The organism is Microbacterium sp. ZOR0019, from assembly GCF_000800925.1.
Taxonomy (GTDB): domain Bacteria; phylum Actinomycetota; class Actinomycetes; order Actinomycetales; family Microbacteriaceae; genus Microbacterium; species Microbacterium aurugineum.
This window is the reverse complement of sequence record NZ_JRKC01000009.1, coordinates 1-113,288: the sequence shown is the minus strand read 5'-3', so window position 1 is coordinate 113,288 and position 113,288 is coordinate 1. Positions and strand designations below refer to the sequence as shown.

Annotated in this window: 116 protein-coding genes and 2 tRNA genes; 46 read left to right on the top strand and 72 right to left on the bottom strand. The window is 67.8% G+C overall.

All coding sequences use genetic code 11. The annotated features are described in order from the left end of the window. Positions 1–43: 43 nt before the first annotated feature. Entirely contained in the window at positions 44–325 is a 282-nt protein-coding gene (locus L978_RS02815; RefSeq protein ID WP_047520047.1) for a hypothetical protein, read from the top strand. A gap of 80 nt (positions 326–405) precedes the next feature. Here L978_RS02815 and L978_RS02810 read toward each other — a convergent pair whose 3' ends face one another. The 3 genes from L978_RS02810 to glgA form a co-directional block, all read right to left on the bottom strand. Then, a complete protein-coding gene (locus L978_RS02810; protein WP_047520045.1) occupies positions 406–663 on the bottom strand; it encodes a type B 50S ribosomal protein L31 in 258 nt (85 codons plus the stop codon). Between the two features lie 91 nt (positions 664–754). Further along, complete coding sequence (locus L978_RS02805; RefSeq protein WP_047520043.1) at positions 755–1,540, bottom strand: ABC transporter ATP-binding protein; 786 nt, start codon at positions 1,538–1,540, stop codon at positions 755–757. Between the two features lie 17 nt (positions 1,541–1,557). After that, positions 1,558–2,742 carry a glycogen synthase gene (gene glgA / locus L978_RS02800; RefSeq protein WP_047520041.1) on the bottom strand — a complete coding sequence of 395 codons (1,185 nt, stop codon included), beginning with the start codon at positions 2,740–2,742 and terminating at the stop codon, positions 1,558–1,560. Between the two features lie 46 nt (positions 2,743–2,788). Between glgA and L978_RS02795 the strand changes: the two genes are divergently transcribed. The 3 genes from L978_RS02795 to L978_RS02785 are packed head-to-tail and all read left to right on the top strand — an operon-like array spanning position 2,789 to position 5,455. After that, positions 2,789–4,030: a glucose-1-phosphate adenylyltransferase gene (locus L978_RS02795; protein WP_047520039.1), complete on the top strand. Its 1,242-nt coding sequence runs from the start codon at positions 2,789–2,791 to the stop codon at positions 4,028–4,030. A 49-nt stretch (positions 4,031–4,079) separates the two neighbouring features. Further along, on the top strand, positions 4,080–4,715 hold the full coding sequence (gene serB / locus L978_RS02790; protein ID WP_047520037.1) for a phosphoserine phosphatase SerB: 636 nt from the start codon (positions 4,080–4,082) through the stop codon (positions 4,713–4,715). 44 nt (positions 4,716–4,759) lie between these two features. Next, positions 4,760–5,455, top strand: a complete 696-nt coding sequence (locus L978_RS02785) for an alpha/beta fold hydrolase (RefSeq protein WP_047520035.1) — start codon at positions 4,760–4,762, stop codon at positions 5,453–5,455. A gap of 15 nt (positions 5,456–5,470) precedes the next feature. Here L978_RS02785 and L978_RS02780 read toward each other — a convergent pair whose 3' ends face one another. Beyond that, the gene (locus L978_RS02780; RefSeq protein WP_047520033.1) at positions 5,471–6,181 is read right to left on the bottom strand and encodes a beta-ketoacyl-ACP reductase; all 711 of its coding nucleotides are present in this window, start codon (positions 6,179–6,181) and stop codon (positions 5,471–5,473) included. Positions 6,182–6,320: 139 nt separating this feature from the next. Here L978_RS02780 and L978_RS19200 point away from each other — a divergent pair, with 139 nt between their 5' ends. From L978_RS19200 to L978_RS02755, 4 genes are read left to right on the top strand one after another with little or no spacing between them, the layout of a single operon-like run. Beyond that, positions 6,321–6,968 (top strand): DUF4190 domain-containing protein, encoded by a 648-nt coding sequence (locus tag L978_RS19200; protein ID WP_156118211.1) that lies wholly within the window; start codon positions 6,321–6,323, stop codon positions 6,966–6,968. A 50-nt stretch (positions 6,969–7,018) separates the two neighbouring features. Then, positions 7,019–7,366, top strand: coding sequence for a DUF3099 domain-containing protein (locus L978_RS02765; protein ID WP_047520031.1), 348 nt, complete (start codon positions 7,019–7,021; stop codon positions 7,364–7,366). Further along, the gene (locus tag L978_RS02760) at positions 7,363–7,557 is read left to right on the top strand and encodes a hypothetical protein (protein WP_047520029.1); all 195 of its coding nucleotides are present in this window, start codon (positions 7,363–7,365) and stop codon (positions 7,555–7,557) included. Before L978_RS02765 ends, L978_RS02760 begins: the two co-directional genes overlap by 4 nt. Then, positions 7,554–8,366: an SURF1 family cytochrome oxidase biogenesis protein gene (locus tag L978_RS02755; RefSeq protein ID WP_047520027.1), complete on the top strand. Its 813-nt coding sequence runs from the start codon at positions 7,554–7,556 to the stop codon at positions 8,364–8,366. The genes L978_RS02760 and L978_RS02755 overlap by 4 nt, the downstream gene beginning before the upstream one ends. A 15-nt stretch (positions 8,367–8,381) precedes the next feature. Here the strand turns inward: L978_RS02755 and L978_RS02750 are convergent, their stop codons facing one another. The 3 genes from L978_RS02750 to L978_RS02740 all read right to left on the bottom strand — a co-directional run bounded on the left by L978_RS02750 (position 8,382) and on the right by L978_RS02740 (position 11,056). After that, positions 8,382–8,816, bottom strand: a complete 435-nt coding sequence (locus tag L978_RS02750) for a cupin domain-containing protein (protein WP_047520024.1) — start codon at positions 8,814–8,816, stop codon at positions 8,382–8,384. Then, positions 8,813–9,391 carry a pyridoxine/pyridoxamine 5'-phosphate oxidase gene (locus L978_RS02745; protein WP_047520021.1) on the bottom strand — a complete coding sequence of 193 codons (579 nt, stop codon included), beginning with the start codon at positions 9,389–9,391 and terminating at the stop codon, positions 8,813–8,815. Before L978_RS02745 ends, L978_RS02750 begins: the two co-directional genes overlap by 4 nt. Positions 9,392–9,457: 66 nt before the next feature. After that, a complete protein-coding gene (locus L978_RS02740; protein WP_047520019.1) occupies positions 9,458–11,056 on the bottom strand; it encodes an ABC-F family ATP-binding cassette domain-containing protein in 1,599 nt (532 codons plus the stop codon). 163 nt (positions 11,057–11,219) lie between these two features. Here L978_RS02740 and L978_RS02735 point away from each other — a divergent pair, with 163 nt between their 5' ends. From L978_RS02735 to L978_RS02720, 4 genes are all read left to right on the top strand, one after another. Further along, positions 11,220–11,837: a DedA family protein gene (locus L978_RS02735; RefSeq protein WP_047520017.1), complete on the top strand. Its 618-nt coding sequence runs from the start codon at positions 11,220–11,222 to the stop codon at positions 11,835–11,837. Between the two features lie 5 nt (positions 11,838–11,842). Continuing rightward, positions 11,843–13,093, top strand: a complete 1,251-nt coding sequence (locus L978_RS02730; protein WP_047520015.1) for a sensor histidine kinase — start codon at positions 11,843–11,845, stop codon at positions 13,091–13,093. Continuing rightward, positions 13,090–13,761, top strand: a complete 672-nt coding sequence (locus tag L978_RS02725) for a response regulator (protein ID WP_047520013.1) — start codon at positions 13,090–13,092, stop codon at positions 13,759–13,761. Before L978_RS02730 ends, L978_RS02725 begins: the two co-directional genes overlap by 4 nt. A 98-nt stretch (positions 13,762–13,859) precedes the next feature. Continuing rightward, complete coding sequence (locus L978_RS02720) at positions 13,860–15,170, top strand: acyltransferase family protein (RefSeq protein WP_052193279.1); 1,311 nt, start codon at positions 13,860–13,862, stop codon at positions 15,168–15,170. A gap of 3 nt (positions 15,171–15,173) precedes the next feature. Here the strand turns inward: L978_RS02720 and L978_RS02715 are convergent, their stop codons facing one another. Both L978_RS02715 and L978_RS02710 read right to left on the bottom strand, forming a co-directional pair. Continuing rightward, positions 15,174–15,767, bottom strand: a complete 594-nt coding sequence (locus L978_RS02715) for a CbiQ family ECF transporter T component (protein ID WP_047520011.1) — start codon at positions 15,765–15,767, stop codon at positions 15,174–15,176. Then, positions 15,764–16,450, bottom strand: a complete 687-nt coding sequence (locus L978_RS02710) for an energy-coupling factor ABC transporter ATP-binding protein (protein WP_052193286.1) — start codon at positions 16,448–16,450, stop codon at positions 15,764–15,766. Before L978_RS02710 ends, L978_RS02715 begins: the two co-directional genes overlap by 4 nt. A 76-nt stretch (positions 16,451–16,526) precedes the next feature. Between L978_RS02710 and L978_RS02705 the strand changes: the two genes are divergently transcribed. Continuing rightward, positions 16,527–17,111: a TetR family transcriptional regulator gene (locus L978_RS02705; protein WP_052193278.1), complete on the top strand. Its 585-nt coding sequence runs from the start codon at positions 16,527–16,529 to the stop codon at positions 17,109–17,111. Between the two features lie 81 nt (positions 17,112–17,192). Here the strand turns inward: L978_RS02705 and L978_RS02700 are convergent, their stop codons facing one another. From L978_RS02700 to sufB, 6 genes are all read right to left on the bottom strand, one after another. Then, on the bottom strand, positions 17,193–18,347 hold the full coding sequence (locus L978_RS02700; RefSeq protein WP_047520009.1) for a MalY/PatB family protein: 1,155 nt from the start codon (positions 18,345–18,347) through the stop codon (positions 17,193–17,195). Positions 18,348–18,435: 88 nt separating this feature from the next. Next, the gene (locus L978_RS02695) at positions 18,436–18,765 is read right to left on the bottom strand and encodes a metal-sulfur cluster assembly factor (protein WP_021200756.1); all 330 of its coding nucleotides are present in this window, start codon (positions 18,763–18,765) and stop codon (positions 18,436–18,438) included. A gap of 9 nt (positions 18,766–18,774) precedes the next feature. Continuing rightward, entirely contained in the window at positions 18,775–19,545 is a 771-nt protein-coding gene (sufC, locus tag L978_RS02690; RefSeq protein WP_047520007.1) for a Fe-S cluster assembly ATPase SufC, read from the bottom strand. Between the two features lie 3 nt (positions 19,546–19,548). Continuing rightward, positions 19,549–19,875: a non-heme iron oxygenase ferredoxin subunit gene (locus tag L978_RS02685; RefSeq protein WP_047520005.1), complete on the bottom strand. Its 327-nt coding sequence runs from the start codon at positions 19,873–19,875 to the stop codon at positions 19,549–19,551. Next, positions 19,872–21,077 carry a Fe-S cluster assembly protein SufD gene (sufD, locus tag L978_RS02680; protein ID WP_047520003.1) on the bottom strand — a complete coding sequence of 402 codons (1,206 nt, stop codon included), beginning with the start codon at positions 21,075–21,077 and terminating at the stop codon, positions 19,872–19,874. Before sufD ends, L978_RS02685 begins: the two co-directional genes overlap by 4 nt. After that, positions 21,077–22,495, bottom strand: coding sequence for a Fe-S cluster assembly protein SufB (sufB, locus tag L978_RS02675; RefSeq protein WP_047520001.1), 1,419 nt, complete (start codon positions 22,493–22,495; stop codon positions 21,077–21,079). Before sufB ends, sufD begins: the two co-directional genes overlap by 1 nt. A gap of 245 nt (positions 22,496–22,740) precedes the next feature. Between sufB and L978_RS02670 the strand changes: the two genes are divergently transcribed. Continuing rightward, positions 22,741–23,859, top strand: coding sequence for a COX15/CtaA family protein (locus L978_RS02670; protein ID WP_227991640.1), 1,119 nt, complete (start codon positions 22,741–22,743; stop codon positions 23,857–23,859). Between the two features lie 65 nt (positions 23,860–23,924). Further along, entirely contained in the window at positions 23,925–24,362 is a 438-nt protein-coding gene (locus L978_RS02665; RefSeq protein ID WP_047519998.1) for a hypothetical protein, read from the top strand. Positions 24,363–24,431: 69 nt separating this feature from the next. Here L978_RS02665 and L978_RS02660 read toward each other — a convergent pair whose 3' ends face one another. Continuing rightward, positions 24,432–25,337 (bottom strand): heme o synthase, encoded by a 906-nt coding sequence (locus tag L978_RS02660; protein WP_047519996.1) that lies wholly within the window; start codon positions 25,335–25,337, stop codon positions 24,432–24,434. Positions 25,338–25,588: 251 nt separating this feature from the next. On the opposite strand from L978_RS02660, the gene tkt reads away from it, so the two are divergent. The 6 genes from tkt to pgl are packed head-to-tail and all read left to right on the top strand — an operon-like array spanning position 25,589 to position 33,702. Further along, positions 25,589–27,700 (top strand): transketolase, encoded by a 2,112-nt coding sequence (gene tkt / locus L978_RS02655; protein ID WP_047520138.1) that lies wholly within the window; start codon positions 25,589–25,591, stop codon positions 27,698–27,700. Beyond that, entirely contained in the window at positions 27,697–28,809 is a 1,113-nt protein-coding gene (gene tal, locus L978_RS02650; RefSeq protein ID WP_047519994.1) for a transaldolase, read from the top strand. Before tkt ends, tal begins: the two co-directional genes overlap by 4 nt. After that, positions 28,806–30,413 carry a glucose-6-phosphate isomerase gene (locus tag L978_RS02645; protein ID WP_047519992.1) on the top strand — a complete coding sequence of 536 codons (1,608 nt, stop codon included), beginning with the start codon at positions 28,806–28,808 and terminating at the stop codon, positions 30,411–30,413. Before tal ends, L978_RS02645 begins: the two co-directional genes overlap by 4 nt. A gap of 21 nt (positions 30,414–30,434) precedes the next feature. Beyond that, a complete protein-coding gene (gene zwf, locus L978_RS02640) occupies positions 30,435–31,985 on the top strand; it encodes a glucose-6-phosphate dehydrogenase (protein WP_047519990.1) in 1,551 nt (516 codons plus the stop codon). Continuing rightward, positions 31,982–32,917 (top strand): glucose-6-phosphate dehydrogenase assembly protein OpcA, encoded by a 936-nt coding sequence (locus L978_RS02635; RefSeq protein ID WP_047519988.1) that lies wholly within the window; start codon positions 31,982–31,984, stop codon positions 32,915–32,917. Before zwf ends, L978_RS02635 begins: the two co-directional genes overlap by 4 nt. A 5-nt stretch (positions 32,918–32,922) precedes the next feature. Continuing rightward, a complete protein-coding gene (gene pgl / locus L978_RS02630; RefSeq protein WP_047520136.1) occupies positions 32,923–33,702 on the top strand; it encodes a 6-phosphogluconolactonase in 780 nt (259 codons plus the stop codon). 26 nt (positions 33,703–33,728) lie between these two features. Here pgl and L978_RS02625 read toward each other — a convergent pair whose 3' ends face one another. Then, positions 33,729–34,838 (bottom strand): DMT family transporter, encoded by a 1,110-nt coding sequence (locus L978_RS02625; RefSeq protein ID WP_081996902.1) that lies wholly within the window; start codon positions 34,836–34,838, stop codon positions 33,729–33,731. A 61-nt stretch (positions 34,839–34,899) separates the two neighbouring features. Here L978_RS02625 and def point away from each other — a divergent pair, with 61 nt between their 5' ends. Further along, complete coding sequence (gene def / locus L978_RS02620; RefSeq protein WP_081996896.1) at positions 34,900–35,466, top strand: peptide deformylase; 567 nt, start codon at positions 34,900–34,902, stop codon at positions 35,464–35,466. Between the two features lie 5 nt (positions 35,467–35,471). Then, positions 35,472–35,960: a hypothetical protein gene (locus tag L978_RS02615; RefSeq protein WP_052193277.1), complete on the top strand. Its 489-nt coding sequence runs from the start codon at positions 35,472–35,474 to the stop codon at positions 35,958–35,960. Positions 35,961–36,032: 72 nt separating this feature from the next. Here the strand turns inward: L978_RS02615 and L978_RS02610 are convergent. From L978_RS02610 to dusB, 5 genes are all read right to left on the bottom strand, one after another. After that, positions 36,033–36,108: transfer RNA gene (locus tag L978_RS02610), tRNA-Asn, on the bottom strand. A gap of 96 nt (positions 36,109–36,204) precedes the next feature. Beyond that, positions 36,205–36,978 (bottom strand): ATP-binding cassette domain-containing protein, encoded by a 774-nt coding sequence (locus L978_RS02605; RefSeq protein WP_047519982.1) that lies wholly within the window; start codon positions 36,976–36,978, stop codon positions 36,205–36,207. A 36-nt stretch (positions 36,979–37,014) separates the two neighbouring features. Next, positions 37,015–38,877: a DNA primase gene (gene dnaG, locus L978_RS02600; protein ID WP_047519980.1), complete on the bottom strand. Its 1,863-nt coding sequence runs from the start codon at positions 38,875–38,877 to the stop codon at positions 37,015–37,017. Then, positions 38,877–40,262, bottom strand: a complete 1,386-nt coding sequence (locus L978_RS02595) for a deoxyguanosinetriphosphate triphosphohydrolase (RefSeq protein ID WP_047519978.1) — start codon at positions 40,260–40,262, stop codon at positions 38,877–38,879. Before L978_RS02595 ends, dnaG begins: the two co-directional genes overlap by 1 nt. Further along, the gene (gene dusB / locus L978_RS02590) at positions 40,252–41,403 is read right to left on the bottom strand and encodes a tRNA dihydrouridine synthase DusB (protein ID WP_047519976.1); all 1,152 of its coding nucleotides are present in this window, start codon (positions 41,401–41,403) and stop codon (positions 40,252–40,254) included. Before dusB ends, L978_RS02595 begins: the two co-directional genes overlap by 11 nt. Before the next feature lie 59 nt (positions 41,404–41,462). Between dusB and L978_RS02585 the strand changes: the two genes are divergently transcribed. Further along, positions 41,463–41,957, top strand: a complete 495-nt coding sequence (locus L978_RS02585; protein ID WP_047519974.1) for a glutathione peroxidase — start codon at positions 41,463–41,465, stop codon at positions 41,955–41,957. On the opposite strand, the gene L978_RS02580 is transcribed toward L978_RS02585, so the two are convergent. Continuing rightward, positions 41,954–42,640 (bottom strand): DsbA family oxidoreductase, encoded by a 687-nt coding sequence (locus tag L978_RS02580; protein WP_047519972.1) that lies wholly within the window; start codon positions 42,638–42,640, stop codon positions 41,954–41,956. The genes L978_RS02585 and L978_RS02580 overlap by 4 nt on opposite strands. A gap of 69 nt (positions 42,641–42,709) precedes the next feature. Here L978_RS02580 and L978_RS02575 point away from each other — a divergent pair, with 69 nt between their 5' ends. After that, a complete protein-coding gene (locus L978_RS02575; protein WP_047519970.1) occupies positions 42,710–43,321 on the top strand; it encodes an ATPase AAA in 612 nt (203 codons plus the stop codon). Here L978_RS02575 and L978_RS02570 read toward each other — a convergent pair. Together L978_RS02570 and recO are read right to left on the bottom strand one after the other, a co-directional pair. Then, positions 43,261–44,064, bottom strand: a complete 804-nt coding sequence (locus tag L978_RS02570) for an isoprenyl transferase (protein WP_047519968.1) — start codon at positions 44,062–44,064, stop codon at positions 43,261–43,263. The genes L978_RS02575 and L978_RS02570 overlap by 61 nt on opposite strands. Continuing rightward, complete coding sequence (gene recO, locus L978_RS02565) at positions 44,061–44,804, bottom strand: DNA repair protein RecO (protein ID WP_047519966.1); 744 nt, start codon at positions 44,802–44,804, stop codon at positions 44,061–44,063. The genes L978_RS02570 and recO overlap by 4 nt, the downstream gene beginning before the upstream one ends. A 34-nt stretch (positions 44,805–44,838) precedes the next feature. On the opposite strand from recO, the gene L978_RS02560 reads away from it, so the two are divergent. Then, the gene (locus L978_RS02560) at positions 44,839–45,537 is read left to right on the top strand and encodes a trimeric intracellular cation channel family protein (RefSeq protein WP_047520132.1); all 699 of its coding nucleotides are present in this window, start codon (positions 44,839–44,841) and stop codon (positions 45,535–45,537) included. Positions 45,538–45,642: 105 nt separating this feature from the next. Here the strand turns inward: L978_RS02560 and leuA are convergent, their stop codons facing one another. Then, on the bottom strand, positions 45,643–47,397 hold the full coding sequence (leuA, locus tag L978_RS02555; protein WP_047519964.1) for a 2-isopropylmalate synthase: 1,755 nt from the start codon (positions 47,395–47,397) through the stop codon (positions 45,643–45,645). Positions 47,398–47,591: 194 nt separating this feature from the next. Between leuA and L978_RS02550 the strand changes: the two genes are divergently transcribed. After that, the gene (locus L978_RS02550; RefSeq protein ID WP_047519962.1) at positions 47,592–48,239 is read left to right on the top strand and encodes a hypothetical protein; all 648 of its coding nucleotides are present in this window, start codon (positions 47,592–47,594) and stop codon (positions 48,237–48,239) included. Here the strand turns inward: L978_RS02550 and L978_RS02545 are convergent. From L978_RS02545 to hrcA, 12 genes are all read right to left on the bottom strand, one after another. After that, the gene (locus L978_RS02545; protein ID WP_047519960.1) at positions 48,211–49,200 is read right to left on the bottom strand and encodes an NADP-dependent oxidoreductase; all 990 of its coding nucleotides are present in this window, start codon (positions 49,198–49,200) and stop codon (positions 48,211–48,213) included. The two genes, L978_RS02550 and L978_RS02545, sit on opposite strands and share 29 nt — an antisense overlap. A 12-nt stretch (positions 49,201–49,212) precedes the next feature. Then, entirely contained in the window at positions 49,213–49,686 is a 474-nt protein-coding gene (locus L978_RS02540) for a hypothetical protein (protein ID WP_047519957.1), read from the bottom strand. Beyond that, positions 49,683–50,663, bottom strand: coding sequence for a hypothetical protein (locus L978_RS02535; RefSeq protein WP_047519955.1), 981 nt, complete (start codon positions 50,661–50,663; stop codon positions 49,683–49,685). Before L978_RS02535 ends, L978_RS02540 begins: the two co-directional genes overlap by 4 nt. Further along, positions 50,663–51,184: an RNA polymerase sigma factor gene (locus tag L978_RS02530; RefSeq protein ID WP_047519953.1), complete on the bottom strand. Its 522-nt coding sequence runs from the start codon at positions 51,182–51,184 to the stop codon at positions 50,663–50,665. The genes L978_RS02535 and L978_RS02530 overlap by 1 nt, the downstream gene beginning before the upstream one ends. A gap of 54 nt (positions 51,185–51,238) precedes the next feature. After that, a complete protein-coding gene (gene era, locus L978_RS02525; RefSeq protein WP_081996895.1) occupies positions 51,239–52,153 on the bottom strand; it encodes a GTPase Era in 915 nt (304 codons plus the stop codon). Beyond that, positions 52,128–53,423: a hemolysin family protein gene (locus L978_RS02520; RefSeq protein WP_047519951.1), complete on the bottom strand. Its 1,296-nt coding sequence runs from the start codon at positions 53,421–53,423 to the stop codon at positions 52,128–52,130. Before L978_RS02520 ends, era begins: the two co-directional genes overlap by 26 nt. After that, positions 53,420–53,878 carry an rRNA maturation RNase YbeY gene (ybeY, locus tag L978_RS02515; RefSeq protein ID WP_047519949.1) on the bottom strand — a complete coding sequence of 153 codons (459 nt, stop codon included), beginning with the start codon at positions 53,876–53,878 and terminating at the stop codon, positions 53,420–53,422. The genes L978_RS02520 and ybeY overlap by 4 nt, the downstream gene beginning before the upstream one ends. Next, entirely contained in the window at positions 53,875–54,900 is a 1,026-nt protein-coding gene (locus L978_RS02510; RefSeq protein WP_156118213.1) for a PhoH family protein, read from the bottom strand. The genes ybeY and L978_RS02510 overlap by 4 nt, the downstream gene beginning before the upstream one ends. A gap of 79 nt (positions 54,901–54,979) precedes the next feature. Then, positions 54,980–55,330, bottom strand: coding sequence for a histidine triad nucleotide-binding protein (locus L978_RS02505; RefSeq protein WP_047519947.1), 351 nt, complete (start codon positions 55,328–55,330; stop codon positions 54,980–54,982). A 57-nt stretch (positions 55,331–55,387) separates the two neighbouring features. Continuing rightward, a complete protein-coding gene (locus tag L978_RS02500) occupies positions 55,388–56,116 on the bottom strand; it encodes a 16S rRNA (uracil(1498)-N(3))-methyltransferase (RefSeq protein ID WP_047519945.1) in 729 nt (242 codons plus the stop codon). 2 nt (positions 56,117–56,118) lie between these two features. Then, the gene (gene dnaJ, locus L978_RS02495; RefSeq protein ID WP_047519943.1) at positions 56,119–57,234 is read right to left on the bottom strand and encodes a molecular chaperone DnaJ; all 1,116 of its coding nucleotides are present in this window, start codon (positions 57,232–57,234) and stop codon (positions 56,119–56,121) included. 36 nt (positions 57,235–57,270) lie between these two features. Then, entirely contained in the window at positions 57,271–58,302 is a 1,032-nt protein-coding gene (gene hrcA / locus L978_RS02490; protein WP_047519941.1) for a heat-inducible transcriptional repressor HrcA, read from the bottom strand. Positions 58,303–58,404: 102 nt separating this feature from the next. Between hrcA and L978_RS02485 the strand changes: the two genes are divergently transcribed. Then, complete coding sequence (locus L978_RS02485) at positions 58,405–59,823, top strand: carboxylesterase/lipase family protein (protein WP_047519939.1); 1,419 nt, start codon at positions 58,405–58,407, stop codon at positions 59,821–59,823. Between the two features lie 13 nt (positions 59,824–59,836). On the opposite strand, the gene hemW is transcribed toward L978_RS02485, so the two are convergent. The 4 genes from hemW to lepA all read right to left on the bottom strand — a co-directional run bounded on the left by hemW (position 59,837) and on the right by lepA (position 64,135). Continuing rightward, the gene (hemW, locus tag L978_RS02480) at positions 59,837–61,054 is read right to left on the bottom strand and encodes a radical SAM family heme chaperone HemW (RefSeq protein ID WP_047519937.1); all 1,218 of its coding nucleotides are present in this window, start codon (positions 61,052–61,054) and stop codon (positions 59,837–59,839) included. Further along, positions 61,054–61,707 carry a DUF1990 family protein gene (locus tag L978_RS02475; RefSeq protein WP_047519935.1) on the bottom strand — a complete coding sequence of 218 codons (654 nt, stop codon included), beginning with the start codon at positions 61,705–61,707 and terminating at the stop codon, positions 61,054–61,056. Before L978_RS02475 ends, hemW begins: the two co-directional genes overlap by 1 nt. 77 nt (positions 61,708–61,784) lie before the next feature. Continuing rightward, on the bottom strand, positions 61,785–62,252 hold the full coding sequence (locus L978_RS18205; protein ID WP_156118210.1) for a DUF1990 family protein: 468 nt from the start codon (positions 62,250–62,252) through the stop codon (positions 61,785–61,787). Between the two features lie 29 nt (positions 62,253–62,281). Continuing rightward, on the bottom strand, positions 62,282–64,135 hold the full coding sequence (lepA, locus tag L978_RS02460; protein ID WP_047519933.1) for a translation elongation factor 4: 1,854 nt from the start codon (positions 64,133–64,135) through the stop codon (positions 62,282–62,284). 240 nt (positions 64,136–64,375) lie between these two features. Here lepA and L978_RS02455 point away from each other — a divergent pair, with 240 nt between their 5' ends. The 5 genes from L978_RS02455 (at position 64,376) to L978_RS02435 (ending at position 70,830) form a co-directional block, all read left to right on the top strand. Next, a complete protein-coding gene (locus L978_RS02455; protein WP_047519931.1) occupies positions 64,376–65,359 on the top strand; it encodes an ABC transporter permease in 984 nt (327 codons plus the stop codon). A 1-nt stretch (position 65,360) separates the two neighbouring features. Continuing rightward, positions 65,361–66,275 carry an ABC transporter permease gene (locus L978_RS02450; protein WP_047519929.1) on the top strand — a complete coding sequence of 305 codons (915 nt, stop codon included), beginning with the start codon at positions 65,361–65,363 and terminating at the stop codon, positions 66,273–66,275. Continuing rightward, positions 66,272–68,200: an ABC transporter ATP-binding protein gene (locus tag L978_RS02445; RefSeq protein ID WP_047519927.1), complete on the top strand. Its 1,929-nt coding sequence runs from the start codon at positions 66,272–66,274 to the stop codon at positions 68,198–68,200. Before L978_RS02450 ends, L978_RS02445 begins: the two co-directional genes overlap by 4 nt. A 116-nt stretch (positions 68,201–68,316) precedes the next feature. Then, entirely contained in the window at positions 68,317–70,026 is a 1,710-nt protein-coding gene (locus L978_RS02440) for an ABC transporter family substrate-binding protein (RefSeq protein ID WP_047519925.1), read from the top strand. A gap of 72 nt (positions 70,027–70,098) precedes the next feature. After that, positions 70,099–70,830 (top strand): alpha/beta fold hydrolase, encoded by a 732-nt coding sequence (locus L978_RS02435; RefSeq protein ID WP_047519923.1) that lies wholly within the window; start codon positions 70,099–70,101, stop codon positions 70,828–70,830. On the opposite strand, the gene L978_RS02430 is transcribed toward L978_RS02435, so the two are convergent. Next, positions 70,825–72,060 carry an MFS transporter gene (locus tag L978_RS02430; protein ID WP_047519921.1) on the bottom strand — a complete coding sequence of 412 codons (1,236 nt, stop codon included), beginning with the start codon at positions 72,058–72,060 and terminating at the stop codon, positions 70,825–70,827. The genes L978_RS02435 and L978_RS02430 overlap by 6 nt on opposite strands. Beyond that, the gene (locus tag L978_RS02425; protein WP_047519919.1) at positions 72,057–73,430 is read right to left on the bottom strand and encodes a glycoside hydrolase family 1 protein; all 1,374 of its coding nucleotides are present in this window, start codon (positions 73,428–73,430) and stop codon (positions 72,057–72,059) included. Before L978_RS02425 ends, L978_RS02430 begins: the two co-directional genes overlap by 4 nt. A gap of 222 nt (positions 73,431–73,652) precedes the next feature. Here L978_RS02425 and rpsT point away from each other — a divergent pair, with 222 nt between their 5' ends. Next, positions 73,653–73,913 carry a 30S ribosomal protein S20 gene (rpsT, locus tag L978_RS02420; RefSeq protein WP_047519918.1) on the top strand — a complete coding sequence of 87 codons (261 nt, stop codon included), beginning with the start codon at positions 73,653–73,655 and terminating at the stop codon, positions 73,911–73,913. A 99-nt stretch (positions 73,914–74,012) separates the two neighbouring features. Here the strand turns inward: rpsT and holA are convergent, their stop codons facing one another. After that, positions 74,013–75,050: a DNA polymerase III subunit delta gene (gene holA / locus L978_RS02415; protein WP_047519916.1), complete on the bottom strand. Its 1,038-nt coding sequence runs from the start codon at positions 75,048–75,050 to the stop codon at positions 74,013–74,015. Positions 75,051–75,098: 48 nt separating this feature from the next. After that, positions 75,099–77,147, bottom strand: coding sequence for a ComEC/Rec2 family competence protein (locus L978_RS02410; protein ID WP_231554953.1), 2,049 nt, complete (start codon positions 77,145–77,147; stop codon positions 75,099–75,101). 786 nt (positions 77,148–77,933) lie between these two features. Between L978_RS02410 and L978_RS02405 the strand changes: the two genes are divergently transcribed. From L978_RS02405 to L978_RS02390, 4 genes are all read left to right on the top strand, one after another. After that, positions 77,934–78,470: a DUF5067 domain-containing protein gene (locus L978_RS02405; RefSeq protein ID WP_047520122.1), complete on the top strand. Its 537-nt coding sequence runs from the start codon at positions 77,934–77,936 to the stop codon at positions 78,468–78,470. Positions 78,471–78,585: 115 nt separating this feature from the next. Continuing rightward, a complete protein-coding gene (locus tag L978_RS02400; RefSeq protein ID WP_047519912.1) occupies positions 78,586–79,398 on the top strand; it encodes a GIY-YIG nuclease family protein in 813 nt (270 codons plus the stop codon). Between the two features lie 54 nt (positions 79,399–79,452). Then, entirely contained in the window at positions 79,453–79,914 is a 462-nt protein-coding gene (locus L978_RS02395; RefSeq protein ID WP_047519910.1) for a hypothetical protein, read from the top strand. Further along, entirely contained in the window at positions 79,914–80,255 is a 342-nt protein-coding gene (locus tag L978_RS02390) for a hypothetical protein (protein WP_047519908.1), read from the top strand. Before L978_RS02395 ends, L978_RS02390 begins: the two co-directional genes overlap by 1 nt. A 501-nt stretch (positions 80,256–80,756) precedes the next feature. Here L978_RS02390 and L978_RS18675 read toward each other — a convergent pair. The 4 genes from L978_RS18675 to L978_RS02375 form a co-directional block, all read right to left on the bottom strand. Then, complete coding sequence (locus L978_RS18675) at positions 80,757–80,921, bottom strand: hypothetical protein (protein ID WP_156118209.1); 165 nt, start codon at positions 80,919–80,921, stop codon at positions 80,757–80,759. Then, the gene (locus tag L978_RS02385) at positions 80,918–81,523 is read right to left on the bottom strand and encodes a helix-hairpin-helix domain-containing protein (RefSeq protein ID WP_052193274.1); all 606 of its coding nucleotides are present in this window, start codon (positions 81,521–81,523) and stop codon (positions 80,918–80,920) included. Before L978_RS02385 ends, L978_RS18675 begins: the two co-directional genes overlap by 4 nt. 95 nt (positions 81,524–81,618) lie before the next feature. Further along, the gene (gene leuS / locus L978_RS02380; RefSeq protein WP_047520118.1) at positions 81,619–84,195 is read right to left on the bottom strand and encodes a leucine--tRNA ligase; all 2,577 of its coding nucleotides are present in this window, start codon (positions 84,193–84,195) and stop codon (positions 81,619–81,621) included. Positions 84,196–84,229: 34 nt separating this feature from the next. Continuing rightward, positions 84,230–85,561: an anthranilate synthase component I family protein gene (locus tag L978_RS02375; RefSeq protein WP_052193273.1), complete on the bottom strand. Its 1,332-nt coding sequence runs from the start codon at positions 85,559–85,561 to the stop codon at positions 84,230–84,232. 41 nt (positions 85,562–85,602) lie between these two features. Here L978_RS02375 and L978_RS02370 point away from each other — a divergent pair, with 41 nt between their 5' ends. Genes L978_RS02370 through L978_RS02360 form a run of 3 tightly spaced genes read left to right on the top strand, consistent with a single transcriptional unit; the run spans position 85,603 to position 88,169 of the window. Then, positions 85,603–86,274 (top strand): DedA family protein, encoded by a 672-nt coding sequence (locus L978_RS02370; protein WP_047519906.1) that lies wholly within the window; start codon positions 85,603–85,605, stop codon positions 86,272–86,274. Between the two features lie 4 nt (positions 86,275–86,278). Then, positions 86,279–87,304, top strand: a complete 1,026-nt coding sequence (locus L978_RS02365) for an App1 family protein (protein ID WP_047519904.1) — start codon at positions 86,279–86,281, stop codon at positions 87,302–87,304. A 1-nt stretch (position 87,305) separates the two neighbouring features. Continuing rightward, positions 87,306–88,169, top strand: coding sequence for a hypothetical protein (locus L978_RS02360; RefSeq protein WP_047519902.1), 864 nt, complete (start codon positions 87,306–87,308; stop codon positions 88,167–88,169). A 7-nt stretch (positions 88,170–88,176) separates the two neighbouring features. On the opposite strand, the gene L978_RS02355 is transcribed toward L978_RS02360, so the two are convergent. Beyond that, positions 88,177–89,373 (bottom strand): glycoside hydrolase family 3 N-terminal domain-containing protein, encoded by a 1,197-nt coding sequence (locus tag L978_RS02355; RefSeq protein WP_047519900.1) that lies wholly within the window; start codon positions 89,371–89,373, stop codon positions 88,177–88,179. 26 nt (positions 89,374–89,399) lie between these two features. Then, positions 89,400–90,056: an SDR family oxidoreductase gene (locus tag L978_RS02350; protein ID WP_047519898.1), complete on the bottom strand. Its 657-nt coding sequence runs from the start codon at positions 90,054–90,056 to the stop codon at positions 89,400–89,402. Here L978_RS02350 and L978_RS02345 point away from each other — a divergent pair. Continuing rightward, entirely contained in the window at positions 90,055–91,206 is a 1,152-nt protein-coding gene (locus L978_RS02345; protein ID WP_231554952.1) for a DUF2804 domain-containing protein, read from the top strand. The genes L978_RS02350 and L978_RS02345 overlap by 2 nt on opposite strands. Here L978_RS02345 and L978_RS02340 read toward each other — a convergent pair. Next, on the bottom strand, positions 91,193–92,263 hold the full coding sequence (locus tag L978_RS02340) for an NAD(P)-binding domain-containing protein (RefSeq protein ID WP_047520113.1): 1,071 nt from the start codon (positions 92,261–92,263) through the stop codon (positions 91,193–91,195). The genes L978_RS02345 and L978_RS02340 overlap by 14 nt on opposite strands. Positions 92,264–92,412: 149 nt before the next feature. Between L978_RS02340 and L978_RS02335 the strand changes: the two genes are divergently transcribed. Both L978_RS02335 and L978_RS02330 read left to right on the top strand, forming a co-directional pair. Further along, positions 92,413–92,485: transfer RNA gene (locus L978_RS02335), tRNA-Ala, on the top strand. Positions 92,486–92,622: 137 nt separating this feature from the next. After that, entirely contained in the window at positions 92,623–92,808 is a 186-nt protein-coding gene (locus tag L978_RS02330) for a hypothetical protein (protein ID WP_047519896.1), read from the top strand. 34 nt (positions 92,809–92,842) lie between these two features. Here L978_RS02330 and L978_RS02325 read toward each other — a convergent pair whose 3' ends face one another. From L978_RS02325 to L978_RS02290, 8 genes are all read right to left on the bottom strand, one after another. Further along, on the bottom strand, positions 92,843–93,127 hold the full coding sequence (locus L978_RS02325; protein WP_047519894.1) for a hypothetical protein: 285 nt from the start codon (positions 93,125–93,127) through the stop codon (positions 92,843–92,845). 93 nt (positions 93,128–93,220) lie between these two features. After that, on the bottom strand, positions 93,221–94,237 hold the full coding sequence (locus L978_RS02320) for an Lrp/AsnC family transcriptional regulator (protein WP_047520112.1): 1,017 nt from the start codon (positions 94,235–94,237) through the stop codon (positions 93,221–93,223). A gap of 14 nt (positions 94,238–94,251) precedes the next feature. Then, positions 94,252–95,151: an alpha/beta fold hydrolase gene (locus L978_RS02315; RefSeq protein ID WP_047519892.1), complete on the bottom strand. Its 900-nt coding sequence runs from the start codon at positions 95,149–95,151 to the stop codon at positions 94,252–94,254. Positions 95,152–95,183: 32 nt separating this feature from the next. After that, positions 95,184–96,362 carry a M24 family metallopeptidase gene (locus L978_RS02310; RefSeq protein WP_047519890.1) on the bottom strand — a complete coding sequence of 393 codons (1,179 nt, stop codon included), beginning with the start codon at positions 96,360–96,362 and terminating at the stop codon, positions 95,184–95,186. Between the two features lie 9 nt (positions 96,363–96,371). Next, complete coding sequence (locus tag L978_RS02305; protein WP_231554951.1) at positions 96,372–97,271, bottom strand: ABC transporter permease; 900 nt, start codon at positions 97,269–97,271, stop codon at positions 96,372–96,374. Then, positions 97,268–98,230: an ABC transporter permease gene (locus L978_RS02300; RefSeq protein WP_047519888.1), complete on the bottom strand. Its 963-nt coding sequence runs from the start codon at positions 98,228–98,230 to the stop codon at positions 97,268–97,270. The genes L978_RS02305 and L978_RS02300 overlap by 4 nt, the downstream gene beginning before the upstream one ends. A gap of 32 nt (positions 98,231–98,262) precedes the next feature. Then, entirely contained in the window at positions 98,263–99,882 is a 1,620-nt protein-coding gene (locus L978_RS02295; protein ID WP_047519886.1) for an ABC transporter substrate-binding protein, read from the bottom strand. Beyond that, a complete protein-coding gene (locus L978_RS02290; RefSeq protein WP_047519884.1) occupies positions 99,882–101,087 on the bottom strand; it encodes a dipeptidase in 1,206 nt (401 codons plus the stop codon). Before L978_RS02290 ends, L978_RS02295 begins: the two co-directional genes overlap by 1 nt. Before the next feature lie 157 nt (positions 101,088–101,244). Here L978_RS02290 and L978_RS02285 point away from each other — a divergent pair, with 157 nt between their 5' ends. Beyond that, positions 101,245–102,912, top strand: coding sequence for a dipeptide ABC transporter ATP-binding protein (locus tag L978_RS02285; protein ID WP_156118208.1), 1,668 nt, complete (start codon positions 101,245–101,247; stop codon positions 102,910–102,912). A gap of 18 nt (positions 102,913–102,930) precedes the next feature. On the opposite strand, the gene L978_RS02280 is transcribed toward L978_RS02285, so the two are convergent. The 10 genes from L978_RS02280 to rplU all read right to left on the bottom strand — a co-directional run bounded on the left by L978_RS02280 (position 102,931) and on the right by rplU (position 110,324). Next, positions 102,931–103,617, bottom strand: a complete 687-nt coding sequence (locus tag L978_RS02280; protein WP_047519882.1) for an SDR family oxidoreductase — start codon at positions 103,615–103,617, stop codon at positions 102,931–102,933. Between the two features lies 1 nt (position 103,618). Beyond that, the gene (gene rsfS, locus L978_RS02275; RefSeq protein WP_047519881.1) at positions 103,619–103,999 is read right to left on the bottom strand and encodes a ribosome silencing factor; all 381 of its coding nucleotides are present in this window, start codon (positions 103,997–103,999) and stop codon (positions 103,619–103,621) included. After that, positions 103,999–105,195 carry a hypothetical protein gene (locus L978_RS02270; protein ID WP_047519879.1) on the bottom strand — a complete coding sequence of 399 codons (1,197 nt, stop codon included), beginning with the start codon at positions 105,193–105,195 and terminating at the stop codon, positions 103,999–104,001. The genes rsfS and L978_RS02270 overlap by 1 nt, the downstream gene beginning before the upstream one ends. Further along, the gene (nadD, locus tag L978_RS02265) at positions 105,192–105,797 is read right to left on the bottom strand and encodes a nicotinate-nucleotide adenylyltransferase (RefSeq protein ID WP_047519877.1); all 606 of its coding nucleotides are present in this window, start codon (positions 105,795–105,797) and stop codon (positions 105,192–105,194) included. The genes L978_RS02270 and nadD overlap by 4 nt, the downstream gene beginning before the upstream one ends. Positions 105,798–105,803: 6 nt before the next feature. Beyond that, positions 105,804–106,028 carry a hypothetical protein gene (locus L978_RS02260; RefSeq protein WP_047519875.1) on the bottom strand — a complete coding sequence of 75 codons (225 nt, stop codon included), beginning with the start codon at positions 106,026–106,028 and terminating at the stop codon, positions 105,804–105,806. A gap of 65 nt (positions 106,029–106,093) precedes the next feature. Then, on the bottom strand, positions 106,094–107,347 hold the full coding sequence (locus tag L978_RS02255; RefSeq protein ID WP_047519873.1) for a glutamate-5-semialdehyde dehydrogenase: 1,254 nt from the start codon (positions 107,345–107,347) through the stop codon (positions 106,094–106,096). Positions 107,348–107,356: 9 nt separating this feature from the next. Beyond that, a complete protein-coding gene (proB, locus tag L978_RS02250; protein WP_047519871.1) occupies positions 107,357–108,142 on the bottom strand; it encodes a glutamate 5-kinase in 786 nt (261 codons plus the stop codon). Continuing rightward, on the bottom strand, positions 108,139–109,638 hold the full coding sequence (gene obgE / locus L978_RS02245) for a GTPase ObgE (RefSeq protein ID WP_047519869.1): 1,500 nt from the start codon (positions 109,636–109,638) through the stop codon (positions 108,139–108,141). Before obgE ends, proB begins: the two co-directional genes overlap by 4 nt. 101 nt (positions 109,639–109,739) lie before the next feature. Further along, the gene (gene rpmA, locus L978_RS02240; RefSeq protein ID WP_017202370.1) at positions 109,740–109,997 is read right to left on the bottom strand and encodes a 50S ribosomal protein L27; all 258 of its coding nucleotides are present in this window, start codon (positions 109,995–109,997) and stop codon (positions 109,740–109,742) included. 18 nt (positions 109,998–110,015) lie between these two features. Beyond that, on the bottom strand, positions 110,016–110,324 hold the full coding sequence (gene rplU, locus L978_RS02235) for a 50S ribosomal protein L21 (protein ID WP_028501602.1): 309 nt from the start codon (positions 110,322–110,324) through the stop codon (positions 110,016–110,018). A gap of 249 nt (positions 110,325–110,573) precedes the next feature. On the opposite strand from rplU, the gene L978_RS02230 reads away from it, so the two are divergent. Beyond that, entirely contained in the window at positions 110,574–110,840 is a 267-nt protein-coding gene (locus L978_RS02230; RefSeq protein ID WP_047519866.1) for a DUF4031 domain-containing protein, read from the top strand. Here L978_RS02230 and L978_RS02225 read toward each other — a convergent pair. Next, a complete protein-coding gene (locus L978_RS02225; RefSeq protein WP_442921784.1) occupies positions 110,805–113,090 on the bottom strand; it encodes an Rne/Rng family ribonuclease in 2,286 nt (761 codons plus the stop codon). The genes L978_RS02230 and L978_RS02225 overlap by 36 nt on opposite strands. Positions 113,091–113,288 lie beyond the last annotated feature (198 nt).

The window sequence follows — 113,288 nt, the reverse complement described above, 5'->3', positions numbered from 1 at the left end:
GGGGCGGATGCCCTCGTTCCCGCTGCCGTCTACCCTGGAGGGCATGGAAGAGGGTGTGGGCGTGCTCGTCACGGTCGGCGTGCTGCTGCTCCTGCTTTCCGCCGTCATCGTCGCCATCGCGTTCGGCTTCTCGCGGATACCGATCGAGAAGAAGTACGAATCCGGCGGAGGGGGCCTCGGCGGCGCGTTCGATGCCGTCTGGTCGCCGTCTGCGCACGAGGCGGGTATCGAGCGCGACCGTCAGACGCAGCGGACCGCCCCGGCCCCATCCCCGGGCGATCCTCCGGACACGATCGACGACGGCCGGATCCGGCTCGACATCTGACGACCGGATCCGACGCACACGTCCGAGCACGAAGAAGGCCCCACGCTCCGAGGAGCATGGGGCCTTCGTCGTGGCAGTCGTTACTTGGACGAGCCGCCGAAGCCCTTGAAGCGCTGGTTGAACTTCTCGACGCGACCAGCCGAGTCCATGATGCGCTGCTTGCCCGTGTAGAACGGGTGCGATGCCGAGGAGATCTCGACGTCGATCACCGGGTACTCCACGCCGTCCAGCTCGATGGTCTTGTCGCTGGTGACGGTCGAACGGGTGAGGAACGTCTCGCCCGAGCCGAGGTCGCGGAACACGACTGCCTGGTAGTCGGGGTGAATGTCAGTCTTCATGGGATTCCTTAGTTGCTGCCCTGGATTGTGCCAGGGACGAGGGAAGTCTGCGGTGCAGAGAGCACCAAGGGTCGATTCTATCAGACGCTGGTCACGCAGCTGCGCGGGCGGCGTAGCGGCCGTCTTCGCTGCTGAGCACGATGGGCATGCCGAACGCCTCGGTCAGGGTCTCGGCCGTGAGCGTCTCGCCGATGGGGCCCGCCGCGACGACGGAACCCTCACGGATCAGCATCACGTGGGTGAAGCCCACGGGGATCTCCTCCACATGGTGCGTGACCATGAGCATCGCCGGGGTGGTCGGCGACGATGCGTATCCGCTGAGCAGCGCCAGAAGCTCCTCCCGCGAACCGAGGTCGAGGGACGCCGTCGGCTCGTCGAGCAGCAGGAGCTCCGGGTCGGTCATCACCGCACGCGCGATCTGCACGCGCTTCTGTTCTCCGTCGCTCAGAGTTCCGAAGGTGCGGTCGGCCAGGTGGTCGAGACGCCAGTCGCCGAGAACGCGGAGGGCCCGACGCTCGTCGATGTCCTCGTAGTTCTCGTTCCAGCGGCCGAGCACCGAGTACGCAGCGGTGAGCACGGTGTTGAGGACCGTCTCGTCACGAGGGACACGCTTGGCCATCGCCGACGACGCGAATCCGATGCGCGGACGCACCTCGAACACGTCGGTGCGCCCCAGGGTCTCCCCGAGCACGGTCACGGTTCCCGACGTCGGGTGCATGAGCGTGTCGGCGAGCTGCAGCAGCGTCGTCTTGCCCGCGCCGTTCGGGCCGAGGATCACCCATCGCTGATCGTCGTCGACCTCCCAGGTCACGTGATCGATGATGTTGCGCCCCTCACGGCGCACGACGACGTCGGTGAATTCCAGAGCACTCGGCATGGTCCCAGCCTATCGGCTCAGGGCGTCAGCTCCGCGTAGAGCGCGCGCGTCGTCTCCGCGATCGATGCCCAGCTGAAGTCGCTGCGTGCACGCTCCCTCCCGGCCTCGCCGTAGGCCCGCGCCCGCTCCGGATCCATGGCCACCTCGGTGAGCACAGCGGCGAGATCCGCGACGAAGCGGTCCGGGTCGACCGGCGTGCCGGTACCGTCCTGCACCTGATCGATCGGCACGAGCCGACCCGTGCGCCCATCCGCGACCACCTCGGGGATACCCCCGGTCGCGGTGCCGACGACGGCTGCTCCACAGGCCATCGCTTCGAGATTCACGATGCCCAGAGGCTCGTACACCGAGGGGCACACGAACGTCGTGGCAGCGGTGAGAATCGCGGAGAGCTCATCGCGCGGCAGCATCCGCTCGATCCAGATCACTCCGTCGCGACTCTGTTGGAGCATCCGCACCCCCTCCTGCACCTCCGCCATGATCTCCGGAGTGTCCGGGGCCCCGGCGCACAGCACGAGCTGGACCTCAGGCGGGAGCAGCTGCGCGGCCCGGAGCAGATACGGCAACCCCTTCTGCCGAGTGATGCGCCCGACGAAGACCACGGACGGTCGCGAGGGATCCATCCCGATCGATCGAAGGAACGCCTCGTCCTGCACCGGCCGCCAGCGTTCGACATCGATGCCGTTGTGGATCACGCGCACTTTCGCGGGATCCACCTGGGGGTAGCTGCGCAGGATGTCCTCCCGCATGCCGGCGCTCACGGCGATCACGGCGGCGGCGTTCTCGTAGGCGAGGCGTTCGACGCCGCTGGAGATGGCGTAGCCCCCTCCGAGCTGTTCGGCCTTCCACGGGCGCAGGGGCTCGAGGCTGTGGGCGGTGAGCACGTGCGGGATGCCGTGCAGCTGAGAGGCGAGATGACCGGCGAAGTTCGCGTACCAGGTATGGCTGTGCACAAGGTCGGCGTCGGTGATCGCTGACACGATCTCGAGGTCCGTCCCCAGCGTCTGCAGCGCAGCGTTGGCATCAGTGAGCTCGACAGGCGTGCGATAGGCGAACGTACCCGCTTCTTCGCGCGGCTCGCCGAACGCACGCACCCGCACATCGACGTGCTCGCGGAGCGCAGCGACCAGTTCCGCGACGTGCACGCCGGCACCGCCGTAGACCGCGGGCGGGTACTCCTTCGTGATCATTTCGACTCGCATGTCTGAACGCTAGTACAGCAGCCGTGAACGCATCTATGGTGGAGCCATGTCCGCTCCAAAGAAGGTTTTCGGGATCATCCTCGCCGGCGGCGAGGGCAAGCGACTCATGCCTCTCACCGCGGATCGCGCGAAACCGGCGGTGCCGTTCGGCGGACAGTACAGACTCATCGACTTCGCGATCTCGAACCTCATCAATTCCGGTCTGCGACAGATCGTCGTGCTGACGCAGTACAAGTCCCACAGCCTCGATCGCCACATCTCGCAGACCTGGCGCATGTCGGCCCTCCTCGACTCCTACGTCGCCTCGGTCCCCGCGCAGCAGCGCCTCGGCAAGCGCTGGTTCTCCGGCTCCGCCGACGCGATCCTGCAGAGCATGAACCTGATCAACGACGAGAAGCCCGACATCGTCGTGGTCATCGGCGCCGACCACGTGTACCGGATGGACTTCCGGCAGATGCTCGAGGCCCATGTCGCTTCCGGGGCGAAGGCGACTGTCGCGGGTATCCGCCAGCCGCTCGCCCTCGCCTCGCAGTTCGGCGTGATCGATGCGGACGCGGAGTCGGGCAGGATCAAGCAGTTCCTCGAGAAGCCGACCGACATCGCCGGTCTCGAGGACTCGCCGCACGAGGTGCTCGCCTCGATGGGCAACTACATCTTCGATGCCGATGCGCTCATCGCGGCCGTCGAGGCCGACGGTGAATCACCCACCTCGGGCCACGACATGGGCGGCGACATCGTCCCCTACTTCGTCGACCGGGGCGAGGCCGGGTACTACGACATGAAACAGAACGAGGTTCCCGGTTCCTCCCCGCGTGACCGCTCGTACTGGCGCGATGTCGGAACCATCGACTCCTTCTTCGACGCGCACCGTGACCTGATCTCGACGCTGCCCGTGTTCAACCTCTACAACATGGAGTGGCCCATCCACTCGCAGGCGGTCAATTCGCCTCCGGCGAAGTTCGTGCGCGACTCCGTCGGGCGGATCGGCAACGCGATCGACTCGATCGTGTCGCTCGGATCCGTGCTCTCGGGGACCCATCTCGAACGCAGCGTCGTCGGACCGTGGACGCTCGCCGGTGGTGGGTCGACCATCACCGACTCGGTCGTGTTCGACCACGTCCAGGTGGGTCAAGGAGCCCGCGTGCATCGTGCGATCCTCGACAAGAACGTGGTGCTGGCCGACGGCGCGACGGTGGGCGTGGATCGGGAGCGCGACCTCGCTCGTGGCTTCACGGTGACGGAATCAGGCATCACGGTGGTCGGCAAGGGCGTCTTCATCGAACGCTGAAGACGTCACGCGGCGCGTCGACCCACCGGGTGATGGATAGGCTCGACGAGTGACTGCCGCACGATTCCTCGTCGTCCTCGATGCCGATTCCACCCTCATCCGCAATGAGGTGATCGAACTGCTCGCCGACGAGGCCGGACGGCGCGACGAGGTGCAGGCTGCCACGGAGGCGGCGATGCGCGGCGAGGTCGACTTCGCGACGAGCCTGCGTTCCCGGGTCGCCGCGCTGAAGGGCGTTCCGGTGTCGGCATTCGATCGTGTGCGCGCGCGGATCGAACCCACCCCGGGCGTGCGCGAACTCACCGCCGCCGTCCGCGCCCGCGGCGGTGTCGTCGGCGTCGTCTCCGGAGGCTTCCACGAGATCCTCGACGTGGTGGCGCCCGACCTGGGCGTGGACCGCTGGCGGGCGAACCGGCTCGAGGTGGTCGACGGCTCGCTGTCCGGTCACGTCGACGGAGACATCGTCGACGGGGCGGCGAAGGCGCGCTCCCTCCAGGAGTGGGCGGCCGAGCTCGGGGTCGCGCCACACGCCACGATCGCGATCGGTGACGGTGCCAACGACCTGGCGATGATGGCCGTCGCCGGGCTCGGTCTGGCCTTCAACGCGAAGCCCGCGGTCCGTGAGGCGGCGAGCCTCGTGATCGGCCCGCAGGACCTTTCCGAGGTCATCGCGCTGCTTCCGTAGGAGAACTCCTGGCGATTGTCCGAACCCGCCACTAGCGTCGGCTCATGGACATCATCCTCATTCCCGGACTCTGGCTCGACGCATCCAGCTGGGACGACGTGATCCCGGCGCTGGAGGAGGCAGGTCATCGGGTGCACCCGCTCAGCATGCCCGGACTCGGCGAAGACGCATCCGTCTCCTCCGAGATCGGCATCGCCGAGTGGATCGCTGCCGCCGCCTCCGCCGTCGATGCCGTCGACGGGGACGTCGTGGTCGTCGGGCACAGCGGCGGCGGCAATGTCGCCTGGGGTGTCGCAGACGCTCGCCCCGACCGGGTGCGCCGCGTGATCTTCGTCGACACGGCGCCGCCCGCGGACGGACACGGGATCAGCGAGTTCGACGTCGTCGACGGTGTCGTGCCGTTCCCGGGATGGGATCACTTCCCCGACGAAGACGTCAACGACCTCGATGAGGCCACCCGCGCACGGACCGCACCGCTCACGCACAGCGTCCCTGCACGGGTGCCGACGGACGGCATCGCGCTCCGCGATCCGGCGCGCTACCGTGTGCCGGTGACTCTGCTGATGGGCGACCTCGATCAGTCCGCGTTCGAGAAGGTGATCGAGCAGTGGGGCCCGTTCGCCGACGAGTTCCACGCGATCGAGTCAGCCGAAGTCGTCCGCATCGGATCCGGCCACTGGCCGCAGTTCTCCGTGCCGGAGCGGCTGGGCGGGCTCCTCAACGCCGCGATCGCGCGGTGATGCTCTCGGAATGCGTCAGTGCCCCATCCCGAGACCGCCGTCGACGGGGATGACCGCACCGGAGATGTAGCCGGCATCGTCGCCGGCGAGCCACGTCACCACACCGGCGACCTCGTCCGGCGTGGCGAAACGGGCAGCCGGGATGTTCGCCTTGTACTGCTTCTGCGTCTCCTCCGGGAGCTCCGCGGTCATGTCGGTCTCGATGAACCCGGGAGCGACGACGTTCGCCGTGATGCCGCGAGCACCGAGCTCGCGCGTGATCGAGCGGGCGAAGCCGACCAGTGCGCTCTTGGACGCGGAGTAGTTGACCTGCCCCGCGGAGCCGTACAGACCCACCACGCTGGAGATCAGGATGATCCGGCCGAAGCGAGCCCGAAGCATCCCCTTCGAGGCGCGCTTGACCACGCGGAACGTCCCGCCCAGGTTGGTGGCCACGACGCTGTCGAAGTCGTCCTCGCTCATGCGCAGCAACAACGTGTCCTTCGTGATCCCCGCGTTCGCGACGACGATCTCGATCGGACCGAGCTGCTGCTCCACCTCGGTGAACGCGGCGTCGATCGCTGCGGCGTCGGTCACGTCCGCACGGACCGTGAGGGTGCCTTCAGGGCCCTCGCCGCTGCGCGCGGTGACGGCGACGCGGTATCCCTCGCGCACGAAGCGCTCTGCGATCGCGCGGCCGATGCCGCGATTGCCGCCGGTGACGAGGACGACGCGCTCAGCGCTCATGGGGACACTCCTGATCTGGGCCGGTGGCGCGGGGTTCCGGGCCGTCATCGATCCTACCGATGTTGCCGACGCCGGCCGCGGCACCGCGTTGACAGACACTCTGCATGCTGGGAATCTGAAATCGACGAAAGGCTTCCTCGTGAGCGACAACCGCACCCCCTCTCCCGGAGACGAGACGCCGGACAGCCCGCCGCCACCGCCCGCTCCGCCCGCACCGTCTGCGCCGCCGATCGCTCCGCCCCCGCAGAGCGGTCCCGGCCCCGCACCGTCGTACACGCCCCCTGCGGCACCGTTCCCCGGAACCGCCCCTGCCGCGTCCCCGGTGCCTGGATACGGCCCGCCGCCCCAGCCCGGCTACGCCCCGCCGCCGCAGCCGGGGTACGCCCCACCCGCGCAGCCGGGATACGGCGTCGCTCCGTCGCAACCCGGATGGGGAGCGGCGCCCGTCCAGCCCGGTTACGGCCCTCCTTCAACGCCCGTGTACCCCGTCGTCGTGTCGCGCCCCGCCAGCCCCCTGGCCGTCACCTCGTTGGTCTGCGGCCTCGCCGGCATCGTGCTCTTCTGGGCGGTCATCCCGCTCCTGGCATCCGTCGCGGCGGTCATCACCGGTCACATGGCGCTCGGACAGACCAAGCGCAATCCGGGAATCGGTGGCCGGGGAATGGCGATCGCCGGGCTGATCCTCGGCTATGCGGTGGTGGGCGTGGGCGTGTTCATCCTGGTCAGCACGATCATCAGCTTCCTGTTCCTCGGGGCTTTCAGCCTGCCGTTCATCTTCGCCGGCTGAGTCCCCGAAGGGCATCCGAGGGGTCTGCATCGGCGTAGGCTGGATGCATCGTGAAGAACGCGCGTCAAGTCCCGGCCGTCACCTCACTGCCGCAGTCTCCGCGGGATGAGGCAGACCATCGTGTGCGCCGCTATGCCTTGACGATGACGATCCGCATCGTGTGCTTCGGGCTCATGGTGCTGGTCCAGCCGTACGGGTGGTACACCTGGGTCTTCGGCATCTCCGCCGCTGTCCTGCCCTACATCGCCGTGGTGTTCGCGAACGCCGGGAGCGACAGCACCGAGACCACCGCGGAATCCCCCCTGCGGGAGATCGATGCCCCGCGGCCCACGCCGCTCGACTCCGAACCGTCGGCTCCGCAGATCTTCACGATCCACGAAGGCCCCAAAGAACCATGAACGACTTCGAGTGCTCGCGTGCCGGTTGCCGGAGCGCGGCGACCCGTCAGGTGGTGTGGCGCAATCCCCGTATCCATGCCGCCGATCGCGAGAAGATCTGGTTGGCGTGCGATGCACATGTCGATTTCCTCCGCGATTACCTGGCGGCGCGCGACTTCCCGGTGACCGTTCGTGATGGGGTTCCCGCATGAGCCGGCGCCTGACCCGCTGGACCGTGTACGTGCTCATCGCGATCGGCTTCGCGATCGCTTGCGTCTTCCTCTCGAACTGGCAGTTCGAGAGGAACGAGACGCGCGCCGCGCAGATCGAGCTCGTCGAGCAGAACTACGACGCGGCTCCCGTCCCGCTGTCCGCGGTGATCGGTGAGGATGGTGCACTCGATCCCGACGACGAGTGGCGGCCCGTCACGCTGCAGGGTGAGTATCTGGCCGATCAGGAGCTGCTGGTGCGCAACCGTCCGCACGGCGGGACGAGCGCGTTCGAGGTCTTGGTCCCGTTCCGTGACGCCGATGGGCGCATCTTCATCGTGGACCGCGGCTGGGTGCCTCCGGGCGAGGGCGCTGAGCCGGACTCGGTGCCGTCACCACCGGACGGAGACGTCGAGGTGACCGTGCGTCTGCGCCCGGGCGAGCAGCTTCCCGCCTCGGGACGTGGCGCGCCCGAGGGGCAGGTGCCCACGATCAACCTGCCCTCGATCGCCGAGCAGGTCGACGGCGAGGTGATCACGGGGGCCTATGGTCGGGTGATCAGCGAAGATCCCGCAGGATCCGGGTCTCTGGGAGGCTTCGACTCCCCCACCGATGACCCCGGCCCGCACCTGTCGTACGCGATCCAGTGGATCCTGTTCGCCCTCATGGGATTCATCTTCATCGGGTACATCATCCGCACGGAGATCGTGAAACACCGGGAAGAGGTCGAAGGTGTTCCTGCGCCCGTGAAGAGTCCGCGTCGCCGTGATCACGACGCCGATGTCGAGGATGAGCTGCTCGACGTGCGGTGACCCCGGGGCGGGTGCTCAGTCTTCCCAGGGCATCGGCCGCTCCGGCAGACGCGCGCTGTCATCCGGAAAGCGAGGCAACTCCTCGCCGCCGGCACGGAGACAGAGCCAGCGCAGCTCCCCCGGGCTGTCCGGTCGTGCTCGCCAGGTGCGGGCGACGCCCTGACCGACGCGGATCACGGTTCCGGGTCCGACCTCGACGACGTCGTCGTCGAGACCCATCTGACCGCGCCCACCGAGGAACACGTACACCTCTTCGATCTTCCTGTGCACGTGCCAGTACCCGGCCTCCTCACCCGGTTCGAGCGCGTTCGCCGTCATCCCGATGTACTGCATGGTCAGCTCGTGATCCACGACCCTTCGCCCGTCGCGCGCCCGGGCGGCGTCAAAACCTCCGTGGTGGGCACGCCACTCGTCGAGCGCCCCGATCTCGACCACCTGATAGTCACTCATGCCTTCTCCTCGATGCTCCAACCGGCGTCGGTACGGTCATAGACGATTCGTGTGTGGTGCCGGTCGGGCGCACCCTGCCAGAACTCGACACGGGTCGCGAGGAGCCTCCAGAGGACCCACTCCCCGGGCGCCACACCGGCACGGGCCTCGGCCGAACGCGCCGCGAGGTCGGCTGCGCTCTCCTCGACGGATGCCTCTTGAATCCGCCCGCGGACACGCACGGCACGCAGGACGGGCTGCCACCAGAAGTTCAGCGCGGCCACCGGGTGCGCGTCGAGCTGGGCGGCCTTGCGCGAGGAGCGGGAACCCGCGAAGGCCCATCCGCGCTCATCCACGTCTTTGAGGATCAGCGTCCGGGCGTCGGGCATGCCGTCGAGGTCGAGCGTCGCCAGGGTCATCGCGTGCGGCTCCGGCACTCCCGTCGCGGCCGCCGTCGTGATCCACTTCCGGAAGAGCGGTACCGGGTCATCGGGACGTTCGACGGCTTCACCCGGAGGTACTGCTCCCGTGAGCGAGGGCTGCACGCGCAACCACGCACTCATCTCGGAAGGACGGGATCGCGGCTCAGTCGGCATGCTCCCGACTATGCCATGAGTCGCCGAGTGGATCCGTCATCGACCTGCACAGCAGGGTGAGGGCGGTCAGGCGAGCTCGATGAGGTCCTGGTACTCCTGGCTCCAGATGTCCTCGACGCCGTCGGGCAGGATGAGCACGCGCTCGGGGTTGAGCGACTGCACGGCGCCGGGGTCGTGCGAGACGAGGACCACCGCGCCCTCGTAGTGCGCGAGCGCTCCGAGGATCTCCTCACGTGAGGCGGGGTCGAGGTTGTTGGTCGGCTCATCGAGCAGCAGCAGGTTCGCGGACGACACGACGAGCGTCGCGAGGGACAGGCGGGTCTTCTCCCCACCGGAGAGCACCCCCGCCGGCTTGAGCACATCGTCCCCGGTGAACAGGAAGGAGCCGAGCACCTTGCGCGCTTCGGTCTCGGTGATGTGGGGCGCAGCAGACACCATGTTCTCGAGCACCGAGCGGCTGACGTCGAGATTCTCGTGCTCCTGCGCGTAGTACCCGACCTTCAGTCCGTGACCGGGCTCGAGCTGGCCGGTATCGGGCTGATCGACGCCTGCGAGCATCCGCAGCAGCGTGGTCTTTCCGGCACCGTTGAGGCCGAGCACGACGACCTTGGACCCGCGGTCGATCGCGAGGTCGACATCGGTGAAGATCTCGAGCGAACCGTAGGACTTGGAGAGGCCGCTCGCCATCATCGGGGTCTTGCCGCACGGTGCCGGCTTCGGGAAGCGCAGCTTGGCGACCCGGTCCTCCTGACGGACCTCGTCGAGACCGGCGAGCAGCTTCTCGGCGCGGGCGATCATCTGGTGGGCGGCCGCGGCCTTCGAGGCCTTCGCGCCGAAACGGGCGGCCTGCAGCTGCAGCGTCGTCGCCTTCTTCTCGGCGTTCGCGCGCTCCTTCTTGCGGCGCTCCTCATCGGCCACCCGCTGACGCAGGTAGTTCTTCCAGTTCATGTTGTAGGTGTCGATTATCTGGCGGTTCGCGTCGAGGTAGAACACCCGGTTCACGGTCTCGCCGACCAGTTCGACATCGTGGCTGATCACGATCAGACCACCCTTGTAGCCCTTGAGGAACTCTCGCAGCCACACGACGCTGTCCGCGTCGAGGTGGTTGGTCGGCTCGTCGAGGATCATCGTCTGCGCGTCCGAGAAGAGAATGCGCGCGAGCTCGATGCGACGACGCTGCCCACCGGAAAGCGTCGACAGCGGCTGGTCGAGGATGCGGTCGGGAAGGGAGAGGTTGTTGGCGATCGAAGCCGCCTCCGCCTCCGCCGCATAGCCGCCCTGACCTTCGAACTGCTCGGTCAGACGCGCGTAGCGCTTCATCGCCTTGTCGGCCACGGCGGGATCATCCGATCCCATCGCGAGTGCCGCCTCGGTCATCCCGAGGTTCAGCTGGCCGAGACCACGAGCGTCGAGGATGCGGGTGCGGGCGAGGTCTTCAGGGTTGCCCGAACGGGGGTCCTGCGGCAGGTAGCCGAGCTCGCCCGAGCGGGTCACACTGCCGCCGGACGGCAGGACGTCACCGGCGAGCACCTTGGTGAGCGTCGTCTTCCCGGCCCCGTTGCGGCCGACGAGTCCGATCTTGTCTCCGTCGGCGACACGGAACGAGACGTTCTCCATCAGCAGGCGCGCGCCAACGCGGATCTCGAGGTCGTGCACGGCAAGCACAGCGGACGTCCGTTCTTTCGGGGAGGGTGGTCGGCCGATCGGCCAGCCTCCCAGTATATGCGTCGTAGCCGGGGGCCTCGCTCAGCAAGATCAATCCGGAGAGTGACGCAGGCGATACCGCGGAGGGATGCCCACCGCCGCACCCGCCGCATAACGTGCTCGAGTGGACATCCTCAACGAGCTCATCATGCAGGCCATCGCCTCCCCCTGGCTGTACCTGGTCCTCTTCGCGGTCACGGTCATCGATGGCTTCTTCCCGCCCGTGCCCAGTGAGACCGTGCTCGTCGCCGCGGCGGCCGTCACCGCTTCGACGGGCGAGGGGAATCTCCTGCTCCTCGGTGCGGTCGCGGCGGTCGGTGCCGCGATCGGCGACAACCTCGCTTTCCTGATCGGGCGGGCGATCGGCACCACACGCTTCGCCTGGATGCGGCGCCCCCGGGTCGCCGCCACCTTCGCCTACGCCCAGCATGCACTCGACCGACGCAGCGCCACCCTGATCCTCGGCGCCCGCTACATCCCGGTGGGGCGCGTCGCCGTCAACATGTCCGCCGGCGCTCTCGGCTTCCCCTGGCGGCGGTTCCTCCCGTTGAGCCTGATCGCCGGCACCAGCTGGAGTGTGTTCAGCCTCGCGATCGGCCTGCTCGCCGGTGCCTGGATCAAGGATCAGCCGCTGCTCAGCGCCGGCCTCGGGATCGTCATCGCCCTCGTCGTCGGGCTCGTGATCGACCGGATCGCCGCAGCCCGTCGCCGCCGCGCCCCGGCCGCTCAACTGGCAGGATGACAGTCATGGCACGCCGACGCGAGCGCACACCGCTGCGCCAACGCATCAGCCGCCGCACAGCCACCCTCGTGGCCTTGGGTGCGGCGGCCGCGGCGCTGTACGCCGTCCTGGTGTCGCTGCAGACCGTGTTGTACGGCACACCGCTGCCCCTGTCGTTCATCCTCGGTGCCGCTCTGTGCGCTTCGCCGCTGCTCGCACTCTCCCGCCCGGCGTCGGCCATCGGCCTCTTCACGGCGGCCGCTCTCACCCTGCCCCTCACGGTCGTCACCGAGATCGCGGTCGAGTCCCCGTGGCCGTGGTCCGTCCCCGCACTCCTGACGTTCGTGCTCTTCGTGGGCGTCGTCACCTTCGTCCACGGCGGACGACTCGGCGCGTTCGCCCTGCTCCTCGGTGCGATCGCGTCGCTTCTCGCGCCGGTCATCCGCCCCGACCTGGTGGCGCGGCCGGAGTCCTCGGCGAGTGCCACAGCCGACCTCATCGTCACGACGGCGGTCGCCGCCGCGATGTTCCTCATCGCGGCTCTGGTCGCCGGCCGCGTCCGGGTCGCCGCCGAGCTGACGCGCGAGAAGGAGCACAGTGCGCTCGAGGAAGCCAGGCGCGCCCTCGTCGAGGAGCGCACCCGGATCGCCCGCGAACTGCATGACGTCGTCGCGCACAGCATGTCGGTGATCCAGGTCCAGGCGTCGACCGCGCGGTACCGCATCCCCGAGCTGGGCGACGTGGCGACGGCCGAGTTCGACGACATCGCCGCGACCGCGCGCAGCTCGCTCACCGAGATGCGACGGATGCTCGGTGTCCTCCGAACCGAGGATCAGGGTGCCGAGCTGGCCCCCCAGCAGGGCATCGACGACATCCCTGCCCTGGTCGACAGCATCCGGCGCGCCGGTGTCGAGGTCGGCCTCGTGCTCGAAGGCGGAGACACGACGAACGCCGAACCCGCCGTGCAGATCGCCGCGTTCCGTATCGTCCAGGAAGCACTGAGCAATGCGGTCCGCCACGCGCCCGGCGCAAGGATCGCGGTGCGGTTGCACGCGGACGCTCGCACCGTCCACATCCGTGTGCACAACGCCGCGCCGCCGCACCGTCCTGATGGTCACGGCGGCGGCTACGGCCTGCGTGGCATGCGGGAACGCGCCGAGATCCTCGGCGGGAGCCTCTCCGCCGGCCCCGCGGAGGACGGCGGGTGGGATGTCGACGCCGTCCTCCCCGTCGCCCCCGGCGGCACCGCCTCTTCCCCCGACAAGGAGAATCCGTGACGATCAGCGTGCTCATCGCCGACGACCAGGCCATGGTCCGCGCCGGATTCGCCGCGCTCCTCGATGCCCACGAGGGGATCCGGGTGGCCGGACAGGCATCGACCGGGGCCGAGGCCGTCACCCTCGCAGCACGTCTCGATCCCGACGTGATCCTGATGGACGTGCGCATGCCCGAGCTCGACGGGATCGAGGCGACCCGACGCATCCTCGGCCCGTCGTACCCGGCCGCGCATGTCCCCCGGATCCTCATGCTCACCACCTTCGACATCGACGACTACGTGTACGACGCGCTCGAGGCCGGAGCGAGCGGATTCCTGCTCAAAGACGCGTTGCCCGAAGAGCTCGTCCACGCCGTGCGGGTCGTCGCCGGCGGAGACGCCCTCCTCGCACCGAGCGTGACGCGGCGGATGATCGAGCAGTTCGCCGGCCGCCGCCCCCGCGCGCCACGCTCCGCGACCGCGCTCGCAGAACGCACCGATCGTGAACGCGAGGTGCTCGTCCTGATCGGCAGGGGCCGCTCGAACACCGAGATCGCCGCCGACCTCTTCATCGCCGAGCAGACGGTGAAGACACACGTCGGCAAGGTGCTCGCGAAGCTGAACCTGCGCGATCGCGTGCACGCCGTGATCCTGGCGTACGACACCGGTCTGGTCGAGCCGTCGTCCTGACTCACCCCCTCGTAGGGGGTCGCAACGGCACTCGGGGGTGATGCCGTCGCGGTCACCGCATCCATAGTCTCCGGGGACACCGCTCCCGAGGAGGACTCATGGCCATCGTCCAGACGCCGCACGCCGCCGTTTCCGCGCGTCCCCGGCGCCCAGCCCGCGACACCGGGATCGACTTCGTCCGGGCGCTCTGCGTGCTGGGCGTGGTGCTCCTGCATTCGATCATGGTGGGCGTCACGGTCGCCGACCAGGGCCCTGTCTTCACCAATGCCAGCGACGGCACCGCGTGGATCGCGCCGCTCAGCTGGCTGCTCCAGGTGATGCCTCTCTTCTTCGTGATCGGCGGCTTCTCCGGACTCCTCGCCTACCGGCGGACGCGCGAGCGCGGAGGCACGGCGATCGGATTCATCGCGGGTCGACTGCACCGCCTGCTGCGGCCCGCCGTCTTCACGATCGCGGCCGTCGGGATGGGTCTGGCACTGCTCACGGTCGCCGGGGTCCCCGCCGACCTCATCGCGACCGCGGGATTCCGCTACGGCCAACCCCTCTGGTTCCTCGGCGTGTTCCTGCTCTGCCAGACACTGCTCCCGCTGCTCGCCTCGGCGCACGAGCGGGCTCCGCATCGCACGATCGCTGTGCTGGTCGCGGCGGCGATCACCGTCGATGTGCTGCGCGCCGTGACCGGACTGGAAGGGCTCGGCTTCCTCAACCTCGCCTTCGTCTGGATGGCCCTGCAGCAACTCGGCTTCTTCCTCGCCGACGGACGCATCGACGCGCTCCGCAGGCGCACGCGGGCGGCAGCCGGATTCGGTGCGTTGCTGGTGCTCGTCGCCACGTTCGCGTCCGGCCTCTACTCCTCCGACCTGATCGCGAACATCAATCCGCCGACCGGAGCGCTCCTCCTCGTGGGTGTCGCGCACACGAGCCTGCTGTCCTTGCACCGCGAGCGGCTCGAACGTTTCAGTCGACGGCCCCGCGTCGCAGCCTTCACCGGATTCGTGACCGTCCGCACCATGACGATCTACCTCTGGCACATGCCCGTGCTGCTCGTGATGGCGGGCGTCACCGCGGTCTCCGCGATGGCCGTCGGGGCCACCCTTCCCGCACTCGACAGCGCAGGCTGGTGGGCGGGCCGTCCGCTCTGGCTCGTCACCGCCCTGGCACTCACCGCACTCGCCGCCGTCGCGTTCACTCGGTTCGAGGCACAGCCCGCGCCGCAGGCGACGGCTTCGCGAGCGCGGCTGGTGGTCGGTGTCCTGAGCGGTCTGATCGGCGTCGTGCTGCTCCTGGTGCTCGGCACCTCGGTGGCCACCGCGCTGATCGCCGTCGCACTGCTCCTCAGCGCTCTCCGCCTCTGCTCCCAGGAGAAGACCTCGCCGTCACCGGCAACGGGTGTCCTCGTCCCGGCCTAGAGGTCAACCGATACCCCGGGCCGCCAGCGCGTCACCGACCTCGTCCGCATGACGCAGGGCCAGCACGAGCAGCGGGACGACCGCGCGCACCCCCAACCGCACGCCACGGGCGCGCTCCGCCTCCCGGAGGCGCTCGAGGAACCCGGCCATCACCGGGATCGTCGTGAGGGTGAGTGAGACGGTGAGGGCCGCCGCATCGGGATCCACCCCGAAACGGTGGAGCGGCCGCAGGAAGCGACGGAGCACAGCGAGGAGGTCGGACACTCGCGTCGTGAGCGTCAAGAGACTCGCGAGGAGGAGCACGGCGACGACTCGCCCCGTGTTGACCCAGGCGGCGGAGAGCGAGACGAAGACCGCCAGAGCGACGCCGAGCACGACGACGAGCCAGCGCAGACGCCAGATCTCGACGAACGGCACCCGGAGCGGGAGACCGCCGATGGCGTACAGCGCCACCACGACGGTCAGGGATACGGTGATGCTGAGCGGGTCATGCGGGTACAGCGACAGGACGAGGGATCCGAGCGCCAGGGCCGCCAGCTTGAACGTGACACGAGCCCGATGGAGGATGCCGTCCCCGGGAATGTACAGTGCGATCATGCGCACGCCCGACGGTAGGCCTCGATCACCGTCGCCGGCTCGCCCACGGTACTGACCCGCCCCTCCTCGAACAGCACGACCGCCTCGCAGCGCGCGGCCAGCTCGAGATCGTGCGTCACGACCACCACCTGGGACGGCTGCGCGAGCAGGAGATCGCCGATGCGGCGCGCGTTGCGGAGATCGAGGAGAGTCGTCGGCTCATCGGCCACGATCAACTCGGGCTCGGTGATGAGCACGGAAGCGAGCGCGAGCATCTGCTTCTGTCCGCCGGACAGACTCGACGCCGGGACATCGGCGTGGCGCGCCAGACCATGCGCGTCGAGCGCCGCGCGCACCAGCGCGTCCGCCTCTGCTTTCGGACGCCCGCGCACCGAGAGCGCGAGATCTTCAGCCGGTGTCGGCATGAGGATCTGCACGTCGGGATTGGTGAACACGAACCCCACGTCCGCCCGATCCCGCTGCGGATCGATCCCGTGTACCGACACGTGACCGCGGCTCGGTGCCACCAGCCCGTTCAGAAGCCGCACGAACGTCGACTTCCCCGACCCGTTCGCTCCGATCACGGCGATCGTGGGGGCGCTCAGCTCCAGCGTGACGTCCTCCAGCACGGAGCGACCATCGAACTCCACCGACACCCCGTCGACCGCGATCACTCCGTGTGCGACCTGGGTTCGTCCTGCCATCGTCATCGCTTCCTCCGCTGCCGCGCCAGTGAACCTGAACAGTGTTCACCTGAACGCCGTTCACTATAATGGGCGCATGACCCCCGACCCCAATCCGGCACGACACGATCGAGACAGCGTCGCCCGCAACGCGCTCGAACTCCTGGATGAAGTCGGGCTCGCGGACCTCTCGATGCGGCGCATCGCCGGTCGGCTCGACGTCCAGCCGAGTGCCCTGTACTGGCACTTCGCGAGCAAACAGGAGCTGCTCGCCGAACTCGCCGATCGCATCACGGCGTCGATCCCCCTCCACGGCACCGACGTCTTGGAGACCGCACGCGGGATCCGCGACGCCCTGTTCGCCTATCGCGACGGCGCGGAACTGGTGCTCAGCACCTATGCCCTGCAGCTCGGCTCATCGCACGCCCAGTCTGCGCTGACACAGGCGCTGCGAGCCCAGGGAGCGATCGATGCCGACGAGCGTGGTGCCGCCCTCCTGCACTTCGTCCTCGGCCACGCCACCCTCGTCCAGCAGAGAATGCACGCCGACAGTCACGGAGCACTGCTCCCCACCCCGGAGCCCGATGTCACGGCCGGGCTCGACCGGGTGTTCGACCTCGGTGTCCGCGCCCTCGCCGGCGAACTCAGCGCGCGGGCAACTCCGACGCCTCCCCGAGGCTGAGTCCGGGATCGTCGGCTACCACGGTGAGCGGTGCCGCCCCGTGGAGCGACGACCACGTACGTCTCAGCATCGGTCCAGGGGTCAGCGATCGACGAGCGCGGCGATGCGCTCGACTGCTTCGGTGAGAATCTCCGGACTCGTGCCGAAGTTCAACCGAACGTGCCCGGCGCCTTCGATCCCGAACGCGGGGCCGAAGTGCAGAGCGACTTTGGCGTCCCTCAGGATACGGCGTGCGGGGTTCTCCCCCCATCCCAGGGCGGAGAGGTCGATCCAGGCAAGGTATCCCGCGTCGGGTATGCGATAGCGCGCGCCGGGCAGATGCGAGGCGAGCAGGTCTTCGAGGAGGACGCGATTCTCGTCCAGGGTGCGCAGCAGACCTTCGAGCCACTCATCGCTCTCTTCCGAGAACGCGGCGACGGCAGCCAGGAGCCCGAACTGCCCCGTGCGCCACTCGACTTCCACCGGAAGACCCCGGACGACCGCGGTCGTCTCCTCATCGGCCGTGACCATCAGCGCGCACTTGAGTCCGGCGAGGTTGAACGCCTTGCTGGCGCTGACCACCGCGTATCCGACCCGTCGAGCGGCGTCGCTCGCGGCGAGGAAAGGAGTGAACCCCGTCCCGGGCTGTGCGAGCGGCGCATGGATCTCGTCCGAGATGACCGCGACGCCGAACTCCTCGGCCAGGTCCGCGAGAGCAGCCAGACTCTCCGGAGCATGCACGGTTCCGGTCGGATTGTGCGGATTGCACAGCAGCATCGCCGTCGCGCCGTCTTCGAAGGCGCCGCGGATCCCAGCGAGGTCGAGCTCCCACGCGATCCCCGTATCGCGCAGCGGCACCCTCTCGACCTCGGCACCGGACTCGGCGACCAGGTCGTAGAACGGCGGATACACCGGCGGGGTCACGACGACTCGCTCGCCCGGCTGGGTCACCCGACGCAGGATCTCGACGAGGCCCATGCTGACATCCGCGGTGCTGCGCATGCGGGCGGGATCCGGGGACCACCCGTAGCGGCGCGCCGCGAACGCCGCGAACGACTCGGCGAGGGGTGTCCGGGAGGCCACGTAGCCGGTGTCTCCGACCGCCACCGCGCGCTGCAGCGCAGCCGAGACGGCAGGTGCGAGCGGGAAATCGGTCTCTGCGACGAAGAGCGGAAGCACGTCGGCCGGGTACTCGCGCCACTTCTCGCTGCTGCGCTCACGGAGTTCTGCCAGAGGCAGCGCCTTCACCTGAAGCATTCGTTCTCCCGAGATACGACACACGCCATCGCGGTGTCCTCCGAACCGGCGCGCGTCGATGACGCCGACCGACGGTCCTCCGTGACGGTCAGATCGCGAAGCCGAGAGCGCGCATCATGTCGCGCCCGTCGTCCGTGATCCGCTCCGGACCCCACGGCGGCATCCAGACCCAGTTGATCCGGAAGCGATCGACGACGCTGTCCAGAGCCTGAGCCGTCTGGTCCTCGAGGACATCGGTGAGCGGGCACCCGGCGCTGGTGAGCGTCATGTGGATGACGAGAGCATCGTTCTCGTCATCCCAGGCGAGGTCGTAGATGAGGCCGAGGTCGACGACGTTGATCCCGAGCTCGGGGTCCATGACGTCTTTGAGAGCCTCGGTGACCGCGTCGTACTTCTCGTCCGTGAGGGTCGCTGTCATGCGATCAGCCTACGCCTCGATAGGGGCTGCAGGGTCGAGGAAACGGTCGTATCCCTCGTTCTCCAGCCGGTCGGCAAGCTCCGGGCCGCCCTCTTCCACGATCTTGCCCGCGACGACCACGTGGACGAAGTCGGGACGGATGTAACGGAGGATGCGGGTGTAGTGGGTGATCAGCAGCACGCCGAGCCCGGTGGACTCCTTCGCACGGTTGACACCTTCGGAGACGATCTTCAGCGCGTCGACGTCGAGGCCGGAGTCGGTCTCGTCGAGGACCGCGAACTTCGGCTTGAGCACCTCGAGCTGCAGGATCTCGTGACGCTTCTTCTCACCGCCGGAGAAGCCCTCGTTGACATTGCGCTGCGCGAACTTCGGGTCCATGCGCAGGTTCGACATGGCGGCCTTGACGTCCTTGGTCCACCCGCGGATCGCCGGTGCTTCGCCGTCGAGCGCGGTCTTCGCAGTACGCAGGAAGTTCGTCACCGTGACGCCGGGGATCTCCACCGGGTACTGCATCGCGAGGAACAGTCCTGCGCGAGCGCGCTCGTCGACGCTCATCTCCAGGACGTCCTGGCCGTCGAACGTGATCGAACCGGAGGTCACCGTGTACTTCGGGTGACCTGCGATCGTGTAGGCCAGGGTCGACTTGCCGGAGCCGTTGGGGCCCATGATGGCGTGGGTCTCACCGGTGTTCATGGTGAGGTTGATTCCGTTGAGGATCGGGGTGGTCCCCGCCTCGGTCTCGACCGTCACATGCAGGTCGCGGATCTCGAGAACAGACATTCTTCAGACTTCCTTAATCACAGTCGGATCGATGAGCACGTCGTCGCCGTCGATCTGGACGACGTAGACCGGGACGGGCTCATATGCGGGGAGATTCTGGGGCTTGCCGGTGAGCAACGAGAAGGCCGAGCCGTGCGCCCAGCACTCCACGGTGTCTCCCTCGACGAAGCCCTCGGACAGCGAGATGTCGCCGTGGGTGCAGGTGTCGCCGATGGCGTGGATGACTCCTTCGCCGTCCTTGATCACGGTGATGGGCACACCACCCGGGTCGACGCGCAGAGGCGTGTCCTGCTCGAGGTCGGCGACACCGCAGACGCGTTCGGCGGTCATGCACTCACCTCGGCGAGCTCCGCCTCGATCGCCGCCAGCAACTCGGTCTCGAGAGCGGGGATACCGAGGCGCTGCACGATGTCGGTGAGGAAGCCGAGCACGACGAGTCGTCGCGCTTCTTCTTCCGTGATGCCGCGGGCCTGGAGGTAGAAGAGCTGCTCGTCGTCGAAACGACCGGTGGCGCTGGCGTGGCCCGCACCGAGGATGTCGCCGGTCTCGATCTCGAGGTTCGGGATCGAGTCGGCGCGCGCACCCTCGGTCAGAACCAGGTTGCGGTTCGCCTCGTAGGAGTCGGTGCCCGTGGCGTCCGCACCGATCAGCACATCGCCGATCCAGACGCTGTGGGCGCTCTGCCCCTGCAGCGCCCCCTTGTAGAGGACGTCGCCCTTCGTGTGCGGCCCCTTGTGGTGCAGATACACCTGGCTCTCCAGGTGCTGCCCGGCGTCCGCGTACGAGAGGCCGTAGAGGTAGCCCTCGGAGCCGGCACCGGCGAGCTCGACACTCGGGTTGACCCGCACGACGCCGCCACCGAAGCTGACCACGAAGTGCTTGAGGGTCGCATCCGCGCCCACCCTGGCCTGGTGCGCGGCGGCGTGCACGGCGTCATCGGCCCACTGCTGCAGGCTGATGACGGTGAGCTTCGCCCCGTCGCGGACGATGATCTCGACGTTCTGCGCGTACTGCGCTGAGCCGGTGTGCTGGAGGACGACCGTCGCCGCGCTGTGCTCGAGCGCTTCGATGACGATGTGCGCATCGGCCCGACGCTCAGCGCCCAGACCCGTGATGGCGATGAAGATCGGCTCTGCGACCTCCTCTTCACGCGGGATGCGCACGTGAAGGGCCTCGGAGCTGCCCTGCCAGGCGACGGCGGCCGTGATGTCCTCCGCGAGGAAGACCTCACCACGGGGCTCCGCGCCGACGGCGAGCGGGGCGGCGATGTACTGCTCCCCTGCGCTGTGCGCGTAGCTGACGCCGTCGTTCGGTGACGCGACCTCGAACAGCGGGGTGAGCTGCGCGATCGGGGTGTGCTTCCAGTTGACCTCGCGCCCGGTGGGGGCACCGAAGTCGGAAGGTTCGAAGGAGTGCGGCCGCTCCGAGCGGGTCTGCACCGGGACGAATCCGGCTTCTGCGACCTGGGCCGCGGGGTCGATGTGCGCGTTCGTGTGCTGCGCCTCGGCAGGCGCTGTCGTAGCGGCGGTCACTAGCCGACCGATCCTTCCATGCCCATCTCGATGAGCTTGTTCAGTTCCATCGCGTATTCCATGGGCAGCTCGCGTGCGATCGGCTCGATGAAGCCGCGCACGATCATCGCCATCGCCTCGTCCTCGGGCATTCCGCGCGACTGCAGGTAGAACAGCTGCTCCTCGCTCACCTTCGAGACCGTGGCCTCGTGGCCGAGCTGCACGTCGTCGACACGGATGTCGATCGCCGGGTAGGTGTCGGAGCGCGACTTGGTGTCCACGAGCAGCGCGTCGCACCGCACGGTGTTCGCCGAGTGGTGCGCCGCGGCGTCCACGCGCACCTCGCCGCGGTAGCCGGCACGCCCGCCGCCACGCGCGATCGACTTCGAGACGATCGACGACTGGGTGTACGGCGCCATGTGGATCATCTTCGCGCCCGCGTCCTGGTGCTGACCGGGGCCGGCGAAGGCGACCGAGAGCGTCTCCCCCTTGGCGTGCTCGCCCATCAGGTAGATCGACGGGTACTTCATCGTCACCTTGGAGCCGATGTTGCCGTCGACCCACTCCATGGTCGCGCCCTCGTGCGCCACGGCGCGCTTGGTGACCAGGTTGTAGACGTTGTTCGACCAGTTCTGGATCGTCGTGTAGCGCACGCGGGCGTTCTTCTTCACGATGATCTCGACGACGGCCGAGTGCAGGGAGTCCGACTTGTAGATCGGAGCCGTGCAGCCCTCGATGTAGTGGACGTAGCTGCCCTCGTCGGCGATGATCAGGGTCCGCTCGAACTGGCCCATGTTCTCGGTGTTGATCCGGAAGTACGCCTGCAGCGGGATCTCGACGTGCACGCCCTTGGGGACGTAGACGAAGGAACCGCCCGACCAGACGGCCGTGTTGAGCGCGGCGAACTTGTTGTCACCCGCGGGGATGACGGTGCCGAAGTACTCCTCGAAGAACTCCGGGTGCTCACGCAGAGCCGTGTCGGTGTCCATGAAGATCACGCCCTGCTGCTCCAGGTCCTCGCGGATCTGGTGGTACACGACCTCGGACTCGTACTGAGCGGCGACACCGGCGACCAGGTGCTGACGCTCGGCCTCGGGGATGCCGAGCTTCTCGTAGGTGTCCCGGATCTCGGCCGGAAGGTCTTCCCAGGACTGCGCCTGCTTCTCCGTGGAGCGGACGAAGTACTTGATGTTGTCGAAGTCGATCTCGCTGAGGTCTGCGCCCCACGTCGGCATCGGCTTGCGCCCGAAGAGCTGATAGCCCTTGAGCCGGGTCTTCAGCATCCACTCGGGCTCGTTCTTGAGGGCCGAGATGCCGCGGACGACCTCTTCCGAGATACCGCGTTTCGCGATGGCACCCGCAGCGTCCTCATCGTGCCAGCCGAACTCGTACACCCCCAGACCGTCAAGCTCCGGGCGGTCGATCAGTACATCCGACATCCAACACTCTCCTCACAGGTCCCAAACGGTGTCATCCGCCCCGACACACCTGATCCCCGTCGAGTCTGCGGGAGCGGGTGCCGTTGGTGGGCCCTCATCACCGGCGCTTCCATCGCGCCTAAACTGTTGACGATGCTTCAGCGCGGTCAGCGCTCATCGCAACAATCCGATTCTACAGGTTCCGCCTGACAGACGGGCCATGCCCGCCGCGTCGCGCGCGGTCCGGAGGACTTATGCCCGAGACGATGATCCCCGCCTCCCCGAAGACGGACACGGCCCCGCCGCGTTCAGCGCTGTGGGGCCGTGCGTTGACGGTCTTCGCCTGGCTCTCCTTCCTCAGCGAGACCATCATCATCGGCACCGGTGGCGCCGTGCGCCTCACCGGTTCGGGACTCGGCTGCTCGGATTGGCCGCTGTGCACTCCCGAGTCCCTCGTCCCGGTCTTCGAGGTGCAGGGCATCCACGGCCTGATCGAGTTCGGCAACCGCCTGATGACCGGCGTCGTCGGGATCATCGCGCTCGTGGTCGTGCTCCTGGTCCTGCGTCGGTACAGCGGGAAGCGCGGCCTGGTCCGGGCGTTGTGGTTCGCCGTCGGCGGCATCGTGGGAGCCGTTCTCACCTACTTCCTCGTGACCCTCGTCTCCGGCTTGTCCGGAGCGGAAGAGGCTCCTCTCGCGTTCCCCTTCGCGACGGGTGTCCTCCTCCTCGCGATCATCGCGGCCGCGGTCCACTCGGTGCGCACGACCGCCGCACGACGCGATCTCGTCACTCTGGCCTGGATCGTCCTGGCGGGCGTCGTGGCACAGGCGCTCGTCGGCGGCATCACGGTCCTCACCGGACTCAACCCCTTCATCGTGGGATTCCACTACGCGTCATCACTGCTGCTGGTGTGCGTCACGGCTGCCTTCCTGGTGCGTCTGAAGACCGCGCCGGGGCCGCGCGAGCGCTCGGTGCCGACCTGGTTCGCGATCGTCACCCACCTGACCGGCCTCGTCCTGGCCATGACGATCCTGTTCGGCGTCCTGACGACGGGTTCCGGTCCGCACTCCGGTGACGCCGACGTGCTGCGCCACGGCTTCGATGCGACCGTGCTCGCGCATGTGCACTCCTGGCCGGGATACATCCTCGCCGGCCTGGTGCTGTTCTTGACGATTGCTGCCTGGGTGCTCCGTCTGGAACCCCGGCGCTGGCTGCTCGTGCTGGTCCTCGCGATCCTCGTGCAGGTCGGTGTCGGGGTGTGGCAGGCCCGCGAAGGACTCCCCCCGGTGCTGGTCGGCATCCACATGGTCCTGGCCGCACTCTCGGCCGCGACCTACACGGTGGTCGTGCTGCGCTTGCGGCGTCCGGTCCCTGCGGAAGACTGACGTCGCACAGGCGATGCACAGGCGGCGCATCGCCGACTCATCAGCAGGTCGGCGATGATGGCCGCATGAACAAGTCACTCTCACGAAGCATCGGCTTCTGGCTCCTGCTCGTCGTCTCCCTCGCCGCGACCGCGGTGGGTGGATGGCTGATCTCCGGTCAGATCGCCACGATGACCAGCACGCTGCTCGATGGCACCGCCACCGGCATCGAGGTGTACGTCGGACAGTCGCTCGTCGTCGTGGGCGCCGGCGTGCTCGCCGCCGGTATCGTCGGCATCCTGCTGACGCTCGGACTTGTCGCCGCGCGTTCGCTCGTCCCCGTCCCTGCTCCGGCCGTCGTCGAGGCGATCGACTGGACGGTGGAAGCGGAGGAGCCGTCGACTCCGGTCGCACCCGAGTCCACCGCGGTCCCGACCACCGAGGTTCCCGCGGACGGTGCCCCCGGCACCGTCGAGCCGGCGGCCGACGAGAAGACCGAGGACGACCCCTCCGTCACCCGCTGATCACCCGAGCTGGAACACGACGGGGCGGCACCGAGAGATCGGTGCCGCCCCGTCGTGTTCGAGGAGTGGTCAGAAAGGCAGCAGCGGATCGACCGCGACCGCGACGAAGATCAACGTCAGATAGGTGATCGAAGCGTGGAACACGCGCATCGGGCGAGGCTCGGTACCGCGCACCGCACGGTTGTACAGGCGATGCGACTCGTAGATGAACCATCCGCCGAACACCGCGGCGGAGACCGTGTACACCAGCCCCATGTCCGCGATCGGCACGAGCAGGAGCGAGCAGGCGACCGTGGCCCAGGCGTACAGGATCACCTGGAGGCCGACCTGCGAGGCGTTGCGCGTGACCCCGAGCATCGGGACGTCGACGTCCTCGTAGTCGTCCTTGTACTTCATCGACAGCGGCCAGTAGTGCGGCGGGGTCCACAGGAACACGAGAAGGAAGAGGATGAACGCCGGCCAGTCGAGCGAGCCGGTCACGGCGGACCAGCCGATGAGCACCGGGAAGCACCCGGCGATGCCACCCCAGACGATGTTCTGCTCGGTGCGGCGCTTGAGGATCATCGTGTAGATCACGACGTAGAAGAAGATCGCCGTGGCGGAGAGCGTCGCCGTGAGCCAGTTGGTCGTGACCAGCAGCCAGACGGTCGAGGTGATCGCGAGCGTCCACGAGAAGACGAGTGCGCCGCGCGCACTGACCTCGCCGGTCACCAGCGGCCGATTCTCGGTGCGATGCATGTGCGCATCGATGTCGCGGTCGAGGTACATGTTGAACGCCGCCGCGGAACCGGCGCTGAGGGATCCGCCGATGACGGTGGCCAGCACGAGCCAGAGGTCCGGCAGTCCGCCCTGCGCGAGGAACATCACCGGCACGGTCGACACGAGCAGCAGCTCGAGGACACGCGGCTTGGTGAGCGTCACGTACGCTTTCACCGTGCGACCGATGGACGACTTCCTCACGGTCTGATCAGACATCGTCGAGATCTCGATCGCCTCCTCCGCGCACGTAACCGGACAACCTCTCCAGTGTATGACACGGCGTGACGTCCTCTGCGCCGTCGATCCGCGTAGCACGACAGTCGTCTTCGCTATGCTGAAAGCACTCGCGCGCCCGGCGCTGCGCACTCCCCTCCACCCGTCCCCGCGACGGTGCAGGATGCGCCAGGGAAGTTGCGGATGCGCCAGGGAATACGGGCGCCCTCGAAACTGTCGGAAAGGGCATGAACGTGTCGGAATTGCAGTGGGATGAGATCGATCGACGTGGGGTGGACACCGCCCGGATCCTGGCGGCCGATGCCGTCGAGAAGGTCGGCAACGGGCACCCCGGCACGGCGATGAGCCTCGCTCCGGCCGCGTATCTCCTCTACCAGCGGGTGCTCCGCCACGATCCGACCGACACCGACTGGCTGGGCCGCGACCGCTTCATCCTGTCCGTGGGGCACTCCTCCCTCACCCAGTACGTGCAGCTCTACCTCGGCGGTTTCGGGCTCGAGCTCGACGACCTGAAGGCGCTTCGCACGTGGGGCTCGCTGACCCCCGGACACCCGGAGTACGGGCACACCAAGGGCGTCGAGATCACGACCGGACCTCTCGGCCAAGGACTCGCCTCGGCCGTGGGCTTCGCCTACGCCGCCCGCTACGAACGCGGCCTGTTCGACCCCGAAGCCGCTGCGGGCACGAGTCCGTTCGACCACTTCGTGTACGTGATCGCCGGTGACGGCGACCTGCAGGAGGGCGTCACGAGCGAAGCCTCCTCTCTGGCCGGCCACCAGCAGCTCGGCAATCTGATCGCGATCTACGACTCCAACCAGATCTCGATCGAGGACGACACCAACGTCGCCTTCACCGAAGACGTCGCGAAGCGTTACGAGTCCTACGGCTGGCAGGTCCAGGTCGTCGACTGGAAGAAGACCGGCGAGTACGTCGAAGACGTCGCCGAGCTCAACGCGGCCATCGAGGCGGCTCAGGGCGAGACCTCGAAGCCGTCGCTCATCATCCTCAAGACGATCATCGGCTGGCCCTCGCCCGGCAAGCAGAACTCCGGCAAGATCCACGGCTCCGCCCTGGGTGCCGACGAGCTGGCCGCGACCAAGAAGGTCCTCGGCTTCGACCCCGACCAGAACTTCGTGGTCGCCGACGAGGTCATCGCCCACACGCGCGGTCTCGCCGCTCGCGCCGCCGAGGCACGTGCCGCGTGGCAGGAGTCGTTCGACGCCTGGGCGTCGGCGAACCCGGAGAAGAAGGCCCTGCTCGACCGGCTCGAGGCCCAGGAGCTCCCGGCCGACATCACCGGCGCGCTGCCCGTGTTCGAGTCCGGCAAGGAGGTCTCGACCCGCGCCGCGTCCGGCCAGGTCATCAACGCCCTCGCCGCCGAGCTCCCCGAGCTGTGGGGCGGATCGGCTGACCTCGCCGAATCGAACCTCACGACCATCAAGGATGCGCCGTCGTTCATCCCCACCGAGTGGTCGACCCACGAGTGGTCGGGCAACCCGTACGGACGCGTGCTGCACTTCGGCATCCGCGAGCACGCCATGGGTGCGATCGTGAACGGCATCGTGCTGCACGGCCCGACCCGCGCGTTCGGCGGCACGTTCCTGATCTTCAGCGACTACATGCGGCCCGCGGTTCGCCTCGCGGCGCTCATGGACATCCCGTCCGTCTTCGTCTGGACGCACGACTCGGTCGCCCTCGGCGAGGACGGGCCCACCCACCAGCCGATCGAGCAGCTCGCCACCCTCCGCGCGATCCCGAACTTCACGGTCGTGCGCCCCGCGGACGCGAACGAGACCTCGGCCGCGTGGCTGGAGGTCCTGCGTCGCCACGGGGGCCCCGCCGGCATCGCCCTGACGCGGCAGAACATCCCGGTGTTCGAGCGCGGCGACGGTGCGGCCTCGGGTGATGTGTTCGCCTCCGCGGACAATGCGTCCAAGGGCGCCTACGTGCTGGCGGAAGCACCGAACGGAACGCCAGACGTCATCATCATCGCGACCGGCTCGGAGGTGCAGCTCGCCGTGGGCGCCCGCGAGGCACTGGCCGCGGAAGGTGTGAGCGTCCGCGTCGTCTCCGCTCCTTCGCTGGAGTGGTTCCACGAGCAGGACGAGGCGTACCGTGAGAGCGTGCTCCCGGCTTCCGTCACGGCCCGCGTCTCCGTGGAGGCGGGATCGGTGCTCGGCTGGCGCGAGATCGTCGGCGACCGCGGTCGCTCGATCGGCATCGACCACTTCGGCGCCTCCGCCGATTACAAGACCCTGTTCGAGAAATTCGGGATCACGACCGAGGCCGTCATCGCGGCCGCACGCGAGACCATCGCCGCACACAGCACCAAGGAGAACGCATGAGCACCCCCACCGCACAGCTCGCCGCCGCAGGTGTCAGCATCTGGCTCGACGACCTCTCCCGCACCCGCATCTCCTCCGGCAACCTCGCCGAGCTGATCTCGTCGCGCAACATCGTCGGAGTCACCACGAACCCGACGATCTTCGCGAACGCGATCACGGACAAGAACGACACCTCGTACGACGCGCAGGTGACCGAGCTCGCGGCATCCGGGGCGAGCGCCGAGGAGGCGGTCTTCGCCGCCACCACGCAGGACGTGGCCGCGGCACTCGACGTCTTCCGTCCGGTCTGGGAAGCGTCCGACCACGTCGACGGTCGTGTCTCGATCGAGGTCTCCCCCGACCTCGCCCACGACACCGCGGGCACCGTGGCACAGGCCAAGGAGCTGTGGGCGAAGATCGACCGCCCCAACCTGCTCGTCAAGATCCCGGCGACCAAGGCGGGTCTCCCGGCGATCTCCGAGGCGATCGGCGCCGGGATCAGCGTCAACGTCACGCTGATCTTCAGCCTCGAGCGCTACGCCGAGGTCATCGACGCCTACCTCACCGGACTCGAGACCGCGAAGGCAGCCGGCATCGACCTGTCGACCATCCACTCGGTCGCCTCGTTCTTCGTCTCCCGGGTCGACACCGAGACGGACAAGCGTCTCAGTGCCATCGGGACCGACGCCGCGGAGGCGCTCAAGAGCAAGGCGGGCCTGGCGAACGCCCGCCTCGCCTACGAGCTCTTCGAGCAGAGCTTCGCCGGTGACCGCGCCAAGGCCCTGCTCGATGCCGGAGCCAACCCGCAGCGTCCACTGTGGGCTTCGACGGGCGTCAAGGATCCCGCACTCCCCGACACCCTCTACGTGACCGAGCTCGTCGCTCAGGGCGTCGTCAACACGATGCCGGAGAAGACCCTCGAGGCGACGTTCGACCACGGCGTCGTCACCGGCGACACGATCACGGGCGGCTACGAAGAGGCCCGCGCCGTCTTCGCCGGACTCGCCGAGGTCGGCATCGACTTCACCGATGTCACCCAGGTGCTCGAGGACGAAGGCGTCGCGAAGTTCATCGACTCGTGGCACGATCTGCTGACGCAGGTCGCCGAAGGTCTGGAGTCCCAGCGATGACGTTCTCCATCCACGCATCCGGAGCCGCGCGCGCCGCGATCGATGAGACGGTGCCGAGCCTCGTCCACGATCTCGTCGCTTCCCGCATCACCGGCGGAGATCCCACGCTCTGGGGTACCGCGGCAGAGGCGGAGGCGTCGATCCGGCTCGGATGGGTCGAGGCCGTCTCGGTCTCGCGCCCCCTCGTCGCCGAGATCGTCGCCCTGCGCGACGACCTCCACGCCAAAGGGGTCACGCGGGTGGTCCTGGCGGGCATGGGAGGCTCCTCGCTCGCTCCCGAGGTCATCGCACAGACCGCAGGGGTGCCGCTGACCATCCTCGACTCGACCGCTCCCGGCCAGGTGCTCGCCGCACTCGATGAAGGGCTCGAGGGCACCGTTCTGGTCGTGTCGTCGAAGTCCGGGTCGACGGTCGAGACCGACTCGCAGCGTCGTACCTTCGAGGCCGCTTTCCGCGACCTCGGAATCGATCCCGTGGAACGCATCGTCGTCGTGACCGACCCCGGTTCCCCGCTCGATGCGTCGGCGCGCGAAGCAGGGTACCGCGTCTTCAACGCCGACCCGAACGTCGGAGGGCGCTACTCGGCGCTCACAGCGTTCGGACTGGTGCCGACGGGTCTCGCGGGCGTCGACATCGACGAGCTGCTGAACGAAGCCGAGGCCTCGTCCCTCGAGGTGGCCGTCGACTCCGCCGAGAACCCGGCGCTCCGCCTCGGTGCGGCCATCGCCGCGACGAACCCCCGTCGCGACAAGCTCGGCCTGATCACGGACGGCACGCACATCAAGGGTCTGCCGGACTGGATCGAGCAGCTCATCGCCGAGTCCACCGGCAAGGAAGGTACCGGTATCCTCCCGGTCGTCCTCCTTCCGGTCTCGCCGGAGCTCGACCCGGTGCCCGCCGACCTGCAGATCGTGCGGCTCGTCGACGACGCGAACGAGTTCCACCTGCACGAACGCTACGAGGGCGAGATCCTCGTCAGCGGGACGCTCGGCGCGCAGCTCATCGTCTGGGAGTACGCGACCGCGATCGCAGGCCACCTGCTACACATCAACCCCTTCGATCAGCCCGATGTCGAATCGGCCAAGGTCGCTGCCCGTGGCCTTCTCGACGCACGCCCCGAGCCGACCGCCCCGGCCTTCGCCGAGAACGGCGTCGAGGTGCGCGTGTCCGACCCGGCACTCGCGGCCTCCGGCACCGTCGAGGGCGTCCTGGACGCACTCTGGGCGCAGCTCCCCGCCGACGGCTACGTGTCGATCCAGGCCTACGTCAACCGGCTCGAGGTGCCTCAGCTCCAGGGGCTGCGCGAACTGGTGGCCGCCGACTCCGGACGACCGACCACCTTCGGATGGGGTCCGCGGTTCCTGCACTCGACCGGCCAGTATCACAAGGGCGGTCCCGCGCAGGGGGTGTTCCTGCAGATCCTCGAGCGCACGGACGTCGATCTCGAGATCCCGGATCGTCCCTTCACCTTCGGGCAGCTCATCCAGGCCCAGGCCGCCGGTGACGCCGCCGTGCTCGCCGAGCACGGACGTCCCGTCGTCACGCTGACGATCACCGAGTCCTCGGACGACGTGCTCGCCCTCTTCGAAGCCGCACAGAAGTAACAGCAGGAGAATCCCCCACTGATGTCTGTTCCCCTCTCGCGCGGGCACAACCCGCTGCGTGACCCCGATGACCGCCGCCTCAATCGGATCGCGGGGCCCAGCGCCCTCGTGATCTTCGGAGTCACCGGTGACCTCTCACGCAAGAAGCTGATGCCCGCGGTCTACGACCTCGCCAACCGCGGGCTGCTCCCTCCGGGTTTCGCCCTGGTCGGGTTCGCTCGCCGGGACTGGGAGGACCAGGACTTCGCGCAGGTCGTCTACGACGCGGTGAAGGAGCACGCCCGGACGCCGTTCCGCGAAGAGACGTGGACTCAGCTGCTGCAGGGCATCCGCTTCGTCTCGGGTGAGTTCGACAACCCGGACTCGTTCCACAAGCTCCGTGAGACCGTCGAGAAGCTCGACCTCGAACGCGGCACCATGGGGAACCACGCGTTCTACCTGTCGATCCCGCCGAAGGACTTCCCGCTCGTCGCCAAGCAGCTGAAGGATTCCGGGCTCGTCGGTGAGAACAGCGACGATGACGAGCGCTGGCGGCGGGTGGTGATCGAGAAGCCCTTCGGACACGACCTCGAGTCCGCGCGTGCCCTCAACGCTGCGCTCGAAGTGGCCTTCCCGGCCGACTCGATCTTCCGCATCGACCACTACCTGGGCAAGGAGACGGTCCAGAACATCCTGGCGCTGCGCTTCGCGAACGAGTTGTACGAGCCGATCTGGAACCGCAACTACGTCGATCATGTGCAGATCACCATGGCCGAGGACATCGGCGTGGGCGGCCGGGCCGGTTACTACGACGGCATCGGCGCCGCGCGCGACGTGATTCAGAACCACCTCCTCCAGCTCCTCGCCCTGACCGCCATGGAAGAGCCGATCAGCCTGTCGGCTGCGGACCTGCGTGCCGAGAAGGAGAAGGTGCTCGCTGCCGTCCACGTCCCGGAGGACCTCTCCCTCGCCACCGCGCGTGGGCAGTACGACGGCGGCTGGCAGGGTGGCGAGCAGGTGACCGGCTTCCTGGCGGAGGAGGGGATGAACCCCGAGTCGACCACGGAGACCTACGCGGCCATCAAGCTCGAGATCGACACGCGTCGGTGGGCCGGCGTGCCGTTCTACCTGCGCACCGGCAAGCGCCTCGGGCGTCGTGTGACCGAGATCGCCGTGGTCTTCAAGCGCGCACCCCAGCACCTGTTCGGGCGTGGCAACGCCTCGGAACTCGGACAGAATGCGCTCGTCATCCGGGTGCAGCCCGACGAGGGCGTCACCATCCGGTTCGGCTCGAAGGTTCCGGGCAGCGGATCCAACGTCCGCGACGTCACGATGGACTTCGGCTACGGCCACGCGTTCACCGAGGCGAGCCCCGAGGCGTACGAGCGTCTGATCCTCGACGTCCTCCTGGGCGACCCGCCGCTGTTCCCGCGGCACGAGGAGGTCGAGCTCTCCTGGAAGATCCTCGATCCCGTCGAGAAGTACTGGGCCGCCGAGGGCGGCCCGGTCGAGCAGTACGCGCCAGGCTCGTGGGGACCGGCATCAGCCGACGACCTGCTGGCCCGCGATGGACGAGTCTGGAGACGCCCGTGATCATCGATCTTCCCGACACCACCGTCAGCCAGGTCGCGAAGCAGCTGGTCAAGGTACGCGAGGAGGGCGGCGCCGTCGCACTCGGTCGTGTCCTCACCCTGGTCATCTCCGCACGCAACGGGGTGGCCGAGGCCGCCATCGATGCCGCCAACGATGCGTCCCGCGAGCACCCCATGCGCGTCATCGTGCTCACGACCGGCGAAGGGGATTCCCGTCTCGATGCGCAGATCCGCGTCGGCGGAGACGCCGGCGCCAGCGAGGTCGTCGTCCTCCGTGCCTTCGGTGACGCCGCCAGCAACGAGGAGAGCCTGATCACCGGCCTCCTCCTGCCGGATGCTCCCGTCGTCGCGTGGTGGCCCGAAGCAGCTCCGGTCGCACCGGCGCAGTCACCACTCGGCAAGATCGCCCAGCGACGCATCACGGATGCGGCGACGGCGAGCGACGTCCGCGACCGGCTCGCCCTCCTCGGCGAGACCCACGCCCCCGGTGACACCGACCTCGCCTGGACCCGGCTGACGCACTGGCGTGAACAACTGGCGGCCGTGCTGGATCAGCCGCCCTACGAGCCGATCACCGGCGTCGAGGTCCGTGGAGCCGCGGCTTCCCCGTCCACCGCTCTGCTGGCCGCCTGGCTGCAGATGGCGCTCGAGGTTCGGGTGCGCTGGTCGTACGAGGATCCTGAGCACTGGGAAGAGGGCATCAAGTCCGTGCGCCTGACCCGTGAGTCCGGCGACATCCTGCTGGAGCGCCCGACGCCGGGCGTCGCGGTGCTCACGCAGCCCGGACAGCCGAACCACGACCTCCACCTGCCGCGCCGGACCCTTCGTGAGTGCCTCGCGGAGGAGCTGCGTCGGTTGGACCCCGATGTCCTGTACGGTCGAGTCATCACCGAGGGCTGGGAGAAGCTGGGTCCGCCCGAGACTGGAGAGTGACGTCGATGCAGGGATCATCCGCAGAGAAGCGGGTCGTGGTGGAATCCACACCTGCTGCCCTCGCCCACCGTGTCGCCGATCGATTCCTGACGCGTGTCCGCGCGCGCACGAGGAACGGTCGTCTGGCCCACATCGCCCTGACCGGCGGCTCGATGGGTGGAGCGGTGTTGCGCGCGACCCTGGAAGACCCTCGGTCGGCCGAGATCGACTGGTCGCTGGTGCACTTCTGGTGGGGTGACGAGCGATTCGTTCCGCGCGATGACGCCGACCGCAATTCCCTGCAGTCGCGGCAGGCTCTGCTCGACCACATCCCGGTACCCGCCGAGAACGTGCATGAGGTGGCCGGCCCCGACACCGGGCTCACTCTGGACGAGTCTGCCGCAGCCTATGCGGCGGAACTCGCCCGCTTCGGCACCGAAGACCACGCATGGCCGTCCTTCGCCGTGTGCTTCCTCGGAGTGGGGCCGGACGGCCACGTCGCCTCGCTCTTCCCCGACCGCGACGAGGTCACGGTCACGGATGCCGCAGTGCTCGCCGTCCGCGACTCGCCCAAGCCGCCGCCGGAGCGTGTGACGCTCACCCGACCGGTGCTGAACTCGTCGAAGCGCGTCTGGCTGGTGCTGACCGGCGCAGACAAGGCCTCTGCCCTGGGTCTGGCCCTCGCAGGTGCCAGCTACACGAGCGTGCCCGCCGCGGGCGCCAAGGGACGCAAGCGCACGGTGTTCTTCGTGGACGAGGCCGCCGCCGCCGAGGTCTCCCCCGACCTCATCGATCAGGCCTACTGAACGGACATCGCGGCTAGGGTGCCGCTCTAGGGCTGTTCCGGCGAACCGGAACGCCACGGCTGCTCGCGCGGATCCTCCGGGTTGTCCGGACGATCCGTGGCCCCGGGGGTACCGGGAGAGGCCGGAGGGGGCACGGACGTGCCGGCAGCAGCCGGTGTGGTCTGGGCCGTGTCCGGCGAGGTGCTGCCGCGCGCGATCCCCAGCTCCTGGCTCTCGCTGAGCACCTGCGGGTGGTAACGGGCGAGCCCGACGACTCCCCACACCGCGATGGCGCCCGCGATCACGAAAATCACCATCACCCAGGGGGGAGCTGCCGCGGCTTCGCCGAGGACGACCATGCCGATGACGACGGCGACGAGCGGATCGACGACCGTGAGCCCGGCGATGACGAGGTCGGGCGGACCCGAGCTGTACGCGGTCTGCACGAAGTAGCCACCGACGGCTGCTGCGGCGACGAGCGCGAGCACGCAGATCGCCGTGATCCACTCGAACTGCCCGGCCTCGATGCGCTTGATGACGACCTTCGCGAGCGTGGCGACGAAACCGTAGAGCACGCCGGCGCCGATCACGTAGAACAGCGCACGCATGCGGTGCCGGAGGATGAGCCAGCCGCCGCCGAGGATGATGATGACCACCAGGAGCAGAGCGAGGATCACGAAGAGCTCACGATCGGTCACCTCCTGCTCGGTCGCATAGATCGCCGCGAAGAACACGAAGAGGAAGATGCCGCCGACGCAGCACACGATGGCGGTGAGCGACTGTTTCGTCGGAGCGTGACCGGAGACCCGCGCATTCAGGAGGGTCGTGATCACGAGAGCGATCGCCCCGAGGGGCTGGACGACGATCAGCGGGGCCTTCACCAGAGCCGCGAGCTGGCAGACGACGGCGAGCCCGAGCATCAACGTGCCGATGAGCCACGACGGCCGCGTCAGCAGGCGCCGGATCTGGTCGAAGCTGAGTCCTGACGCGCCGTCGGAGCCGCTGAGACGCTCGACCTTCTCCACGCCGCGGTGCTGATACTGCGCTCCCAGCGACATGAAGACGGCGCCGGCGAGGGCGAGAGGGATCCCCAGAAGCAGACCGGGGTTCTGAAAGGCGCCGACGAGCTGGTCGCCGACGTCGTCCACCGCGTTCATCCACACCCCAGCAGTCACGATATGAGCCTACCTGCCGCATCGTGCGGACTAGGGTTGTGACGTGGCTGTACTATCGATTCGCATCATGGGCGACCCCGTCCTGCACTCCCCCGCTTCACCCGTCGACGAGATCACGGACGAGATCCGCACCCTCGTCGAGGACATGTTCGAGACGATGGACACCGCCCCGGGCGTCGGGCTCGCCGCGCCTCAGGTCGGTGTCCCCCTGCGCATCTACACCTATGCCTACGTCGACGACGACGACGAGCCCTGGCGCGGCGTGCTCATCAATCCGGAGCTCTGGATGGTTCCCCTGGAGCCGGGCGACCCCGACCCGGAGCTGGAGTCGGAGGGCTGCCTGTCCTTCCCCGGCGAGCGGTTCCCGCTTCGACGCTCCGAGCACGTCCGCGTCACAGCGACCGACCTCGACGGGCAGCCTGTCTCGATCGACGTGGACGGATGGCGTGCCCGCATCATGCAACACGAGTTCGACCACCTCGACGGCATCCTCTACGTGGATCGCCTCTCCGACGGGGACTGGAAGACCGTGCAGAAGATCGCGCGCAAGCGTGGATGGGGACGCCCGGGCGCGAGTTGGATGCCCGGCGTCGACGACCTCGAAGGATGACCCGAATGAAGCTCCATCCCGGACTCTCCCTGTTCCTCGCCACCGGCGCCCTGACCCTCTCGGTCGTTCTGACCGGTTGTGGTGGATCCGCCTCCGCACCGGAGCCGAGCTCGACGGCGGACGGCGCGGAGACCGGAAACGTCACGACTCCTGCCGTGCAGGTCGGCGATTGCCGCCTCGAAGCCGCCTCCGGGATGCCCGAGGACGCCGAGGTCGTGCCGTGCGACGAACCGCACGACGAAGAGGTCTTCCACCAGGTCACCGTGCTGGAGGAGGACTTCAGCGTCGAAACGGTCGACGCATACACGACGGAGTGCGTGGGTGAGGCGTTCACCGAGTTCGTCGGAGTCGCGCGAGAAGAGTCGGCACTCATCGTCTATCTGATCCCCCCCACGGCCGAGACCTGGGACCAGCCCGACGGACGCGTGCTCTCCTGCCTGCTCGCCGATCCGGCCGGCCCCGTCGAAGGAACGCTCGAGGGCGCGGCCCGCTGACCATCCGCACCGGGTGCGCAGACCGCCCGTGGGAATGACGAAAGCCCCCTCCGAAGAGGGGGCTTTCGTCATTGGCTCCCCGGCTTGGACTCGAACCAAGAACCTGCCGGTTAACAGCCGGCTGCTCTGCCAATTGAGCTACCGAGGAATGCGCCCGCTGCGCGGGCAACTCGACAAGCTTAGCAAACTCCCGACGTAGTTCATGACACCGGGGCGCCGTTCGCGTATGCCGGGCGTGTCGGCGTCAGCGCCGCGAATCCGACTCCGCGTTCGGCACCCAGAGCAGATCCCGGCCGACACCGCGGGCGACCACATGACCGCCACGGAGCATGAGAGTCTCGGCGTTCAGTTCGCGGATGAAGTCCGCGTCGTTCGTGACGAGCAGCGCCGCCATTGACTGTTCCTTGCGGCGACGGGTGATCGCATCGAAGACCACGGGGCGGACCTCGAGGTCGAGGTTGGCGAGCACCTCGTCCGCGATGAGCACCCGCGGCTCGAGGACGAAGGATCGGGCGATCGCCACGCGCTGGCGCATACCGGCGCTGAGCTCATAGGGGAACTTCGCCGCCGTCCCGAGCGGAAGGTGGAGTTCGTCCAGCAGCGTGGCCACGCGGATCGACAGAGCCTTGGTGTTGACCCGCCGTTCGCGGATCAGGATCGGTTCGGCGATCACCTCGTTGACCGTCAGGCGCGGCGGAAGATCGGCGCCCGCCCCTTGGGGGACGAAACCGGCGCGATAGGTGAGGATCCGGTGCTTGCGTCCGGGGCGGCGGACGTCCACCCCACACACCTGCGCGCTGCCCCCGACGACCTTCACCGAGGGATCGGTGGAGCCGGCGAGGGCCGCCACCAGCGTCGACTTCCCGGATCCGGTCGGCCCCGCGACGCAGATGAGCTCACCGGGCGCGAGCGAGAACGTGACACCGTCGACGGCCCGCGTCGGCATGCCATGACCGATCCGGTCGATCACCAGATCGGAGCAATCGATGGCGTTCGTGGGTTCGGGCTTGCGGGACATGTCTCCATCCTGCCCGCTGCGCAATGCCGCGCGGGGTTACGACTCGGCGAAGCGTTGACGCTCGGCATCGATGTCGCGCAGGCGCATGCGCAGCGCGCGTCCGCCGTCGGAGTCTGCGGGCACACGCTGCACCGCCCCGAGGAGCTCCTGCTTCTCGGACTCGAGCTGGCGCAGCACGAGTCTGCGCGCCAGGTCTGAAACGGTCGCGACGGCCCGCTCCTCGTCGCGTGCAGGGAACGGAGTCATCAGCAGCTCACCGGCGAGCGAACGATACGGCTCACGCACCGCGTTCACCGCCTCCGTCACCCAGCCCGCCCTCGTCCGATCCGGCGCCCCCACCACGGCTTCGCGCACCGCGTCCAGCCCCGGAGTGCGGAACGGCACGGCCAGTGCCCTGCTCAGCAGTGCCTGGTCGACCTGATGCCCGTACTGCAGGGCGCCCATGAGGGCGTCGCGCTCGACAGCCACATCGGGGCTGCGCGGCAGAGTCGCCAGAGTGACCGGCGCCATCGCGGGCGCGCCCGTCGCCCCATCGACCTGCTGCGGAGCCTCCCGACGCACCGGCGGAGCCATCGAGGCACCGCGGGCCGCGCGCTCGACCTCGCTGCGGACCTCGGTCGGATCCATCCCGAGCCGGCGTGCCAGGACCCGTTCGTAGCCCGGGCGCAGAAGCCGGTCGCGGATCTCCGCCACGATCGGTGCTGCAGCGCGAAGAGCACCGACGCGTCCTTCCACCGTGCCGAGGTCGAAGCCGGCCAGCTTGCGGTCGATCGCGAACTCGAACATCGGCTGCTTCTTGTCCATCAGTCCGCGCACGGCGGCATCGCCCCGCTGGAGTCGCAGATCACAAGGGTCGAGCCCATCCGGTGCGACCGCGACGAAGGTCTGTGCGTTGAATCGATCGTCCTCGGTGAACGCACGCAGCGCCGCCTTCTGACCGGCCTCGTCGCCGTCGAACGTGAACACGACCTCGCCCGAGGCGTTGTCGTCGCCCATCACACGACGCAGCACTTTGATGTGCTCGGTGCCGAACGCCGTGCCACAGGTCGCGATGGCCGTCGTGAGACCGGCCAGGTGGCACGCCATCACGTCGGTGTACCCTTCGACCACCACGACACGTCGAGGATCACCCCGCGCGATGTCCCGCTTCGCGAGGTCGAGTCCGTAGAGGACCTGCGCCTTCTTGTAGATCGGGGTCTCCGGGGTGTTCAGGTACTTCGGCCCGTTGTCGTCATCGAAGAGCTTGCGCGCGCCGAATCCGATCGTCTGACCGGAGACGTCGCGGATGGGCCACACCAGACGCCCGCGGAACCGGTCGTATACCCCCCGCTGTCCGGTCGAGACGAGTCCGGCCGTGCTGAGTTCCTCGCGGGTGAACCCCTGCGCCGTGAGGGCCTTGAGCATCCCGTCCCACCCGCGCGGGGCGAACCCCACTCCGAAGTGCGCGGCGGCACCGGCGTCGAATCCGCGTTCTCCGAGGAAGCGACGGCCGGCCTCGGCGTCCGGCGACAGTAGTTGCGCCCGGAAGAACTCCGCCGCCGCCGTGTTCGCCGCGTAGAGGCGACTTCGACCGCTCGTCTCCGGTGCCGCTCCCCCGTCTTCGTAGTGCAGGGTGTATCCGATGCGTCCGGCCAAGCGCTCGACGGCCTCAGTGAAGCTGATGTGATCCATCTCGCGCAGGAACGAGTAGACATCGCCCGACTCGCCGCAGCCGAAGCAGTGGTAGTAGCCCACCTGCTGACGCACGTGAAAGCTGGGGCTCTTCTCATCGTGGAACGGGCACAGGCCCTTGAGCGATCCCACGCCGGCCGACTTGAGAGCGACCCGCTCACCGACGATGTCCGCGATGTTCGTGCGCGCCTTGACCTCGTCGACGTCGGCCTGCCGGATGCGTGGCATCAGTGCGCCCCTTCGGCGACGGGCCGCCGCTCGGCGTGCGCGCGCGCACCGGGTCGTGCGTGACGCGGGGTCCAGATGCCGACCTCGGCCGGATCGATCTCCCCGACCAGGCGATTGTGCCAGTCGATCGCGCTCTGGTCGGTGAGGCTGGCGATCTGATCGACCACGACCCTCGCGCGCTGGGCATCGCCCTCGGCCGCCACGAAGTCCGCCGCGAATGCGGGCTCGAGAACGTCCGAACCGGCGGACCACAGCGCATCCGTCGACCAGAGCGCGTCGGCGAGACGCTTCAGCACCCGCCGCTGCTCCTTGTAGACGCCTTTTCGCGCTTCGATCGTCACGATCGCCTGGCCCATGATCCCCTTCAGGACAGCGATCTCGACCTCGACCACCCGCGGCACGATCACGTGCGCGTTGTAGCGCACGAGTGCGGTCGAACCGTAGGCGTCTTTGGTGGCGGAGACCGACGCGCGGGCGAATCGGCCGATCAGGTCGCTCGTCAGGTTCTTCAGGCGGGCGAGAGCCTGACGGGAACGGTCGAACGACGCGAGCCACATCGGCTGGGATGCCAGGCGATACAGGGCATCGGCGAGTTCGTCCCTGGTGAAGTCGTATCCGACCCACTGCTGGATGCGTCCGACGAGGGCGTCGTGGGCGAGGGGATCCGCGAGCTGGGCGACATCGACGTAGCCGTTGACGATCGCGTCCTCGAAATCATGCACCGAGTAGGCGATGTCGTCGGAGAGATCCATGATCTCCGCCTCGATGCAGCGCAGCCGACCGGGCGCCCCTTCGCGCATCCAGCGGAAGACGGCCTCGTCCTCGGGATACACGCCGAACTTCAGGCGGCCCCCGGGATCCGGCACGGGGCTGTCCACCGTCCACGGATACTTGCACGTCGCGTCGAGGCTCGCACGGGTCAGGTTCAGGCCGACGGAGCGGTCATCATCGTCGAGGACCTTCGCCTCGAGCCGGGTGAGGATGCGCAGCGACTGCGCGTTGCCCTCGAAGCCGCCGATGTGCTCGGCCCACTCGTTGAGTGCCCGTTCGCCGTTGTGACCGAACGGCGGGTGTCCCAGATCGTGGCTGAGACACGCGGTATCGACGACATCCGCGGAGACGCCGAGTGCCACCGCGAGTTCCCGTCCGACCTGGGCCACCTCGAGCGAGTGGGTCAGTCGGTTGCGCGCGAAGTCCGCCGTGCTCGCGGGGCTCAGCACCTGCGTCTTGGCGGCGAGACGGCGCAGCGCGGCGGAGTGCAGCACGCGAGCGCGGTCTCTGGCGAAGTCGTTGCGCTCGGATCGATGGGTCTCGGCGAAGAAGCGCTCGGCGTCTCGCGCATCGTAGCCGTCGGCGCGAAGCCCGACCGGGGAGTCAGCCGCCACTGTTCTCGATCTCCGCTCCACGCATCATCTCCGAGGCGGAGGACGCGAGCTCGCGCGACTCCAACCACTTGTCCGGCAGCGCCGTGCGCTTGGGGTGTCCTGCCCGTCCGCGCTGGCCCTCCGCGTCCGCGCCGGGGTACGGCGCCGTGTGATCGATCCGTCCGAGCAGCTCGTCGATCTCCGCCAGGCTCGACGCGGTGGCGAGTCCCGTCCGGATGTCGCCACCGACCGGATATCCCTTGAAGTACCACGACACGTGCTTGCGCACATCCCGGCAGCCCCGGTCCTCGTCCTCGAAGAACTCGACGAGCAGTTCGGCATGTCGGCGGAAGGCGTGCGCCACGAAGCCGAGCGTCGCGTCGACGACCTTTCCCTCGCCCCCGAATGCCGTCGCGAGTTCGCCGAACAGCCACGGGCGTCCGAGGCAACCGCGCCCGACCACGACGCCGTCGCAGTCGGTCTGGGCCATCATCCGCACGGCGTCGTCGGCCGACCAGATGTCGCCGTTGCCGAGCACCGGGATGCTGGTGACGGCCTGCTTCAGCTCACCGATGGCGTTCCAGTCTGCGTGTCCGGAGTAGAACTCCCCCGCGGTGCGCGCGTGCAGCGCGACGGCAGCCGCGCCGGCATCCTCGGCGGCTCGACCGGCATCGAGGAACGTCAGATGATCCTTGTCGATGCCCTTTCGCATCTTGACGGTGAGAGGCACGTCCCCGGCGGCCTTGACGGCCTGATCGACGATGTCTGCGAACAGCTTCGACTTCCAGGGCAACGCCGCTCCCCCGCCGCGACGGGTGACCTTCGGCACCGGACACCCGAAGTTGAGGTCGATGTGATCGGCGTGGTCTTCGGCGACGATGATGCGCACCGCTTCCGCGATGGTCTTCGGGTCGACGCCGTAGAGCTGGATGGAGCGCGGGGTCTCGGACTCGTGGTGCCTGATGAGTCGCATCGTCGTCTCGTTGCGTTCGACGAGTGCGCGCGAGGTGATCATCTCGCTCACATAGAGTCCGGCTCCGTACTCACGGCACAGACGTCGGAATGCGGTGTTCGTGATCCCCGCCATGGGTGCGAGGACGACCGGCACGTCGAGATCGATCGGACCGATGCGAAGGGGGCGGGCGGTGGTGGCGAGAGTCATGTCGTCTCTATTCTCCCAGACGCGGAGCCGGGAGGGATGCGGCGATCTAAGCTGTGGATATGACCGAATCCTCGCTCCGCACGATCCCGTTCACCGACGCGAAGGGCGAGCAGAAGACGCTCGACGATCTCGGCGCCGATGTGGTGCTGGTGGTGAACGTCGCGTCGAAGTGCGGCCTCACACCCCAGTACGAACAGCTCGAGGAATTGCAGCGTCTCTACGGTGACCGCGGGTTCACCGTGGTCGGGTTCCCGTGCAACCAGTTCTTCGGTCAGGAGCCGGGTTCGGTCGATGAGATCCTCGAGTTCTGCTCGACCACCTACGGCGTGAGCTTCCCTGTCACCGACAAGGTCAAGGTGAACGGCAAGAACGCCGCCGAGCTCTACAAGGCACTCAAGGAGACCCCCGATGCCGGCGGGAAGGCCGGACGGGTGGAGTGGAACTTCGAGAAGTTCCTCGTGCTGCCGGACGGGGACGTCCTGCGCTTCCGTCCGAAGCAGAAGCCGGACGCCCCCGAGATCGTCAGCGCGATCGAAGCGGCGCTGCCCCGCTAGACCGCGGCGGCCTCCGCCTCGGTCTCCCCGCGCTTCGCCCAGAGATCGCGAAGGACGTTCTCGAATGCGGCCGGCGGCTGCGCACCGCTGATGCCGTACTGGCCGTCGACGACGAAGAACGGCACCCCTTGGATGCCGTAGGCGCGCGCCTGAGCCTGGTCCTGACGCACGGCGGGCAGGTACTGCTCACTCTCCAGCGCCGCACGAGCACGGTCGGCGTCGAGACCGACCTCGACCGCGAGCGCGACGAGATCGTCGATGCGCCCGACATGCTTGCCCTCGGTGAAGTAGGCGGACATGAGCCGCTCCTCCATCTCGTGCTGCAACCCCTCGGCCTTCGCGAAGTGGAGCAGCTCGTGCGCCTTCACCGTGTTGGTGTGCTGCAGCAGATCGAAGCGGTACTGGAGCCCCGCGTCGGCGGCGACACCGGTCACGTTCGCCAGCATCTGCTCGACCTGGTCGCGCGGCATGCCCTTGTGGCCGGCAAGGAAGTCGATCTCGTCCCCGTCGAAGTCGACGGGGGTGTCGGGTGAGAGCTCGAACGAGTGGAACGTGATGTCGACCTGCGGCGCATCCGCGTCGGCAGCTACGGCTTCGAGACCCTTCTCGAGGTTGCGCTTGCCGATGTAGCACCAGGGGCAGGCGATGTCGGACCAGATGTCGATGGAGATGGGTTCAGTCACACTTTCATCCAACCGCATGCGCCTGTGAGCTATTCCGCTGCTGCGGGGACCGGCGGATAGGATTCTCGGATGCTCTTCGTGGACGACCCGCTCCCCTTCCGCCCGCAGAGGGTGCTGGTGGCCGGGGTGTCCGGGTCGGGGAAGACCACACTGGCAGGTCGCATCGCGGAGATGTGGGACCTTCGTCACGTCGAGATCGACGGGCTGTTCCATGGGCCGGGCTGGACTCCGAGGCCGGAGTTCCTCGACGACGTACGCGCCTTCGCTTCAGACGACCGCTGGATCACCGAGTGGCAGTACACGAGCAAGGGCACGGATGCCGTCCTCACCCCGCGCGCGCAGCTCGCGATCTGGCTCGACTATCCGTATCCCGTGGTGCGCAGACGTCTGATCAGGCGCACCCTGGCCCGCGGCGCCCTGCGACGAGAGCTCTGGAACGGCAACCGCGAGAAGGGGCCGTGGAACATGCTCAGCCGCGATCCCGAGAAGAACATCCTCGCGTGGCAGACGGCCACGCTCCACAAGTGGGCCGAGCGCTTCCCCGCGTTGCAGGACGACTTTCCCCACCTCACGATCGTCCGGCTGCGTCATCCGCGGGAGACGGAGCGGTGGCTGCGCTCTCAGGCTGAGGCGTCGGGGGTGTCGATCGCGCCCCCGAAGCGACGGTCGCGCGCCACGTAGATCCCGATCGCCCGCCACAGCTCCTCCCGGGAGAAGTCCGGCCAGAGCGTGTCGAGGAACACCATCTCGGCATACGCCGACTCCCAGAGCAGGAAGTTCGAGGTGCGCTGTTCCCCGGAGCTGCGCAGGAACAGGTCGACGTCCGGCATGTCGGGCACATACAGGTGGCGGCGGACCATTTTCTCGCTGATCGCCCTCGGCTTCACGCGTCCGGCAGCGACATCCTCGGCGATGGCTCGCATCGCGTCGACCAGCTCCACCCTTCCGCCGTAGTTCACGCACATCGTGAGGGTGAGGACGTCGTTGCCACGGGTCAGCTGCTCGGCGTACTGCAGCTCCTTGATGACACTTCCCCAGAGCCTCGGCTTGCGCCCCGCCCACCGGATGCGCACGCCCCACTCGTTCAGCTGATCGCGTCGCCGGTGCAGCACGTCACGGTTGTATCCCATGAGGAAGCGGACCTCTTCGGGGGAACGCGCCCAGTTCTCCGTCGAGAAGGCGTACACGGAGAGATGCTTCACGCCGGCCTGGATCGCACCGGCGACCACGTCGAGGAGCACCTCCTCCCCTGCCTTGTGGCCTTCGATGCGATTGAGCCCCCGGCGATTCGCCCACCGACCGTTGCCGTCCATCACGATCGCCACGTGCTCCGGCACCGCCGCGAAAGCGGGGGGATACACACCGGTCCAGTCCAAGGGACGATACGGAACGGCGTCTTTGTGCGTGTACGGCTTGGGAGTCACCGTGCTCCTTCGGAGGGGATGTCGGACACATGCGCGAGCGAGCGGATGCCGCGCTCCAGGTGCCATTGGGCATAAGCGGAGACGAGGCCGGAGGCTGCGGCCGTGTCGGCGTGCGAAGCGGCATCGATCACGTCCCACTCCCCCGCGAGGAGGGAGCGGAGCAGCGCCAGCGTCCTCTCGGCGACGCGCGGGCTTCCCGCCGGAGCGCAGTTCTCGCACACCACTCCGCCCAGCTGTGCGACGAACCGCGCATGCGGGCCGGGGACGCCGCATCGGGCGCACTCGTCGAGGGACGGCGCCCACCCCGACAGGGACATCACCCGCAGCAGGTAGGAGTCGAGGATGCTCCGTGCTCCGTGTTCGCCGCGCGACAGAGCACGCAGTCCGCCGACGAGGAGCAGGTACTGGTCGGAGGTCGCTTCGGCATCGCTCAGCCGATCGGCCGTCTCCACCATGGCGTTCGCCGCGGTGAAGCGGTCGTAGTGCGCCGCGATGTCCGCACCGTAGGAGCCGAGCGACTCGGCCTGCTGCACGATGTCGAGGGAGCGTCCCTGGTAGAGCTGCACGTCGGCCACCATGAACGGCTCGAGCTTGGCGCCGAACTTCGACGAGGTGCGGCGCACCCCCTTCGCCACCGCGCGGACCTTGCCGTGACGCCGGGAGAGCATCGTGACGATGCGATCCGCCTCACCGAGTTTGTGGGTGCGCAGGATCACCGCTTCGTCTCGATAGGTGGGCACCCTTCGATTATCCTCCGTGCGCGAGAATGGACGCGTGACCGAACCGCTCTTCATCATTCCGCTGTGGGCGGACCTGCTCGGCGTCGGCCTGGGCGGGGTCCAGGGTGCGATGTTCGCCTCGGGGTTCCAGGGCCAACGACGGCTCGACTGGCTTGGTGTCGCCATCATCGGGATCATGATCGGGATGGGCGGCGGTCTGATCCGCGACATCCTGCTCGGGCAGACGCCCGCGACCCTGCAGAACCAGTGGTACCTCGTCACGGCCGGTGGTGCGGCCCTCTTCGGGATGCTGCTCGCCGGCCTCTTCACCCGGCTGAACACCGCGATCGTGGTCCTCGACGCCGTCGTGATCGGGATGTTCGGCGCGTTCGGGACGAGCAAGGCTCTCGCGTTCGGGATCCCCGAGGTCCCGGCCGTGTTCATCGGGGTCTGCGCCGCGGTGGGCGGAAGCGTCCTGCGCGACATGCTCATGGGACTGCCGACCGCGATCATGCACGTCGGATCCCTCTATGCGGTGGCCGCCGGCGCGGGGTGCACGTTCATCGTGATCGCCGTCGCGCTGGGGATGCCGATCACGCTTGCGGCGATCATCGGGATCGCGGTCACCGCCGTCATCCGCGTCCTCGCCGTCACCTTCGACGTCTCCCTCCCGGAGCAGCGCCGCATCTACCGCCGCAAGGTCGCCGCGGAGACGGGTGCGATCGCGATCGTGAAGCCCAGCGCCGACCTCTGACACCTCGGCTTCCGGGATGCGGCGCGGCAGCAGACGATCAGAGTGATCCGGATGCGAAACGGGAAACGCCCCCGGTACAAGGCCGGGGGCGTTCCACGTCGGAGATCAGACCGCTGCGAGCTCGTGCTGACGAGTGCGGATCGAACGGTTCACACCCGACACGATCGCCTTGAGCGACGCCGTCGAGATATCGCCGTCGATACCGACACCCCACAGCCGCTGGTCGCCGACCTGCAACTCGACGTAGGCCGCAGCCTGCGCGTCGCCGCCCGCACTGAGAGCGTGCTCGACATAGTCGTACACCGTGATGTCGAAGCCCTGGCCGCGCAACACCTCGACGAAGGCGGCCACAGGTCCGTTGCCGTTCCCCGACACGGCCACCTGTTCGTCATCGTCACGCAGGACGACATCGAGCACGACGTCACCCGACATGTCGCTGCGGGTCTGCGTGGCGAGCAGCTCGAAGCGCCCCCACTTGGCCGTCGATTCATCGGCAGGCAGATACTCGTCGTTGAAGATCGACCAGATCTGGTCGGACGTGACTTCACCGCCTTCGGCATCGGTCTTGGCCTGCACGACCCCCGAGAACTCGATCTGCAGCTTGCGCGGCAGGTCGATCGCGTGGTCCGACTTCAGCAGGTAGGCGACTCCGCCCTTGCCGGACTGCGAATTGACGCGGATGACCGCCTCGTACGAACGTCCGAGGTCCTTCGGGTCGACCGGCAGATAAGGAACGGCCCACTCGATCTCGTCGACCGTCACGCCCTCGGCGGTCGCCCGCGCCTCCATCGCCTCGAAGCCCTTCTTGATCGCATCCTGGTGCGATCCGCTGAAGGCGGTGAAGACCAGGTCGCCGGCCCACGGGCTGCGCTCCGGCACGGGGAGCTGGTTGCAGTATTCGACCGTGCGCTTGACCTGGTCGATGTCGCTGAAGTCGATCTTCGGGTCGATGCCCTGCGTGAAGAGGTTGATCCCCAGAGCCACGATGTCGACGTTGCCCGTGCGCTCGCCGTTGCCGAACAGGCATCCCTCGATGCGGTCGGCACCGGCCATGTAGCCGAGCTCCGCGGCCGCGATCGCGGTGCCGCGGTCATTATGCGGGTGCAGGGAGAGGATGACGTTCTCGCGGTGGTTCAGGTGCCGGCTCATCCACTCGATGGAGTCGGCGTAGACGTTCGGAGAAGCCATCTCGACGGTGGCCGGCAGGTTGATGATCACCTTGCGGTCCGCCGTCGGCTCGAACACCTCGATGACCTGGTTGCAGATGTCGACCGCGAACTCGAGCTCAGTACCCGTGTAGCTCTCGGGCGAGTACTCGTAGTAGACCTTCGTGTCGGGGATCGTCTTCTCGAACTTCCGACACAGGCGCGCTCCTTCGAGCGCGATGTCGATGATGCCCTGCTTGTCGGTGCGGAAGACGACCTCGCGCTGCAGCACGCTCGTGGAGTTGTAGAGATGCACGATGGCCTGCTTCGCACCGGCGATCGACTCGTAGGTGCGCTCGATGAGGTGCTCGCGGGCCTGGGTCAGCACCTGGATGGTCACGTCGTCCGGGATCAGGTTCTCTTCGATGAGCTGACGGACGAAATCGAAGTCGGTCTGGCTCGCCGACGGGAAACCGACCTCGATCTCCTTGTAGCCCATGCTCACGAGCAGCTCGAACATGACCCGCTTGCGCTCCGGCGACATCGGGTCGATCAGAGCCTGGTTGCCGTCGCGGAGGTCGACGGCGCACCAGCGGGGAGCCTCGGTGATTCGGGCGTCCGGCCAGGTGCGGTCGGGCAGGTGGACGTTGATCTGCTCGTGGAACGGCCGATACTTGTGGATCGGCATCGCGGACGGGCGCTGAGTGTTCTGCATGATGGGGCTTCTTCTCTTCGTCAAAATGAACGGGCCAACACAAGCGCCGCGACGAGGGAGGCCCTAGCTTGAGGACTCGTCGCGGCAGCTAAGAAGAAGCAGACCGCCGAAAGGCATGTCGTCATGCTAGCAGGGAACACGCCTCCACTTCGACGAATCTGAGACGATTGCGCTCCGCGCGACACTTCCCGCACATGAGCACATCGCTACGTCCTCTGACCCTCGCCGCGGTATCCGCCGTCGGTCTCCTGTTCCTCGGCGGTTGCGCGTTCGTCCCCGGACCCGCGGCGGCACCCACGAGCACCACGGTTCCGTCCGATCAACGGCTGGAAGAGGCGCGCCCCGTGCCGCCGGAGGGGCGTGTGGTCGGGGTGGGCATGGTGCTGGACGCGAGCGGGGACGTGCAGTTGTGCCTGGGGGCGATCATGGAGTCCTACCCGCCGCAGTGCCTCGGCGTGCCGTTGGACGGCTGGACCTGGGACGGCGTCGAAGGCAGCGACGACAGCGGCGAGACGACCTGGGGCGACTATGCGGTGTACGCCACCTACGACGGCGAGCGACTCACCCTGACCGATCCGCCGATCATGGCCGCACTGTACGACTCGATCGCTCCGGAGGATCCGACGGGAGGAGTCGACGGCACGACTCCCGAGGATGAGCTCGCACGGGTCCAAGACGACATCGCGGCACGCCTCGGCACGGAAGCGGTCACGGTCGGGACGGATCACGGATATGTCTGGGTACAGGTCGTCTGGGATGACGGCGCGATCCAGGAAGCGATGGACGCCGAGTACGGCGAACGAGTGGTGGTCGTCAGCTCCGCACTTCGCGAGACCGACTGACCTCTGGGATCAGAGCCAGCTTGCCTCCGGGGTGTCCCGTCGCCAGGAGGCGGTGGGCGTCTTGGGCTCCCTCGAGCGGGAAGGTCTGCGCGAGCGGCACCACGAGGTCGCCGTTCTGGGCCAGCGCGATCAGCTCCCCCCGCACCTCGTCGCGGAAGCGGGCACTGGCCGGCTGGGAACCCGCGATCGCGAGGAAGCCAGCGGCCTCGGCGCGACCGGGGGCCGCGATCGTGACGATGCGGCGAGGGGCGGAGACGAGAGCGAGCGACACGTCCACGGCCTCGTCCGTACCGACAGCATCGAGTGCCGCCGAGATGGGCCCCGCCGCCACCTCCCTCACGCGATCGGCGAGCCCCGTGCCGTAGCGGACAGGTATGCCGCCGAATCGGGTCACCTCATCGAAGCGGTTCTCGCTCGCCGTACCGATCACACGGATGCCTCGCAGCCGGGCCTGTTGCAGGACGCTCACCCCGACCGCGCCTGAGGCACCGTGGAGGAGGATGGTCTCCCCTGGCGTCGCCCCGGTGACCGCGAGCATCTCGGCGGCCGTGGTGCCCACGAGCAGCAGGTTCGCCACCTCCGGATGCGAGAGGGTCGACGGTTTCGCGAACACCTTCTCTGCGGGAACGGTGAGTGCCGTCGCGTATCCGCCCCGCACCCGGAAAGCCACGACCTCATCGCCCTCCGACGCGGTCCCGGAGCCGATCCGCGTGTCCGGTCCGATCGCGATGATCTCACCGGAGACCTCGTAGCCGATCGGGACCGGGAGAGCGGAGTCGGACCTCGCCGCGGCGACGTGTTTCGCGTCGGCCGGGTTCACCCCCGCGGCGCGCACACGGATCGTCACCTCACCCGCCGTCGGTGGCGGAAGGCTGACGTCGGTGAACTCCCATGCCTCGGGCGAGCCCCACGACGTGGCGACCCAGTGTCGTGCTTCGAGGAGCTTCTTCGACGTCGACATCGGCGGACTCGCTCAGGCGGCGCAGCGAAGGTTGTTCACGGTACCGGACACATTCGCCCAGTTTCCGGCACTCACCGTCTTCAACGCGGTGGCACCGTTACGCGCCTGGACGTATCCGGCACTGCGCGCATTCGCCACGGACCGCACAGTGAAGCTCGGCGGCACGGTGCTGACTCCGCAGCCTCCGAACGAGAGTGACCCTCCGGCCAGGGAGAGCGCGTTGTATGCGCAGAACCTGCCGGTCGCACAGCTCCCGACGGAGCGCGCCGTCAGGTCCGATACCGACGGCACGCTCAGAGCCATGTCCAGCGCCGGCCACACGGCGTGAGTCGCATCGACGATCACACCACCGGGGACCTCGTCGAGTATCGCCGCGACCAGCGGGTCCACGTCATGATCATCGCGCGCCGAAGCCATGGTCGGCACCGCTCCCCACGCCAGGACGGCGCCGAACAGGACGGCCGCCAGCACGGTGCGGAGCTTCATCGGACGGTGTCCGCATCGAGGTCCCACATCCGGTAGGAGATGATGGCGCCCGCGGAGAACACCCCGTCGTCCTTCAGCACCGTGCGTTCGATGCCGACGATCCGACCGGTCTCGCGCGACACCAGGATCAGGTCGCTCACGGCCCCGTCCGGTGACAGGACGCGGATGCCGGACACCGGTCGGCCCAGTCGATCCGTCGTCGTCCCGAGAGCTTCGCCGCCGCCCGTCTCCGCGAGCAGAACGAGCAGTTCCTCGTGCTGCGCGTCGGTCAGCGTCCACTGGTCGAGCGCCGTGGTCATCGCCGTCTCCACGTCGAAGGCCGTCGGATCCTCCGGCATGCCGAACGCGCGGAGCATGGCGACCATGTCCTGGCCGGTCTCGCCGGGAACCGTCTTCCACGGGGTCTCGAAGTCGCCTTCTCCCATGATCAGATCGGTGACGACCTCGCCGCTGCTGGTGACCTCGGCCCCATTGCTGGCGACCGCGTCTTCCGGATCGTACGGAACACCCGCGATGATGATCATCCGTCCGGAGCCGTCGGGCTCCCAGGTGAGCGTCGACAGTTGGGGGACGACGGTCGTGGTCTTGGTGTCGACCTCGACCGAGAATCCCCACGAGGCCGTCCTGACCGTGCGCGAAGGAATCGAAGGTCCCGTCGAGTTCGCGAGGGCGACGCCTGCCTCATCGACGATCTGGGCGACGGTCGACGAGCCGCTGAAGTCGAGCGGCGACGGCGTTCCGGCGACGGCGGCACCCTGCGGTGCGAAGACGGCGAACGCCAGAGCCGCGGACGCCGCGACCGCGGTGAGACCGCCGGCCCACCCGAGCGTGCGCGCGCGACGTCGTTTCGGAGCACGCGTCGTGCGGAGGATGCGGTCGCGGGTCGCGAGTGCCCGTACATCCGGCGACGCGTCACGAGGCGTGGAAGCAGGGTCGGCGTCGGTCAGCATGCGCTCGAGCACCGCGTTCTGCGTCATCACCCGTCATCACCCCCTCCCAGGCCCAGCTCCGCACGCAGGCGATCCTGTGCTCGGCTCAGCCTCTTCCGCACGCGGAACTCGGAAGCGCGCAACAACTGCGCGATCTCCCCCACCGCGAGTCCATCCCAGTACGTCAGCATGATGATACGCCGTTGTTCCTGAGTGAGGACACCCAAAGCACGGATGACTTCGAAACGACCCTGCCGGCCGGATTCCTCGTCCTCCCCGAAGACCCCCTGATGCACGGCCTCGAGCGCACTGTGCGGCATCGACTTCGGTCCGACACGCGCACGCAGGTGCCGGTCGGCGACGCGGAGCAACCAGACCCGGCCGGGTGGACGAGCAGGCCGGAGCCGGGTCCACGCGCTCAGGAAGACCTCCGAGACGATCTCGGTGACTTCCTGGTCATCCGCGACGACACCTTCGATGTGGTGCCGCACAGCTGCCCAGTGCTCATCGAACACTCGGATGAAGACCTCGTCGCGCAGCGGATTCGGGTCTTCGCTGCGCGCGTTCATGTCGCCGGGGTCGGCGGCCTTCCCGCCGCCATCGACGTGTGACCTGCTCGCATGTCAGAAGCCGAGTCTGCCGAGTTGCTTCGGGTCGCGCTGCCACTCCTTCGCGACCTTGACGTGCAGGCCCAGGAACACACGGGTGCCGAGCAGTTCCTCGATACCGCTACGGGCACGAGCTCCCACCTCGCTGAGACGCTTGCCCTTGTGACCGATGATGATCGCCTTCTGGCTATCGCGTTCCACCACGATCGAGGCGTGCACGTCGGTCAGGTCGGTGCCCTCGCGCGGCGCGATGTCGTCGATCACGATCGCTATCGAGTGCGGGAGCTCGTCACGCACTCCTTCGAGCGCTGCTTCGCGGATCATCTCGGCGATACGGTCCTCCTCGGACTCGTCCGTCGTGATCCCCTCCGGATACAAGGCGGGGCCCTTCGGCATCAGCAGCAGGATCTCGTCGGAGAGCACATCGAGCTGATCGCGGGTGAGTGCCGAGAGCGGGATGACCGCTGCCCAGTCCTCGCGCAGAGCATCCACCTCGAGCAGCCTCGCGGTGATCTCGTCACGGGCCGCCGCATCGGTCTTCGTCACGATCGCGATCTTCTTCGCCCGCGGGTAGCCGTCGAGCGAAGCCGCGATCCGTCGATCCCCCGGGCCGACCTTCTCATTGGCAGGGACGCAGAATCCGATCACGTCGACGTCACCGAGCACCTGCTCCACGAGGTCGTTCAAGCGTTCGCCGAGCAACGTGCGCGGCTTGTGGATCCCCGGGGTGTCGACGATGACGAGCTGCCCTTCCGGGCGGTTCACGATGCCGCGGATGGCGCGCCGTGTCGTCTGGGGCTTCTCGCTGGTGATCGCGATCTTCTCGCCGACGAGAGCGTTCGTCAGCGTCGACTTGCCGACGTTCGGTCGACCGACGAACGTCACGAACCCGCTTCGGGTTTCCTCAGTCATCGTCTCGCTCTCCTTCATCCTGCGTCGCGACAGGTTCCCCTGCCGCCCGTTCCACGAACACCGTCGCGATCCCGCGACCACGACCACGAGATGCCCCACCCGTCAGAACCAGCCCTGCCACGGTGGCCGTCGCGCCGGGCTGCGGAACCTGTCCCAGCGCCTTGCCGAGCAAGCCGCCGATCGAGTCGACGTCCTCATCCTCGAGCTCGAGGCCGAAGAGATCACCCACGTCTTCGAGGGAGAGACGCGCACTCACGCGGTATCGTCCGTGACCGAGGTCGACGAATTCTGCGGATACCTGATCGTACTCATCCGAGATCTCTCCCACGAGTTCCTCGATCAGGTCCTCCAGCGTCACGAGCCCCGAGATTCCTCCGTGCTCGTCGATCACCAGGCACACGTGCACGGCGTCGCGCTTCATCTGCTGCAGCAGGGTCTCCGCGCGCATGGACTCCGGCACGAAGGTCGCAGGCCGTGCGATCGGCCGGATCGATGCGGCCCGCCAGGCACTGTCATCGCGATAGGCGAACTGCACGAGGTCCTTGAGATACAGAACGCCGACGACGTCATCCGCGTCATCATCCACGACCGGCATCCTCGAGACGCCGCGGTTCAGGAACAGCGACATCGCCTCGTCGGTCGTGGCGGTCGCATCGACCGTCACCATCTCGGTCCGGGGCACCATCACGGCGCGGACGAACTGATCGGTGAAGTCGAACACCGAGTGGATGAGGTCGCGATCGTCTTCCTCGATGAGGTCGTTCGAGGCGGCCTCGTCGACCATGCTGAGCAACTGATCCTCACTGGTGAAGGAGCTGCGACCGGTGCCCGGCGTGACCCTGTTGCCCAGCACCACGAGCGCCTGGGCGAGCGGGCCGAGGATGATGCGGAGGCCGCGCACGATCGACGCGGTCCGGCGGATCATGCCTTCGGCGTGCTGGCGGCCGAAGGAGCGCGGACTCGCACCGACGAGCACGAACGTGATCGCCGTCATCAGCACGGCGGCGGCGAGCATCGCCCACCAGTTGTTGTCGATGAGGATCGTGAACGCGACCGTCACGAGGACGGCTGCGGTGACCTCCGCCAGCACGCGGATGAAGGCGACGGCGTTGACGTGCGCATCCAGATCGGCGGCGATGCGTCGCAGAGCCTTCGCTTTGCGCCCCTCATTCGCCATGTCGGCGAGACCGACGCGGGAGGTGACACCGTACGCGGCATCGATCGCGGCCATGAGACCGCCGAAGGCGACCAGCAGGACGGCTCCGATGAGCAGGAGGACGGCCGTCATCGGCGGCGTTCGGACGCGGCGAAGCCCTGGATCAGCTCCTTCTGCAGTCCGAACATCTCACGCTCCTCGTCGGGTTCAGCATGATCGAAGCCGAGGAGGTGGAGCAGCCCGTGCGTGGTGAGCAGGATGAGCTCGTCCATCAGCGTGTGCTTCGCCGCCTGAGCCTGCGTCTCGGCCACCTGGGGGCACAGCACGATGTCGCCCAGCAGTCCCGGAGCGGTCGGACGGTCCTCGGTGCCGGGACGGAGCTCGTCCATCGGGAAGCTGAGCACGTCGGTGGGACCGGGCTCGTCCATCCACTGCACGTGAAGCGCCTCCATGGCACCCTCGTCCACGAGGACGATGGCGACCTCGGCATCCGGGCTGACGTGGAGCTGCGCGAGGTTGTAGTCCGTGAGCCGCTGGAGCACGGTCTCGTCGACGTCGATGGCCGACTCGTTGTTGATCTCGATCATGAGAGTCCTCGTTTCGGCATGCGGTCCCGCGGTCCGGGGCGCTGCGCCCCTCGGCGGTCGGCCCTGTTGGCGAACTCGGCGGCCTGTTCGCGTTCGATGCGCTGGGCGGTGCGCTTCTCGTCGTACTCGCTGTATGCGTCGACGATGCGGCCGACCAGCGAGTGCCGCACGACGTCGGCGCTGGTGAGCCGCGCGAAGTGGATGTCGTCGATACCGTCGAGCACACGCGTCACGAGTCGGAGACCGGACGAGCCCTGCGGGAGGTCGACCTGGGTGATGTCGCCCGTCACCACCATCCGCGTGCCGAAGCCGAGACGGGTGAGGAACATCTTCATCTGCTCGGGCGTGGTGTTCTGGGCCTCGTCGAGCACGACGAAAGAATCGTTCAGCGTGCGCCCGCGCATGTAGGCGAGCGGAGCGACCTCGATGGTCCCCGTCGCCATCAGACGCGGGACGATCTCCGGGTCCATCATCTCGTTGAGGGCGTCGTACAACGGCCGCAGGTACGGGTCGATCTTGTCGGTGAGCGTGCCGGGAAGGAACCCGAGCCGCTCCCCCGCCTCCACCGCGGGCCGCGTGAGGATGATCCGGGTGACCTCCTTGCGCTGCAGCGCCTGAACGGCCTTCGCCATCGCGAGGTAGGTCTTGCCGGTACCCGCAGGGCCGATGCCGAAGACGACCGTGTTCTCCTCGATCGCGTCGACGTACTCTTTCTGGCCGAGGGTCTTCGGACGGATCACCTTGCCGCGCGTCGTCAGGATCGCCTCACCGAGCACCTCGCTGGGACGCGGTCCCCCCTCCTGACGCAGCATGCGTGCGGAACTGGAGACGTCGCTCGGAGCCAGATCGTGCCCGGCCCGGGTCATCGCGAGCAGCTCCTCCACGAGCACCTTCGCCTTCCTGACCGCGTCGGTGTCACCGCTGAGGGTGATCTCGTTCCCGCGGACGAGCACCTGGACGTCAGGATGCTCCCTCTCGAGCATCCGCAGCAGACGGTCCTGCGGGCCGAGCAGCTGCACCATGGCGACTCCGTCGGCATAGATCGTCTCGACGGACTCGGGAGGCCGGCCGCCCAGGCTGCGCTCCTGCGGTTCGTGATTCTCAGGCACCGACACTCTTCTCAGTCAATCCTCCGGCCAGCACATGCGCATGGACGTGGAAAACGGTCTGTCCGGCACCGGCGCCGGTGTTGAAGACGAGGCGGAAGTCGCCGTCGTCGCTGTGCTCCGCAGCCAACTCCGTGGCGAACGCGACCATCTCGGCCAGGAGCGACGGGTCTCCGGCAGCGAGCTCGGTGACGTCGCGGTAGTCGGCGGACTTGGGTACGACGAGCAGGTGCACGGGAGCCTGCGGAGCGATGTCCCGCAGCGCGAAGACCCGCTCCGTCTCCCCGAGGATCTCGGCGGGGATCTCCCCGTTCAGAATGCGCGTGAAGATCGAGGGTTCCGTCATGTGCTCAAGTCTACTGATCGCGGCATGCCCGCTCCCCTGCCGCCTCGGCGCCGGAGGTCACCAGCGTCCGAGGGTCACGGAGAGCACGGCGATCGCGGCCGGACCTGCCGTCGATGTGCGCAGCACCGTGTCGCCGAGACGTACGCGCTCGGCACCCGCGTCGGTGAGCCGGTCGAGTTCCTCGTCCGAGATCCCGCCTTCCGGCCCCACCACCAGCGTCAGATCCCGGCCGTCGGCTTCGATCTCCGACAGGCGCACCGCCGCGGTGGGGTCGAGCACGAGGACACGCTGTGAGCTCGCACGTTCGGCGAGTCGTCTCGTCGACACCGGGGCGACGACGTCCGGAAGCCACGGGCGGTGGGCCTGCTTGGCGGCTTCGCGGACGATAGTCGCCCACCGCTCGCGGCCCTTCACCGCCTTCGGCCCTTCCCAGCGGGAGACACTGCGCGCCGCCTGCCAGGGCACGATTTCGTCGACTCCGAGCTCGCAGGCCGCCTGCACGGCGAGCTCGTCCCGGTCGCCCTTCGCCAGCGCCTGGACGAGGGTGATCCGCGGAGACGGAGCCGGGTGCTCCGAGCGCCGGGCGATTCGCACCTCCACGCGTGTCGGGGACACCTCCTCCGCTGCACCCGTCAGCCACACTCCTGCTCCGTCGCCGACGGTCACCTCTTCACCGACCCGAAGTCGACGGACGACGGCCGCGTGCTTCGCCTCGGCCCCGGTCAAGGAGACGACATCGCCGGCGACCGCGTCCGATGCCGACTCGACCACGAAGTGAAGCGCCATGATCAGTGGCTGCGGAAACGATCGCGGAGCTTCGAGAAGAGGCCCTGCTGGAACTGCGCGAGCTGGGGGTCCGGGGCCTTGGTCTTCTTCGCGAAGTCCTCGATGAGAGCCCGCTGCGCCGAATCGAGCCTGGTCGGGGTGAGCACCTGGACGCCGACGCGCAGATCACCGCGCTGCGTGCCACGGAGCGGGGTGATGCCTCGCCCCTTGATGGTCAGCACGTCACCGGACTGCACGCCGGCCCGGATCTCGAGATCGACCTCACCATCCAGTCCCTGGATCGTGGTCTCGGTGCCGAGGATCGCGTCGGTCATCGACACTTCCAGCGTCGCGAGCAGGTCATCGCCGTCACGGCTGAACGCCGGGTGGGCGTTGACCGTCACCTCGACGTACAGATCTCCGTTCGGACCGCCCGCCTTGCCGACCTCCCCGGAACCGGGGAGCTGGAGGCGGAGTCCGGTCTCGACGCCGGCCGGGATGTCGAGGGAGACCGTCCGACGCGAGCGCACGCGTCCCTGCCCGCCGCAGGTGCCGCACGGATGCGGGATGGTGGTGCCGTACCCCTCGCAGGTGCCGCACGGCTGGGAGGTCACGACGTTGCCGAGGAGGCTCCGCACCTGTCGCTGCACGTGCCCCGAGCCACCGCAGATGTCGCACGTGACGGGCGAGGTGCCCTCCTGGCAGCAGGACCCCTGACAGGTCTCGCACAGCACGGCCGTATCGACCTCGATGTCGCGATGCGCACCGAACACCACGTCGCCCAGATCGAGGGACACCCGCACGAGTGCGTCGTGCCCGCGCTCCCGACGCGAACGCGGACGCGCGCCGCGCCCACCGCCCTGCGACGCGCCGAAGAACGTCTCGAAGATATCCCCGAAGCCGCCGAAGCCGCCGAAGTTGCCGGCAGCGCCGTCCCCGCCGCCCATGTCGTAGCGGCGACGCGAGTCGTCATCGCTGAGGACGTCGTACGCGTGGGTGACGAGCTTGAAGCGCTCTGCTGCGTCCTCACCGGGATTCACATCCGGGTGCAGCTGTCGCGCAAGACGTCGATACGCCTTCTTGATCTCGTCGGTGGAAGCGTCCCGGGACACCCCGAGAACCTCATAGTGGTCCGCCACAATCGCCTTTCTGCGTGTGTTCTCTCGGCGGCCGCGTCAGCGGCCGGCCTCGTCTTCGTCGAGCATCCGCGACAGGTAGCGGGCAACGGCCCGTGCTGCGGCGAGGTTGCTCGGGTAGTCCATGCGCGTCGGCCCCATGACGCCGACTCGCGCCGTACCGCTGGGGGCGGCGTAGTTGCTGGCGACGATCGATGCCTCACCGAGACCGAACGGCGCGTTCTCCGTGCCGATGCTGGCCGCGAGTCCGTGCTCGTCGGTCACCATCTCGCTCATCAGCCGCAGCAGCGTCACCTGCTCCTCGATCGCCTCGAGAAGCGGGTGGATGCTCCCACGGAAGTCCTGTTCTCGACGTGCGAGGGTGGCGGCACCCGCCATCACCAGACGCTCCTGCCGGAACCCGCCGAGTTCATCCATCACGACACCGGCGATCGAACGCAGCACGCGGTCCTTGGCCACCTCATCCGCCGCGAGCAGTCCCTGAAGCCGATCGGATGCCTCGCCGATGCCCTGTCCCGTGATCAGCGCCGATAGGCGCGCCCGCAGCACGGCCATCTCGGCCTCGTCGATCGCCTCCGGCAACATGGCCACACGCTGCGACACTCCCCCGGCGTCGGTGACGAGGACGATCAGGAGCCGATTGGGCGCCAGCGCGACGAGCTCCACGTGCGTGACGTGTGCGCGGGCGAACGAGGGGTACTGCGCGAGTGCGACCTGGCCGGTGAGCTGGGTCAGCACCCGGACCGTGCGCACCATGAGGTCGTCGAGGTCGGCCGGCTCGCCGAGGAACGACTCGATGGCGGACCGCTGCGCCGAGGAGAGCGGTCGCAGCTGCGCGAGATGATTCACGAAGACGCGATAGCCCTTGTCGGTGGGCACCCGCCCTGAAGACGTGTGCGGTGCCGTGATGAGTTCTTCGTCCTCGAGCAGCGCCATGTCATTGCGGATGGTCGCCGCGGAGACCCCGAAGGAGTGGCGGTCCACGATGGAACGGCTGCCGACGGGTTCGTGGGTCTCGACGTAGTCCTGCACGATCGCGCGGAGAACCTGGAGTCCTCGCTCTGTGACCATCGCCTTCCCTTCCGCTGGCACTCGGACGTTCAGAGTGCCAATCCTACCCCGTTCAGCTCGGTAATCTCCGTACTGCAGACGCACAACCCTAGGATGACGCTCATGACCACCTCACCCCAGGCCACCCTGTCGTGCGGCATCGTCCGCGGCACCGAGGAGGGCGGGGTCGTCCGTTACCTCGGCGTTCCCTATGCGCAGGCGCCGTTCGGGGCGAACCGATTCCGCGCCCCCCAGCCGGTCGATGCCTGGTCCGGCGTCCGCGAGGCCACCCGCTTCGGCCCGACCTCACCGCAGGTGCCGTACGCGGGTCCGATCGGCGAGCTGCTGGGTTCGGTGATCCTCGACGGTGACGACATCCTGACCGCGAACGTGTGGGCTCCGACCGACACGTCCGATGCCCCCGTGCTGCTGTGGATCCATGGCGGAGCGCTCGAGCGGGGCACCGCCGCGCTGCCGCTCTATGACGGGTCGGTGTTCGCCAGGGCGGGCATCGTCTTCGTCTCCATCAACTACCGTCTGGGTTCCGAGGGCTTCTCCGTCCTCGACGGCGCCCCCCGCAATCTCGGTCTGCGCGACGCCGCCGCGGCCGTGGAGTGGGTGCACCGCGAGATCTCGGCGTTCGGCGGGGATCCATCACACATCACGGCGATGGGGGAATCGGCGGGCGGCGCGATCGTGGCGGCCTTGCTCGCCCGAGACGACTCCCGCGCTCTCATCAGTCGCGCGATCATCGAGTCGGGCCCGCTCCAGGCGCAGACCCCGAAGAAGGCGGGACGTGTGACGGCGCAGCTCGCGAAGCGCCTCGGGGTCCGCGCCGATCGGGACTCGTTCGCCGCGCTCTCGCCCGCGCAGCTCCTCGACGCGAGGAGAGAACAGTCCGCAGGCTCCTCCCCGCTCGGCGGCGCACCCGGCTTCCAGATCGCGATCGATCCGGACAGCCTTCCGCGGTCCCCTCACGAGGTCCTCGGCGAGATCGACACGCCACTGCTCATCGGCAGCAACACCGACGAGTACCGATTGTGGTTCCCGCCCGAGGCGCTCGCCGGCATCAGCGAGTTCAAGCTGCAGGCCGCACGTCTCCTCTCGCGCATCCCGCGCCGCGCGGTGTCCGAGTACCGGTCCGCATTTCCCGGAGCGAACACGGGAGAGGTTTTCGGGCAACTCGTCACCGACATGATGCTGCGCGCACCGCTGAGCCGTGTGGCGTCCGCACGCCCCGAGAGCACGCACGTCTACGAATTCGCGTGGCCCAGTCCCGTCCGAGACCTCCGAGCGGCGCACGCGCTCGAACTCGGCTTCGTGTTCGACCGGCTCGACGATGAGGAGGCGCGACGACTCGCCGGCACCGCGGCACCGGGCGCACTCGCGACCGAGATGAACACAGCCTGGGTCGGCTTCGTGACCGGCGGAGATCCGGGCTGGCCCGTGTACGGCTCCGAGCGTCGCACGCGGGTATTCGATACGGTCAGTGCGACGGTGCCGCAGCGCCGCACCGCGGGCATGGACCTGCTTCCGGGCTGACAGCGCTCCGGCGTCAGTCGGTCAGCGCACGTACCACGGCATCCGCGAGGAGCCGCCCTCGCAGAGTCAGCTGGATGCGCCCCCGGATCGCGGCCGCAGGGTCGACGAGGCCATCGGCGATGAGGCCCGCGACCCGGCTCCGGTTCCCGGCGGGCACCTCATCGACGGCGATCCCCTCGCGGATCCGGCTGAGCAGCAGGATCCGCTCCAGCGTGCGCGACTCCACATCGGGGCGCTCGGTTCCCGCCGCCGGCGACTCGGATGCCGCGAGCCTCTGCGCGTAGGCGGCCGGGTGTTTCACGTTCCACCACCGCAGACCGGCCACGTGGCTGTGCGCACCGGGGCCGAACCCCCACCAGTCACTCCCCCGCCAATAGGCCAGGTTGTGCCGCGAGCGTCGCTCCGGAGTGCGCGCAAAGTTGCTCACCTCGTACCAGTCGAAACCCCCTGCCCCGAGGCGGGCATCGGCGAGCTCGTACATGTCGGCCTGCAGGTCATCGTCCGGCGTCGGGACCTCGCCCCGACGAATCTGGCGCGCGAGCTTGGTGCCGTCCTCGATGATGAGCGCGTACGCCGAGATGTGGTCGGGTTCGAGGGCGAGTGCCGCATCGAGAGAGGCCTCCCAATCCGCGAGCGACTCCCCCGGTGCGCCGTAGATCAGGTCGACGCTCACCGCCAGCCCGGCCTCCTTCGCCGCAGCCACCGCGGTGCGCACGTTCTCGGGGCGGTGCGTGCGATCGAGGGCCGCGAGCACGTGGGGAACGGCGGACTGCATGCCCACCGACATCCGCGTGACGCCGGCGTCGGCGAGTGTACGGGCGACCGCGGGGGTCACGGTGTCGGGGTTCGCCTCGACGGTCACCTCCGCTCCGTCCGCGAGGCCGAAGGCTCCGGTCGCCGCCTCGAGCATGCGGGCGAGGTCTCCCGCGGGGAGGAGTGTCGGAGTGCCACCCCCGAAGAAGACCGTGTCCATCGGACGCAGTGCCCCGGCATCAGCCAGCACCCGACGGGCGAGCGCGATCTCGGAGATCAACGTCGATGCGTAGTCTTCCTGCTTCGCCCCGCGCAGCTCGGTCGAGGTGTACGTGTTGAAGTCGCAGTAACCGCAGCGCACGGTGCAGAACGGAATGTGCAGGTAGGCGGAGAACGGGACGTTCGGGTCGATCACGAGGTCGGAGGGAAGATGCCCGTCCGCCGGCGCCGGATCTCCGAGAGGGAGCGGTCCCGCCATCAGACGGGGGTCGCGTAGAGCGGCGAGATCGCCCGCAGGTAGCGCGCGAACAGCTCGCGGCGCCGACGCTTCATGAGGGCGGGAATCGTCCGGTAGATGAGGGCGTTCGGTGCGTCGAACGCTCGCACGGTGAACCACACCTCGTCGTTGTCCTCACGCCAGTCGACGTCGAACGACTCCTCACCGCTGACGACGGACCCGCCGACGGTGCCGAGGACGAATCCGATGCGCCGGGTCTCTTCCGTGACCGAGATCACGCGGAGCTCGGCGTCGGCGCGCATCCCCGCGACTCGTCCGCGCAGGTGCAACGTCATCCCTGCGCCGACGAACGGCATGCCCTCGGCGTCGTAGCGGGGCTCGACATCGCGCTTGCTCGGGGCGATCGGATTCCCCTCCGCGTCGAAGCTCACGCCCGCGTATGCGGGTCCGGGTGCCGGCCGCACGTCTTCGACCGAGAGCCCAGCAGCGCGCTGCGCCGTCCAGGACAGGAGAGCTTCCCCCGCGGTCTGGAACCGCTCGACGCCGCTGCCGATCCGCCAGGATTCCTCCGCCGGGATGCTGCGCTCCGGCGGGTAGTGCATCAGATCGGGCGCATGGGTCGCACCCACGGCCGCATAGTCCACCGTGTCGTCTCGGAAAGTCCCGCGCCGCATGACCTCCACCCTACTTCGCGTTGCCTGAGCGAACACCCCCACGCGCCGCACGAGGTCACATGGCGGCCCCGAACCGCTCAGCGCGGGGTCTCCGCCTCCGCTGCCCTCGCCGCCTCCTGGACGATCCGGACGTACTCGGCGTGGGTCGAGCGCTGCATCGTCCGCAGAGCAGGCGCGAGCATCCGCCAGAACCAGGTCGAAGGGCGCGAGACGGACCGTGCGGTGAACACGCCCCGCTCGTCGATCCGGAACGACTCCTCGCCGTAGATCGGATGCCCCGGACGGGTCTCGTAGCCGAAACCACTCGCGTCGGCCCAGACGACGCGCACGGGCTCCGCAAAGCGGATGCCGAAGACACGCTTGGCGAGCACGCCCTCGAGTTCGGGCATCGGTGCACCCGCAGGTGTCTCGAAACCCGCGCGCCGCTTGAACTCCCACGTGCTCACCAGCGCCGCGACCGCGTCGCGCGCCGCCGGTGCCACGGTGGTCGAGTTCTCCTCGCCGAGCATGCCGTCGGGCACGGCGACGAGCGGATGACGCGTCATCCCCCGCGGATACGCGGGCAGCGGCACGACTACTTCTTGTCCTTGCCTTCGACGTCTCCCGAGAGCGCGGCGATGAACGCCTCCTGGGGGACCTCGACGCGGCCGACCATCTTCATGCGCTTCTTGCCCTCCTTCTGCTTCTCGAGGAGCTTGCGCTTACGGGTGATGTCGCCGCCGTAGCACTTCGCCAGCACGTCCTTGCGGATCGCCCGGATGGTCTCACGGGCGATGATGCGCGCGCCGATCGCCGCCTGGATCGGGACCTCGAACTGCTGACGAGGGATGAGCTTGCGCAGGCGCTCGGCCATCATCGTGCCGTAGGCGTAGGCCTTGTCCCGGTGGACGATCGAGCTGAAGGCGTCGACCTTCTCGCCCTGGAGGAGGATGTCGACCTTGACGAGGTCGGCTTCCTGCTGTCCGGAGGGTTCGTAGTCGAGAGAGGCGTAGCCCTGCGTCTTGGACTTCAGCTGGTCGAAGAAGTCGAACACGATCTCACCGAGCGGCATGTTGTAGCGCAGCTCGACACGCTCCTCGGAGAAGTACTCCATTCCGAGCAGGGTGCCGCGGCGCGACTGGCACAGCTCCATCACGGTGCCGACGTAGTCCTTCGGCAGCAGGATCGCGGCCTTCACCATGGGCTCCGAGACCGATCCGATGCGCCCGTCCGGGTACTCGCTCGGGTTGGTCACGGTGACCGTCTCGCCCGTGTCACTGGTGAGCACCTCGTAGATCACGCTGGGCGCGGTCGTGATGAGGTCGAGTCCGAACTCGCGGGCGAGGCGCTCCGTGACGATCTCCAGGTGGAGCAGACCGAGGAAACCACAGCGGAAACCGAAACCGAGCGCGACCGAGGTCTCGGGCTCGTACTGGAGCGAGGCGTCCGAGAGCTTGAGCTTGTCGAGAGCCTCGCGGAGCTCCGCGTAGTCACTGCCGTCGATCGGGTAGATACCGGAGAAGACCATCGGCTTCGGGTCGGTGTACCCCGGCAGAGGTTCCGATGCCGGCTTCCGAGACGTGGTGATCGTGTCTCCGACCTTCGACTGGCGAACGTCCTTCACACCCGTGATCAGGTAGCCCACCTCGCCGACGCCGAGCCCCTTGGTCGGGGTCGGCTCCGGGCTCGACACGCCGACCTCGAGCGCCTCATGGTTGGCCCCGGTCGACATCATCTGGATGCGCTCGCGCGGCGAGAGACTGCCGTCCACCATGCGCACATACGTGACGACACCGCGGTACGCGTCGTACACCGAGTCGAAGATCATCGCGCGGGCGGGCGCATCCGCGTCGCCGACCGGAGCAGGGATGTCCTGGACCAGCCGGTCGAGCAGCTCCTCGACGCCGACGCCGGTCTTGCCCGAGACACGCAGCACATCCTCGGGCTTGCCTCCGATGAGCGAGGCCAGCTCCTTCGCGTACTTCTCGGGGTCGGCGGCCGGCAGGTCGATCTTGTTCAGCACCGGGATGATGTGGAGGTCGTTCTCCAGCGCAAGGTACAGGTTCGCGAGCGTCTGCGCCTCGATTCCCTGCGCCGCGTCGACGAGCAGGATGGCTCCCTCGCAGGCCGCGAGCGAACGCGAGACCTCGTAGGTGAAGTCCACGTGGCCGGGTGTGTCGATCATGTTCAGGGCCACGGTCTGACCGTCGAGCTCCCACGGCATCCGAACGGCCTGGCTCTTGATGGTGATCCCGCGCTCGCGCTCGATGTCCATGCGGTCGAGGTACTGGGCCCGCATGTCTCGGTCCGAGACGACGCCGGTGATCTGGAGCATCCGGTCGGCGAGCGTCGACTTGCCGTGGTCGATGTGGGCGATGATGCAGAAATTGCGGATCTGCGCAGCCGGCGTCGAGGCAGGCTGGAGAGGTGTGAGAGCGCGTGGGGACATGTCCCTTCGATTCTACGGTGAGGGGGCGCTAATCCCCGATTCCCGCATTCCGGTGATAGTCTCCCGAAGTTGCCTGGGAAATTCCGTGACACCGGATCCCGCAAGCGATAAGACTCCATCACAGACCCCGTGGCGGTTGTCGCATCGCAGAGTTCGGTGGATGGCGATTCCGTAATCCAACTGACTCAGCGTTGCGTCGGCTGATCCCGAGCGCGTCTGTAGAAGAGAAAGACTGACCCCTTGATCAAGTACCTCCTGCGCCGAACACTCGGCTGGCTGCTCATGATCGTGGTCGCGACGAACCTCACGTTCTTCCTCGCGTGGGGATTCCTCGACCCGCGCAGCAACTACGTGGGGCGACGACCACCCCTGACGCCGGAGCAGATCGACAACGTCCTGATCCCGCGCAACCTCAGCGACACCGTGCCGCTCATGGAGCGGTGGTGGAACTGGTTCAGCGGCATCCTGTTCCGCTGGGACTGGGGCACGAGCCCCACCGGGCAGTCGGTCAACGAGCAGGTCGCCTACCGCATGTGGGTCAGCGCGGAGCTCGTGCTCGGTGCGACGATCATCGCCGCCGTGCTCGGCATCTGGCTGGGTGTCTACACCGCGTCCCGCCAGTACAAGCTCGCCGACCGCATCGGCCAAGCGACCTCGATCATCACGATGAACATCAACATCATCGTCGCCGGCCTCGCGGTCGTGCTCCTCGCCATCGCCCTCAACGAGTGGACAGGGGTGCGGATCTTCTACGTCACCGGCTCCTCCAGCCCGGGCGTGACCGGCTTCTTCCCGACCATCATCGACGCGCTCCAGCACGTCACGCTGCCCACGATCGCGCTCGTGCTCGTCGGCTACGCGCAGTACCACTTCCTCCAGCGCTCGCTCCTGCTCGACAACATCAACGCGGACTACGTGCGCACCGCTCGCGCCAAGGGACTGACCAAAGCGCAGGCGGTCCGCAAGCACGCCCTCCGCACGTCGCTCATCCCGGTCGCGACCCAGGTCGCCTTCACGATCCCGACGATCTTCACCGGCGCGATCCTGACCGAATCGATCTTCGCCTGGCAGGGCATGGGCCGCTACTTCCTCGACACCATCAACCAGAACGACATCAACGGCGTGGTGGCGGTCGCCGCGTTCGGCGCCGTGCTGACGGCGATCGGCGCTGTCCTCGCGGACGTCGTCGTCGTCGTCCTCGACCCGCGAGTGAGGGTGAGCTGATATGACCACCGAAATGATCGATCCGCTGGTCGAGCCGTCCACCGAGGCAGCTCCCCGCAAGTCCCTCTCGAAGTGGACGCTCTACACACGCCGTTACATGCGCAACAAGCCGGCCGTCGGCGGCATCGTCGTCCTGCTCGCCCTGATCCTGTTCGCGACCCTCGGCCCGGTGCTGTCTCCGTACGCCGTCAACGACATGGACTTCCTCGCACTGAGCACGCCGCCCTCGGCAGCGCACTGGTTCGGCACGAACGGCGCCGGAAACGACACCTACACCCAGACCGCGGTCGGCTTGCAGCGCTCGCTCATGATCGCGATCACGGTGTCGGTCGGAACCACCATCCTGTCGGCCCTCGTCGGCACGGCCGCCGCCTATTTCCGCGGCTGGTTCGAACGCATCGCGCTGCTGGTCATCCACTTCATGATGGTTGTCCCCACCTTCCTGATGCTGTCCGTCATCTCGAACGACTCGGGAGGCGTCTGGTGGGTCATCGCCCTCGTGATGATCTTCGTGAGCTGGTTCTTCCCCGCGCGCATCATCTGGACCATGGCACTGTCGCTTCGCGAGCGGGAGTACGTGCAGGCGGCGCGCTACATGGGCGTCCGAGGCACACGCATCGTGCTGCGACACCTGGTCCCCAACATCGGATCTCTGCTGGTCATCAACTTCACGCTCGGTATCGTCGCGGCCGTGACGACGGAGACCGGCCTGTCGTTCATCGGCTTCGGTGTGAAGATCCCCGACGTCTCCCTCGGATCACTCATCGGAGAGGGCAGCACGTCGATCACGAGCTCTCCGTGGCTCTTCTACTTCCCGGCGTTGACGCTCACGTTGCTGACCGTGTCGATGGCGTTGATCGCCGACGGCCTGCGTGACGCCCTCGACCCCACCTCGGCTGCAGGAGGCCGCGCATGAGCCCCGTACTGTCCGTCCGCGACCTCACCGTCAGCTTCGCCTCCGAAGCCGGCCGTGTCGACGCCGTGCGCGGCGTCTCCTTCGACCTGGAGGCCGGCAAGACCCTCGGCATCGTCGGTGAGTCCGGCTCCGGGAAGTCCGTCACCTCGCTGGCCGTCATGGGCCTGCTCGACGAGAACGCGAAGATCTCCGGCTCGATCCTGTTCGACGGGCAGGAGCTTCTCGGAAAGACCGACGCGCAGCTCTCCCGTATCCGTGGCAACGGCATCTCGATGGTGTTCCAGGATCCGCTGACCTCGCTGACGCCCGTGTACACGATCGGCACCCAGTTGATCGAGGCGCTCACGGTGCACCGCAACCTCAGCGTCAAGGAGGCGAACGCCCGGGCGATCGATCTGCTCAAGCTCGTGGGCATCCCCGAGCCCGAGAAGCGGATGAAGGCGTTCCCCCACGAGTTCTCCGGAGGAATGCGTCAGCGCGTGGTGATCGCGATCGCGATGGCGAACGACCCGAAGCTGATCATCGCCGACGAGCCGACGACGGCGCTCGACGTCACGATCCAGGCGCAGATCCTCGACCTGATCGAGAAGGCGCAGGCCGAGACCGGCGCCGCTGTCATGATGATCACGCATGACATGGGCGTGGTGGCCCGCACCGCGGACGACGTCATGGTGATGTACGCCGGCAAGCCCGTGGAGCAGGCGCCCGTGCGCGAGCTGTTCCACCAGACGAGGATGCCCTACTCCATCGGACTCCTCGGCGCGATCCCCCGCGTGGACAAGGCCGAGAAGGAACCACTGACCCCGATCAAGGGCAACCCGCCCCTCCTGATCAACCTCCCCGACGCCTGCCCGTTCGCCGACCGCTGCCCGATCGTGATGGATGCGTGCCGGACGCGTGAGCCGGAACTCCTGCCCGTCCTGACCAGCGGTGGCGAGGCACATCGCGCCGCCTGCATCCGTTCGAATGAGATCGAGGACGGCGGCTTGCTCGGCGGACTGCCGGTGTATCCGGTCAGGGAGGCGCCGGAGAGCGAACTCACCCGCCTGCCCCGCGAGGAGCGTCCCATCACGCTCGAGGTGAAGAACCTCACCAAGACCTTCCCGCTCCTCAAGGGCGCCTTCCTCAAGCGCAAGGTCGGCGAGGTGCATGCCGTCAAGGGCATCAGCTTCGACGTCCGCGAAGGCGAGACCATGGCGATCGTGGGCGAGTCCGGGAGCGGGAAGACCACGACGCTGCTGCAGATCATGGACATGGTCAAGCAGACCGAGGGTGACATCGTCATCGCCGGGACGAGTGTCAACGACATCCGCAGTCGCAAGGTGGAGCGGGAGTTGCGGCGCGACATCCAGATCGTGTTCCAGGACCCGATGGGTGCGCTCGACCCGCGCATGACGGTCGCGGACATCATCTCCGAGCCGCTGACGGCCATCGGCACCCCGAAGGCGGAGGTGAACCGACGCGTCGGTGAGTTGATGGACCTCGTGGGCCTCAACCCGGCGCATCGCGATCGGTTCCCGCAGGCGTTCTCCGGCGGGCAGAGGCAGCGCATCGGCATCGCCCGTGCACTGTCGACGAACCCCAAGATCGTGGTGCTCGACGAGCCGGTGTCAGCGCTCGACGTGTCGATTCAGGCGGGCGTCATCAACCTCCTGGACGACCTCAAGGTCAAGCTCGGCCTGTCGTACCTCTTCGTGGCTCACGACCTCTCCGTGGTGCGTCACATCGCGGATCGCGTCGCCGTCATGTACCTGGGCGACTTCGTGGAGCACGGCGACGTGGACGATGTCTTCGACAATCCCCGGCATCCGTACACCAAGGCGCTGCTGTCGGCGATCCCGGTCCCCGACCCCGACATCGAGCGGACGCGGCAGCGGATCGTCTTCGATCCAGAGACCACCTCGGGCCTGTCGAACGTCTCCTGACCGGAGACGGATCACCGTCCGATAACGGTTAGGCGGCATTCACTTGGCTCGGCCGCATTCGTGTACCGGGCGAACTATTCTCCCCTTATGACACGCCGAAAGGCGAAAGGAGCACCATGAAGCAGTACAAGCTGATGGGAGCGCTGGCACTCACCGGCGCTTTCGCACTCGCGCTCAGCGGGTGCGCTGCCGGCAACAGCGGCAGTGGCGACAATGGCGACAACGGCGAGAAGACCGACGTCGAGATGGCGGACTACAACCCGCAGCCTCGCGAGAACCTCCAGGAGGGTGGCGAGGTCAACTTCGCGATCCGTGAGGTGCCGCCGCAGCTGAACGCCTTCAACAGTGACGGCAGCGCCGACACCGCACGCATCGCCGCGTGGTACACGCCACAGCTGATCCTGATGGAGCCGGACGGCACGCAGTACAAGAACGACAACTACCTCGACGAGTGGAAGAACGAAGTCAAGGATGGCAAGACGGTCCTGACCTTCACGTTCACCGACGAGGCCCACTGGAACGATGGCACGGACATGGACTGGACCGCCATCGACGCCACGTGGAAGGCCAACCGCTCCTACGACGAGGGCTTCAACCCGAACGCCACCGACGGCTACAAGGACATCGAGTCCGTCGAGCAGGGCGACACCGCCAAGACGGCGATCGTCACCTTCAAGGGCGAGTTCGCCTGGCCGCAGATGCCCTTCAACGGTGGCGTCATCCACCCGGCACTCGCAGACCCGGACACCTTCAACGAAGCGATGATCGAGAACCCGCACCCGGAGTGGGGCGCCGGTCCCTACACGGTCGACGAGTATGACGCGACCAAGGGCTACATCTCGTTCAAGCCGAACCCCGAGTGGTGGGGCGACGCTCCGCTGCTCGACAAGGTCACCATGACGGGTATGGACGGCCAGGCCGGCGTCAACGCCTTCAAGAACGGCGAGGTCGACATGGTGGAGACGGGCTCCCAGGAGCTCATCGACCAGGTCAAGGACGTCGACGGCGCCAAGGTCTACCGCGCGCAGCAGACGGCCAACACGATCCTGCAGGTCGACTCCTCCAAGCCGCAGTTCGAGGACGTCAAGGTCCGCGAGGCGTTCTTCAAGGCCATCAACATCGACCAGCAGAAGCAGATCGCGTGGAACGGCCTCGGCTACGAAGAGGACCCGGCCGGCTCGCTGACCCTGTTCTCGTTCCAGCCCGGCTACACCGACTCGATGAAGGCCGCAGGCTGGGAGTTCGATGTCGAGGGCGCCAAGAAGCTGCTCGACGAGGCCGGCTGGACTGAGGGTTCGGACGGCATCCGTGAGAAGGACGGCGTGAAGCTCTCGGTGGTCTACCCCATCTGGAACGACACGGCCACCTCGAAGGCTCTCGCACAGTCGCTGCAGGCGCAGGAGAAGGAGGTCGGCATCGACGTCCAGGTCGAGGTCCGTCCCGCCAGCCAGTTCTCCTCGGACTACACCTCGAAGAACTGGGACGTCTCCGGTCTCCGCTTCACCTCGTCCGACCCGTTCGGTGCCGCCTGGTTCTGCCAGCTGTACTGCTCGGACTCGGGTCTCAACCTGTCGGGTGTCGGTGACGCCGAACTCGACGCCGAGATCAAGGACAAGGTCGAGTCGCAGTCCGACCCCGAGGCTCAGACCGCAGCCGCGATGGAGCTCGAGCCCGAGATCTACAAGCGCTGGGGCCTGATCCCGCTGTACAACGGCCCGCAGATCTACACGGTCCAGGAAGGCCTCGCCAACCTGACGCCGGAGCCCTACGTGGGTCTCGACCTGTTCGGCATCCAGCCCGTCGAGAACGTCGGCTGGGAGAAGTAACACCCTCTGACGTTCGCGTCGAAGCGGGGTCGGTGGTTCATCCACCGGCCCCGCTTTCCTTATGCTGTTCGCGTGAGCACCCAGATCGTCTTCGTGCACGGCATCCGCACGTCCGCGACGATGTGGCGCGCACAGACCACGTATCTCGACGAGCAGGAGTATGCGTCGACCGCGGTCGATCTCCCCGGGCACGGGAGCCGCATGGACGAGGACTTCACGCTGCACGAGGCGCTCCACACGATCGATGCCACCGTACGTGCGGCAGCGGAGAAGGGCCCCGTCGTGCTCGTGGGGCATTCGATGGGTGGGCTGCTGTGTCTCGCCTACGTCGGCGGGGCACAGCGACCGCCGGTGGCCGCGCTCGTCGCGGCGTCGTGCACCTCGCTCCCCCACGGTGCGGGACTCCGCGCCTATCGCCTCTTCGCCCGGGCTGTCGACTCGCTGCCCGATCGCGGTATGTGGCTGACCGGTCGCGTCCTCGAGGCCACCATCCCCACGGAGACCAGATCCGACTTCGCCGCCGGTGGATATGCACTGGACATGCAGGACACGGCGCTGCGCAGCCTCGCCGCGCTGGACATCGCCGCCGCGGTCCCCCGGATCGCGGTCCCGCTCTGGTTCGTGAACGGGCAGTACGACCAGCTGCGTCTGAACGAGTCCTTGTTCCGACGTCTCGCGCCGCATGCGGAGCTCCTCATCGTGCCCCGCACGACGCACCTGGTCACGGCGATGCGGCCACGGGTCTTCAATGCCGTGCTGCAGCTGGCCATCGCGACGGTGGAAGAGGAGCAGCCCGGCTCATGAGCGCGACGGCTGGCGCGCGAACGCGGTGAGCAGTCCTCCCACCAGCGACAGCACGGCAGCAGCGACGAAGACGAGCCAGAAGCCGCCGACGAGAGCGACCAGTGCCGCACCGAGCACCGGTCCGATCAGCTGTCCCAGGGCTGCGGTGACGTTGACGATCCCGAGATCCCTGGCGTGATCCTGTGCGTCAGGGAGCAGGTCGGCCGCGAACGCGAGACCGACCGTCGAGAAGGCTCCGTACCCCAATCCCATGAGAGCCGCGGCCACCATGGTCATCTCGAACGTAGGCACCAGAGCGATCGCCACGCCCGAGGCAGCCTGGACGACGGTTGCGGCGACGGTGAGCGTGCGCCTGTTCCCTGTCCGGTCCGACACGATGCCGGTGACCACGGAAGCGAGCACGACGAACACGGTGTACACCACGATCAGCAGCAGGAGATTGTCCTGAGCGGCAACGGTCGGCTGACCGAGACCATGCAGGAGGAAGAAGAGGAACAGCGCGGTGCCGAGAGCATTGCCGACGTTCGTCACGAGGCGTCCCGAGAGCATCCAGGCGAAGTCGCGGTCGCGGAGGGAGGCGAGCGGTCGGCGTCCGCCAGGTTTCGGCCGCAGCGCCTCGGTACTCGGCGGGTCGGGCAGCAGCAGGGCCGCACCGGTGCCGATGACGGCGATCACCGCGGCGAGCAGCAGATAGCCGGCGCGGACGTCGAGCCCGAGCAGTACCACCAGTCCGACACCGAGCACGATGCCCACCGCCTGACTCGATCCCACCGCTGCGGACGCCGCACCGCGCTGCGTCGAGGGCAGCTGGTCGGCGATGAGCGCCGTGAAAGCTGCGGAGGAGACGGCGACGCCGATCGATACGCCCACCCAGCCCGCGCCCACGGCCCAGGGTCCCTCGGCGAAACCGGTGAGGATGAGACACACGGCGGTGAGCAGAACGCCCCCGAGGGCCCAGGGGCGTCGGCGGTGGCGTCCCGCGGCCGCACGATCGGAGAGCGCCCCGGCGGCGGGACCCGCGACGATACCGGCGAGTCCCCCGATCCCGAGGACGAGCCCCGAAGATACCACGCCACGGATCCAGTCGTCTTCGGGGGTGTCGAGCTGCAGAGGAAGCAGCAGTTGCACGGGAGTGAGCTGCACCGTCCAGATCGCGAGCCACGCCAGCGTGAACACCGACATCCATCGTGCGCCCGCCTTGACCGTGCGGGTGCCGGAGACGCCGGTCACCGCGCCTCCTCCGCGGCGATGGATGCCGCCCGCGACCGCGCGATGAGGTCGCGATACCACTCGTACGACGCTTTGGGTGTGCGCTCGCCCGTCTCGAAATCCACGTGCACCAATCCGAACCGTTGGGTGTACCCGTCGGCCCACTCCCAGTTGTCCAGGAGCGACCACACCGTGTACTCCTCGACGGGCACCCCGGCGTCGATCGCCTCGCCGACCGCCGCGATGTGACCTGAGAGATAGTCGATGCGATCGGTGTCGTCCACGAGTGCAGCCCGCTCGGGCTCCGGGAAGGACGCCCCGTTCTCTCCGATGATCACGGGCGGGAGATGCGGATGCCGCGTGTGCAGGTCGATCAGCAGATCGCGCAGGGCACCGGGCATGATGGGCCACTCGGGTCCGAAGCCGGTGACGGGGACGCCGGGGGTCGGCACGATGTCGAACGGTATCGGGCTTCCCTCCGCCGCAGCGGTGACCGTCGTGGGGTTGTAGAAGTTGATGCCGTAGAAGTCGATCGACCGTGCGATCTCCTCCAGATCGCCGTCGCGCACGGGCAGCGGTGGCAGCCCGAGTGCCTCGAGATCCGGATAGCGGCCGGCGAGGAGCGGTTCGCTGAACACGCGGTTGTGGATCACGTCGTACACGGCGGCCGCCTGGTGGTCCTCGGCGGTGTCACGGAGCGGGAGGACCCAGGTGTGATTGTTCACGTGGCCGACGGAGGCGGCGCCGTGGGCGTGCAGCACCGCAGCCGCACGGGCGTGCGCGAGGAGCTGATGGTGGGCGGTGGGCAGGGCTCCGAAGAGCAGTTCCTTCCCGGGCGCGAGCGCGCCGACCGCGTAGCCCTGCAACGTCGTCATCGCCGGCTCGTTGAGCGTGTACCACTGCTCGACCCGATCACCGAGACGGGCGGCGACGATGGCCGCGTAGTCGGCGAAGCGCTCGGCCGTGTCGCGCTCGAGCCAGCCACCGTCGGCCTCGACCTCGCTGGGCATCTCCCAGTGGAACAGGGTCGGGAACGGTGCGACCCCCGCGTCGAGCAAGCGGTCGACCAGCCGGGAGTAATGGTCGAGCGCCGGGCGGTCCCCCGAGCCCCGACCTCCGGGTTGCACGCGTGCCCACGGGATGGAGAACCGGTAACGGTCGAGGCCCAGCCCCGCGGCGAGGGCCACGTCGGACTCCGGTCGCCGGTAGCTGTCACATGCAGGGTCCGCCGTCGACCCGTCGATGATCGCGCCCGGCCGTTCGAGGAAGTCGTCCCAGATGGAGCGCCCGGTCGACCCCGTGGGACGGGACCCCTCGATCTGGAAGGCCGAGGTCGCTGCGGACCAACGGAGCCCGACGGGCACAGACGGACGATCACGTGCAGGGATCATGGGGCTCCTTGACATCGATGTCGGGACAGTGATGATTCTGCACCCGGTACCATCGATTGCGCGACCGAGTTTCGCATTCTGCTCGCCGTTTCGCGCGAGCGCCCCGTCTGCTGGTAGACTCGACTCTTGGCTTGCGTGTGGGTTCTTCCCTCACGACCGCTGTGCAGCAGCCCTCTTCTGCTGCCGGCATTCCGAACACTCCTGTACAGAAAGCGTCCACACGTGGCAAACATCAAGTCGCAGATCAAGCGCAACAAGACCAACGCGAAGGCACACGAGCGCAACAAGGCCGTGAAGAGCGAGCTCAAGACCCTCATCCGCTCCACCCGCACGGCAGTCACCGCCGGCGACAAGGCAGCAGCCGAGGCCGGCCTGAAGAAGGCTTCCGTCAAGCTCGACAAGGCCGTCAGCAAGGGTGTCCTGCACAAGAACCAGGCGTCGAACCGCAAGTCGTCGCTCGCCAAGCAGGTCGCTTCCCTCTGAGCCGAAGCTTCTCCGGAAGGCCCGTCCCGTTCATCGGGGCGGGCCTTCTTCGTCCCCTCGGGTTTGAGGCCCCCGCGGGATCGAGAAAGCGGGGGACGGTTACTCGCCGAAGGGCTGGCGCGTGGCGATCACGGTGACCATGCGCTCCAGGGCGAAGATCGGGTCGCGGGCCGCTCCCTTGACCTCACCGTCGGCTCGCGCGGTCGCCTGGATGGCCATCCCGAGAGAGCGCTCGTTCCAGCCGGCCAGGTCACGGCGGGCGCGATCGACCTGCCAGTCCTTCATCACCAGGCGCTGCGCGAGCTGTCGGCTGGGCTCGCGGTTGCCTGCCACGCGCGCCATCGTCCGGAGCTTCATCGCGAAGGCGGCGACCATCGGCACCGGGTCGGCGCCGGACGACAGCGCGTGCCGGAGCGCGACGAGCGCTTCGCCGTAGCGGCCGGCGATGGCCGTATCCGCGACGACGAACGCCGAGACCTCGACGCGACCGCCGTAGTACTTCGTGACGATCTCTTCCGAGATGTCTCCCTCGACGTCGCCGATGAGCTGCTGGCAGGCCGCCGCCAGTTCGGTCAGGTCGTCCGCGAACGCGGAGACGAGCGCACGCAGGGCTGCCGGCGCGATGCGCTTCTTGGCCGCCCGGAACTCTCCGGCGGCGAAGTCCACTCGGTCGCTGTCGCGCTTGACCGCCGGGCAGGCGATCTCGATGCCTCCGCCGGTACCGGCGCGAAGAGCGTCGAGCAGCTTCTTGCCACGCACGCTGGCGCCCGTGTGGCGAAGGATGACCGTCGCCCCCTCCTGGGGGTTGTCGAGGTACGACACGGCTTCCTGGATGAAGGCGTCGGAGCACTTCTCGACACCCGAGACGCGCACCAGTCGCGGTTCTCCGAACAGCGAGGGAGAAGTGAGGGACAGCAGTGTGCCCGGGGCGTAGTCGTCGGCCCGCACGTCACTGACTTCGAGTGCAGGATCTTCCGCGCGCAGGTAGTCGCGCACGCCGGCGATCGCACGCTCTGCGCACACCTCTTCCGGCCCCGACACGAGCACGATCGGCGCGGGGTGCGGTTCGCGCCACGACACCTGCGGGATCTTGGTGGGCTTCGCACCACTGCGAGAGGGGGTACGCGAAGCTGCCATGGGTCCAGCCTACCGGCGCTCACCGACACTGCTCGGCTGGCATTCTCCTCACTCCTCACCTGCACGCTCCGTCCACACCTGCAGTTCGTCGCCGTGCACACCGAGCAGGATCCTCCCCTGCTGGTCCGTGCGCAGATCCTGCGCCCCGGTCGCTGTCAGTAGGTCGAGAGTCTCGACACGCGGATGACCGTAGTCGTTGTCCGCACCGACGCTGAACAACGCCACCCGGGCCCGAAGCGCCTCGTACAGGCCGGGGTCCTGATCCGCGCTGCCGTGATGGGCCACCTTGACCACGTCGTACCCGCCGAGGTCTGCCGCACGCATCAGCAGGCGCTGGGAGGCCGCAGCGAGGTCTCCGAGGAACAGGGATCGCGGCACTCCTCCCCCGTCGAACTCCATCACCACGCTGGCGTCATTCCCTGAGGGAAACACGGGAGACCCTCTCCGGGGCCAGAGGACACGCCACGTCGCCTCCCCGAGTTCGCCCCGCTGTCCTGCCCACGCCTCGTCGACACGTGCACCCCCGTCGAGGAGCACGGCGAGGAGGCGCCGCTCGGAATCCTCAGTGACGGGTCCGTGCAGCACCGCGTCCACCCGACCGACGACGGCGGTGGTCCCGCCGACGTGGTCGAGGTCGAAATGTGTCAGGACGAGGAGGTCGATCCGCTCCACCCCGAGAGACCGCAGACACGCTTCCAGCGGTTCCGGCGCCGGCCCGGTGTCGATCAGTGCGACGCGGTCGCCGGACCGGACGATCAGCGCATCTCCTTGACCGACGTCGCACGCGGCGACGGACCATCCCTCCGGCGACGCCACGGTCGCGAGCGGACCGTCGAGGAGAATGCGGGCACCGGCGAGCGACGACACGATGATGAGGACCGCCGCCGCGCCGCGCCGCAGGAACACCATCGCACGCACGGTGGACGGCCGGCGCGGAACATCAGCGGATCGGAGGAGGACGACCGACACGCACACGCTGACGAGTGCCACCAATGCCGCGCTGCCGATCCCCGCCGGAAGCAGCAGCTGCGCGTTCGGCAGTCGTGCCGTCGTCGTGGCGGTCGTCGCGATCCAGGCGGCGGGAAGCCAGGACGCCGCTGTCAGCAGATCAGCGAGGAACGGCAACGGCGCAGCAAGACACGCCAGCAGACCGATCACCGTGGCGATCGGTGCCGCCGGAGCGGCGAGGAGATTCGCAGCGACCCCGATCAGCGATTGCTGCTCTGCGAACAAGGCGATGATCGGCCCGCATGCCAGTTGCGCGGCGAGCGGGACCGCGATCGCCAGTGCCACCGTGTCGGGCATGACCGTCGCCAGCCCCCGGGCAAGAGGCGGGGCGAGCAGTATCAACGCCCCGGATGCTGCCACGGAGAGTGCGAACCCCGGTGACGTCGCGAGCCACGGATCGGCGAGGAGTATGCCCACGGTGCACAGGGAGAGCATGCCCGCGCCCGCACTCGGACGCCCGAGCAGCACGGTGAGCATCCCGATGGCCGCCATGACCGCTGCACGGATGACGCTCGGCTCCGGAGTGACCAAGACGACGAACCCGGCCAAGCCCACGAGGGAGAGCACGACGCGCAATGCGCGCCCTCCTCCGCACAACGCCGTCAGCCAGAAGAGCGCGACGACGACGATCGCGCAGTTCGCCCCACTCACCGCCGTCAGGTGGCTGAGTCCACTCGTGCGCATGTCGTCGTTCAGCTCCGGGGTGACCGCCCTGGTGTCGCCCACCGCGAGCCCCGGCAGCAGACCGGCACCGGGTTCGGGCAGACGCAACGACCGGGCGACGAAGACGTGCTTGAGGGTCGCCGCAGCAGCGAACACGCCACCCGCTGGCTCGACCACCTCCGCCTCGCTCGCGAAGACGACCAGGGTGGCGCGCTCCCCCGCGTCCGTCGCGGACGCCTCCCCCACGACGCGGATCCGTGCACCGAGTTCGAACCCGTCGCGCGGTTCGATGCCGATGCGCACCGGTGCAGACAACATCGTCGGACGACCGCGAGTACCGATGGTCATCGTCTGCGCGTCAAACCACAGTCGCCCATCTTGGCCGATCGATGCCGACGAGGTCACCGTCCCCGTGACTTCTGCCATGCTCCCCGACCATTCGGCGACTCGCTCGCGTGTGGGGAGGATGAGGGCCACAGAAAGGCCCGTGGCTGCAAGAGCGGCGAGAACCAGTACAGCAAGACCTCCGCCGCCCGGAAGTCGTCGGACTATTCCACGACGTATCCCGAGCATGAGGATGACCGTGCCAGCGGCACAGCCGCCCACCGTCCACCACGCCGACATCGGGAAGAAGACGCACAGCAGGGCACCCGCCCATACCACTGCGGCCAACGGCACCAGCCGCAGATCACGGGGTTTCACACGCGATCGACGGTCCTCCGTGCGGAACTCTGGCTGCGACACCCCGCCACGCTACGAACGTGCAGCGACCACGCGTCACGGCAAGACCGGCAGCGGCGGACAACCGATACGAATCGCCGCCGGTGCAGAGAGAGATCATCCCTCCTGCCCTGAGGCCGAGAAAAAGCACCGGAACGGTAGACACGGCTAGCGCTGAAGTCGAAGAATTGCGGAGCCTTTGGCCGGCCACCTGGCGACGATTACACGAATCTTCTCGCTCCCTCGCACCTCCGGCTACGACCATTAGTTGTCACCGCCCCGTTCATCACGCCCGATCTCAGCAACCTCACCAGCTGGGGTAGATCGCCGAGTGGCCCGATCGACACCGGATCCACACCGCGGACGATGACGTGCTGATAACGATCGCTGCCTGGAGTTCGCTCCAGGACTTTGCGACGCCTGTGAGCGGCTAGCTTGAGATTCGCTGACCTGTCGTCAGCGCTCATGCGCCTATCGAAGAAGAACTCTGCCGTGCTCGCTCTTGGGGTCGTCGCCCTGCTGCTCAGCGGATGCTCGGCTCCGGCCACCGAGCCGAAGCCGGAGACGACCACTGCTGTCTCCGAGGATACGGCCACCGTCGAGGACGCGAGCAGCGATGCATCGTTCGCCGACAACGTGCTGACCCTGCCCGAGTACACGGTCACCATCACCGACACGAAGAAGATCGCGGTCGGCCAGCCCGGCAACGAGTACGGCGAGAAGCCCGTCATCGCGTTCTGGTACGAGGTCACGAACACCTCCGACGACGCGATCGATCCGACGACCGCCTGGATCGGCACCTTCACGGCGATTCAGGACAACGACCCGAACGCCGTGAACGAACTCGACGTCGCCTCCCTCCCGGACGCTCAGTTCCTCGACTCGCAGCTTCAGGACATCAAGAACGGCGGCACGGTCGCCAACGCCGTCGCCTACGAGCTGGACGACGAGACCACCCCCGTCGAGCTGGTCGCCTCCGACGACCTCGGCATGACCGAGTTCGGGCGCGCGACGTTCACCCTGCAGTGACGACTCGAACGGCCCCTGGCGAACCGCTGGGGGCCGTTTCTGCCGAAGCCTCGGGTTCTCGAGCGGATCACCTTTGCCGACGCCTCTCGGCCTCCTGGTCGATAGTCTCAGTCCCATGCCGTTGACGCTCGGAACGATCCTCGACTCGGAGTCGCTGTTCATCCAGGACGTACTGGTGATCAGGCACGCCTACAACGCCGAGCCGGCGTCGAGCCGCCTTGCTGGCGTCCACGCAGGCTCGACGGACGACGACATCCTCGCGTACACACGCCGCCAGTCGGCGAAGTCGCAGATCTTCCCCGTCACCCCGCCGCGATTCTGGATCGTGCTCATGCCGGAAGGCGGCGATCGTGGGCGCCTCTGGCGCGTCGTCGAGAACCGGGGAGAGCTCTCGAACGACGGTGAGCTCCGTGAATTCGACCTCGTCGAGACCGATCACCTCCATGACCTGCTCAGCCGACTCGTGATCAGCTGGAAGGCAGGACGAGTCTGGCGCGTCTACGGCCCGACCGCCGCGACGTACCCGGTGCTCGAGGTCGCCGATGCTCAGCCTCCGCGATTCCCGGGATTCGATCAACTGGTCGTCTCGTATGACGTGCTGAAGGCGGTCGTCAAGGAGCGTCGCTACGCCGCCTGGCAGACAGCGCTCTCGTCGGTTGTCGGCATCTATCTGATTACTGACACCCGCGACGGTCGCCACTACGTGGGCAAGGCCGACGGGGCCGAGAACATCCTGCAGCGCTGGCGCACCTATGCCGCCAACGGGCACGGAGGCAACGTCGCACTGAAAGAGCGAGATCCGTCGACCTTCCGATACTCGCTACTGCGGGTCTTCGATCCCTCAACGCCACTTCGGGATATCAACGCCGCTGAGAGTCACTTCAAGCGGGCGCTGGACAGTATCACCCACGGACTCAACCGAGGCTGAGACTGGGGACGACCATCACTAGACTTCCGAACACGTTCCGAATAGACTCGTGACATGTCTCTCCTCAACGATGTCCGCACGACGACGCGACGCTCGTCGGATCTGAGCAAGCACTCCGCGGACGTGTTCGCCGAAGCAGAAAACCACCCCGTCCAGATCACCCGCCGCGACGGCGAGCCTCTCGTGCTCATGTCCCAGGGCGAGGTGGACGCTCGCGCTCTGCTGCTGCAGTTCGCCGCTGACCTCATCACCGTCACGCTCGACGACGACGGCACTCTCGCCTCGCGCATGACGCGCAAGTTCGAGTGGATGCACGCGCTCAGTGCCGCCGATCAGGCAGCCTGCGCACAGGATCTCGTCGACGCCGCCCGAGCGTCGTTCTCGACCGGCCAGGCCCACCTCGCCGTCGCCGAGCTGACGTCGTGGCGTGAGACGGCAACGGCGATCGCCGCCGGCCTCTCCGCGACGCCCGCCGAGTGGCTCGATGAGGTCCTGTCGGTGGAGCGCCCGAGCTAGTGCCGAAGGACGTCGCAGTCCCGCGTCCGACGAAGAAGTCCGAGTACTCGATCGTGTTCGCCTCGGTCGGCGCCCAGAAGGGGTGGCGTGACCTGCGTGCCACGATCCTCGGCCCGTTGACGGACTCGTGGGACTTTCTCACCCGGACGCCGACGGAACAGACGCCGAGCAACTACCCGCTCAAGGGTGAGCTCGGCGTCGTCACACACCGCGGCAAGGACCACACGCGCTGGCAGCACAAGCCGACCCGGCAGGGTGATGCCCGGATCTGGTTCTACGTCGACGGGCAGACCGTCTACCTCGAGCAGGTCCACACCGCTCACCCGAACCAGACGAAGTGAAGCCGGTCGGTGATACCTGGGTCCGCTGGAAGAACCGGCGACACCGGCGAGAGTCGCGACCTCTACCCTTGACGGAAACGACACACCGATGTGAGGTCACGGGTATGAATGTCGGACAACCACTTGCGCGGCTCGCCGGAGCGCTCGTCATAGCGGTAGCTGCACTCTCCGTCTCAGGCTGCTCCGTACCGGAGCCGCCGGGATATGCGGGCGAGCCAACCGCGACAGGTCTGCCGTTGACCGTCGATGGGCCGCCGGGTTCAGAAATCCAAGCCTGGGTCGATCGGGATGCGCTGGTCGTCACGACAGTCGGATCAGGATCGTGCCCTGTTGTGCCTGTCATCACGGAAATCGACGAAGGCGAACGGGTCGTGATGCTTAGCACGAGCATTCCGAACGCCCAGGGGGCGTGCACTGCCGATAGCTCTCCTCGAACATTCGAGTTGGACGCCGGCCGTGACCTGGAGGGATTCACCGTCCAGGTCACGGCCGACTGAGCGCTTACGGGATCACGCGGCGGTGGAGAAGATGCGCCACGACACCCACCGCCCCGGTTCCGCAGAGGGCCGCGCACCCCCACGCCGCCGCGGGGAGCAGCACGCACAGCAGCGCCACCGCCCAGACCGCGACGGCGAGAGGCAGCAGCCGCAGGTCACGACGCCTCACACCCGTGCGCCATCGCGAATGCCGGCAAGAAGCTTCTCCCCGATGCCGGGGACGGCGAGCAGATCGTCCACGGAACGGAAGCGACCGTTCTCTTCCCGCCAGGCGATGATCCGTGCCGCGAGTGCCGGACCGATGCGCGGGAGAGTCTCCAGCGCCGCCTGGTCGGCGTTGTTGAGATCGATACGGTCGTCGCCGGGCGGGGCGGCTCCCGACTCGGCAGCAGCGGCGCCGACCGTCGGCACGATGATCTGCTCTCCGTCTTCGAGCAGCCGCGCAAGATTGACCGCCGCGAGGTCGGCGACGTCCGTGGTCCCGCCCGCGGCCGCCAGGGCGTCGACGAGTCGCGCGTCCGGATCGAGCACGTAGAGACCGGGAGCCGCCACCGCGCCGAGCACGTGGACGTAGAGCTCTCCGGTGGACCCCGCCCTCGCCTCATCGTCGTCTGTGAGCGACACGGACTCGGTGGGCGGCGTCTGCCCGCGGAGGATACCCAATCCGACAGCCGCCGATAGGACAACGAGTCCCAGCACCACGGCCGCGCCGAGGCTCAGCCGCAGCCGATGCCGGAGCGGCGGAGGAGACGGTGCCTGCGGGGATGCCATCCGGCCAAGCTAGGCGAGGGCGCGGAACCCACGAGCGTCCCGAAACATCCACGGTGGACAACCCGTCCCGGGCGTCCACCGTGGAGAAGAGGCGATCAGCCCTTGACGACGAAGCTGACGATCTTGGGTGCCCTCACGACGACCTTCACGATCTCGCGGTCTCCGATGGAACGGATCACACGCTCGTCCGCACGGGCCAGCACCTCGAGCTCGGACTCGCCGATCCGCGCCGGAACCTCGAGCTGCGCACGCACCTTGCCCCCGACCTGCACGACGGCCGTGACCGTGTCCTCGACCAGAAGCGCCGGGTCGGCGGAGCGCCACGTCACGAGGCCGACGGAAGGCTCGTGGCCGAGCATCTCCCACATCTCCTCCGCGGTGTGCGGCGCGATCAGGTCGAGCATCACGGCGATCGTCTCCGCCGCCTCGCGCACGGCAGGATCCCCTGCACCGGCGGCGCCATCGATCGTCTTGCGGGTGATGTTCACGAGCTCCATGAGGCGCGCGACCAGGACGTTGAACTTCGTCTGCTCGACGAGTGCCGGTGCCTCCGAGAGCAACTTGTGCGTGGCGCGGCGGAGAGCGGCGTCACCGCCGTCGAAGACCACGTCGACGGGGCTCGACACCTCGCCGGCGACGCGCATCGCGCGGGCCAGGAACTTCTGAGCGCCGGTCGTCGAGACGTCGGCCCAGTCCTTGTCGTCTTCCACGGGCCCGGCGAACGCCAACCCGACACGCAGGGCGTCGGCGCCGTGGGCGTCGAGCTCCTCCTGGAAGAGCACCAGGTTGCCCTTGCTCTTGGACATCTTCTGCCCGTCGAGCAGCACCATGCCCTGGTTGATCAGGTTCGAGAAGGGCTCGGTGAAGTCGATCAGCCCCATGTCGAAGAGCACCTTCGTGATGAAGCGCGCGTACAGCAGGTGCAGGATCGCGTGCTCGACGCCGCCGATGTAGGAGTCGACCGGCGCCCAGCGGGCCGCCTGCGCGGGATCGAACGCCACGGTGTCGCTGTTCGGCGAGAGGAAGCGCAGGAAGTACCACGAGCTGTCCACGAACGTGTCCATCGTGTCGGGGTCGCGCAGCACCGGGTCGCCCGTCCGCGGGTCGGTCGTACGGACCCAGCTCTCGGCACCGCCCAGCGGCGAGGTCCCCTTGGGCTTGAGGTCGAGCCCCTCGACGCTCGGCAGCTTCACGGGGAGCTTGTCCTCGGGAACCGGGATGATGCTCCCGTCCTCGGCATGCAGCATCGGGATCGGTGTGCCCCAGAACCGCTGACGCGAGATCAGCCAGTCACGCAGACGGTAGTTCTTGGCGGCACGGCCGGTGCCCGATGCCTCCAGCTGCTCGATCGCCCGCGCGATGGCGTTGCGCTTGGACAGACCGTTCAGAGCGCCCGAGTTGATCATGCGGCCCTCGCCCGTGAGAGCGATACCGGTGGCCGCGGGGCTCTGCTCCTCGAGCGCGGCACCGGTGTCGACCGGCACGCCGTCTTCGTCGACCTCGATCACGGGCATCGCCCCCGTGACGGGAGCGGTCGTGTCGACGACGACCTTGACGGGCAGGTCGAACGCGCGGGCGAAGTCCAGGTCGCGCTGATCGTGTGCCGGGACAGCCATGACCGCCCCGTGTCCGTAGTCGGCCAGCACGTAGTCCGCTGCCCACACCGGCAGCTTCTCGCCGTTGACCGGGTTGATCGCGTAGCGCTCGAGGAACACACCGGTCTTCGGGCGGTCCGTGGACTGCCGATCGATGTCGGTCTCCTTCTGCACCTGCTCCAGGTACGTCTGGAAGCGCTCACGCACATCCTCGGAGGCACCGGCGGCGAGCTCGGATGCCAGGTCGGAGTCGGGTGCGACCACGAAGAACGTCGCGCCGTGCAGCGTGTCGGGGCGCGTCGAGAACACCGTGACCGGCTCCTCGCGACCCTCGATCAGGAAGTCGACGTCGGCACCCACCGAGCGACCGATCCAGTTGCGCTGCATCTGCAGCACCTTGTGCGGCCAGAATCCCTCGAGCTGGTTCAGGTCGTCGAGCAGACGGTCGGCGTAGTCGGTGATCCGGAAGTACCACTGCGTGAGCTTCTTCTTGACCACCTCGGCGCCACAGCGATCACAGCGTCCGTCGACGACCTGCTCGTTCGCCAGCACCGTCTGGTCGTTCGGGCACCAGTTGACCGGACTCTTCTTGCGATACGCCAGCCCGCGCTCGTACAGCTTCAAGAACAGCCACTGGTTCCAGCGGTAGTACTCGGGGTCGGAGGTGTGCAGCACGCGGCTCCAGTCGAACGAGACGCCGTACGCCTCGAAGCCCACCTTCTGCTGCGCGATGTTCTGATAGGTCCAGTCCCGAGGGTCGGCTCCCTGACGGATCGCAGCGTTCTCCGCGGGCAACCCGAACGAGTCCCAGCCGATCGGATTCAGGACGTTGTGCCCGCGGTGGCGCCAGAAGCGCGCCACGATGTCGGAGTAGAGGTAGTTCTCCGCGTGGCCCATGTGCAGGTCGCCGGACGGGTACGGGAACATCGCGAGCACGTACCGGCGCGGCCGGGTGTCGTCGTCGCCGCCCGTGAGGAACGTGCCGTTCTCCGCCCAGTACTTCTGCCACTTGTTCTGGATGGCGTGCGCCGACGGGGCCTCGTCGTCGGCAGGGGCGGTGGACAGGTTCTCAGACAACGAACGCACGACCAATCTGAAGGGAAAAGCGGGATCAGTTCAGGATATCGGAACGCCAGGACGCAGGCGTTTCCGCACCGAGGGCGGCGAGCGGCGCCCGCGCCTTGATCGCCACCTCGGCGACCTCGGCAGCGGCGACCGAACCCCAGGTGATTCCGCCGCCCGCACCGACCACCGCCTTCTCCCCGTCGAGGAGGATGCTGCGGATGACCATGGCGAGGTCGAGCACCCCGTCCGCGCCGATGTAGCCGAAGCACCCCGCGTACACTCCCCGCGCGCCGCCTTCGAGCTCATGCAGCCTGGTCATCGCCGAGAGCTTGGGCGCTCCCGTCATACTGCCGGCGGGGAAGGTCGCGTCGAGAAGGGCGCCGACCGTGGCCCCCGGCTCTGCCGTTCCGCTCACGGTGCTCACCAGCTGGTGCACGGCGGGATAGCTCTCGACCACCCAGAGCCCTTCCACGCGGATCGTCCCCGGCACGCACACCCGCGACAGGTCGTTGCGCATGAGGTCGACGATCATGACGTTCTCCGCACGCTCCTTGCGGTCGCCGGCGAGTTCTGCGGCGAGCGCGGCGTCTTCGAGGGGATCGGCGCTCCGGGGCCTCGTTCCCTTGATGGGGCGCGTCCGGATCACTCCCCCTTCGGCGTGGAGGAACTGTTCCGGACTGGCGCTCAGCAGCGTGTGGTCGCCGATGCGCACGAAACCGCCGTGGTGGGCGGGGGTCGTTCCTCGGAGGCGGTCGTACACGGCGACCGGGTCATGGATGCCGGGAACGGTGAAGCGTGTGGTCAGGCACAGCTGGTAGGCGATGCCTGCGCGGATGAAGTCACGGCAGCGTTCGATGAGTGCGAGGTATTCGTGTGGGGTGTGCCTGGGCTCCGCAACACGTGGGGCCGCGGCCGCGCCCGCAAAGGATTCCTCACTGCCGGGACGCTCAGCGGCTTCCGTCGCTGCGTGGACCTCGTCCGTCCAGACCTCGAGGTCATCTGCGGAGGAGAGCACCCAAGTGCGACGGCGTGCATGATCGAAGGCGACGACATGCGTGACGAGCAACCAAGACCCTCCTGGCGTCTCCTCCGGCTGTGCGACCGGCGCGCCGGACGCCGATGCTCCGCTCTCGTAGTCGAGCCAGCCCACCCACCCCCCGGTGAACGGCGGCCACGACGGGTCGGTCGAAGGGGCGTCGAGAGGCACGTCCCGCGGCAGGCTCGAACGCCTCCCCGTCCCGATGAAGCTCCAGCCTTCCGTCGCCCGCGCGCCCGCATCCAGCCAGAAGACGTCGATGCCCCGCGCCTCGATCATCCGAAACACGGGTGACGGCTCCACCCAGGTGGGAAGCGGATGAGCAGTCAGCGGTTCGAGCACCTTTCCAGCCTAGGACCGGGCTGCTCCCGTATCCTCATGGGGTGGACGACCTCCTGATCTGGCTCCTCGACACCGTGCAGTCGGTCGATCCGGTCGCTCGCACCCTGATCGCCGGACTCGCTGTCATGCTCGAGACGAGCATCCTGATCGGGCTCATCGTTCCCGGTGACACGATCGTGATCATCGCCTCGATGGGGGTGGCGACTCCCCTGGAGGGCATCGCGATGGGCGTCGCGGTCGTGATCGGCGCCTTGATCGGCGAGAGCATCGGATTCTGGCTCGGGCGCTGGCTGGGACCCCACATCCGTGTGTCCTGGCTGGGACGACGGATCGGCGAGCACAACTGGGTGCGCGCCGAGAACTACCTCGAACGCCGCGGCGGCATCGCGATCTTCCTCTCGCGCTTCCTGCCCGTCCTGCATTCCCTGGTGCCCCTGACCGTCGGCATGAGCGAATACCCGTACCGCAAGTTCCTCGCCTGGACGGCACCCGCGTGCGTCCTCTGGGCGACCGCCTACGTGAGCGTCACCTCCCTCGCGGCGGGCAGCTTCCGGGAACTCGTCGACCGCGTGCACTTCGCGGGGTACATCTTCGTCGGTGTGATCGCCGTGTTCCTCCTGCTGATCTACCTCGGCAAGAAGCTGCTGCAGCGGGCTGAGGCCCGTCACCTGAAGGCTCCGGAGACAGAGGCCGACGCCGACGTGAAAGACTGAGGCAATGGCATCCGCTCCCCCGGCGCCCCGGATCCACTGGTTCGCCCGACTCGAACACCGCCTGCATGTCTGGCGTGAAGGTCGCGCGCGCCGTCGTGGCCGCGTCGCGACGATCCTCCCGTTCCCCGGATACGGGGGTCCCGGCTGGGTGCGTGTCGTAGGCCGCGTGCTGATCGTCCCCCCGCAGCGCCGCACACGCGACGGGGAGCCGGCGAGTGTCCGCGGCTGGCGCAGCTTCGTCGGCATCCCGGTGGGTTTCGCCGCAGTGACCGTGCAGATCGGCGACTCTACGCACCAGGTCGTCGCTGACCGCGGCGGGGTGGTCGACTCGACGGTCCACGTGGACCTGGAGCCGGGTTGGCAGACGTTCACGTTCTCCGTGGAGGGACAGGAGCCCGTGGAAGCACGAGCTTTCGTCGTCGCCGATGGCACCCGGTTCGGCGTCGTGTCCGATGTCGACGACACCGTGATGGTGACGGCGCTGCCTCGTCCCTTCATCGCTTTCTGGAACTCCTTCGTGCTCGACGAGCACGCGCGCCTCCCCGTGCCGGGGATGGCCGTGCTGCTCGACCAGCTGCTGCGACAGCACCCGGGCGCCCCGATGGTGTACCTCTCGACCGGCGCGTGGAACGTCGCCCCCACGCTGTGGCGCTTCCTCGGACGCCATCTCTTCCCCGCGGGTTCCATGCTCCTCACCGACTGGGGACCCACGCACGAGCGCTGGTTCCGCAGCGGGCGCGAGCACAAGCTCACCAACCTGCGACGTCTCGCGACGGAGTTCCCCGACGTCAAGTGGCTCCTGATCGGAGACGACGGACAGCACGACGAAGCCATCTACTCCCAGTTCATGGACGAGCATCCCGATTCCGTCGCCGGGGTGGCCATCCGTCGCCTTCTTCCCGCCGAGGCGGTCCTGGCCGGCGGCCGGGCCGGCCGCGAGCCCCATTCCGAAGACGTCGCCCCCTGGGTGAGCGCCGAAGACGGCGCCGGGCTGCGCGATCTGCTCGGCGAGGCCGGCATCCTGCACTGACATGTCCCTCGCCCGCCAGGACTGGCTACTCCGTGAAGAGGCACATCGCGACCGCGCGGATGCCCTGACCGCTGCCCACCGAGATCGTGCGACCAGGGCCGAGAAGCACCCGGTCTGGGACTTCCTGTTCAAGTACTACTCCTACAAGCCCGCACAGCTGCGTCGCTGGCATCCCGGAGCGGGTGTCGAGCTGGCCGACGCCGTCGACCGCCTCGACTGGCGCTGGTACTCCCCCGGACGGTCTGCAGGGAGCGCTGTGCCCGATGCCTTCGCTTTCGGCCAGGAGAAGGCGGAGCTGGCGGCTCTCATCGAGAAGATGCTCCGCCGCACGGCATCGCGTCCCGGGCAGTTCGGCTGCTTCGGTCTGCACGAGTGGGCGATGGTGTATCGCGCCGAGGAGCACCGCCACGCGGTTCCGCTGCGACTGGGGCAGGCCGGGACGGATGCCGTGGTCGAGAATCACGACCTCCGCTGCACCCATTTCGACGCCTTCCGCTTCTTCACCCCCGAAGCGGTCCCCCGAAATCGCACCTCGTTGAGCCGCGACGAGCAGCCTCTGTTCGAGCAGCCCGGCTGCCTGCACGCGGGCATGGACCTGTACAAGTGGGCGACGAAGCTCGGTCCCCTGATCCCCGGCGAACTGCTCCTGGATTCGTTCGAACTCGCGCGCGACATCCGACTCCTCGACATGCAGGCGGCACCGTACGATCTCTCCGCGTGGGATGTGGTTCCCGTGCCCATCGAGACACCCGAGGGAAAAGCAGAGTATGTGCGCAGGCAGCGGATCTTCGCGGACCGTGGCGCCGCCCTCCGCGCGGCGTTGCTGAACGCCTGGCTCGGCGACGGAGCACGCGAGGCCGCCTGAGCACCGGTCAGCCCACCGGCGTGCAATCGTCGCAGACCGTCCACGGCGCCGCGGCCGCAGCGAGCTCCAGTCGGAGTGCGACGACGCGCGTCGCTGCCTCTTCGAGCCGCTCCGCCGGCAGGGTGCCCTTCTCCACCGCCGTGGCGATGCCCGCCGCCATCGCGCCCGCCGTACTCGCATCGGAACCGGCGATCATCAGCACGAGGTCGTTTCCCGCCGCGATCGCGGCCACTCCGTTCGCGACCGGATCCGCATAGGCGGGATCGCCGGATGACAACAGCATTCCGAGATCATCCGTCACCGCGACCCCGTCGAAGCCGAGCTCCTCCCTGGCGATCTCATGCCACTTCGCGGAAAGAGACGCCGGCGATGCGTCGACGGCCGTGTAGGCGAGGTGGCCGTACATCAGGAGGGATGCCCCGGCGTCGATCCCCGCTGCGAAGGGCACCGCCTCGGTCTCGCGCCACTGGTCGAGGCCCATCGTCGTGCTCGGGATCACGTGATGCGAGTCGCCGGGCGCCGCACCGTGTCCGGGGAAGTGTTTGAGGGTGGAGGCGACGAACTGCTCCTGGGCGGTGGTCGCGGCGGACACCCGGTCGGCGGCGCTCGCCGGGTCGGTGCCGAGGGCACGGCCGTAGATGAAGGTCCCGGGATCTGCGGTGACGTCGGCGACCGTTCCGAAGTTCACCGTGATCCCCGCGCGCCCGACCAGCGAACCGCGGGCGGTGAACGCCGAGGTCGTCTCGGCGACCGGGAGGTGCTTCAACGACGAGGACGCCGGGTAGTCATCACCGTGCAGGCGCGACACGATGCCGCCTTCCTGATCGACCGCGATCAGCGGTGGGAGCTCTGGATCCACCGTCAGGGCGGTCGTCAGACTCTGCAGTTCGCCCTCGGTCGCCGGAATGTTGGCACCCATGAGGATGAACCCGCCGAGGCCGGACTCCATGTACGAACGGAGCATCGCCGGATCCGTCCCTGCCACATGCCCCATGACCACGGTGGACGCCTGCTCCGCCACCGACATCCCTCGCACGAGCGCGGTCGCATGGGCGGTCGAGTCACCGGGCTCGGCCGCCGTTGCGGCGACGGTCGGAGTCGTCGTCGGCACAGCGCTCGACGCCGCAGCCGCCGGTGAGACGCAGAGAACCGTGGTCGCGACGATGACGAGGGCACCGGCGGCCCATCGGCGGGGTCGGGACATGGTGACTTCTCCGCGGCGCCGCCGTGTCAGCAGCCGAGCGCTTCGGCGATGGGCACCGCCGACGCCGGATCGCCGTTGCCGAAGCGGATCGTCCGCCCGATCGTGCACGGCCCGTGCAGCGATGCGGCGATGACGGCCGCCACATCGGCCCGAGACACCGCACCCCGCCCCGTGGGGTCGATCTGGATCCGTGAGGTCGGTTCGTCGAAGGTGAGCGCGCCCGGTGCGAGGATCGTGCCCTCGAGCCCGCTCGCGCGCAGGTGTTCGTCCGCAGCCCACTTGGCATCGGCGTAGGGGAAGAAGGAGTCGTCCTCGGGAACGCCGTGGTCCGCCGTCGACCCGAGCCACGAGACCATCACATAGCGCCGCACGCCGGCCCGCTCCGCCGCGTTCATGGAGCGTTTCGCGGCATCGCGATCGACCGCGTACGTGCGCTCCGGGGATCCGCCCCCGGCACCGGCGGACCAGACGACCGCGTCGTGACCGCGGATGATCTCGGCGAGTGCCTCGACGTCGATACTCTCGACATCGGCGACCAGTGCTTTCGCCCCGACGGCTTCGACGTCGGCGACATGGGCCGGGTTTCGGATCACCCCCGTCACCTCATCGCCTCGCTCGACGAGCAAGGGAGCGAGCAGGAGGGCGATGCGGCCGTGGCCGCCGAACACGAGGATGCGTGACATGCCCTCACCCTACGCGCCTGAGCTGACGTCGGCTCGGTCCGGAATCGCCGTCCGCGACTTTCCGTTCCTCTACACTCGGGGCAAAGGTGCCGACCCGAATGGCATCTTCCCGGACACCAGGACGACGATGCCCACACCGCTGATCGAGCGTGAGATCACCCGACGCGTCTCCCTCACCACTGCACACGGAGCACTGAATCCGGAAGCCCTCGGTTGGTCGCGCACACCGTTGCACGACACATCCGGCATCCCCGGCCGCCGACATTGGGGGCGCAACAAGCGCTGGGAGTACTGGAACGTGATGTCGCCCTCGCACATCATCGCGTTCACGGTCTCGTGCGTCGACTACTTGGCGTTGCATGAAATCTGGGTCCTGGATCGAGCGACGGGCGAGGATGTCGGATCCACCGTGATCTCCGCCGGCGGACGCAGCGCGACGCTGCCTTCCTCGCTCGGAGAGGGGCCTGCCAGGGCGCGTACCCGTCGGCTCACCCTCGAGATCGATGACGCCGTCGACGGGACGCGTCTGCGGGGCAGCGCCCCGAGGCTGTCGTTCGACCTGTTCGCGGCGCGTCCGGTGGGTCACGAATCGCTCGGCGTCGTCGTGCCGTGGCGACGGTCAGAGCGCACCGCGCGGTTTCAGTACACGGTGAAAGACGTGGGTCGGCCCACGACGGGAACTGTCACGGTCGATGACATCGCACACGAGGTGCCCACCGGTAGTTGGGCGGTGCTGGACCACGGTCGTGGTCGCTGGCCGTATCGCGTGCACTGGAACTGGGCGGCCGGAAGTGGCATCGTCGACGGGCGGGTCGTCGGGTTGCAGCTCGGCTCGAAATGGACGGACGGCTCGGGGGTGACGGAGAACGCCCTCGTGGTCGATGGCCACCTGTCGAAGATCAGCGAAGAGCTGGTGTGGGACTACGACTCCGAGAACTTCCTGCGTCCGTGGCGAGTACACGGCGAAACCGCCGATCTGACGTTCTCCCCGTTCTACGACAAGCGTTCCCGCACCAACGCGGTCGTCATCGCCAGCAGAACAGACCAGTTGTTCGGAGTCTGGACGGGGTGGGCGCTGGACGATACGGGAACGCGGGTGCGCGTCGACGGCATCGAAGGCTTCGCCGAGGAGGTGCTCAACCGCTGGTGACGCGGGCGTCCGACGATCGCAGTGCTCGCTGGACACCCTTCGCGGCCGAGCGACCGGCACGGTTCGCACCGATCGTGCTCGCCGAGGGGCCGTAGCCGACCAGCTGCACGCGGGGATCGACGACGGCGGTCGTGCCTCGCCCGTTCCGGTCGAGCTGGATACCTCCGGCCGCACTGCGCAGGTGGAGAGGAGCCAGATGAGTGATCGCGGGGCGGAACCCCGTGGCCCACAGGATGACGTCGACCCGCTCGAAACTCCCGTCCGCCCAGCGCACACCGTCGGGTTCGATGCGCTCGAACAGGGGGCGTCGGTCGGCATACGCTCCGAGACGCTCGGCCTCGCGCTCCTGCGGGCGCAGCATGAGCCCGGTGACGCTGACCACACTCTGCGGAGGAAGCCCGGCCGCGACGCGCTGCTCGACGAGGGCGACCGCTGCGGCCCCCGCCTCAGGGGTGAAGTCGTCGTCCCGCCAGACCGGCTCCCGGCGGGTGACCCACAGGGTCTCGGTGATCGGCGCGAGCGCTCCGAGGAACTGCACGGCGGACGCTCCTCCCCCCACCACGAGCACGCGTTTGCCGATGAAGTGCTCCGGCCCCGGATAGTCCACGGTGTGCAGCTGCTCTCCGACGAACGTCTCCATGCCGGGGAAGTGCGGCAGGAACGGGTGCGACCAGGTACCGGTCGCATTCACGAGCGTGCGGCTCGTCCACTCCCCCTCCCGGGCTCGCACGACGAGCACTCCATCCTGGTCTTCCACGCGCTCGACGTGCACCGGGCGGAGCACGGGAAGCGCATGGGTCTTCTCGTATCGGGCGAAGTAGGCGGGCACGGCCTCGTTGGCGCGTGCACCGTCACGCGGCGGCGGAGTGTCTCCCGGAAGCTCCGCGACACCGTGCACGTCACGCATCGTCAGCGCGTCCCATCGGTGCTGCCACGCCCCGCCGGGCCGCTCGTCGGCGTCGAGCACCACGTGCGAGATCCCGAGCCGCGAGAGGTGGAACGCTGCCGAGAGACCGGCCTGCCCTGCGCCGATCACCAGACTGTCGAGGATACTCACGCCCACTTCAACGTCTCGGTCGGTGCGCTTGTTCCTGCACACTCCTGCTGCGCACGAGGACGCGCCCGGGATGCTCACTCGGATTGGTGCTCGCGTCGATTCGTGTAGTACTCTTTTCAAGTTGCTCCGGCTGGTTCGGAACAGCGTCTGGGCCTGTGGCGCAGCTGGTAGCGCACCTGCATGGCATGCAGGGGGTCAGGGGTTCGAGTCCCCTCAGGTCCACCGAAAAGCCCCCGGTTCTCCGGGGGCTTCTTCCGTTCGCGGAGCCGTCCTAGCGCGCGTCCTCACGACCGTCAACCCGGTTCAGCCCGCGCACGGTCCGTCGTATCGTCGACACATCTCGACGAAAGGATGCGATCATGTCGAACCCGATCATTCCCCCGATTCCGCCGATCCCCGACGACGAGGACCGCGAGGGAGCACCCACCCAGGAAGTCGACGGTGAGCGCATCCTCGACCCGGACGTGGATGACGCGCTCATCGACAGCGCCGAGGCCGACCGTGTCGCCGCCGGAGCCGACGACGCCGACGACACCGAGGTCTGAAACCGACGGTGTCGACGCGACCCGATCGGAGCCTTTAGGTCGCCAACAGCGGTGGCTGACCGGGGATGGAGATCGGCCGTGTCGCTCGATTCGAGTCGCCCAACCGTTCGACGTCCTCGAGCACCTCGAACACCGTCCCGTAGCGTGTCGCGAGCGGCAGATCGCGCAACCACGTGACCTCGACTTCGGTCTCGGCGAGTTCGTACACGCACGCCACCACGTGACGCGGATCGTTCGGCGAGTAGCGAAGGTCGTTGATCACCCACTCCGACGCCGTGATGCGGTTGAGCATGAAACGCGGATCCGGCAGTTCAGACATGTAGGCCCTCCAGGACTTCCTCTCTGAAGAGAGTGCGCCACGCAAGCGTGGCGCGGAAGCCCCTTGACACCGCGCGCCGAGGGTGCCGTCGGCCTACGACGCGGACTCGGCAGACCCCGCCGAGGCGACCTGAGCCCGCCACCACGGCGTCTCGATGAAACCGCGCTTCATGAAGACCAGCTCCATCGCCGCGTTCCAGCCTCTGACGCCCTTGAGGTGCGCGATGGTCCCGGTGAGGAAGTCGTGCAGCGTCTCGGTGGTCGGCAGGATGATCTCGCAGTAGAGCGAGTTCTCCTCGAGCGCCGCCGCGAGGAATCGCACCGACACGTGATGGGCCAGCGTCTGCGCGACGGAAGCGATCCGCGACGGCTCGACCCGCAGGATCAGCAGGGTCTCCGCGCTCATGCCCAACGCCGATGCCGGCACCATGGTCACCGTGGTCAGGCACCCGGCGTTGCGCATGCGCTCATAGCGACGGCGCACACTGCTCTCGTTCATGTCGAGCGTGTCGCCGATCGACTGGAACGACGCGCGTCCGTTGTGGCGAAGCTCCTCCACGATGGCACGATCGGCATCGTCGAAGTGCGTGGGATCGCACGTGTTCGGCGCCGGCATGTACGACTGCGGGTCGCTCGCGGCTTCGGCATGGGCGTCGTAGAGCTGTCGCCCCCAGTCGAAGCTCACCTTGTAGGTGTGCACGACCAGGTCGCTGCGCCAGCGTTCGACCCCCGGGATGGCCTGCAGATCCGTGAGCACGTGTGCATAGGTCGCCGAATCGCCGGGGATGACGACCTCCGCGAAGACGTCGAACTTGCCGGTGACCAGGGTCACGAACCGCACGTACGGCGAGCCGATTAGCGCCTGCGCGACGGTCAGCTGCGATCCGGGCGTGCAATTGATGCGCACGAAAAAAGTCTCGACGTGCCCTTCGCTGCCCAGGGTCGGCACGATGCCCACCCGGACCAGCCCTTCGGCGAGCAGTTGCTGTCCGCGACGGGTCACGGTGGAGACGGGGGCACCCGCGAACTCCGCGATCGACGTCCAGCTCGCCCGGCCGTCCTGCTGCAGAGCGACGACGATCCGCCGATCGAGATCGCTCACTTCCCTCATCAGGTGAACGCTGCTCATCGGGTCGGCGGGTACACCCGGTGCAGGAACGAGCGCACGGTCTTCGTCCACGCCTCTGCCTCCTCGATCTGCGGGGAGTGCCCCGATTTCTCGAACACCACCATCTCGGATTCCGGGATGAGATCGGCGATCGTCTGGCTACACGATACTGGCGTGATCCAGTCCGTCCGCCCCACCGTGATGAGTGTCGGCACACCGATCTCCGGCAGCCGCGGCTTGAGATCGTAGTTCGGGAGGTTCACCGAGAAGGCGTAGTTGTGCGCGCGATAGCGATAGGGCGTCGCCTGCACTTTGCGTTCGGTGGCCTCCGGGTCGTAGACGAAGTCGTACAACGGGAGGATCTCGCGCCAGCAGTCCTTCAGGTCCTCGTCGTCGTACACCTGCCCCACGTCGATGCGGTCGAACTTCTCCATGTCGATCGTGACGCGGTCGGAGGCCAAGGCGTTCTCGCGCGCGAGGTGGGCGTTGGAGTTGTCGGGCGACGTGTCGCGCAGCACGATCGCGGCCACGCGCTCCGGATACCGCAGGGCGTATTCCATCGCCATGAACCCACCGTAGGAGCCACCCGCAATCACGATCTTCTCGGCACCGACCCACTCCCGCAGCCCGTCGATGTCCGCAGCCCACTGTTCATGGCTGTAGATCCCCTCGCCCTCGCTCACCCCGCTGCCGCGTGCATCGAACACCACGACGCGGTACTCGTCGGCGAGGCGTCCGAAGCTGGCGCGCGGTTCGGCGCGCGACCCGAGCCCCGGTGCGCCGTGATGGGTGATGATGACCGGCGCACCCTCTGGGCCGAGTACCTCGACGGCCAGGTGGTTTCCGTTGATCTCGACCCATTCGTGGTCACTGGTGGCTGCGGCGAACTCCGGGGACACCGGCGGGGTGGTCGTCATGGTTCTCTGTCTCTCTCTCGAAATCCGGGGCGTCAGAGCGCGATGGTGCAGTCGTCGAGGCTGCGGGGGAAGGAGGTCAACGGCTCGGCACCGGTGTCGGTCACGAGCATGCTGTCGCTGATGCGGTACCCGGCATGCCCCGGTACGTAGATGCCGGGCTCGTTCGAGACGACCATGCCCGCTTCCAACGGCGTGGGATCGCCGTCCTCCAGCCAGGGAGCCTCGTGCATGCCGAGGCCGATTCCGTGCCCCTGGCGGTGGCGGATGAACTCGCCCAGACCCGCATCGCGGATCACGTCGAGGCACAGCCGGTTCGCCTCACGGCATTCGAGCCCGGCGCGGATGGTCTCGCGTCCACGCAACTGGGCCGCATGGATCGTGTCGTGATAACGGCGTTGCTCCGCTGTGGGCTCGCCCAACACGAAGGTGCGCTCGCCTTCGATGAAGCGACCGCCGACTGCGCAGCCCAGCGACAGCATGAACGTGTCGCCGGCTTTGAGGCGGTTGACCGACGGAAGACCGTGCGGGAACGCGGAGTTCGCGCCCGAGTAGACGAGCCCACCGGCGAGCAACGCGGCCACCACCACGTTATGGTGCTCGGCGTACATGATGCCCGTGCCTGCCGCGGTGACGTGACGTTCGAGTTCGGCCTCGGTCGGCAGGTCTCCCCCGGCGCCGACGGCCTCCGTCACCAGCGCCACACCGGCGTCGAGCATCCGATCGGTGATGCGAGCGGCCTCGCGGTGCAGCACGACTTCTTCGGGGAACTTCACGAAGCGGGTGCGGGTGACCAAGTCCGACCCGACGAGGTCAGCACCGGGCATCGCCTCTCGTGCAGCCGCGAGTCGTGAATACGGCATGGTCGAGGTGAACCCCACCCGGCCCCGCGGTGTGACTGCACGGGCCAGCACCTCGAACGGTGCGACGACTCCGGGGAACTCGAAGAACGAGACCAGCTCCGCACGGGAGGACTGGGACTGGGCATACTCGCGCTCGAGCTCCGGCAGCAGCATGACGACCCTGCCCGTCGCTTCGAGCCAGACCGCCACGGGGCGCTCGGACGGATGGTGGAAGAAGCCGGTGAGGTACGCGATGTCCTCCGGGCTGTCGGTGAGGAACGCGTCGAAGCCTTCCTCGGCCATGCGCTCGCGCACGCGTGTCTGCACACGGTCGAAGAACTCGGGTGCGAGTCGCTGGTCGAACTCGGTCATCACAGGCTCCTATCGGGCGAGGTGGCGCGGGTTGCGCGCGTCGTTGTAGGCGATCGAGAGCAGCGTGGCCGAGAGCACCAGGATCAGGATCGCGATCGAGGGGAAGAGCGTCAGCCACCAGGCGCTCACCATGGCACCGGCCTGCTGCGCTTCGTAGAGGATGCGCCCCCAGGACCAGGTGGTCGGATCCCCGAGGCCCAGGAAGGCGAGTCCCGCCGCCGAGAGCACCGCCCGCGACGCCGTCACGACCACCGAGACCACCACCACCGGTGTCACGGCGGGGAGGATGTGCTTCGTGATGATCCAGACCGGCGAGGTGGTCATCAGGCGCGAGGCATCGACGTAGGGCAGCCCGACGACGGTCAGCGCCTGTGAACGCACGAGTCGGGTCACTTCCGGCCACGAGAACGCCGCGACGACGAAGATGATCGTCGACGTGCTCGGCCCCACGAGCGCGGCGATGAGGATCATGAGCGGCAGCACCGGAAGCGAGAGCGTCATGTCGACGATCACGCTGATGACGCTGTCGAGCTTGCGGAAGTAGGCGCCGAGCACGGCGATGATCGTGCCGAAGACGATCGCGATCAGTGAGGCGGCGACTGCGACGAGCACGCTCTGCTGCGTGCCCCAGATCACTTCGGCGAACACGTCGCGCCCGAGGGCGTCGGTGCCGAACCAATGGTCGCCGCTCGGCGGCCGCAGCACGTCGGGGCCGTAGCTGGCCGGATAGGGCGCGATCAGCGGAGCAGCGAGCGCGACGACGACGAGCAGGATCAGAAGGCCGAGTGAGATCATCCCGAGCGGGTCACGGCGGAACGCGCGCCAGGTGTGCGCGCTCGCCCGTTCGCTGCCCGTGGCGGTCGGTTCGCTCGGTGCGAGGGTCTCGGAGGAGGGCATCGGAGCGGTCATGAGGTCTTCACTCTCGGGTCCAGGTAGCCGTAGATGATGTCGGTGATCGTGTTCGCGACCACGACGGTGATGGCGAGCATGAGGAAAGCTCCTTGCAGCACGGGGAAGTCGAGCTGGGTGACCGCCTCGTAGATGCCACGGCCGATACCTGGGTAGGCGAAGACGGTCTCGGTGAGCACCGCGCCCCCGACCAGGAATCCGAGCTGCAGGCCGATCAGCGTGGTCGTGGGAAGCAGCGCATTGCGCAGCGCGTGCTTCCAGAGAATGCGGCTGCCGCGGATGCCGTTCGCCTTGGCCAGGAGGATGTAGTCCTCCCCGAGCGTCTCGATGAGTGTCGACCGCATGGTGAGCACGTACGAGCCGACTTGGATGAGCATGAGTGACACCGCGGGGAGGACGAGGTGCTGCGCGACGCTGAGGTACCAATCGAACCCGTAGGTGTTGTTGGTGTAGGCACCGCCGATCGGGAACCAGCCGAGGTTCAGCCCGAACACGAACAGCAGGAGGATCGCGACACTGGGGACGAACAGCGACTGTCCCGTGACCCCGACGACCTGCACGGCCCTGTCGATGAACCGTCCCTTGTGGGAGGCGGCGGCGACACCGAGCGGCACGCCGATGACGATGGTGAGCACCAAGGCTGTGACGGTCAGGAGCAGCGTCCACGGCAGCCGTTGCATGAGCACATCGGTCACCGGGATCGACTGCGTGAACGAGATTCCGAGGTTGCCCTGCAACAGCTGCCACATGTAGAGCCCGTACTGCACGATCAGGGGCTGATCCAGCCCGTACTGCTCGAGGATGGTCGCCCGGATGTCGTCCGTCATGTTCGGGCTCGCCAGCGCCAGCGCCGGGTCGCCGGGGAGCAGACGCAGGAGCAGGAACGTCACGGTCACGGCGAACCAGATCGTGAGCAGACCTCGACCTGCGCGACGGAGAATGAACGATGCTCGGGACACCCGGGCGACCTTCCTCGAGAGTGCAGTGGCGGTTACTCGACCGGGTACGCGCTCGCGAGCGAGAGCGGGTTCACGATCGAGAGCAGTTCGCTCGGCTTCGAGATGAAGCCGGCCCATTCATCGCTGGCCGCGAAGAACAGATTCTGCGTGTACATGATGTTGTCGTAGACCTGCTCGTGCACGATCTTGTTCGCCTCGCGCATGATCGAGATCTTCTCGTCTTCATCGAAGGTGACCATGCCCTCCTCGATCAGCGCGTTGAGGTCGGGGTCGTCCACGTGGGTGTAGTTGATCGCTCCGCCGGGGAGATACGAGAGCGCGAAGTTCGTCACCGGGTCGTCCATGATGGCGAAGTTGCCCGCATAGATGTCGTAGTCCCCCTCATTGGTCATCGAGAGGTAGGTGTTGCGCTCCGTGCCCTGCAGCTCGATCGTGATGCCGGCCTCCGCCGCACTGTCCTTCACCATCTGCGCCCACTGGCTGGTCACGCTGTCCTGCAGCGAGTAGATCAGCCGGAACGAGAGGGGGAACTTGCCGCTCGCGTCCGCCGTGTAGCCGGCCTTCTCCATGAGGGAGCGTGACTTCTCAGGATCGAACTCGTACTCCTTCACCGAGTCGTCGTAGTACTTCGCGAGCACCGGCATCAGCGCACTCGAACCCGTGGAGACGGCCTGCCCCTGGAGCACAACGGTGCGGATCGCGTCGTAGTCGACCGCGTGGGCGAGCGCCTGGCGCACCTCGGTCTTCGCGAGGTCGGGCTTGTCCATGTTGTAGACCAGGTGGGCGTACCCGAGTCCCGGCGCCTCGATGACCTGCAAGCCGTCGGTGCTGCTGAGCTGTTCGACCTGCGCCGGCGGCAACGCGTTCGCGATCACGTCGATCTCGCCGCTCTGCAGCGCCAGGATCTCGGTGTTCACGTCGGGATACACGCGGTACACGACCTCTGCGGGTCCGGGCACTCCGCCCTCGACGAGCGGATAGTCCTCCACGCGCTCCAGGGTGTAGTGCTGGCCGACCTGGAAGTCGCTCATGATGAAGGGCCCCATGCCGACCCAGCCGCCGTCGCTGCCGTCGTTCGCGAACTCCGCGATCGACCCCTGCGGCTCGAACACGTGCTGCGGAACGACGACACCCCAGAACCCGATCTCCTCGATGATCGACGAGTCCGGCTGGGTGAGCGAGAGCTCGACCCTCGTGTCCGATACGGCGGTCGCCGTGTCGAGGTTGCCCAGCTGTCCGTAGAACGTGCCGGGTGCCTGGTCGCGCTTGACGGCGTTGAGCGTCCACGCGACGTCCTCGGCGGTCAGGGGCTCGCCGTCGCTCCAGGTCAGATCGTCGCGGATCTCGTAGAAGCCTGTGGTGTCATCCACGTAGCCCCAGTCGGTGGCGACATGCGCTTCCTTGGTGCCGTCGTCACTGATGCTCAGCAGATGCGGATACATCAGGTTCGTGATCCACGAGTCCGTGCGGCTGTTGCCGAGGACCGGATTGAAGTTCACGACGTCCGTCGTCGTGCCGATGCTGATCGTCTCCTCGCTGGGGCCGGAGGAGCCGGACGACTCCCCCGGCTCCGGCGCAGACGGGGCGCACGCGGCGAGACCGACGGCGAGAGCCGCGGCCGCACCGAGGGCGAGGAACTTGCTGTACTTCATCAGACCCAGACCTCCTCGAGTACGCGCAGGGTGTTCCCACCGACGACGGCGCGAATCTCGTCGTCGGAGTAGTCGTGCTTCACGAGCCAGCCGATGATGTTGTAGAAGGCCTCGGCCGGGTTCTCGATGCCGTCGACGTACGGCTGCTTCTCGTAGTCGACGTTGGCGTGCGCCTGTCCGAGCGACAGGTTCGACGAGAACGCGTCGTGCAGGCCCACGTGATCGCCGAACAGCGTGTCGGGACCGAAGCTGACGTGCTCGAGGCCCACCAGGTCGACGCAGTACTGGAAGTGATCCATGACCGACTCCAGCGAGTGCCGCGGGTGCTGGGGCGAGATCGTCGTGTGCGGGGCCGCCTCGATACCGATCACGCCGCCGCGCTTCGCGCACTCGATGATCGTCTCATCGGTCTTCATGCGGTTCGTCGGCCACAGCCCGCGCGCACCGGCATGTGTGATGAACACCGGCTTGGTGGAGTGGGCGATCACGTCGAGGCACGTCTGGTCTCCGGAGTGGGAGATGTCGATCGCGATGCCGAGCTTGTTCATCCGCTCGACGGCGCGCTCGCCGAAGTACGTCAGACCGCCGTCGCCGCGCTCCTTGAGCCCACCGCCGAGCATGTTCGCCTCGGAATAGGCGATACCCATCTGACGCACGCCGAAGCCGTAGAGGACGTCGAGGCGGTCGACCTCGTTCTCGATCATCGTCGAGGCCTCGAGAGCAAAGATGTGTGCGACACGGCCGGTCTCTGCGGCGTGGCGGATGTCCGTGATCGACTCGGCCTTGATCACGAAGTCCTGGTGCGCGAGGTCGGCCATGCGCACACCGAGGTCGAACAGCACGTCCTGGTACTTCCATCCGGCGTCACTGGAGATGCAGCAGGTGCCGTCCATGCCGTTGTCGAACACGGCCGTGAGACCCGAGCGGGCCAGGCCTTGGTAGGCGGTGGGTTCGCGGCCCTGGCGGATGTGGTCGCGCAGCTCGCCCATGTCCTCGGGGAACACCTGCACATGCTCGTGCAGGGAGATCACGGTCTCCTCGCGGAGCAGACGCTCGGTGCGTTCCTGCTGGGCGTCGCTCAGCCCGAGGTCATACGCCGGCACTCGGCCGATCTGCGGGGCGTAGCGGAACTCGCGGTAGTCCTTGCCGGCTTCGAGATAGTCGTACGCGGTGTAGCCGGTATACCGGCCAGCTTGTTCGAGCACGAATGCGCTCCTTCGGTTCGATGATGCGGGTGCCACTCCCGATCGACGAGCGGGAGATTCCTCGAATCTGGAGGAATTCGGCACAGAAGTCAACCCTGGTGATTATCTTCGGCTGAAATGTTTCCTGTTCGAAACATTTCAGAGCCAGGATGCTGGCATGATGGCATCCATGGAGAACACATCCGCCCCCCAGAACGCCGTGGTCCTGGACGTGAAGGGACTCACCGTCACCCTCACCGGCGAGGGACGCCGGCACCGCGTGGTCGACGACATCGATCTCGTCGTGCGACGCGGCGAGGTGTTCGCGCTGCTCGGTGAATCAGGCTCGGGCAAGTCGATGACCGCACGCGCGATCATGGGACTCCTCGACGACGGAGACGTCGAGGCATCGACCATGTCGCTGAGCGGAACCGACCTCCTCTCCCTCTCCGCCGAGCAGCATCGACGCCTGCGTGGCGTGCGCGTCAGCCTGGTCATGCAGGATGCCCTTTCCGCTTTGAACCCGGTCCTCAGCATCGGCGACCAGATCATCGACCTCATCCGCGCTCATCGCAGCATCGGCCGCCGCGCTGCCGAAGCACGCGCGGTCGAGCTGCTGACCCTCGTCGGTATCCCCACCCCCGACAAGCGCGTGCACGACTATCCGCACCAGTTCTCCGGCGGTCAGCGCCAGCGCATCCTGATCGCCATGGCGATCGCACTGGATCCTGATCTCATCATCGCGGATGAACCGACGACCGCGCTCGATGTGACGGTGCAGGCGCAGATCCTCGACCTGCTGCTCTCCTTGCGCGAGCGGCTGGGGATGGGCATCCTGCTCATCACGCACGATCTCGGTGTGGTGATGGAGGTCGCCGATCAGGTCGCGGTCATGCGCACGGGACGCATCGTGGAGTCAGGGTCCGCCGATGAGGTGCTGACGAAGCCGCAGCATCCGTACACGGTGCAGTTGCTGAACTCGATGCCGCGGGATGTGAGCGCCGCCGCAGAAGACGACGGTGGCGCCCCCATCCTCGAAGGACTCGGCCTGGAGCGCACGTTCCGCTCGGGCAGTGGTCGCCGCGCGCATCGCGTCGCCGCGGTCGCCGGTGTCGACCTCGAGCTCCGACACGGCGAGATCCTGGCGGTCGTCGGCGAATCAGGCAGTGGCAAGTCCACACTGGCGCGCATGCTCGTGGGTCTGGATTCCCCCGACGCGGGCACCCTGCGCTACCGCGATCAGGACGTGACCAAGGGACGACTGCGCGACCGGAAGATCCTGCGACGCGGAGTGCAGATGGTGTTCCAGGACCCGTACCTGTCGCTGAATCCACGGATGACCGTGCAGCAGATCATCGCGGAACCACTCGCCGCCACTCATACCGGGACACCGGCGACCCGACGTGCACGTGTCGCAGAGCTGCTCGAACTCGTGGGCCTGACTCCGGAGATGGGCTCGCGATTCCCCCACCAGTTCTCGGGCGGTCAACGTCAGCGGATCGGTATCGCGAGGGCGCTCGCCCTCGACCCCGACGTCCTGGTGTGCGACGAACCGGTGTCTGCGCTGGATGTCTCGATCCGCGCGCAGATCATCGACCTGCTGTGCGACCTGCGTGAACGGCTGGGCATGTCGATCGTCTTCATCGCACACGACCTCTCGCTCGTGCGTCATATCGCCGATCGCGTCGCGGTGATGTACCTGGGCAACCTGGTCGAGATCGGAGACACGGAAGAGGTCTACCGTCGTCCCGAGCACCCGTACACGCGGTCGCTCCTTTCGGCGATCCCCCCGCAGACGCGCGCCGATCGCGGCATGCTCGCCCGCCGCACACGGCTGACGGCCTGACCCCGACCCGGCGCCGGGTCAGCGGCTCGGTCGCACCGTGAGGTCGGTGATCTCCGCGTCGCGCGGGAGGTCGAGTGCGGTCAGGATCGTCGTGGCGACGGACTCCGGCGTGATGAAACGCTCGGCGTCGTAGTCCTGCCCCTCCTGCTGATGCACGCGCTCCTGCATCGGGGTGGCAGTGCGCCCCGGGTAGATCGACGTGACGCGAACGCCGTGCTGCGCCTCTTCGGCCCGCAGCGCATCAGCGAGAGCGCGGAGCCCGTGCTTCGACGCCGCATAGGCGGACCAGCCGGCGTGGGCGCGGAGTCCCGCACCGGAGTTCACGAACACGATCTGTCCCTGCGACACACGGAGGACCGGAAGCAGGAGACGTGTGAGCTCGGCGGGCGCGACGAGGTTCACCGCGAGCTGCTGCTCCCAGAGCGCGGGCGGCAGGTCGGCCACCGCGCCGAGATCGACGACTCCCGCGACATGGATCAGTGAATCGATGCGATCCGGGAGCTGCTTCGAGAGCGCCCACGACAGACGGCCCGGTTGCGCGAGGTCGCCGACGAGCACACGAACGCCCGGTAGCGCCTCCGCGACCTCCCGGGCACGCCCGGCGTCGCGCACGAGGGCGACCACGTCATCCCCGCGATCCCGAAGACGACGGGCGAGGACCGCTCCGATGCCGGACCCTGCACCGGTGATGAGGTGCGTGGGCATGTCAGCTGGCGTCTGCGGCGGGCTCGACCACGTCGATCGGAACGACGGGGCAATCCTTCCAGAGACGCTCGAGGCCGTAGTACACGCGCTCTTCCTGGTGGAAGACGTGCACGATCAGGTCTCCGAAGTCCAGCAGGACCCATCGGGCCTCCGCACGACCCTCGCGACGGACACGCTTGTGCCCCGACTCGATCAGACGATCTTCGATCTCATCGGCGATAGCGGCGACGTTTCGCTCACTGTTCCCGGTGACGAGAAGGAAGATGTCGACGAGCGGGAGGGGCTCGGAGACGTTGAGCGCGACGAGGTCCTCACCGCCCTTGTCGACGGCGGCTTGTGCTGCGAGGCGCAGCATCTCTTCGGCAGTTTCAGGTGATTGCATCAAATCAATTTCGTGGTGAAGGCGATGACGAGAACGACGCCGATCGCGAGGGCGAGGCCGCCGGCGATGATGGCGAGGGTCACCATCAGTCGGTTCCCCTTCTCGGGGGCAGGAGGTCGGATGACCTCACCCGCGGGCTTGATGGTACTGATCGCCGAACTCGCGGCGATCGGTGTGGGCGAGGACGCCGGCGGGAGCTCCCCGTCGATGAGGACCGCGTCGATGTCCTTGCCATCGGTCGTTCCGAGTGCATGTCCTTGCGAGCCCATGCCCTGCGGGAGCTCATAAGACCCGGTGACCAGGATCTCGCCCGTGGACGCGACGGGCCCCGAGAGCGAGCCCTCCCCCGGCGACGGGGTGAAGATCAGAGCGTTCGGAGCGGAGTGCTGCGAACCGGTGGAGTCGCCGACGGCGAGCAGTTCGTCGAACGACGGACGGAACGGCGCATGTGCATCGGAGGCATCCGCAAGGATTCCCTCGCCGAACGCGGAGTTGACCGTGGGACGCTCCTCGATGGGTTCGTCGTCAGCACCCACATCGGCCAAGACATCCTCATCGGCTGCCTGCTCGTCGCTGTCGGTCGTGAGACCGAGAACGGCCTCGACGTCGTCGCTCACGGACTGTTCGGCCGGTTCTTCCGTGGCTTCGGCTTCGGCTTCGAGGGGGACGTCGCCCACAGCATCCGCCGCGACGGACGCACTGACCGGCGCCACGGCGACCTCGTCGTCCACATCATCGTCGTCGGCGTCGCCGGGCTCTTCGTTCACGGAGATGAAGGTCGGGATCCCCGAGACGATCTCCGCCGGCTCGTCCGCACCGGACGTCGTCTCAGACGGCTCTTCGACTTCGGCCTCTTCCGTGACCTCCGCCTCGACGACGGGTACCGACGCGGTCCGGACCTTCTCGAGCTCACGCGCTTGGCGTCGGGTCAGCGGGGCTTCACCGCGCTTCGACTCGACGCTGCCGCCTTCGTCGGCGTCGGGGGCCGACCGCGGTGCCGCGTCCGGTTCCGCCGCGGCGGACTCTTCGACCTCTGCGGGTGCGACGACAGGCGGCAGCGGCGGCGCGGGCGGTGCCGCTTCGGCCGCCGCAGCGGCGTCCTCCGAGGAGATCACCGGGGTGGAACCCGTCAACCGGATCTCTCGCAACTGCTTGCGCGTCAGCGGACCCTGCCCCTGCTGATCCGATGTACTCATGCCTTGCTCCGATACAGATGATGCTTCGCGATGTACTGTACGACCCCATCAGGGACCAGATACCAGACCGGCTGATCGTCGCGAACGCGTTCACGGCAGTCCGTCGACGAGATCGACAGCGCCGGCACTTCCAGTTGGCTGACGTTGTCGCTCGGGAGGCCGTCTGTGCTCAGGACATGTCCTGGCCGAGAGACCGCGACGAAGTGGGCCAACTCCCACAACTCATCATGGTCCCTCCAACTGAGAATTTGCGCCACGGCATCCGCGCCGGTGATGAAGAAGAGCTCCGCATCCGGCCGATCCTTCTTCAGGTCACGCAGCGTGTCGATCGTGTAGGTCGGGCCCTCGCGGTCGACATCGACCCTGCTCACGGTGAACTGCGGGTTCGAAGCGGTGGCGATCACGGTCATCAGGTAGCGGTGTTCGCTCGGCGAGACGCCCGACTTCTGCCACGGGTGCCCGGTGGGGACGAAGACGACCTCATCGAGGCCGAAGGAGTTCGCGACCTCGCTCGCTGCGACCAGGTGGCCGTGATGGATGGGGTCGAACGTACCGCCCATCACGCCGATGCGCGGGGTGCGCGGGGTCGCAGCGTCGCTCATGGGGGCCTAGTGGCCGTGTCCCGCCTCGTGGCCGTCCTTGCCGTGCTTCGCCGCCCAGGCCTCCGCCTTCGCCGAGTGGCGGTTGGCGACGTTCTTGTAAGACAGGGTCACCAGCGCGAGGAAGGCGAACACGATCGCGGCGATGACTCCGAAGATCACCGTTTCGAGCGCGACGTTGCCGTGGTGCTCGGTTTCGGCAGCGGCCATCGCGATCTGTGCGACGAGGTTCATCCTGACTCCGTTTCGTGGCGTGCTGTTCGGGATCCTGTGAGGTACAGCGTCTCCCAGTCTAGCGCTCAGCCGCGGGTCTGCCCCGATCCACGCGCAAGCCATTTCGTGCTGGTCAGTTCGGCGAGGCCCATCGGCCCCCGCGCATGCAGCTTCTGGGTCGAGATGCCGACTTCCGCGCCGAAACCGAACTCGCCGCCATCGGTGAAACGGGTGGAGGCATTCACCATCACGACAGCGGAGTCCACCTCAGCGAGGAAGCGCTCCGCGTTGCGTGAGTCCGTCGTGATGATGGACTCGGTGTGACCTGTGCTGTACCGACGGATGTGGTCGAGTGCCTCGTCGAGCGAGTCCACCACCTTCATCGCGATATCGAGGCTCAGGTACTCGGTGGCCCAGTCCTCCTCCGTGGCGGGGATCACGTTCGACATGAGACCCGCCACCACGTCGTCACCGTGGATCGCGACACCCTCACTCTGCAGGGCGCTGGCCACCAGCGGCACGAGCCGCGGTGCCGCCTGTCGATGCACGAGCACCGTCTCCACCGCGTTGCACACGCTCGGCCGCTGCACCTTGGCGTTCACGACGATGTCGCGCGCCCACTCGTCGGGGGCGGTCTCGTCGAGCACGATGTGCACGTTCCCCGCTCCCGTCTCGATGACCGGAACGGTGGACTCCGTCACGACCGCCTCGATCAGGCCGGCGCTCCCCCGCGGGATCAGGACGTCGATGAACCCACGACCGTGCATCAGGGCCTTCGCGCCGTCGCGCCCGAAGTCGTCGACGGTCTGGATCGCCTCCGCCGTGAGCCCTGCCCGCTCGATCGCTCCGCGCATGACCTCGACGAGCACCGTGTTGGACTCGCGTGCAGCACTGCCACCTCGCAGCACCACGGCGTTCCCGGAGCGGAGTGCGAGCGCGGCGATGTCGACGGTCACGTTGGGACGCGCCTCATAGATCGCGCCGACCACCCCGAACGGCACCCGCACCTGTTCGAGGGCCACCCCGTTGGGCATCCGGTGCCCGCCCACCACACGGCCGACCGGGTCGGGCAGCGAGGCGACCTCGCGCACGGCCGCGGCCAGCGCGGCGACGCGCTTCTCATCGAGGCGCAGACGATCGATCAATGACTCCCCGATACCGTCCGCACGGCCACGTTCGATGTCGCGACCGTTCGCTTCGATGATGCGCGGCGCAGCTTCCTGGAGCGCGACGGCGATCGCTTCGAGCACCCGGGCCTTGTCGTCGCTCGTGACGGCTGCGGTGGCTCGGGAGGCCTCTTTGGCGCGCTCCAGGCGCACCTGCGGGGTCTGGTCGGTCATCCGCCCAGTTTAGGAGGTGGCGGGTTCGAACCAGGTTCCTATTTCCGCACCGGAGAGTGCCTGATCCACCAGGTCGGCGCTGGTGACGAGGACGCCGATACCCGAGGCCGCGGCGAGGCGCGCTGCCGAGACCTTGGTGGCGGCGCCGCCGGTGCCGACGCTGTTGACCACGGTCGATCCGAATTCCAGTCCGGTGAGGTCAGCGTCAGGCGCGACGATGTCGATCGGCTCGGCGTCGGGGTCCGTCGGAGGCTTCGTGTACAGCGACTCGATGTCGCTGAGCAGGATGAGCGCGTCCGCCTCGATCAACTGGGCGACCAGGGCGCCGAGGCGGTCGTTGTCTCCGAACCGGATCTCCTGTGTGGCGACGGTGTCGTTCTCGTTCACGATCGGGAGGGTGCGCAGTCCGAGCAGACGCTCCATCGCACGTCGCGCATTGGAGCGCGAGGTGGGGTTCTCGAGGTCACCGGTCGTCAGGAGCACTTGTCCCGCGACGATGTCGAACGGGCGCAGCGATTCCTGATACCGATACAGGAGGATGTTCTGCCCCACGGCCGCCGCAGCCTGCTGCGTCGCGAGGTCGGTCGGACGCGCATCCAGCCGGAGGAACGGGATCCCGGACGCGATCGCCCCGGACGACACCAGCACGACCTCGGCACCGCGCGCATGGGCAGCGGCCAATGCCTCGACGATGACGGGGATCCGCCACGACGAATCACCGCTGATCGACGACGAGCCGACTTTGACGACGATGCGGGACGCGGTCGCGAGATCCGCGCGGGTTCGTGCGGTCACTCGCCGTCCTCGCGGTATGCGGCGAGACGCTGCGCTTCCACCTCGGCACGCGCTTCCGCCTTGGCGTCCATGCGCTCGTAGTACTGCTCGCGGCGCTCCGACGTCGTGCGACGAGCGTTGGGGGCGAGGCGAGGGTCTGTTCCACGGGGAGCACTCATCAGTTCCGCGGCAGAGGACATGGTGGGCTCCCAGTCGAAGACGATGCTGTCGCCCTCGCCGATCACCACGGTCGAGCCCTGGACCGCGCCGAGGCGGAAGAGCTCATCCTCGACACCGAGCTTCTCCAGGCGGTCGGCGAGGTATCCCACGGCCTCCTCGTTCTGGAAGTCGGTCTGCTGCACCCACCGCACCGGCTTCTCCCCCAGGATGCGGTACACGTTGCCGTACGTGCCACCCTCGACACGGATGGAGAAGTCCTTCTTGGAGCCGCGCGGGCGGATGACCACGCGCTCCGGCGGCGTCTCGACCGCCGCTTCTGCGCGGTGCTTCTCGACGAGCTCACCCAGTGCGAAGGTGAGCGGACGCAGTCCCTCGTGCGAGACCGTGGAGATCTCGAACACCCGGAACCCGCGGGCCTCGAGGTCGGGACGCACCAGCTCAGCGAGATCGCGGGCTTCGGGGACGTCGACCTTGTTCAGCGCGACGAACTGCGGCCGCTCGAGCAGAGGGGTCTGCCCTTCGGGAACTTCGTAGGCACCGAGCTCGGCGAGGATGACGTCGAGATCCGAGATCGGGTCGCGTCCAGGCTCCAGCGTGGCGCAGTCGAGCACGTGCAGCAGTGCGGAGCACCGCTCGACGTGACGGAGGAACTCGAGACCGAGTCCGCGCCCCTCGCTCGCACCCTCGATGAGACCGGGCACGTCGGCGACCGTGTAGCGGAAGTCGCCGACCTGGACGACTCCGAGGTTCGGGTGGAGCGTCGTGAACGGGTATTCGGCGATCTTCGGGCGGGCCGCGGAGATGGCACCGATCAGGCTCGACTTGCCCGCGGACGGGTACCCGACGAGAGCGATGTCGGCGACCGTCTTCAGCTCGAGGACGACGTCGCCCTCGTAGCCGGGAGTGCCGAGCAGGGCGAAACCGGGAGCCTTGCGCTTCGGGGTGGCCAGCGCAGCGTTGCCGAGTCCGCCCATTCCCCCCTTGGCGACCACGAAACGCTCGCCGGGGATGATCATGTCGATCAGGACGTCACCTGCGGTGTTCTTCACCACGGTGCCGACCGGGACGGGGAGCTCGAGCGTCTCGCCCAGGAAACCGGATCGGTGATCGCCCATACCGGGGCCGCCGTTGCCGGAGGAGCGGTGCGGCGAGTGGTGGTAGGAGAGCAGCGTGCCGGTCTGCGGGTCGGCCACGAGGACGACGTCACCGCCGTCACCGCCGTTGCCGCCATCCGGGCCGCCCAGCGGCTTGAACTTCTCGCGGTGCACGGAGACGCAGCCGTTGCCGCCCTTACCCGCACGAAGGTGCAGTGTGACGGTATCGACGAACGTGACCATGTCCTGGTTCCCCTGAGTTCCTGTGTTGTTTCGGTGTGCAGATACACGGACGGGGCGAGCCGAAGCCCGCCCCGAACCGGATGACTAGTGTCGCGCTGAGATCACTCAGCTGCAGCGACGATGTTGACGACCTTGCGGCCGCCCTTCGCGCCGAACTCGACCGCGCCTGCGGCCAGAGCGAACAGCGTGTCGTCGCCACCACGGCCGACGTTGACGCCGGGGTGGAAGTGCGTGCCGCGCTGACGGACGATGATCTCGCCGGCGAGAACCTGCTGACCGCCGAAGCGCTTCACGCCGAGGCGCTGAGCGTTGGAGTCACGACCGTTACGGGTTGAGCTTGCGCCCTTTTTATGTGCCATGTCCTAGTCCCCTCGGGCTTACTTGATGCCGGTGATCTTGACGCGCGTGAGCTCCTGGCGGTGGCCCTGACGCTTCTTGTAGCCGGTCTTGTTCTTGTACTTCTGGATGATGATCTTCGGGCCGCGGAGGTTGCCGATGACCTCAGCCGTGACCTTGACCTTCGCCAGCGAGTCAGCGTCGGTGGTCACCGTGGCGCCGTCGACGAGCAGCACAGCGGCCAGCTCGATCTTCTCGCCCTGGGCAGCCTTGACACGGTCGAGCTGAACGATCGTGCCGACCTCGACCTTCTCCTGCCGCCCACCGGCGCGCACTACTGCGTAAACCACTTCATACCTTGTTTCGTTGGGGAGCACTTCGGCTCCGAGAATGTCACGGGAAGACTGTTGCTTGCATGCGTCGCAGGACGACGGGCGCGAACGCAAGGCTCTCCGCCTCAACCGACGAGGAAGACGCGGCATACGCACCAAGGGACTACTTTACCGGATGCGGGTCGGTGTCGCAAAGCCACGCCGACTCCGGCGGTTCTCGCTCGCGTTCAGCGTCCCGACCCGACGGCACGGTCGTAGGCTGACCAGGTGACCGTGCTCGTCGACGCCCCCCTCTGGCCCGCTCACGGACGCCTGTGGGCGCATCTGGTGAGCGATGAGAGCCTCGATGAGCTGCACGACTTCGCGAGGGCGCACGACGTCCCCGCGCGCGCCTTCGACCTCGACCACTACGACGTGCCGCAGGAGATGATCCCCCGACTCGTCGCCGCCGGTGCCCAGCAGGTGCAGGGCAAGGAGCTGGTGCGCCGGCTGATCGCGTCAGGACTCCGAGTCCGCGCCCGCGACCGGCGCTGACGGCTCGGAGTTCACCGACACCGGGGTGCCGGTCAGCGCCGCCGTGCTCACCCGACGGCGTCCTCGACCCTGTCCCGGAGCCTTCGGCTCGGGAAGCGCGTCGAGCACCGAATCGAGAAGCTCTTCCGCAGGGCTCTTGGGCCCCTTGCGATCCCCGCCGCGCTTCTTGCGTGCCTTCTTGGGGCGCTCCGCCGCCGCAGGTGCCTCGTCCGCTGCGACCGGCGCCGGCGTCTCCGCCGTCCCGTCCGCGGCGGGAGCGATGGTCGACGCCGCGATCTGAGCCAGCGCGGACTTCGCGCCCTCGGTGATGCTGTGGGTGACGTGCGGGGCCGCCGGAGCACTCTGGCTCTGACCGTTCCCGCCGTTGCCGCCGCGCTGGCGACGACCGCCCTGACCGTTTCCGTTGCTGCCGCCGTTGCTGTTGCCCGAGCGGTGCTTCACGACCGGATCATGATGCACGATGACGCCGCGGCCGGCGCAGACCTCGCACGCCTCGCTGAAGGTCTCGAGCAGGCCCAGACCGAGCTTCTTGCGGGTCATCTGCACCAGACCGAGCGAGGTCACCTCGGCGACCTGGTGCTTCGTCCGGTCACGGCTCAGGCACTCGATCAGACGACGGAGCACGAGGTCACGGTTGGATTCCAGCACCATGTCGATGAAGTCGACCACGATGATGCCGCCGATGTCGCGCAGCCGCAGCTGGCGGACGATCTCCTCGGCCGCCTCGAGGTTGTTCTTGGTGACCGTCTCCTCGAGATTTCCCCCCGAGCCGACGAACTTGCCGGTGTTGACGTCGACGACCGTCATGGCCTCGGTCCGGTCGATCACGAGCGACCCACCCGAGGGCAGCCAGACCTTACGGTCGAGGGCCTTCTCGATCTGCTCCGTGATGCGGAAGGCATCGAACGGGTCCGTCTCGTCTTCGTACGCCTCGACCCGCTCGAGCAGATCGGGGGCGACGCTCTCCAGGTAGGCGCGGATCGTCTGCTGCGCGTCCTCCCCCTGGATCAGCATCTTCGTGAAGTCCTCGTTGAAGACGTCACGCACGATCTTGACGAGCAGGTCCGGCTCGGCGTGCAGGAGCGCAGGCGCCTGCTGGCTCTCGACCTGCTTCTGGATGTGCTCCCACTGCGAGGTGAGACGCTGCACGTCGCGCGTGAGCTGGTCTTCGGTCGCTCCTTCGGCCGCGGTGCGGACGATCACGCCGGAGGACTCGGGGAGGACCTCCTTGAGGATGCGCTTGAGGCGCGCCCTCTCGTTGTCGGGGAGCTTCCGGCTGATGCCGTTCATCGACCCGCCGGGGACGTAAACGAGGTAGCGGCCGGGGAGGGAGATCTGGCTCGTCAGGCGCGCGCCCTTGTGTCCGACCGGATCCTTCGTGACCTGCACGAGCACACGGTCACCCGGCTTCAGCGCGAGCTCGATGCGCCGCGGCTGATTGCCCGTCTCGACGCCGTCCCAGTCGACCTCACCCGAGTAGAGCACGGCGTTGCGACCACGACCGATATCGACGAATGCAGCCTCCATGCTCGGGAGCACGTTCTGGACACGACCCAGGTACACATTGCCGATCAGCGACGCATCCTGGTTGCGGGCGACGTAGTGCTCGACGAGGACGCCGTCTTCCAGCACACCGATCTGCGTGCGACCGTTCTTGGAGCGCACGACCATCTTGCGGTCGACGGACTCGCGGCGCGCGAGGAATTCGGCCTCGGTCACGACCGGACGACGACGGCCGGCGTCGCGCCCATCGCGGCGGCGCTGCTTCTTCGCCTCGAGACGGGTCGAACCCTTGATGGCCTTCGGCTCCGTGATGTACTCGACGACACGCTGACGCTGGCGCGGCTCGTCGCGCTGGTCATCCCCGTCAGAGCCCCCGCGACGGCGACGTCCGCGACCGCGCGGCGCGGACTCGTCTTGCGGCTGATCGCGGTCGGCGATGCGGTCGAAGACGCGCTCGCGACCGGGACGCGCCGGCAGCGGCACGATCTCGGGAGCGTAGAAGTGCAGCTGGGTGGAGACCTGCGAGACGAAGACCTCGGGAAGCAGGCCCAGCGACACAGCGGTCACCGGAGCCGACGCCTCGGGAGCAGCGGCTTCGGGCGCAGCAGTCTCGGCGTCAGCAGCCTCGGGAGCAGCAGTCTCGGCGGCAGCAGCGGGCGCTTCCTCGACAGGGGCTTCGTCCGTCGAGGGCTTCTCCTCCGCCGGCTGCGTCTTCGCAACCTGCTCGTCCGCAGCGGCCTCGGCCACGGCGCTCTCGCCAGCGTCGGAGGAGCTCTCGGAGTCAGTGCTCTCGGAGTCGGTGCTCTCGGAGTCAGTGCCCTCACGTGCCTCGTCGTGATCGGCGGCGTCACGCGCGACCGCATCCGCCGCGTCATCGGCGGCGGCCGCGGCGTCCTCGGCGGCGGCGTACCCTGCGGCGACATCGTCCGCGGCAGCGTCCGCGGC

Excerpts from the sequence above, each read along its gene's own strand:
- L978_RS02815 (WP_047520047.1), top strand. The coding sequence starts at position 44 with ATGGAAGAGGGTGTGGGCGTGCTCGTCACGGTCGGCGTGCTGCTGCTC.
- L978_RS02810 (WP_047520045.1), bottom strand. The coding sequence starts at position 663 with ATGAAGACTGACATTCACCCCGACTACCAGGCAGTCGTGTTCCGCGAC.
- L978_RS02805 (WP_047520043.1), bottom strand. The coding sequence starts at position 1,540 with ATGCCGAGTGCTCTGGAATTCACCGACGTCGTCGTGCGCCGTGAGGGG.
- glgA (WP_047520041.1), bottom strand. The coding sequence starts at position 2,742 with ATGCGAGTCGAAATGATCACGAAGGAGTACCCGCCCGCGGTCTACGGC.
- L978_RS02795 (WP_047520039.1), top strand. The coding sequence starts at position 2,789 with ATGTCCGCTCCAAAGAAGGTTTTCGGGATCATCCTCGCCGGCGGCGAG.
- L978_RS02785 (WP_047520035.1), top strand. The coding sequence starts at position 4,760 with ATGGACATCATCCTCATTCCCGGACTCTGGCTCGACGCATCCAGCTGG.
- L978_RS02780 (WP_047520033.1), bottom strand. The coding sequence starts at position 6,181 with ATGAGCGCTGAGCGCGTCGTCCTCGTCACCGGCGGCAATCGCGGCATC.
- L978_RS02760 (WP_047520029.1), top strand. The coding sequence starts at position 7,363 with ATGAACGACTTCGAGTGCTCGCGTGCCGGTTGCCGGAGCGCGGCGACC.
- L978_RS02755 (WP_047520027.1), top strand. The coding sequence starts at position 7,554 with ATGAGCCGGCGCCTGACCCGCTGGACCGTGTACGTGCTCATCGCGATC.
- L978_RS02750 (WP_047520024.1), bottom strand. The coding sequence starts at position 8,816 with ATGAGTGACTATCAGGTGGTCGAGATCGGGGCGCTCGACGAGTGGCGT.
- L978_RS02745 (WP_047520021.1), bottom strand. The coding sequence starts at position 9,391 with ATGCCGACTGAGCCGCGATCCCGTCCTTCCGAGATGAGTGCGTGGTTG.
- L978_RS02730 (WP_047520015.1), top strand. The coding sequence starts at position 11,843 with ATGGCACGCCGACGCGAGCGCACACCGCTGCGCCAACGCATCAGCCGC.
- L978_RS02720 (WP_052193279.1), top strand. The coding sequence starts at position 13,860 with ATGGCCATCGTCCAGACGCCGCACGCCGCCGTTTCCGCGCGTCCCCGG.
- L978_RS02715 (WP_047520011.1), bottom strand. The coding sequence starts at position 15,767 with ATGATCGCACTGTACATTCCCGGGGACGGCATCCTCCATCGGGCTCGT.
- L978_RS02710 (WP_052193286.1), bottom strand. The coding sequence starts at position 16,450 with ATGGCAGGACGAACCCAGGTCGCACACGGAGTGATCGCGGTCGACGGG.
- L978_RS02705 (WP_052193278.1), top strand. The coding sequence starts at position 16,527 with ATGACCCCCGACCCCAATCCGGCACGACACGATCGAGACAGCGTCGCC.
- L978_RS02700 (WP_047520009.1), bottom strand. The coding sequence starts at position 18,347 with ATGCTTCAGGTGAAGGCGCTGCCTCTGGCAGAACTCCGTGAGCGCAGC.
- L978_RS02695 (WP_021200756.1), bottom strand. The coding sequence starts at position 18,765 with ATGACAGCGACCCTCACGGACGAGAAGTACGACGCGGTCACCGAGGCT.
- sufC (WP_047520007.1), bottom strand. The coding sequence starts at position 19,545 with ATGTCTGTTCTCGAGATCCGCGACCTGCATGTGACGGTCGAGACCGAG.
- L978_RS02685 (WP_047520005.1), bottom strand. The coding sequence starts at position 19,875 with ATGACCGCCGAACGCGTCTGCGGTGTCGCCGACCTCGAGCAGGACACG.
- sufB (WP_047520001.1), bottom strand. The coding sequence starts at position 22,495 with ATGTCGGATGTACTGATCGACCGCCCGGAGCTTGACGGTCTGGGGGTG.
- L978_RS02670 (WP_227991640.1), top strand. The coding sequence starts at position 22,741 with ATGATCCCCGCCTCCCCGAAGACGGACACGGCCCCGCCGCGTTCAGCG.
- L978_RS02665 (WP_047519998.1), top strand. The coding sequence starts at position 23,925 with ATGAACAAGTCACTCTCACGAAGCATCGGCTTCTGGCTCCTGCTCGTC.
- L978_RS02660 (WP_047519996.1), bottom strand. The coding sequence starts at position 25,337 with ATGTCTGATCAGACCGTGAGGAAGTCGTCCATCGGTCGCACGGTGAAA.
- tal (WP_047519994.1), top strand. The coding sequence starts at position 27,697 with ATGAGCACCCCCACCGCACAGCTCGCCGCCGCAGGTGTCAGCATCTGG.
- L978_RS02645 (WP_047519992.1), top strand. The coding sequence starts at position 28,806 with ATGACGTTCTCCATCCACGCATCCGGAGCCGCGCGCGCCGCGATCGAT.
- zwf (WP_047519990.1), top strand. The coding sequence starts at position 30,435 with ATGTCTGTTCCCCTCTCGCGCGGGCACAACCCGCTGCGTGACCCCGAT.
- pgl (WP_047520136.1), top strand. The coding sequence starts at position 32,923 with ATGCAGGGATCATCCGCAGAGAAGCGGGTCGTGGTGGAATCCACACCT.
- L978_RS02625 (WP_081996902.1), bottom strand. The coding sequence starts at position 34,838 with ATGAACGCGGTGGACGACGTCGGCGACCAGCTCGTCGGCGCCTTTCAG.
- L978_RS02615 (WP_052193277.1), top strand. The coding sequence starts at position 35,472 with ATGAAGCTCCATCCCGGACTCTCCCTGTTCCTCGCCACCGGCGCCCTG.
- L978_RS02605 (WP_047519982.1), bottom strand. The coding sequence starts at position 36,978 with ATGTCCCGCAAGCCCGAACCCACGAACGCCATCGATTGCTCCGATCTG.
- dnaG (WP_047519980.1), bottom strand. The coding sequence starts at position 38,877 with ATGCCACGCATCCGGCAGGCCGACGTCGACGAGGTCAAGGCGCGCACG.
- dusB (WP_047519976.1), bottom strand. The coding sequence starts at position 41,403 with ATGACTCTCGCCACCACCGCCCGCCCCCTTCGCATCGGTCCGATCGAT.
- L978_RS02585 (WP_047519974.1), top strand. The coding sequence starts at position 41,463 with ATGACCGAATCCTCGCTCCGCACGATCCCGTTCACCGACGCGAAGGGC.
- L978_RS02575 (WP_047519970.1), top strand. The coding sequence starts at position 42,710 with ATGCTCTTCGTGGACGACCCGCTCCCCTTCCGCCCGCAGAGGGTGCTG.
- leuA (WP_047519964.1), bottom strand. The coding sequence starts at position 47,397 with ATGCAGAACACTCAGCGCCCGTCCGCGATGCCGATCCACAAGTATCGG.
- L978_RS02550 (WP_047519962.1), top strand. The coding sequence starts at position 47,592 with ATGAGCACATCGCTACGTCCTCTGACCCTCGCCGCGGTATCCGCCGTC.
- L978_RS02545 (WP_047519960.1), bottom strand. The coding sequence starts at position 49,200 with ATGTCGACGTCGAAGAAGCTCCTCGAAGCACGACACTGGGTCGCCACG.
- L978_RS02540 (WP_047519957.1), bottom strand. The coding sequence starts at position 49,686 with ATGAAGCTCCGCACCGTGCTGGCGGCCGTCCTGTTCGGCGCCGTCCTG.
- L978_RS02535 (WP_047519955.1), bottom strand. The coding sequence starts at position 50,663 with ATGACGCAGAACGCGGTGCTCGAGCGCATGCTGACCGACGCCGACCCT.
- L978_RS02530 (WP_047519953.1), bottom strand. The coding sequence starts at position 51,184 with ATGAACGCGCGCAGCGAAGACCCGAATCCGCTGCGCGACGAGGTCTTC.
- era (WP_081996895.1), bottom strand. The coding sequence starts at position 52,153 with ATGAAGGAGAGCGAGACGATGACTGAGGAAACCCGAAGCGGGTTCGTG.
- L978_RS02520 (WP_047519951.1), bottom strand. The coding sequence starts at position 53,423 with ATGACGGCCGTCCTCCTGCTCATCGGAGCCGTCCTGCTGGTCGCCTTC.
- ybeY (WP_047519949.1), bottom strand. The coding sequence starts at position 53,878 with ATGATCGAGATCAACAACGAGTCGGCCATCGACGTCGACGAGACCGTG.
- L978_RS02510 (WP_156118213.1), bottom strand. The coding sequence starts at position 54,900 with ATGGTGCAGCTGCTCGGCCCGCAGGACCGTCTGCTGCGGATGCTCGAG.
- L978_RS02505 (WP_047519947.1), bottom strand. The coding sequence starts at position 55,330 with ATGACGGAACCCTCGATCTTCACGCGCATTCTGAACGGGGAGATCCCC.
- L978_RS02500 (WP_047519945.1), bottom strand. The coding sequence starts at position 56,116 with ATGGCGCTTCACTTCGTGGTCGAGTCGGCATCGGACGCGGTCGCCGGC.
- hrcA (WP_047519941.1), bottom strand. The coding sequence starts at position 58,302 with ATGGTCACAGAGCGAGGACTCCAGGTTCTCCGCGCGATCGTGCAGGAC.
- L978_RS02485 (WP_047519939.1), top strand. The coding sequence starts at position 58,405 with ATGACCACCTCACCCCAGGCCACCCTGTCGTGCGGCATCGTCCGCGGC.
- hemW (WP_047519937.1), bottom strand. The coding sequence starts at position 61,054 with ATGGCGGGACCGCTCCCTCTCGGAGATCCGGCGCCGGCGGACGGGCAT.
- L978_RS02475 (WP_047519935.1), bottom strand. The coding sequence starts at position 61,707 with ATGCGGCGCGGGACTTTCCGAGACGACACGGTGGACTATGCGGCCGTG.
- L978_RS18205 (WP_156118210.1), bottom strand. The coding sequence starts at position 62,252 with ATGACGCGTCATCCGCTCGTCGCCGTGCCCGACGGCATGCTCGGCGAG.
- lepA (WP_047519933.1), bottom strand. The coding sequence starts at position 64,135 with ATGTCCCCACGCGCTCTCACACCTCTCCAGCCTGCCTCGACGCCGGCT.
- L978_RS02450 (WP_047519929.1), top strand. The coding sequence starts at position 65,361 with ATGACCACCGAAATGATCGATCCGCTGGTCGAGCCGTCCACCGAGGCA.
- L978_RS02445 (WP_047519927.1), top strand. The coding sequence starts at position 66,272 with ATGAGCCCCGTACTGTCCGTCCGCGACCTCACCGTCAGCTTCGCCTCC.
- L978_RS02440 (WP_047519925.1), top strand. The coding sequence starts at position 68,317 with ATGAAGCAGTACAAGCTGATGGGAGCGCTGGCACTCACCGGCGCTTTC.
- L978_RS02425 (WP_047519919.1), bottom strand. The coding sequence starts at position 73,430 with ATGATCCCTGCACGTGATCGTCCGTCTGTGCCCGTCGGGCTCCGTTGG.
- holA (WP_047519916.1), bottom strand. The coding sequence starts at position 75,050 with ATGGCAGCTTCGCGTACCCCCTCTCGCAGTGGTGCGAAGCCCACCAAG.
- L978_RS02410 (WP_231554953.1), bottom strand. The coding sequence starts at position 77,147 with ATGGCAGAAGTCACGGGGACGGTGACCTCGTCGGCATCGATCGGCCAA.
- L978_RS02400 (WP_047519912.1), top strand. The coding sequence starts at position 78,586 with ATGCCGTTGACGCTCGGAACGATCCTCGACTCGGAGTCGCTGTTCATC.
- L978_RS02395 (WP_047519910.1), top strand. The coding sequence starts at position 79,453 with ATGTCTCTCCTCAACGATGTCCGCACGACGACGCGACGCTCGTCGGAT.
- L978_RS02385 (WP_052193274.1), bottom strand. The coding sequence starts at position 81,523 with ATGGCATCCCCGCAGGCACCGTCTCCTCCGCCGCTCCGGCATCGGCTG.
- L978_RS02365 (WP_047519904.1), top strand. The coding sequence starts at position 86,279 with ATGGCATCCGCTCCCCCGGCGCCCCGGATCCACTGGTTCGCCCGACTC.
- L978_RS02360 (WP_047519902.1), top strand. The coding sequence starts at position 87,306 with ATGTCCCTCGCCCGCCAGGACTGGCTACTCCGTGAAGAGGCACATCGC.
- L978_RS02355 (WP_047519900.1), bottom strand. The coding sequence starts at position 89,373 with ATGTCCCGACCCCGCCGATGGGCCGCCGGTGCCCTCGTCATCGTCGCG.
- L978_RS02345 (WP_231554952.1), top strand. The coding sequence starts at position 90,055 with ATGCCCTCACCCTACGCGCCTGAGCTGACGTCGGCTCGGTCCGGAATC.
- L978_RS02350 (WP_047519898.1), bottom strand. The coding sequence starts at position 90,056 with ATGTCACGCATCCTCGTGTTCGGCGGCCACGGCCGCATCGCCCTCCTG.
- L978_RS02330 (WP_047519896.1), top strand. The coding sequence starts at position 92,623 with ATGTCGAACCCGATCATTCCCCCGATTCCGCCGATCCCCGACGACGAG.
- L978_RS02325 (WP_047519894.1), bottom strand. The coding sequence starts at position 93,127 with ATGTCTGAACTGCCGGATCCGCGTTTCATGCTCAACCGCATCACGGCG.
- L978_RS02320 (WP_047520112.1), bottom strand. The coding sequence starts at position 94,237 with ATGAGGGAAGTGAGCGATCTCGATCGGCGGATCGTCGTCGCTCTGCAG.
- L978_RS02315 (WP_047519892.1), bottom strand. The coding sequence starts at position 95,151 with ATGACGACCACCCCGCCGGTGTCCCCGGAGTTCGCCGCAGCCACCAGT.
- L978_RS02310 (WP_047519890.1), bottom strand. The coding sequence starts at position 96,362 with ATGACCGAGTTCGACCAGCGACTCGCACCCGAGTTCTTCGACCGTGTG.
- L978_RS02305 (WP_231554951.1), bottom strand. The coding sequence starts at position 97,271 with ATGACCGCTCCGATGCCCTCCTCCGAGACCCTCGCACCGAGCGAACCG.
- L978_RS02295 (WP_047519886.1), bottom strand. The coding sequence starts at position 99,882 with ATGAAGTACAGCAAGTTCCTCGCCCTCGGTGCGGCCGCGGCTCTCGCC.
- L978_RS02285 (WP_156118208.1), top strand. The coding sequence starts at position 101,245 with ATGATGGCATCCATGGAGAACACATCCGCCCCCCAGAACGCCGTGGTC.
- L978_RS02280 (WP_047519882.1), bottom strand. The coding sequence starts at position 103,617 with ATGCCCACGCACCTCATCACCGGTGCAGGGTCCGGCATCGGAGCGGTC.
- rsfS (WP_047519881.1), bottom strand. The coding sequence starts at position 103,999 with ATGCAATCACCTGAAACTGCCGAAGAGATGCTGCGCCTCGCAGCACAA.
- L978_RS02270 (WP_047519879.1), bottom strand. The coding sequence starts at position 105,195 with ATGAGTACATCGGATCAGCAGGGGCAGGGTCCGCTGACGCGCAAGCAG.
- nadD (WP_047519877.1), bottom strand. The coding sequence starts at position 105,797 with ATGAGCGACGCTGCGACCCCGCGCACCCCGCGCATCGGCGTGATGGGC.
- L978_RS02260 (WP_047519875.1), bottom strand. The coding sequence starts at position 106,028 with ATGAACCTCGTCGCACAGATCGCGATGGCCGCTGCCGAAACCGAGCAC.
- L978_RS02255 (WP_047519873.1), bottom strand. The coding sequence starts at position 107,347 with ATGACCGACCAGACCCCGCAGGTGCGCCTGGAGCGCGCCAAAGAGGCC.
- obgE (WP_047519869.1), bottom strand. The coding sequence starts at position 109,638 with ATGGTCACGTTCGTCGATACCGTCACACTGCACCTTCGTGCGGGTAAG.
- rpmA (WP_017202370.1), bottom strand. The coding sequence starts at position 109,997 with ATGGCACATAAAAAGGGCGCAAGCTCAACCCGTAACGGTCGTGACTCC.